The organism is Syntrophomonas curvata (genome assembly GCF_052976825.1).
The window spans coordinates 576,713-692,055 of sequence record NZ_CM129641.1 but is presented as its reverse complement, the minus strand read 5'-3'; the positions used below and the strand labels follow the sequence as shown (position 1 = coordinate 692,055).

At 45.7% G+C, this 115,343-nt stretch carries 50 protein-coding genes and 1 tRNA gene (1 of these 51 cut by a window edge); 15 read left to right on the top strand and 36 right to left on the bottom strand.

Features of this window, described 5'->3' with window-relative positions; all coding sequences use genetic code 11:
* The first annotated feature begins 118 nt into the window (after positions 1–118).
* The 3 genes from ACU70B_RS02890 (at position 119) to ACU70B_RS02880 (ending at position 3,827) form a co-directional block, all read left to right on the top strand.
* Positions 119–1,783 carry a sigma 54-interacting transcriptional regulator gene (locus ACU70B_RS02890; RefSeq protein ID WP_447184860.1) on the top strand — a complete coding sequence of 555 codons (1,665 nt, stop codon included), beginning with the start codon at positions 119–121 and terminating at the stop codon, positions 1,781–1,783.
* A gap of 342 nt (positions 1,784–2,125) precedes the next feature.
* Positions 2,126–2,977, top strand: a complete 852-nt coding sequence (locus tag ACU70B_RS02885; RefSeq protein WP_447185690.1) for a 3-hydroxyacyl-CoA dehydrogenase family protein — start codon at positions 2,126–2,128, stop codon at positions 2,975–2,977.
* 52 nt (positions 2,978–3,029) lie between these two features.
* Positions 3,030–3,827, top strand: coding sequence for an enoyl-CoA hydratase/isomerase family protein (locus ACU70B_RS02880; protein ID WP_447184859.1), 798 nt, complete (start codon positions 3,030–3,032; stop codon positions 3,825–3,827).
* Positions 3,828–4,057: 230 nt separating this feature from the next.
* Here ACU70B_RS02880 and pyk read toward each other — a convergent pair whose 3' ends face one another.
* The 7 genes from pyk to ACU70B_RS02845 form a co-directional block, all read right to left on the bottom strand.
* Positions 4,058–5,806: a pyruvate kinase gene (pyk, locus tag ACU70B_RS02875; RefSeq protein WP_447184858.1), complete on the bottom strand. Its 1,749-nt coding sequence runs from the start codon at positions 5,804–5,806 to the stop codon at positions 4,058–4,060.
* Positions 5,807–5,828: 22 nt separating this feature from the next.
* On the bottom strand, positions 5,829–6,788 hold the full coding sequence (gene pfkA, locus ACU70B_RS02870) for a 6-phosphofructokinase (RefSeq protein WP_447184857.1): 960 nt from the start codon (positions 6,786–6,788) through the stop codon (positions 5,829–5,831).
* A gap of 15 nt (positions 6,789–6,803) precedes the next feature.
* On the bottom strand, positions 6,804–7,058 hold the full coding sequence (mtrB, locus tag ACU70B_RS02865) for a trp RNA-binding attenuation protein MtrB (protein ID WP_447184856.1): 255 nt from the start codon (positions 7,056–7,058) through the stop codon (positions 6,804–6,806).
* Between the two features lie 32 nt (positions 7,059–7,090).
* A complete protein-coding gene (locus ACU70B_RS02860) occupies positions 7,091–10,486 on the bottom strand; it encodes a DNA polymerase III subunit alpha (protein WP_447184855.1) in 3,396 nt (1,131 codons plus the stop codon).
* Between the two features lie 17 nt (positions 10,487–10,503).
* The gene (locus ACU70B_RS02855) at positions 10,504–10,974 is read right to left on the bottom strand and encodes a YbaK/EbsC family protein (RefSeq protein WP_447184854.1); all 471 of its coding nucleotides are present in this window, start codon (positions 10,972–10,974) and stop codon (positions 10,504–10,506) included.
* 87 nt (positions 10,975–11,061) lie between these two features.
* Positions 11,062–11,250, bottom strand: a complete 189-nt coding sequence (locus ACU70B_RS02850) for an alpha/beta-type small acid-soluble spore protein (RefSeq protein ID WP_447184853.1) — start codon at positions 11,248–11,250, stop codon at positions 11,062–11,064.
* 119 nt (positions 11,251–11,369) lie between these two features.
* A complete protein-coding gene (locus ACU70B_RS02845; protein WP_447184852.1) occupies positions 11,370–12,080 on the bottom strand; it encodes an HAD family hydrolase in 711 nt (236 codons plus the stop codon).
* Between the two features lie 186 nt (positions 12,081–12,266).
* Between ACU70B_RS02845 and ACU70B_RS02840 the strand changes: the two genes are divergently transcribed.
* The gene (locus ACU70B_RS02840; protein ID WP_447184851.1) at positions 12,267–13,457 is read left to right on the top strand and encodes a hypothetical protein; all 1,191 of its coding nucleotides are present in this window, start codon (positions 12,267–12,269) and stop codon (positions 13,455–13,457) included.
* A 121-nt stretch (positions 13,458–13,578) separates the two neighbouring features.
* Here ACU70B_RS02840 and ACU70B_RS02835 read toward each other — a convergent pair whose 3' ends face one another.
* Together ACU70B_RS02835 and ACU70B_RS02830 are read right to left on the bottom strand one after the other, a co-directional pair.
* The gene (locus ACU70B_RS02835; protein WP_447184850.1) at positions 13,579–14,241 is read right to left on the bottom strand and encodes a rhomboid family intramembrane serine protease; all 663 of its coding nucleotides are present in this window, start codon (positions 14,239–14,241) and stop codon (positions 13,579–13,581) included.
* 130 nt (positions 14,242–14,371) lie between these two features.
* Positions 14,372–16,021 carry a hypothetical protein gene (locus ACU70B_RS02830; protein ID WP_447184849.1) on the bottom strand — a complete coding sequence of 550 codons (1,650 nt, stop codon included), beginning with the start codon at positions 16,019–16,021 and terminating at the stop codon, positions 14,372–14,374.
* A gap of 1,185 nt (positions 16,022–17,206) precedes the next feature.
* Here ACU70B_RS02830 and ACU70B_RS02825 point away from each other — a divergent pair.
* The 5 genes from ACU70B_RS02825 (at position 17,207) to ACU70B_RS02805 (ending at position 23,461) form a co-directional block, all read left to right on the top strand.
* A complete protein-coding gene (locus ACU70B_RS02825; protein WP_447184848.1) occupies positions 17,207–17,989 on the top strand; it encodes a short-chain-enoyl-CoA hydratase in 783 nt (260 codons plus the stop codon).
* Positions 17,990–18,027: 38 nt separating this feature from the next.
* The gene (locus ACU70B_RS02820) at positions 18,028–18,879 is read left to right on the top strand and encodes a 3-hydroxyacyl-CoA dehydrogenase family protein (protein ID WP_447184847.1); all 852 of its coding nucleotides are present in this window, start codon (positions 18,028–18,030) and stop codon (positions 18,877–18,879) included.
* A 50-nt stretch (positions 18,880–18,929) separates the two neighbouring features.
* The gene (locus tag ACU70B_RS02815; protein ID WP_447184846.1) at positions 18,930–20,114 is read left to right on the top strand and encodes an acetyl-CoA C-acetyltransferase; all 1,185 of its coding nucleotides are present in this window, start codon (positions 18,930–18,932) and stop codon (positions 20,112–20,114) included.
* Positions 20,115–20,146: 32 nt separating this feature from the next.
* A complete protein-coding gene (locus ACU70B_RS02810) occupies positions 20,147–21,979 on the top strand; it encodes an acyl-CoA dehydrogenase family protein (RefSeq protein WP_447184845.1) in 1,833 nt (610 codons plus the stop codon).
* 126 nt (positions 21,980–22,105) lie between these two features.
* Positions 22,106–23,461 (top strand): acetyl-CoA hydrolase/transferase family protein, encoded by a 1,356-nt coding sequence (locus ACU70B_RS02805; protein WP_447184844.1) that lies wholly within the window; start codon positions 22,106–22,108, stop codon positions 23,459–23,461.
* 75 nt (positions 23,462–23,536) lie between these two features.
* On the opposite strand, the gene ACU70B_RS02800 is transcribed toward ACU70B_RS02805, so the two are convergent.
* Positions 23,537–25,981 carry a sigma 54-interacting transcriptional regulator gene (locus ACU70B_RS02800; RefSeq protein WP_447184843.1) on the bottom strand — a complete coding sequence of 815 codons (2,445 nt, stop codon included), beginning with the start codon at positions 25,979–25,981 and terminating at the stop codon, positions 23,537–23,539.
* 94 nt (positions 25,982–26,075) lie between these two features.
* Positions 26,076–27,677 (bottom strand): aldehyde dehydrogenase family protein, encoded by a 1,602-nt coding sequence (locus tag ACU70B_RS02795; protein ID WP_447184842.1) that lies wholly within the window; start codon positions 27,675–27,677, stop codon positions 26,076–26,078.
* A gap of 302 nt (positions 27,678–27,979) precedes the next feature.
* Between ACU70B_RS02795 and ACU70B_RS02790 the strand changes: the two genes are divergently transcribed.
* The 5 genes from ACU70B_RS02790 to hydF all read left to right on the top strand — a co-directional run bounded on the left by ACU70B_RS02790 (position 27,980) and on the right by hydF (position 32,577).
* Positions 27,980–28,231, top strand: a complete 252-nt coding sequence (locus ACU70B_RS02790; RefSeq protein ID WP_447184841.1) for a TM1266 family iron-only hydrogenase system putative regulator — start codon at positions 27,980–27,982, stop codon at positions 28,229–28,231.
* A 228-nt stretch (positions 28,232–28,459) separates the two neighbouring features.
* Positions 28,460–29,926 carry a [FeFe] hydrogenase H-cluster radical SAM maturase HydG gene (gene hydG / locus ACU70B_RS02785; RefSeq protein ID WP_447184840.1) on the top strand — a complete coding sequence of 489 codons (1,467 nt, stop codon included), beginning with the start codon at positions 28,460–28,462 and terminating at the stop codon, positions 29,924–29,926.
* A gap of 11 nt (positions 29,927–29,937) precedes the next feature.
* Positions 29,938–30,249, top strand: coding sequence for a hypothetical protein (locus ACU70B_RS02780; RefSeq protein ID WP_447184839.1), 312 nt, complete (start codon positions 29,938–29,940; stop codon positions 30,247–30,249).
* Entirely contained in the window at positions 30,227–31,327 is a 1,101-nt protein-coding gene (gene hydE, locus ACU70B_RS02775; protein WP_447184838.1) for a [FeFe] hydrogenase H-cluster radical SAM maturase HydE, read from the top strand. Before ACU70B_RS02780 ends, hydE begins: the two co-directional genes overlap by 23 nt.
* 29 nt (positions 31,328–31,356) lie before the next feature.
* Positions 31,357–32,577, top strand: a complete 1,221-nt coding sequence (hydF, locus tag ACU70B_RS02770) for a [FeFe] hydrogenase H-cluster maturation GTPase HydF (RefSeq protein ID WP_447184837.1) — start codon at positions 31,357–31,359, stop codon at positions 32,575–32,577.
* A gap of 119 nt (positions 32,578–32,696) precedes the next feature.
* Here hydF and ACU70B_RS02765 read toward each other — a convergent pair whose 3' ends face one another.
* Positions 32,697–35,030, bottom strand: a complete 2,334-nt coding sequence (locus tag ACU70B_RS02765; protein WP_447184836.1) for a methyl-accepting chemotaxis protein — start codon at positions 35,028–35,030, stop codon at positions 32,697–32,699.
* 290 nt (positions 35,031–35,320) lie between these two features.
* Here ACU70B_RS02765 and ACU70B_RS02760 point away from each other — a divergent pair, with 290 nt between their 5' ends.
* A complete protein-coding gene (locus ACU70B_RS02760) occupies positions 35,321–35,533 on the top strand; it encodes a hypothetical protein (RefSeq protein WP_447184835.1) in 213 nt (70 codons plus the stop codon).
* A 389-nt stretch (positions 35,534–35,922) separates the two neighbouring features.
* On the opposite strand, the gene ACU70B_RS02755 is transcribed toward ACU70B_RS02760, so the two are convergent.
* The 24 genes from ACU70B_RS02755 to ACU70B_RS02640 all read right to left on the bottom strand — a co-directional run.
* Positions 35,923–39,267, bottom strand: a complete 3,345-nt coding sequence (locus ACU70B_RS02755; RefSeq protein ID WP_447184834.1) for an AMP-binding protein — start codon at positions 39,265–39,267, stop codon at positions 35,923–35,925.
* A gap of 15 nt (positions 39,268–39,282) precedes the next feature.
* The gene (locus ACU70B_RS02750; RefSeq protein WP_447184833.1) at positions 39,283–42,510 is read right to left on the bottom strand and encodes a non-ribosomal peptide synthetase; all 3,228 of its coding nucleotides are present in this window, start codon (positions 42,508–42,510) and stop codon (positions 39,283–39,285) included.
* A gap of 17 nt (positions 42,511–42,527) precedes the next feature.
* Positions 42,528–46,478, bottom strand: a complete 3,951-nt coding sequence (locus ACU70B_RS02745; RefSeq protein ID WP_447184832.1) for a non-ribosomal peptide synthetase — start codon at positions 46,476–46,478, stop codon at positions 42,528–42,530.
* A gap of 62 nt (positions 46,479–46,540) precedes the next feature.
* Positions 46,541–54,028 carry an SDR family NAD(P)-dependent oxidoreductase gene (locus tag ACU70B_RS02740; protein WP_447184831.1) on the bottom strand — a complete coding sequence of 2,496 codons (7,488 nt, stop codon included), beginning with the start codon at positions 54,026–54,028 and terminating at the stop codon, positions 46,541–46,543.
* Positions 54,029–54,116: 88 nt separating this feature from the next.
* A complete protein-coding gene (locus ACU70B_RS02735) occupies positions 54,117–54,869 on the bottom strand; it encodes a polyketide synthase (protein WP_447184830.1) in 753 nt (250 codons plus the stop codon).
* Positions 54,870–54,990: 121 nt separating this feature from the next.
* Entirely contained in the window at positions 54,991–58,110 is a 3,120-nt protein-coding gene (locus ACU70B_RS02730) for a beta-ketoacyl synthase N-terminal-like domain-containing protein (protein WP_447184829.1), read from the bottom strand.
* 225 nt (positions 58,111–58,335) lie between these two features.
* Positions 58,336–59,103, bottom strand: a complete 768-nt coding sequence (locus ACU70B_RS02725) for an enoyl-CoA hydratase/isomerase (protein ID WP_447184828.1) — start codon at positions 59,101–59,103, stop codon at positions 58,336–58,338.
* Positions 59,100–60,362, bottom strand: coding sequence for a hydroxymethylglutaryl-CoA synthase family protein (locus ACU70B_RS02720; protein ID WP_447184827.1), 1,263 nt, complete (start codon positions 60,360–60,362; stop codon positions 59,100–59,102). Before ACU70B_RS02720 ends, ACU70B_RS02725 begins: the two co-directional genes overlap by 4 nt.
* Positions 60,363–60,391: 29 nt before the next feature.
* Positions 60,392–61,627, bottom strand: coding sequence for a beta-ketoacyl synthase N-terminal-like domain-containing protein (locus tag ACU70B_RS02715; RefSeq protein ID WP_447184826.1), 1,236 nt, complete (start codon positions 61,625–61,627; stop codon positions 60,392–60,394).
* Complete coding sequence (locus tag ACU70B_RS02710) at positions 61,605–61,844, bottom strand: acyl carrier protein (RefSeq protein ID WP_447184825.1); 240 nt, start codon at positions 61,842–61,844, stop codon at positions 61,605–61,607. The genes ACU70B_RS02715 and ACU70B_RS02710 overlap by 23 nt, the downstream gene beginning before the upstream one ends.
* A gap of 168 nt (positions 61,845–62,012) precedes the next feature.
* On the bottom strand, positions 62,013–82,370 hold the full coding sequence (locus ACU70B_RS02705; RefSeq protein WP_447184824.1) for a non-ribosomal peptide synthetase: 20,358 nt from the start codon (positions 82,368–82,370) through the stop codon (positions 62,013–62,015).
* The gene (locus ACU70B_RS02700) at positions 82,367–95,413 is read right to left on the bottom strand and encodes an SDR family NAD(P)-dependent oxidoreductase (RefSeq protein ID WP_447184823.1); all 13,047 of its coding nucleotides are present in this window, start codon (positions 95,411–95,413) and stop codon (positions 82,367–82,369) included. Before ACU70B_RS02700 ends, ACU70B_RS02705 begins: the two co-directional genes overlap by 4 nt.
* 96 nt (positions 95,414–95,509) lie before the next feature.
* The gene (locus ACU70B_RS02695; protein WP_447184822.1) at positions 95,510–102,571 is read right to left on the bottom strand and encodes an SDR family NAD(P)-dependent oxidoreductase; all 7,062 of its coding nucleotides are present in this window, start codon (positions 102,569–102,571) and stop codon (positions 95,510–95,512) included.
* Between the two features lie 136 nt (positions 102,572–102,707).
* A complete protein-coding gene (gene fabD, locus ACU70B_RS02690) occupies positions 102,708–105,131 on the bottom strand; it encodes an ACP S-malonyltransferase (RefSeq protein WP_447184821.1) in 2,424 nt (807 codons plus the stop codon).
* 207 nt (positions 105,132–105,338) lie between these two features.
* Complete coding sequence (locus tag ACU70B_RS02685) at positions 105,339–106,133, bottom strand: 4'-phosphopantetheinyl transferase family protein (protein ID WP_447184820.1); 795 nt, start codon at positions 106,131–106,133, stop codon at positions 105,339–105,341.
* Between the two features lie 37 nt (positions 106,134–106,170).
* Entirely contained in the window at positions 106,171–106,929 is a 759-nt protein-coding gene (locus ACU70B_RS02680) for a metallophosphoesterase family protein (RefSeq protein ID WP_447184819.1), read from the bottom strand.
* Positions 106,926–107,468 (bottom strand): transcription termination/antitermination NusG family protein, encoded by a 543-nt coding sequence (locus ACU70B_RS02675; RefSeq protein ID WP_447184818.1) that lies wholly within the window; start codon positions 107,466–107,468, stop codon positions 106,926–106,928. Before ACU70B_RS02675 ends, ACU70B_RS02680 begins: the two co-directional genes overlap by 4 nt.
* A gap of 93 nt (positions 107,469–107,561) precedes the next feature.
* Positions 107,562–108,551, bottom strand: coding sequence for an acyltransferase domain-containing protein (locus ACU70B_RS02670; protein ID WP_447184817.1), 990 nt, complete (start codon positions 108,549–108,551; stop codon positions 107,562–107,564).
* Positions 108,552–108,924: 373 nt separating this feature from the next.
* Positions 108,925–109,869 (bottom strand): carboxyltransferase subunit alpha, encoded by a 945-nt coding sequence (gene accA / locus ACU70B_RS02665; RefSeq protein ID WP_447184816.1) that lies wholly within the window; start codon positions 109,867–109,869, stop codon positions 108,925–108,927.
* A gap of 201 nt (positions 109,870–110,070) precedes the next feature.
* Positions 110,071–110,817, bottom strand: a complete 747-nt coding sequence (locus tag ACU70B_RS02660; RefSeq protein ID WP_447184815.1) for an acetyl-CoA carboxylase carboxyltransferase subunit beta — start codon at positions 110,815–110,817, stop codon at positions 110,071–110,073.
* 538 nt (positions 110,818–111,355) lie between these two features.
* Positions 111,356–111,432: transfer RNA gene (locus ACU70B_RS02655), tRNA-Pro, on the bottom strand.
* 66 nt (positions 111,433–111,498) lie between these two features.
* Positions 111,499–113,709 carry a CapA family protein gene (locus ACU70B_RS02650; protein ID WP_447184814.1) on the bottom strand — a complete coding sequence of 737 codons (2,211 nt, stop codon included), beginning with the start codon at positions 113,707–113,709 and terminating at the stop codon, positions 111,499–111,501.
* Positions 113,710–113,808: 99 nt separating this feature from the next.
* Complete coding sequence (locus ACU70B_RS02645; protein ID WP_447184813.1) at positions 113,809–114,684, bottom strand: C40 family peptidase; 876 nt, start codon at positions 114,682–114,684, stop codon at positions 113,809–113,811.
* 446 nt (positions 114,685–115,130) lie between these two features.
* Positions 115,131–115,343: the 3' portion of a hypothetical protein gene (locus tag ACU70B_RS02640; protein ID WP_447184812.1), read on the bottom strand. The gene runs 69 nt beyond the window's last position; 213 of the gene's 282 nt are visible here — the last part of the coding sequence; its start codon lies beyond the right edge, outside the window; it ends in the stop codon at positions 115,131–115,133.

The following is a 115,343-nucleotide window of genomic DNA, read 5'->3' as shown; positions in this document are numbered from 1 at the left end:
AGTGTACACTCTTTCTTTTTTTATCTAAAAAATACTATTATAAGCCCGTCTCGAATAAAATTCTTTTATATGGCGAAGTTTAATGTGTTAATATTAGGTAAGGAGAGGTGAATGGAAGGTGTCCTTGAATCTGGAACTCCACTCAAAAAAACTTCTGCTATATCCAATTCTTCAAAACATAGATGAGGGCATTTTAATTACCGACACTTCCTTAAATGTTATTTTCTTCAATGAGCACGCAGAAAAGATATACCATACCGATGCAGAGGATATAATCGGCAAGCATGCCGACACACTCAAACCGAGCCTTAACCTGGAAGCTATGATTAGAGACCAGCAGCGCCTGGTACGTGATAAAACCTTTATAAACGGTGATGAAGTGGCGGTTATCAAAGGCCTGTTGGAACTGGCTCCCGATAAATTTGCTGCTTATGCCATACTCCATAATACATTTAGCATGGAGGAAATCCAGTTAAAATCACTGCTGCAGAGCCCCTATGAGGGTATCGCAGTGTTTGACGAAAATTTAAGATTGCTCTATGCCAATGAGGTTTGTTTTCGTTTTTTTAAATGCAATGGCAAAAATGAACTGCACAATGAGCTCTCATCGTTGATTCCCCGGACGAGCTTGAATAACTCTATTGTGAAAGCCAAACCGGTAGCAGGGGAGCTGGTTACAGCTCGGGGAAGACTGCTGGAGCTGGTTTTTCTCCCTATTGTCCGCTACAACAGGACTATCGGTATAATCGTCAAAGGCATCCCCTCCCATCGTCAGGAGCGAACCTGGGGACAGATGGTGGAGCAGTACAACCACGGGACGGCTCAGTATTATTTCGAGAGCATTGTGGGCAGCAGCCAGGCCTTGGTAAAGCAGAAGGAGCTTGCGGCTAAAGCTGCCCGAACCATTTCAACCGTGTTAATCACAGGCGAGAGCGGCACCGGCAAGGAAATATTCGCCCATGCCATACATAATATGAGCCCCCGCCGCAAAGGACCGTTTATCAAGGTAAACTGTGCCGCCGTGCCGGAAACCCTTCTTGAGTCCGAGCTTTTCGGTTACGCTGAAGGAGCTTTTACCGGGGCCCGTAAAGAGGGTAAACCAGGTAAATTTGAACTTGCCAACCACGGAACCATCTTTCTTGATGAAATTGGGGACATGTCTCTTTCTATGCAGGCCAAGCTGTTAAGGGTTTTGCAAGAAAAGGAAGTGGAACGGGTAGGAAGCATCCATACTACCAAGATAAACGTACGGGTGATTGCCGCCACCAACCAGGATCTGCTTAAATTGGTTGCTGAAAATAAATTCCGGGAAGACCTGTTTTACCGTCTGAACGTCATCATTCTCAATCTCCCCCCGTTACGGGTCAGAACTGATGATATTGTTTTGGTCAGCACAGCATTGCTGCAGCGTCTGAACCAGGAATTGGGGACGGGAGTAAACCAAATCAGCAGCGACGTTATCGAGTGTTTTTGCCGCTATGATTGGCCCGGCAATATCCGCGAACTGGAAAACACCCTGGAGCGGGCGATAAATTTCTGTGAGGGCGATTCCATAAATCTGGAGCATATTCCCCAGCATATCAAATCCTATAATTCCCAGGGGCTACCGGCAGTTAAGGCGGCAGGAAGCCTGGAAACCTTGCTGGAAGAACATGAACGGGAAGTAATCGTGAATACTCTTAAAAACTACGGAGGGAATAAAACCAAGACAGCTCAGGCTTTGAATATACATAGATCAGTACTGTACAGGAAAATAAACAAGTATAAGATTCGCACCCTTTAGATTTGTCCCGTTTATGCAACAGTGTGGCTCTAATGTGTCACCACGGGGAACACCTAAAAGCAAGGACTTCGATTTACAATGTCTCTGAAAAGCAGCATAATGACTCGCGAGGCTGGAGATGGTACATTCGTTACAACTGACCTTGGAGTTACAGAAGTTTGGCTTTTAATCACTTTTTTCCGGGGTGGTACAATAATTGCATAAACAATGGTAAGCATACCAGAGTTTAACCATTAGTGAGGGAGGTGGTAGCTACATACTTCGGGATAGAGAACTAATTGTCGCAGATTGGTTGTCCTTAGATAAGAAAGAAATATATTAAGGGGGTTACTTTAGATGGAGATTAATAAAGTTGCCGTACTTGGTGCGGGTACTATGGGAATGGGTATTGCCTGGGCAGTAGCCGCAGCAGGGAAAAAGGTGCTTCTTTACGATTTAACTCAGGAAATTGTTGACAAAACCATTGCCAGAATCGGCAAAGGCCTTGCCAAAGCTGAAGAAAAAGGCCAGGCTCCCGCTGGCGCCAAGGATTTTGTCACCGGCAATATCAGTGGTACCGCCAAACTGGAAGATATAGCTGATGTGGATTTCGTTATTGAAACGGTTCTGGAAAGAATGGATGTCAAGAAAGACGTATATACAAAACTGTCCAATATATTGGGTGATAACATTATCGTTGCCACCAATACTTCTTCACTTTCCATCACAGAAATCGCTTCCGCTTATAAAAAGCCCGAAAATGTCGTTGGCATGCACTTCTTTAATCCTGCCATGGTTATGCCTCTGATTGAGGTTATCCCCTGCATTCAGACTGCGCCTGATGTAGTAGATGCAGTTATGGAACTCTCCAAGGCTATCGGCAAGAAGCCGGTTAAGGTCAAAGAAGGCCCTGGTTTTGTAGTTAACAGAATACTGCTTCCCGGAATGAACGAAGCCGCCTTTATTTATTATGAAGGTCTGGCAAGCATTGAAGATATCGATAAAGCCATGAAGATGGGTGCCGGCTGGCCCATGGGTCCTTTCACTCTCTGCGACATGGTTGGCATCGATATCGCTCTGGCCGTCTGCAACACTCTGTTTGAAGAAACCGGCGATCCTAAATATCGTCCGGCTCCTCCGCTGAAACAGTATGTGCGTGCTGGCTGGCTGGGCAGAAAAACCGGCAAAGGCTGGTATGATTACAGTAAAAAGTAGTAATTAAACAGCAGCAGCGAGTATAGAAAGACAATATTAAGGGGGTTAATTCATGTCATATAGAGATAAACAATACGAAACTATGTTGCTCTCCTTCGAGGATCCTGGTATAGCCATCATTCAGTTTAACCGGCCCAAGGCATTCAATGCTGTGAATAATCAGTTCCTTGATGATATTTATGAAATAGCCAGCGGCATCAACGAAGACCCGGATGTGAGGGTTATGATTTACACCGGTAACGAAAATGCCTTTGCTGCCGGTGCCGACCTCAAAGCTGTAGCTAATTACAACGCTTTTGAAGCCAAAGCTTTCCTTGACAAGGTTCATCGGGGCATTTTCGCCGTTGAAGACAATGCCAAACCGGCTATCGCTGCGGTTAACGGCCTGGCTCTGGGTGGCGGACTGGAAATTGCAATGGCCTGTGATATTCGCATATTTGCGGACAATGCTACCCTGGGTCTGCCGGAAATCAACCTGGGCATCTATCCCGGAGGCGGTGCCACTCAGAGAATGCCGCGCAATACTTCCCTGTGTATTGCCAAGCAGTTTGTCTTTACCGGTGATTTCTTCGATGCCGCCACAGCTGATAAAATCGGTATTGCCAATGCCGTGGTTCCGGCAGCGGAAGTGATGGACACCGCCAGGAAATTTGCCAAAAAACTGGCTCGCAAATCTCCCCTGGCTCTGCGTGAGGCCAAGGCTTCCCTTAATGCTTCCATGAACATGGACATCAAGTCAGGCTGCCGCTTTGAGCAGTTGGGATGGTCCTTGCTCTTCTCCGGAGAAGACCAGAAGGAAGGTATGACTGCATTCCTGGAGAACAGGAAAGCCGATTTTAAAGGCAAATAGCAAGATCGGGGCTTATTGTCTTACTCAGCCCAGCAGGATAGTGCAGGATAAACCACTCACAACTGTCGGGAGCCTTAGCTTGGATGCGGGATCGGTTAACTGTATCAGCTTATGGGGGTCAGACAGGATTTATTCTACACTGTGATTCTCCCTTGCGGGGCGGCAGGGATGATGAGTCGGATAAAAAAACTAATTAAGGGGGATAGACATATCCCCCTTTTTGCTGCTTTCTATAATACTCGGGCCAGGCCGCGGTATATCCTGCCTCGAGGTGTATCCAAAGTGACTATCATGCCGTCCTTGAGTACCCGGGTGGCATCCCGGGTACCAACTATTACCGGTATGTCAGCATTAAGACCCATAATGGCAGCATTTGAGGTCAGACCGCCCTCTTCCGCAATCAGGCCTGCCATCAGTTCCAGATATGGAGCCAGACTGCTATCTGCACTTCCGGTCACCACTATATCCCCCGGTTCAATCTTACTCATCTCTGCCGTACTCATAACTATTTTGACCGGACCGCTGGCGGGCAGATTACCTATGCCCATGCCCTGAACTAAAATTTCTCCTACTGTTTCTACTTTCAACATATTTGTACCGCCTGATTTCCCTGCCGGTATGCCAGCAGTAAGCACTATAAGATCACCATTATTGATATAACCACCCTCCAGGGCCGTCTTGATCGATTCTTCAAATAACTGGTCAGTTCCCTCAGTTTCCCTGATAAGCACCGGCTGCACTCCCCAAACCAGCGCCAGTTTTTTCATTATGCGGGGTTCGTGGGTGGCAGCTATAATCTGTGCCTGGGGTCGGTACTTGGATACCATTTTAGCGGTAAAGCCGGTGCGGGTTGCAGTTATAATGGCAGACGCACCCAGATTCATGGCCGCAGTGCAGGTCGCATAGCTGATAGCATCGGTAACCGACGGAGTACGCTGGGGACGCTTCTGGCGCAGCATATCCTGATAGGGCAGAGCCTTTTCCGCCCGGCTGGCTATGCGGGCCATGGTCTGTACTACTTCCACCGGATACTTGCCGGCAGCACTTTCCCCGGACAGCATAATGGCATCGGCGCCATCAAAAATAGCATTGGCCACATCCGAAACCTCGGCTCGGGTGGGCCGGGGATTGTTAATCATGGATTCCAGCATCTGGGTGGCAATGATGACCATCTTACCCACCTGGCTGCAATCCTCAATTATTGTTTTCTGTACCAGGGGAACTTCCTCTACCGGAATCTCCACCCCTAAATCACCCCGGGCGACCATAACTCCATCGGCCACCCGGACGATTTCATCCAGGTTGTCTACCCCCCCCTGGCTCTCGATTTTAGCAATGATATCTATATCTGCCCCTCTCAGTTCCAGGACCCGCCTGATATCAATAACATCCTGGGCGCTCCTGACAAAGGAGGCGGCGATAAAATCCACTTGATTATCTATGCCAAAGTTTATATCGGCAACATCTTTTTCACTCAGGAAGGGAAGTGCTATGCGTACTCCGGGAACATTGACCCCTTTGCGCTCACCCAGTTCCCCGCCGTTAATAACCCGACACACAATGTCCGGTTGATTGCTTTCCTCGACCTGGAGGTTGATGAGGCCATCTGACAAAAGTATGGTGGTTCCTTTTTTAACCTCTTCCGGTAAGTGCGGATAGCTGATCGCTACTTCGTTCTCGTCCCCGATAATCTCACGGGTGGTGAGGACAAAACGCTGCCCGCCTTCCAACTTTATTTTGCCGTTTTTTAGTTTTCCGGTTCTGATTTCCGGTCCTTTGGTATCAAGCATTATTGCTACCGGTTTGTTACAGGCTCGGGCTGCTTCCCGCACCGCCAACATTCTTAAGCGATGTTCCTCGTGGCTGCCATGGGAGAAATTAAGGCGGGCCACATTCATACCGGCCTCAATCATATGTTTCAGGGTTTCCGCCTTTTCACTGGCTGGCCCAATGGTGCAAATGATTTTGGTCTTCCTCATTACTTCACCTCCGGCTAAGTGCTTATATAGAGAGCATGCGCGCGATTTCAAACAAATCCAGTTCCAGGGTCTTAGTTCCTTTTACTATCTCCGCCAGGGGTATGGGATGGATTTTGTCTTCACGGAAAGCGATTACCACATCTCTCTGTTCGTCAATTATGCAGTCTATGGCTGCCTTGCCCATGCAGGAAGCCATGATCCGGTCAGCCGCAGTCGGAGTACCTCCCCGCTGGGTGTGTCCCAGTATACTTATGCGGGTATCGTGCCCGGTTCTCTTTTCTATTTGCTGCTGGAGTTCCATGGCCGGATAAACACCTTCGGCGACCACGATGATGCTATGCAGTTTTCCCCGTTCGGTTCCCCGGTTTATCTTTTCCACCACCTGCTCCAGGTCGGGGGCTATCTCCGGTATAAGGATGGATTCAGCCCCCCCGGCTACTCCGGCGTAAAGGGCAATTTCCCCGCAGTGCCTCCCCATAACTTCAATTATAAAGACCCGGCCGTGGCTGGTGGCCGTATCCCGAATACGGTTTATAGCCTCCAGAGCGGTATTTACCGCGGTATCAAAACCAACTGCCCGGGTATAAACGATATCATTGTCAATCGTGGCGGGTATGCCAATAACATTGATTCCCAGCCGCGAGAAGTCATAGCCTCCCCGGAGGCTGCCATTACCGCCGATGACCACCAGGTGTTCTATGCCCATTTGAGCCAGATTGTCCAGTGCCTGCCGGCGCCCCTCATCGGTCGCAAAGGCTGAAGATCGGGAAGTACGCAGTATGGTCCCTCCACGGTGAATAATATCTGCCACCGAACCCAGGGTCATGGGGTTAATATGCCCGGCAATCAATCCTTCAAATCCCTGATAAACTCCGTATACTTCTATGCGGTGGTAAATAGCTGATCTGACTACTGCACGTATGGCTGCATTCATCCCCGGCGCATCACCGCCGCTGGTCAATACTGCTACCCTGGTCACCATAAACCTCCATGTTGCTTACTTTTCCGGTTTTCCCCCGCCTCCGGGGCTTTCCGCCTTTATCATGCCGAACCGGGTATAGACTTCGGCATGTCCCCGTATTTTCATGGCTGAGGTATGTTCAGTGAATTGCAGCACCATTACTTCGCCGCGATCCAGTTTTTCGGTGTGGTGGAACCTGGTATCCTTGCCCCGGGTAAGGCCTATAATGGTCACCCCGTTTTCCTGAGCTTTGATCACAATATAGTCTTCTCCCATATAGTTTTCATTCATGCACTGACCCCCTTCAATTGCTTTTTATTTTATCAGGCAAACCAGATATTTTCCCGCCCGTAAATCACCGCCAGTTTGTCTTTTAATTGTATATCCGGTTTAACTTTAAGCTCATCATTGAGGACCAATCTCCGCCTTCCGGGTAAATGCAGTATCACTTCCTGCCCTCCCGGAAAGCGTTTAAGCAGTTTTACCATGGCATCCTTCTTGTCACTGGTGTTGTTGCTATCATCTATTCGTATGTTTAACTCCTTAAGCCCGTCAGGGATGGGCTGAACCCTTTGCAGCGAAATCTTTAATTCTTCTTCGCGGGTATCCAGAAAACCTTCCATCACCACTACCTGGTCAGGCTGAAGCATTTGACCGTTCCTGCGGTAAGCCGAAGGAAACACCATTACTTCCATTCTACCGCTCATATCTTCCAGGAAGAAACGGGCATAACTGTCGCCGCGCCGGCTCACCCGCCGATTAAGGTTAATAACCGTTCCTGCCACCCTGACGTAGCTATCACCTGAGCTGCCTTTTAAATCGGCCAGTTGACAGGTGGTTATGAGGGGCAATATTTCGCGGTATTCATCCAGGGGGTTGGCCGATACGAAAAAACCCAGAACCTCCTTTTCCCGGTTCAGCAAATCTCTGTTTTCCAGCTCGCCCTTCACCCGGGGCCTGGGCTCCTCAACCATAGCGCTGACATCACCGAAGAGGGTCATCTGTTGACTGCACTGACTCTGTTTGATCTGCAGGGCCAGTTCTACGCATTCATCCATTATCGACAGAGCCTGTTTGCGGGTTATATCGAGAGAATCGAAACAGCCGGCCACGATAAAGTTTTCTATCGCCCTTTTGTTTATATGGCTGAGGTCAACCCGCCGGCAAAAGTCAAACAGCGAGGTAAAGCGCTCTTGTTTGCGGCTTTCAACTATATTTTTAACCACGCTGAGGCCCACATTTTTAATTGCTCCCAGTCCGAAACGGATACCGGCCCCGGCCACGGTAAAGTTCTCAAAGCTTTCATTGATGTCCGGAGGCAAAACTTTGATTCCCATCTTCTGGCACTCTTTAAGGTAGAATACCACCCTGTCCTGGTTATCGATAACGCTGCTTAGGAAAGCACAGATATACTCGACCGGATAGTAGGTTTTAAGATAGGCGGTCTGATACGAAATCAAGGCATACGCGGCGGAATGGCTTTTATTGAAGCCATATCCGGCAAAGCTTTCCATTAGGTCAAACAGCCTGGTTGCCACCTTGTCATCTATATTGCTGCAGCGCGCCGCCCCGGCCACAAACTTATCCCTCTGGGCCGCCAGTTCCTCCGGTTTCTTCTTGCCCATGGCCCGGCGCAGCACATCAGCTTCACCCATGCTGAATCCGGCCAGGTCACTGGCTACCCGCATGACCTGTTCCTGATACAGTATAACCCCGTAAGTCTCCTTCAGTATATTTTCCAGCAAAGGGTGGACGTACTCTATTTCCTGGCGGCCATGTTTGCAATTGATAAAATCCTCCACCATCCCACTCCCCAAAGGGCCAGGACGGTAAAGGGCTATAACTGCTATCAGGTCTTCGAACCGTTCCGGTTTCATATCGCTTAATATTCGCCGCAATCCGTCACTTTCCAGTTGAAATACCCCAATGGTATCGCCTGCCGACAGCAATTCATAAACCGCGGGATCATCCAAGGGTAAATTATCGATATCAATTTTTTCTTCCCGGGTCTTTTCTATTATATCCAGCGCCCGGTCAATTACAGTAAGGGTCCTGAGTCCCAGTATGTCCATCTTAAGAAGGCCGATATCCTCCACGGTTTCCTTGGTGAACTGGGTTACCACATTCCCTTCCGGGGTCTTCTGCAAAGGAAGCAAGGAAGTGAGCGGCTCCTTGCCGATAACCACCCCGGCAGCGTGAATTGACGCATGACGGGGCATACCCTCTAGCGCTCGGGCCAGGTCGATGATTTTCCGGGCGGTGGCATCACTCTGATAGGCCCGGTTAAGGTCAGGGGAAATTTCCAAGGCCCGTTCAATGGTCACGCCCAGTTCGGCCGGTATCATTTTGGCCAGCCGGTCCACATCCCCATAGGGAATGTCCAGGGCTCTGCCCACATCACGCATGGCAGCCCGGGCTGCCATGGTACCGAAGGTTATGATCTGGGCCACCCGATCGGCGCCATAACGATTAACAATGTATTCAATTACCCGGTCTCTTTTTTCGAAACAAAAGTCAATATCAATATCCGGCATGCTCACCCGCTCCGGATTGAGAAAACGCTCGAAGAGCAAATCGTACTTTAGGGGATCGATAGTGGTTATACCGAGCACATAAGATACCAAACTGCCTGCCGCCGAACCTCGGCCTGGGCCTACCGGCACTCCGTTATTTCTGGCCCAGTTCACCAGATCCTGAACGATTAAAAAATAAGCGGCAAAGCCCATGCGGTTAATAATATCAATCTCATGTTCCAGTCTTTTTGTAAGTTCCCGAGATGGGTTGGGATATTTATGGGCAAAGGCCTCCCGCACTATCATATCCAGATAGGATTCCGGACTGCAGCCGTCGGGAATATCAAAATAGGGCAAATGGAATTCTCCGAAGCTGAAGTCTAGGTTGCATCGTTCCGCTATACGAAGACTGTTCTCAATAACCTCAGGCCGATCGGGAAACAGGCTCTGCATCTCGGCCGTGCTTTTCATAAAAAACTCGCTGGCGGGGAAACGCAAGCGCTGGGTGTCACTTACCACGCTCCCGGTTTGTATGCACAGCAAAACATCGTGAGCGGCAGCGTCTTTTTTCTGCAGGTAATGGACGTCATTAGTAGCTACCAGGGGAATCCCGGTTTGGCTGCTAATCTGGTAGAGGCCCCGGACCACCTCTTTTTCTTCCCTCATACCGTGATCCTGCACTTCCAGATAGAAATTGCCGGGGCCAAAAATATCCTGGTAGAAGAGGGCGGTCTGCACAGCCTTTTGGCGGCTGCCGTCCAGCAGCAGGCGCGGAATCTCTCCCGCCACGCAGGCCGACAGAGCGATCAGGCCCTCGCTGTAACGCTGCAAAAGCTCCCGGTCTACCCGGGGCCTGTAGTAAAACCCCTCCAGAAAGGCCCGGCTGACTATCTGCACCAGGTTATGATAGCCCTGCTGATTCTTGCAGAGCAGTACCAGATGATAGGGATTGTCGTCCAATCCTTTTTCCTTGTCCAGCCGGCTGCGGGGGGCAACGTAGACCTCACAGCCGATTATCGGTTTTACTCCTTGTTTTTTGGCTTCGCGATAAAAATCGATAACCCCGTACAGAACGCCATGGTCAGTTACGGCTACAGCGGGCATGTCCAATTCCCGTGCCCGGGCTACCAAATCTTTTATACGACAAGCCCCATCCAAGAGGCTGTATTCGGAATGATTATGCAGATGGACAAAACTTGCACTCATGAAAATCTCCCCGGTTTTCAGCCTGCCTGGCATACATTGCAGGGATTGCCGTTGGTAATAGCGCAGAGTTCGTGGTAGGTAATGGGCAGGGCAGTGTTGCCGGTTCCCGCAGCAGCATAGACTACGTCATAACGTCTCAGACTTTCATCCAGGTATATGGGAATGTCCCGCTTCAGGGCAAAGGGGCATACTCCACCGATATTAAAGCCGGTAACCTCCATAACCTCATCGCCGCTGGCCATACGCACCCGGGCTCCGACCAGATTTTTTACCGCTTTGTTGTCAATCCTGGCATCCCCGGCCGAAACCACCATAAAAAAATGGTGGTCACGGGCTTTCAACAGAATCGATTTGGCAATCTGCCCCACCTCGGTGCCCAAGGCCTGCGCCGCCAGAAAAGCAGTGCTGGTGTCGGTATCGAATTCAATAATATTAAGGCGCGGATTACGCTCTTTGATAAATGCCCGTACCCGTTCAATCTCGTTCATAACAAACTCTCACCCTTATCCTTTGTTCTTATTCTATATTATACCTAATAAAGCGCTGTTGCAGGGAAGATTGTGGCAGACAGCCCTTTAAATATCCCCCTTTCGTTCCCGCAGGCGCTTGCTCATTATACCGCCCACTTTGCCGCAGACGGCATTGCTTAACGACTCCCAGCCATCTCTCTCCACCTGTTCCAGAATACCCAGTTCCTGAGCGATTTCCAATTTCATCCTGTCCCTGGCGCTAAGGGGTTTATTTTCCTTCTTTTTAGCCGGCATAAACATCATCCTCCTGCTTATGGTCACAGTAGGCTTGTAAGGGGGCGGGGTGGTTTGTAACCCACCCCGCCCCCTTGACAACCCTTCCCTTAGCAACTAGTTTTGTTATTAGCCGGAATTCATATGCACTTTTTTACAAAATCAAAGAGGTGAGGCAGCCCGCCCTGCCAGTCAGCTTTGTAATCTGCTCCCTTATCTATGAGTAAGTCCTCCACCAGAAATGTTTTCATCCCGATTTTCCCTGCCGGCAGATCTTCACCGGTGTCATTGCCTACCATAAGGCAATCCTCGGGCTGCACTCCGATGCGCTGCGCTATTTCCTGGTAGTACTGAACATGCGGCTTACAGAAATGCATCAATTCATAGGAAGTAATTAAATCAAATTGGTGATGCCCCAGTCCCGCCCATGCAATGCGGTCCTGCAATGCACTCAAAGGGAATACGGCATTGGTGGCTACCACTACTTTTAACCCCTGCCCCATTATGTATTCCACCATTTCCGGTACTCCGGGAAAAGGCCGGCAGAATTCCTTAAGCAAAGGAAAACGCTCCCGGTAGAAGCGGTCAAAAAAAAGATTGAACTCCTCCGGGGGATAAGGCCAGTTGCGGTAAAAGTCCCGCATAAATACCTCTTCATTGGAAGCATCATGGTTGAGGTCGGCAATCATTACATCGGTAGAATTCCAAACCTGTTCCACCAAACGGCTTCCCTCCCGGTAGCCCATCTCGGCCGCCAGTTCAACCATTTTCTTAAAATACTGCTTAAGGAAATAATCCATATCTATATGCAGCAACGTACCGTCAAGGTCAAAAAGAACCGCTTTAAACATCACCGTGTCTCCTTATTTGCCTTAATTTAATACAGATTTTATCCACTATTATAGGTGATTGCATAACTTTAATAAACTGGCTGCCGAGCAAAATAAATTTTTTATCTTTAAAAGAAGGAAAAAATGTAAATATATAGAAATTATTTATAACGCTGACGATATTTTTTTAAGGAGGATGATTGCCCCGTGTTTTTTACCTTTTTAAATAAGGACGAGCCCCGATACCCTGATATATCACTTATAAGCGGTTATTTTCCCGATGTGGTTCTTACTTATTATTATAACTCTCAACTCAGCATTCCCTTAAGCACCTATTTGGAGATGAAACAAACGGCGGCCGAAAACACTGATGCCGGAGCCCCCATACGGGAATGGGAAATGTTTTTTGCTGAAATCGATCTCGACTCTGATCTGGATAATTTTAGCAGCAATGAATATCTCCATATAATCGGTCCCTATTATTATCCCTTGACCAATACCTGTATATATTTAACTAAAGATAATCCCTCTCCATCCGAGGCTTTTACCGCAGAAGACCTGGCCACCCTGATTAATCTGGAGCACGCTCCGGAAATGGACGCAGAGCTTTTTTCCTATTATAAAAGCAGAAAAGGCAATAAAAAACCAGCTCGCAGCGAAATCGAACTGATCAAAGATATCAATATGTGCCTGGCCGCTTTAAGAGAAATAGAAAAAGTTAATCGCCACGTTAATTTTATGAACAAGCTTTTGGAACGGCGTTACGCCATCGTTGAGCAGGAAAATCTAAAGCCCCGGGAGCCGGACAACCTGCCTCAGAAACCGCAAAAAGAAGAAGAAAAGGAGGTTCATAACACCAACCTGATCCCCTTCGGCCGAATCGTTAACCGCAAAAGAAAAACCGCGGAAAAAGACCGCAGCAATAATTATAACCATGATATGAAAGTATATATCATACGCTATCGGGAATATGAAAAGGCTTGCGACCGGTTTAAAGCTGTGCTGGAAAATTGGTCCGGTTATTATGATACGTTGATGGACAATTGTTTCCGTGATATAGAGATGGCGGAAAATAAAATCAAGAGGTGCCACAAGAGTCTGCAGGCATATAACACTATTTTGGCTAAATCCTTTATTCACTCCATTTATCAGGACAGCCATACTCTCACTCTCTTTCGCCATTATCTGGAGACCGGCAGAGCTCAAAACCTGCAGGAGTGCATGAATCTTTTTGAAGAGGAATGCCACTGGTCGGAAATTAAGGCCAGTCAGGAACGCATTGAGAATACGATTTACTTCCTGCAAGGCGCGAATGAAGATTATCGCCTGGCCAGCGAAAATATCGACCGGATCATAAAACGCGCCCAGGGAAAAACAAATCATATGGCAAAAGCTTAATAAGTAAATAACTGCTCACTGCCACCCCCTATAGCCGCCGTTTAAGGTTTTAATTGCAGTGCGCAGTTGCTTGCGCCCCGTGGGTATATCCTGTTGGTATGCCTTGGGTACGCATGGAGGGTTAGCAAGTATATTCGCTTTTGGGGCGGAGGAAGAAGCGGTGGATAAGCATTCCGGTCAGGAAACCGCCTATATGGGCCCAGAAGGCAATCTGTCCGCAGCCATCTGCCCCAATCAAGCCCGTCGCACCGCACCATAGTTGCGACAGCACCCAGAACCCCAGGTATATCCAAGCGGGAAGATTTAATAGAAATAAAGGCGGTACAAAAGTAAGCACCTTGGCATTCCTGAACATAACAAAGTAGGCTCCCATTACCCCTGCAACAGCCCCCGAAGCACCCACAACCGGGACGGTAGAGGCGGCATTAACCAGAACATGGGTAAACCCTGCGGCAATACCGCAGAGCAGGTAAAAGACCAAAAACCTGCCTCTGCCCATATGATCCTCGACATTATCCCCAAAGAGCCATAGTATCCACATGTTCCCGATAACATGCATCCAATTGCCATGCAGGAACATAGAGGTTATGAAAGGATAATATCCGGCCCAGGGCATTTGATAATCGGAATAGTGTATCGGAATCAGGCCAAAGGTATAAAAGAGGTCTTCTATACCCGGCCCCAACTGTGTCTCATGATAAAAAACATACAGATTGATAACGATCAGGAGAACGGTGATAAGAGGAAAGTGCTTGCTGGGAGTGCTGTCTCTAAGTGGAATCATCTAGCCTGCTCCTTTTATCCTAAAAGAGTGTTGCTTATATTATACAGATTTTAGCCGCCGTACATACAATTTTAATAGAGCCGTCACCGAACGGCCCCGACCCCGGGCCTGTCTTAACCCTTGGACTTAATCAACGCGGGCGGAAGCTTAGTCTGGCTATGCCTTTTAAATTGATGTTTAATGCCAGGTTAACGGCCTTGATGGCAGCTTGCCGCATAGCCGGCAGGTCATCTTCGTTCTGCAGATCAATGGGGGTGTTTTTTAAAGGGTGGAGGTATCTGTTGCGCAGTATGTGAATCACGAGTAAAAGCCCCACCAACAGGTAGATGTCATCGTCATGAGACGGGTTCTGAATTAATTCCAGAAACAGCGACCAGGCGGCCTGGTTAAGGTTGTCAGGTTTTTGCTTTATATAAGGATTGTTGCAAAAGGCATTAAACAGCTTGGGGAAAACGTCGTCCAGATACCTGGCTATGGCCGGATTTTCCGCTTCGGTTACTTCCAGTACCCGGTTAAACAACGGCTGGTATTCCCCGTTTTTAACCTTTGCCCGGATAGCCTTGCGGGTCTTTATACCTTCCTCGCTTAAACGCAGGCTTTTGTTCATCAAGGTCTCCACCGGCCGGGTAAACTGGAGCAGAGAGTATACCCCATCCCCAATCAGTTCCAGCAGTTTTCCGCCATTGTAGAGCTGATAGATAAGTTCCGCATCAACCACCGACTTGTAAAAGACCATATTCTCGGGGTTACGGGCCAGAGCTGAAAATCCCTGAATCTCTGCTTCCAGGCCATTGCTGATATACGCAATCACTTCACTATCCACGTTTGCCAAAACCCGGTCTTTAACCGCATAAAGCTTTTCACCTATATCATGCCAGCGTTTTTCCACCAATATATCCTGCCAGGCCAGAGTAACCAGAATATCACCGGATTTTTCCTCAACTTCCCTTATCCGCTCCATAGCTTCATCCAAACGCCTCAGGAGAAGGTTGTTTTCTCCCCGATAATCATTCATCAGGCGCACCATCATCTCACTGATTTCCTGTAAGGTGTTGCGCAACTTGAGGGTGTTTTTCTGCATTCCACCGACCACATCGGCGGAGAAGTTCTCCAATTCACGGATAATGGAATCCTGAAAGGCCAGCAAACGTCCTTCCAGCGTTTTTTCCATAATAACTGAAAACTGTTCCCCTAATTTATACACGTTAAAGTATTCCGCTATATCCTCTACTTCCTCCTGCTGTAACTCGACCTGTTGCCGCAACAGTTTATAGATATAGTCATAAAAAATAGCTTTTTCCTTCTCCATGCCGTTCTTCAAATCATCTACTTTCCCCTGGAGGAAATCGTTAAGATCGAGGAAACTGTCTTCGCGATTCTTCCTCATATTACCGACTACGCCGTTTAACAGCAGCAGATTTTCCTGTATCTGCTTGGTGAGTTTGGATTTTTCTTCGCTCAGGGAATCAACCAGATTTAACGCCGAAGCACTCTGGCTGATACATTCATCCACCTGAACCAGAAAATCATCTCCGTCCTCCCAGAGCCATTCCAATCCTCTGGTAAAGTCCTTGTGCAGGTTTTCTATAAGAGGACTGGTCACTTCTTCAATCTTTTCCGCAAATATATTGTCACAAAGGGGTTTCATTTCCTCCATCATGGCATCCAGGTCTGCTTGCACCTCCGGTGGAAGCGTATCCTCCACCGGCATATTCTGAACCTGGCTCTGTATCCCCATAATACCCAAACCGGTCAGCAACAGAATTAAAATTACCCACAAAAGGGAAAAGCCCCGGCTGAGGGCAAAAACAGTTGCTATATTGAGCATTAGCAAAATCCACAACGCTGTCCATAATCTGGCATTGTTCCGGATACTATTTTTTAATGACTCTATTGTGACCAAACCTCTCACCTCAGATTTAATTATGAAATTAATATCGGAGAATGATATGAAAAACTTGACGCTTAATATTCGCCCGGGCCGGTGGAAGAAGGGTTAAGATGGCTAAGCTGCGCACTTGTTCGCATTATGGCGCCCATTAAAAAGTTGATTGGGATTCTGTAAATTTATCTCTGATAATAAAAATTTTTACCCATATAAAAAATTATAATGCATAAATGCATTATTTCGGCCGGATAATCAAACTGCAATTATTTCGTTCGCAATCCCCAAAGGTTCGGGGCATCTGGGATCAATGTGTTCGCGCAAGCCTACACCTGTCTGTAAAACCATACAATAAATAATTCTTTACCTGCTAACAACACGGAAAACTTTATCAAATCTATATTTTAAAAATGACAAATAGTCGTTTATTATCCGGGCCGTTTGCTGCCAAAGCTACTTTCCATCTCTGTACTGCCCTATTTCTTGGGGATCTATACCATTCCTCGGTGGCCCGTCAGCCACCCCAATTCATAAACGTTTCTGATGCACATTTGCATTATTTATCAATGCAAATGTGCATTATCGCTTTTTTTGCACCTTCTATCTTCTATGGCATTATATTACAACCCCCATTTTTCGGGCCTTATCTCGGCTCCGGGGTTAATCCCGGAACTGGCATGTTTATTGCTTGTATATATGCCAGGTGATATCCGATTAATTTGTAACCCCCTTAAATGTCATTATATATACTCGCTACTGCTCTATGATGGCCAGCAGGGAACCACCCTTTCCTGTTTTTAAGAAAACTTGCCTCATGGAGTCGGGTTCTTAAACCATCATGGAACAGTAGCACCCCTTTTTTTATTTGCAGCCTGCACCGTTTTATACGTCTGCCGGAATGGGGGTTCACATCAATTCTATCATATATATAGCCAGCCTTGCGATCTTACAGATTAATATATAGATTTAAATGTTAAGCTTCATGGGAGGGGGGAGTGCATACTTTAAGATTTCATTAGTTATTAGTTTATTTTTTTCTGGAGGGGTTTAGTTACTTATTGTGTTTGGAGGGAGGTTAAAATGGCTTACGAAAACCTGATTTTAGAAAAGGAAGGCGGTCTCGCGACTCTCTATGTTAACCGGCCTAAAGCTTTAAACGCTTTAAACAAGGATACTCTGCTGGAAATGAAGGACGCTATTGCCAGCATTAATAATGATCCCGAGATAGACGTATTGATAATTACGGGAGCAGGTGATAAGGCGTTTGTAGCCGGTGCTGATATCGCCTTTATGCAAAATCTCACTGCAGTTGAAGGCAGAGAGTTCGGTGCACTGGGACAAACGGTCTTTCGTATGATAGAGGCTATGGAAAAGCCGGTTATCGCTGCCGTTAACGGTTTCGCTCTGGGGGGCGGCTGTGAACTGGCTATGTGTTGCGACTTCCGTATTGCCTCGTCTAAGGCCAAGTTTGGACAGCCTGAGGTCGGATTGGGCATAACTCCGGGATTTGGGGGGACCCAGCGTTTACCGCGCCTGGTAGGTTCGGGAATGGCTCGACAAATGCTGTATACCGCTGATTTAATCAACGCCTCGGAAGCTCTTCGCATCGGTCTGGTCAATAGCGTAGTGGCTCCTGAGGAGCTTATGGACTTGGTGAAAGCTATTGCCGGCAGAATCATGAGCAAAGGCAAACTGGCGGTTCGCTTCTGCAAAGCTGCTGCCAATGAAGGTTTACAGACAGATATAGACCGGGCCATGACTATTGAGGCGGACCTTTTCGGCCTATGCTTCAGTACCGAGGATCAAAAAGAAGGAATGACAGCTTTTATAGAGAAACGGTCAGCTAATTTTACAGGTAAGTAATGATGGTTATTATTTTCTAAATTAGGGAGGTAGGAAAATTGGCTATAAATAAAATCGGAGTTTTAGGTGCAGGCACTATGGGGGCCGGTATTGCTCAGATTTGCGTTGAAGCGGGATATACGGTTGTATTAGTGGATATTGCTGACGATTTTGTTGCCCGTGGGGTTAATGGTATACTTAAGAACTGGGACAAAGCTGCCGCTAAAGGCAAAAAGACTCCTGAAGATGTCGAAAAATATAAAGGTCTTTTGTCCACCGCTACAGACAACAACGTTTTTAAAGAAGTTGATATTGTTATTGAAGCTATTATCGAGAATATTGATGTGAAGAAAAAGGTGATGAAAGAGCTGGATGGCATCTGCGGCCCTGATACTATCCTGGCGACCAACACTTCGGCTCTGAGTATAACCGAAATTGCCGCCGCCACCGGCCGCCCTGACAAGATTGTCGGCATGCATTTCTTCAATCCGGTTCCGGCTATGAAGCTGGTCGAAGTTATACCTGGTGCAGAAACCTCTCAGGCAGTTATTGATGCGGTTGTCGATTTGAGCAATAAAATCGGCAAAGAGCCTGTACCCATGAAAGAATCCCCGGGCTTTATCGTAAACCGGGTACTGATTCCCTATATAAATGAGGCTGCTATCCTCTACACCGAAGGCATAGCTTCAGCGGAGGAAATTGACAAAGCTATGAAACTTGGAGCCAACATGCCTATGGGGCCCCTGGCACTGGCTGATTTAATCGGTATAGATGTCTGCCTTATGATCATGACCTACTTCTGGAACGAATTCGGCGATTCCAAATACCGTCCTGCCCTGTCCTTCAAACAGAAAGTAAGAGCCGGGCATCTGGGCAGAAAGACCGGTAAAGGATTCTTTGACTACAACTAAAGCGTTATAATTAACTTAATGAATAAAGAGAGAAAGGAATGTGAAAATATATGAGCAGAGAAGTTGTGCTGGTTGGAGCCTGCAGAACCCCGGTAGGTACATTTGGCGGAGCCCTTAAGGATACCCCGGTAGTGAACCTGGGTAAGGTAGTTATGGCCGAAGCCCTGAAGCGGGCTGGGATTAAAGGCGAGCAGGTGGATGAGGTAATATTCGGCTGTGTTCTCCAGGCCGCCCAGGGTCAGAACGTTGCCCGGCAGGCTATGATCCATGCCGGTATTCCTCAGGAAACAACCGCATTCACCATCAACAAAGTTTGCGGTTCCGGCTTAAGAGCCGTCAGCCTGGCGGCCCAGGTGATAAAAGCCGGCGATGCCGATATCGTCCTGGCGGGCGGCATGGAAAACATGAGCGCCGCTCCTTTTGCCCTGGACAAAGCCCGCTACGGCTATCGCATGAACAACGGCACCCTGGTCGACGTTATGATCAAAGACGGGCTGTGGGAAGCCTTCAATGGCTATCACATGGGAATTACCGCTGAAAACGTCAATGACCTTTACGGCATTACCCGGGAAGAACAGGATCAATTCGGTTTCCAGAGCCAGGAAAGAGCTGCCGCCGCCATTGCTTCCGGCAGATTCAAAGATGAAATAGTACCGGTAGTCATTCCCGGCAAAAAAGGCGACCTGGTATTCGACACGGATGAACATCCGCGCCAGTCTACCCTGGACAAAATGGGCGGACTGAAGCCGGCCTTCAAAAAAGACGGCAGTGTAACCGCGGGCAATGCCTCCGGTATCAACGACAGTGCCGCCGCCGTAATCGTTATGTCCAAAGAAAAAGCTGATGAACTGGGTATCAAGCCCATGGCCAGAGTAATAAGCTACGCTTCCGGCGGAGTTGACCCCAAAATCATGGGAGTAGGGCCGGTACCGGCTACCCGCAAAGCTTTGGAGAAAGCCGGACTGACCGTGGACGACCTGGACCTGATTGAAGCCAACGAAGCCTTTGCGGCGCAATCCATAGCCGTAGCCCGGGAATTGGGCTGGGCGAACAAAATGGATAAAGTCAACGTCAACGGCGGCGCTATCGCCATAGGCCATCCGATCGGGGCTTCCGGCGCCAGAATACTGGTCACTCTCCTGTATGAAATGCAGAAGCGCGAATCCAGGTACGGCCTGGCTACCCTGTGCATAGGCGGCGGTATGGGAACTGCCTTGATTGTAGAGAGATTATAAATTTAAGATTAAGTATTTGAGGAGGGTTTGTTTTGCCACACAACAATTATCTCTATCAGACGCGGGACATCAAATTCGCGATTAAAGAATGGCTTGATATGGAAAAGCTCCTGTCCTGCGACGCCTATAAAGACTATTACGGGCTCGACGATTTTGACGGCTTCATTGATGTCAGCTTCAAAATCTGCCGCGATGTACTCTGCCCGGCCAACAAAGATGCCGATGAAATCGGCATGAAGTTTGTCGGCGGTGACGAACATGCCGTCGTTAGCCCCGACTCCTTCAAGGCTGTATATAACACGGTTTGCGAAGCCGGTCTCGGACCTCAGTTTGCCAACCGTTCGGAAGAAGGCCGTATGCCGCTGTCCTGGTACGCTCCCATTCTCGAAATGCAGTCCGGTGCTTCCCCCGCGATAGTAATGTTTTGGTGCCTGACCGCGGGCGCTACCACCGTTATCCAGAATAATGCCTCGGAAGAACTGAAAGAGCGCTTCCTGCCCAAGATGTTCTCGGGCGAATGGGGCGGCACCATGGGCCTGACGGAGCCGGGAGCAGGTTCCGATGTCGGCGCGTGCTCCACCAAATGCTACCCCACCGACACCCCGGGATTATACAAGATCAAAGGCCAGAAATGCTTCATCACATCCGGCGACCACGACCTGGCGGAGAATATTATCCATCTGGTACTGGCCAAGACCCCGGATGGAAAACCGGGAACCGCCGGCATTAACTGTTTGATTGTGCCAAAATTCTGGGTCAACGAAGACGGCTCCGTAGGAGCGTGGAACGACGTGACCTCCACCGGCATCGAGCACAAGATGGGCATCCACGGCTCTTCCACCTTGTCCCTGTCCTTCGGCGAAAATGACAATTGCTACGGCTGGATGATCGGCGACGGACCGGTAGAAGGCCGCGGTAAAGGTATGGCGCAGATGTTCCAGATGATGAACGAAGAACGTCTGAACACCGGAACATTCGCCCTGGGCTGCATCGGTTCGGCTTACTACGCGGCTCTGGATTATTGCAAAATTCGGGTGCAGAGTCCCAAGTTCACTGATCCGAAAGGGCCCAGTGTCAGAATTATCGAGCACGAAGACGTCCGCCGCATGCTGATGTTCCAGAAGGCCATAACGGAAGCCTGCCGGGCCTTACTCTATCAAACCTACTTCTGGCAGGACCTGTCCCATGATGCTGCCGATCCGGCCGAGAGGAAGCATTATGATGACTTGACCGCGATCAACATCCCGCTATGCAAGGCCTATGTGTCGGATATGGCGTGGGTCAGCATTGAGCAAGCCATCCAGTGCCACGGCGGCTATGGCTTCATTGAAGAATATGCCCCGGCTTCCCTGGCCCGGGACTGCAAGATTTATTCCCTGTGGGAAGGCACCAACTTTATGCATGCTCAGGATTTTACCGGCCGCAAGTCCACCATGCGGGACGGCGAGCCGATGAAGCAATGGCTGGCTATAATTGCCGATTTCATCGCGGAAAAGAAATCTCCGGAATTTGCCGCTGAGTTTGCCATGATGGAAGATTCTTTCGCCGCTTACCGGGAAATCGTCGCCACGGTTGAAGACTGGAGAGTCAATAAGCCGCAAAACAGGCAGCTCTTCGGCACCCGGGTCCTGCATGCCGCTTCCATGATCATCTGCGGCAAACTGATGCTGGATCAAGCCCTGCTGGCAGCCAAGAAGCTCGCTGAACTGGGTGAAGACCACTTTGATGCGAACTTCTACAAAGGCAAAATCGCCACTGCCAAGTTCTATGTATTAAACGTTGTTCCCGGTGTCTTTGGAACCTTGAAGGCCATGAAAGCTGCCGACACCAGCGCCATTGACTGCCCCGAAGACGCTCTTATGTAATTACGATATAGTCTGGTACAAGTATTAAGATTCAATGCAGCAAAGTACGTAGCTATAGTGCGGAGTTCATAGAGGCTCCGCACTATATATAACAATGTCATTTTCACTTAAAGGGAGGAATTATGTTTGGCTTGGCTAGATGAATATAAAAAGAAATTAGTAACTGCGGATGAGGCCGTTAAGGTAATCAAATCCGGTGATTGGGTTGAACACGCCTTTGGCGTCGCAGGTGCCAACGAGCTCGATGCTGCTCTGGCTAGAAGAAAAGATGAATTATGGGACGTAAAAATTCGCTGCGACATAGGCGCCTGGCCTCATTACACCAATGAAGCCGACCCTACCGGAGAACACTTTTACTGGAACTCCTGGCATTGCGGAGGACTGGATCGCAAATATTACAATCAGGGCATACTGTCTTATATTCCGATGAAGTTCCACGAATGCCCCATGATGACCAGGAAAGACTGTGACCCCACCAATGTTTTTATGGCAACCGTTTCCCCCATGGACAAGCATGGCTACTTCAGCTTCGGAGCCGGATGTCCTTCGGCCTGGGCCGCTATTGAAAAGGCCCAGTATGTGCTTCTGGAAATCAACGCCAACATGCCCCGGGTACTGGGCGGCAACCAGGAGTCCATTCACATCAGTCAGGCCGACTATGTGGTGGAAAGCAGCAATATGCCCTTACCCACGATACCGGACGTAGCCCCCAATGAGACTGAGCAGAAGATTGCGGAGCATATTATCGACCGTCTCTATAACGGTTGCTGCATACAGCTTGGTATCGGCGGTATACCTAATGCTATGGGAGCTATGATCGCTGAATCGGATTTAAAGGATCTGGGCGTACACACTGAAATGTATGTCGATGCCTATGTAAAGATGAGCAAAGCGGGTAAAATAACCGGCGCCTGCAAAAATATTGATAAATACAAGCAGACATTTTCTTTTGCCTTGGGGAGCCGGGAACTCTATGATTTCATCGATGACAATCCCGGTATTGTGGCTTATTCGGTTGATTATACCAACAGCCCGGTGGTTGTGGCCGGCATAGATGATTTCGTATCCATTAATGCCTGCATTGAAGCAGACCTTTTTGGTCAGGTCTGTTCCGAAAGTGTCGGTCCCCGGCATATAAGCGGAACCGGCGGTCAGCTCGACTTTGTGGAAGGGGCCTACAAATCAAAGAACGGGCAGAGCTTCATCTGTATGACCTCAACTTTTAACGGCAAGGATGGACTGGTATCCCGTATCAAACCTATCCTTACCCCCGGCGCCATAGTCACCTCACCTCGAACTGCGACCCATATGATTGCAACCGAGTACGGCATTGCCAGCATGAAGGGCAAGAGTACCTGGGAAAGGGCTGAAGCTCTGATTAGTATTGCCCATCCCAAGTTTAGGGATGAGCTGGTAAAAGAAGCAGAAAAGATGAGTATCTGGAGAAGATCCAACAAGATTGCTATGGAGTCATCATCCTAGATTGCAATGTTCCCTTTTAATACACCTTTACCAGAAGAGCCGGGCGCAGGTACCCCTGCCTGCACCCGGCTCTTTCTAATGTTTTATCCCATATTTCTGGGCCTTGCGAACTATAGTGGATTGGTTAACCTGCAGCACTCGGGCTACCTGATAGCTGGTGCGGTAGCGGGTAAACGCTGTTTCCAATAACTCGCGCTCGGTATTTTCCACCGCCTGCTTAAGCGGCAGCAGCCTTTCCCCAACCCGCGCTGCCGCTGTACTGGTTTTAATATTGGCCGGGAGATCCTTGATACTGATGATATTGTTGATGCTGGTAACCACCAGCCTCTCCATGAGGTTCTCCAGTTCTCTCACATTGCCCGGCCAGCCGTATTCCACCAGGCAGTTATAGACGCTATTGTCCAGACGTTTTTTCATCTGATACTTCTGATTAAAAACGTTAAGAAAATAATTCATGAGTACCGGGATATCCTCCTGGCGTTCCCGCAACGGCGGCACATTGATGGGGATAACGTTAAGACGGTAAAAAAGGTCCAGGCGAAACTGTCCCTTTTCTATCATCTCCAGCAGATCACGGTTGGTTCCGGCTATAATTCTGCTGTCAACCTTAATAGGGTGAACACCGCCTACGCGGCTGATCTCTCTATCCTGCAGGGCACGCAGCAGCTTAACCTGCAGGTTTAAAGGCAGTTCACCTATCTCATCCAGAAAGAGGACCCCTCCCCGAGCCAGTTCAAATAATCCTACTTTGCCGGTCTTGCTGGCTCCGGTAAAGGCACCGGCTTCGTAACCGAACAATTCTGATTCCAGAAGGTTTTCCGGTATGGCACCGCAGTTTACCCGAATAAACGGTCCCTCTTTACGGTTGCTGTTCGAATGGATTATCTCCGCAATCAGATCCTTGCCGACACCTGATTCACCCTGGATGAGCACGGTTGAATCCACTGCCGCCACCCGTATCACCATGTTGACCAATTCTTTCATCTTGACTGAAGTCATTACCAGATTACGGGAATTTTCCAGTTTCATCTGCTGCAGTTCGGTTTTATACAGTTCCTGCAGCCCTGCTACCCGTTCCAGGGTTCTCTGCAGTTCATTGAGTTCCGTGATATCCCTGACATTGGTAACCACCATAATTACATCGCCTTCATCATCATAGATGGGATTGCTGGTGACCAACGCTTCCTTGCCGGTACTGGCCGTGAGGGTAAGGGTTGCCTGCTCGCCCTTCTCCAGAGCCGCCAAGGTGCCCGAACGGGAAAATACCCCTTCCCTGACCAGATCTGCCATATTGCGCCCCACACATTGTTCATGAGTTATGCCCATTATTCGTTCAAAGCCTTTGTTGAGCCTTAAGGTATTGGCCTGACCATCGGTAACATAGAGGCCGTCAAACATCGATTCTATGACAGCTTCCATCTCTCTTTCCCGCAAACCCTCGACATGCTCCAATTTCCGCTGGAGCTCATTAAGCTCCGTTATATCACGCACATTGGTAACTACCAGGATTATGTTGCCCTCTTCATCATAAATGGGATTACTGGTGACCAGAGCCTCTTTACCCGTACTGGCGGTGAGGGTAAGGCTGGCCCGGGCGCCGGTCTCCAGGGCCGCCAGGGTCCCCGAACGGGAAAATACCCCTTCCCTGACCAGGTCTGCCATATTGCGCCCCACACATTGTTCATGAGTTATGCCCATTACTCGTTCAAAGCCTTTGTTGAGCCTTAAGGTGTTGGCCTGACCATCGGTAACATAGAGGCCGTCAAAAGATGATTCAATAATAGCTTCCAGCTCACTGTTGAGCCTTTTGGTATATTCCGATTCCCGCACCAACAGCTCTACTTCCGAAATATCACGCAGCACCAGTACCCGGCCTATGCGTTCATGATCCTTTAATACGTCTTTGCGAAACGGGATATAGCTGCGCCCATTGAGAGTTATCTTATTATCGGGAAAAGTGATTTCTTCATATAGCAAACTGATAATTTTCGGGTTATCTATAACCTCATGGACGATGGCATACATGACCGCTTTGTCTTCCAATCCTATCGCCCGGGACATCCATTTGTTAAAGATTTTAACCCTGCCGTCGTTATCAATAGCTATAATCGGTGTATATACCGCATCAATAGTGGCTTTCAGCCCGGCTTTCTCCTCTTCTTCCTGCCAGGCAAAAGCCCTGAGGAGATCGGAATTATCTATTATTCCAACTGCAATACCATCTTTTTTTACTACAGCGAATTCCAGCGGTTTAATGCTGTCAATCAGGATCCCTTCTTCATAATGCAGGTTGGTGTACTCATCCTGCATTATCTGCTCTATCTCAGTATCCCCTGATATGCCGGCAAGAAGTGCATCAAGCAGCAGATCTTTGCTGACGATACCCATGCACTCATTGGCCAGGTTCAAAACCGGAGCTGCGTTAACGCCCCTTTTCATAAGCATTTCAGAAGCATCCCTGACGGTTTGTCCAACATATAAAAAGACTCCATCCGGATTTATCACTTCAAAGGCTTTCACTGGTTCCCTCCCCCCTTTTTTTATTCAATTTTAACATATCTTTGTTTTTCTCGCTGTGCTGACATTGTTCTTGTCCTCTGTTATTTATTGTAATTTATATGCTTAGAAACTTGGATTTTCTGCTTTTAAGAACATCGAAAAACAGGTCCCTGCCCTGATCGTTGGCTACGGCCAGGGAACGGATGGAAAAGGAACGCAGGGCATCGGAAACGGAAAGGGTGCCTTCGGCTGAATCCTTGCGCCCGGTAAACGGAAGCTCGTCCGGCCCCCGGCGGCATTGGGCATTGAGATTAATGCGGGACACCTGGTTAGCCAGCCCGTCGATTAGAGGAGCCGCATTATGGGGGGAACCGGTAAAAATGCTGGCCTGCTGGCCGTAGTCGCTGGCAGACAGGTAGTCCATCAGTTCCTCCAGCCGGTTAAACGGTGTCACTGGTATCAGGGGGCCGAACTGCTCTACCTGGTACAATTCCATGTCCGGATCAACCGGAAAGACTATGGCCGGATAAAACAGATTGCCGTATACCTGCCCTCCTCCCGGGTTGACCACCCGCGCCCCCTTTTGGCAAGCATCTTCCACCAGCCGAGTGAGCCACTCGCATTTTCCTGCTTCCGGCAAAGGGGTTATCATAACGCCGTCTTCCCATGGCATGCCACAGACCAGCTCCTCAACGGCCTGGTTCATAGCAGCAAGGAATTTATCTGCCATACTGCTGTGCACCCAAATATGCTTTAACGAGGTACATCTTTGTCCGTTAAACTCCAGAGCGCCGTTTATACATTCCTTGACGGCGAGTTCAATATCCGCGTCCGGGAACACAAAAGCCGGATTTTTAGCCTCCAGACCCAAAATAGTACGCAGCCGGTTGTTGGCAGGATGCTGGCTTATAAGCAGATTGGCCACCCGGGTCGATCCGATAAAGCCCAATACCGAAATCTTGCCGCTCTCAATGATGGGAGTAATGATGGTCTGTCCGTCGCCATTGATGATGTTTATTACCCCAGCCGGGAAACTACGGGCAAATGCCTCAAACAAAGGGGTGGTACATAAGGAGCCGTATTTGGGCAATTTCACCACCACGGTGTTGCCCATAAGCAAAGCGGGAATAAGCATGGCAAAGGTCTCGTTTAAAGGATAATTAAACGGTCCCATGCACAGGCACATCCCCAGTGCACACCTGCGTAACTGATAGATAAAATCACCCGCCCGCTTTAGCAGCCGGGCTTCTTTCTCCATTATTTTAAGCGCAGCCAAAGTATCTTCGATATATTTAAGCGTACGCCTGAACTCATCCAGGCAGGATTGGTAGGGACGGCCGATTTCCCACATCTCCAGCAGGGCAAAGTTTTTTTCCAGCGGCCGCATGCGCCACAGGAACTCTTCCATACAATTGATGCGTTCTTCGGTTGTCATCCGGGGCCAGACTCCCATGCCTGAAGACCAGGCTTTCTCAGCCGCATCAAGGGCGGCAAAAGCTTCTTCCCGGCTCAGGTCGGCATACTCGCCCAGAACATATGGAGCGGGAGCCCCTTGTTGCATCAGCATCAGCGGAGATTTTACTTCCATCCCTTGAGCAGCGGTCAATACCTCCCCATTCAGCAAGTAGTTTAAGCCTCCGGCAAATTTGTCTGCACGGAATTCCCGCGGTATATTATGCAAAGAGGGGAAAATTTTAAGTAAATCTATTTTGGGCACCCTTAAACTCCTTTCCAGCCAGTATTGCTTTTTAAACCCCACTTAAATATAATTCCCCATTTTACCCGGAATATATTTGCCGTCTGTGATTCATAGGCCGGTAAAAGCCGCATAGCCAAAACCTCCTGCTGCCGTTAAAAAATACTTGCTTACTGCAGATTTAAGGGTTATACTGGAAAAAATACAGAAACTACCCTGCTAAAAAGGTTGACGCTGATTTAAAGGGGCAGACAGACTCGCATCTAAAACCGCTTGCCCCTTCAGGGTTGGTGGTTTTATTTTTTATATCCGGAGGTTAAAACGTGAGTGATAAACGAATAGGCGTTATTGGCATAGTAGTCGAGGACCGCGAGATGGCGCCGCGTGTCAATCAAATACTCAGTGAACATGCCGCAATGATTATCGGCAGGATGGGGCTTCCCTACCGGGAAAAGGATATTTCTGTTATTTCTTTGATTGTTGACGGAAGCACGGATGAACTGGGCGCCCTTACGGGCAAGCTGGGCAATCTGCCCCAGGTAACAGTCAAGAGTGCCCTGACCCAATATTCTTAATCGATAAGTAACCGCATATTGCCGCAGGATCTTTTTTTGAAAATGAAAGTTAAAAACAGTCCCTGATAATGAGGTTAACACTGACTTAAAGGGGTGAGGACATACCGGTTAAGCATAGCTTACCCTGTAACGCTTACTCCTTATCAGGGTAGGCGTTTTTGGTTTTAAGGCTGAGTGTTATACCAGCCCGGGATGAACTTAAACTTCAATAAAGGGGAGGAATGTGTAATGGATGGTGTTTCAGTCAAGGAATGGGTTAATAATGTGATTAAGCCCGAAGAAAATGAGAAGTACTTAAATAAGGGCAGGGATTTTATCGATGAAAACTTTATCAATGAGACCTTGCTTAAAAAGCAGCAGCCGGATAAATCTGAGATCAGGGAGATTATATCCAAATCCCTGGAACTGCAGCGTCTGGAGCCGGAAGAGACCGCGGCGCTGCTTAACTGTACGGACGAAGAACTGTGGGAGGAAATGTACAGCGCCGGTTTGGAGATTAAAATCAAGGTATACGGTCGGCGGATAGTGACCTTTGCCCCTCTTTACGTCAGCAACTACTGTGTCAATAACTGTATCTACTGCGGTTTCCGCCATAAAAATCAGGATATCCACCGCCATAGTTTGAGTAATGCGGAACTGCGGGATGAGGTTAAGGCCCTGGTGAGCAAGGGGCATAAACGCCTGATTATGGTTTATGGGGAACACCCCCGCTCGGATGTCCATTATATCGCCGACACCCTGCGTACCGCCTATGATACCAAGGTCAGCAACGGCGAAATCAGGCGGGTCAATGTCAATGCGGCACCCCTTTGCCGGGACGATTTCAAGCTGCTTAAGGAAGTAGGGATCGGGACCTTCCAGGTATTCCAGGAAACATATCATCATCAGACCTATAAAAATCTGCACTCTCAGGGGCCGCTCAAACGCGACTACCTCTGGCGCCTCTATTCTTTGCACCGGGCCATAGAAGCAGGGGTGGATGATGTCGGCATCGGAGCTCTGTTCGGCCTGTATAACTGGAAGTTTGAAATAATGGGACTGCTGCTCCATACTATCGACCTGGAGGAGAAATTTGGCGGAGTAGGCCCCCATACCATATCCTTTCCCCGCTTGCAGCCGGCCGTAAACACCCCCTGGGTAAACAACAGTCCTCATCTGGTAAATGACGACACCTTCAAAAAATTGGTCACGGTCATCCGTCTGTCAGTGCCTTATACCGGTATGATAATCACCGCCCGGGAAAGAGCTGAAATCAGAGATGATGTCCTGAAGGTAGGCTGCACCCAGTTGGATGCCGACTCTAATATCGGGGTCGGCAGTTATAGCAAAGAGGCGTTGGATTACAGTACTCAGCAGTTCATCCTGGGCGACAACCGCAGCCTGGACCAGACTATCCAAGACCTGGCCCGGATGGGCTTTATCACTTCTTTCTGTACCGCCGATTACCGTTGCGGGCGTACCGGAGGATGCTTCATGGGCATAGCTAAAAAAGGCAAAATTCACAACCTGTGCATGCCCAATGCCATTCTGACCTTCAAAGAGTATCTGCTGGATTATGCCAGCCCTGAAACCCAAAAAATAGGCCAGCCCTTGATTAACATGGAACTGGAACAGCTGCCCAATGAAAGTGTTAAGCAGACGGTACGGGATATGTTGGCCCGTATCGAAGCTGGAGAAAGGGATTTGTTCCTGTAGGGGGGATATAGATGGATAGTCTGAGTTCCTTGATTAACAAGCATTACCGGTACAGCAACGATATTATCCTTTCCTGCCACCAGGCATTGCATGAATTGTATCCGGAATTGAATGTGCGTTGGGCCCGAATCTACGGCCGCCGGTGGGCGTTTATTCACGGCCGGGCAGCCGATGCTATAAGCTTTTCCACCCTTAAAGTCCAGCTAAGCACGAACTACGGGCTCTGCATAGATAACGCCAACACAATAACCCCGCCCGAACTTGATGCCATACGGACAACGCTAAGGGAGTACTTTCGCCATGACGCATACTTCGAAAATTAAAATAGCCGATATTTTCCATAATACTGATCCCAGCCTTGACCGGCAACTGCTGGAGAAGGCTGACCATTGCCGCCGCCAGCACCTGGGCAGCGCCGTTTATCCCCGGGGATTAATTGAGTACTCCAACTGCTGCCGCCGCAATTGTTTTTACTGCGGTTTGCGTCGGGGCAATAGCCTTATACGCCGCTATCATTTGCAGCGGGAGCAGATAATTGAGCTGGCCTTGCAGGCCTATGATGCCGGTTATCAGTCCATCTGCCTTCAGTCAGGCGAACTCTCCTCCAGCAAAGAGGTAGACTTTATCGCTGATGTTATCAGGACTATAAAAGGATACCGCAGCAAGAACAGCGGGCAGGGCCTGGGCATAACCCTGAGCCTGGGGGAGCTTACCTATAAGCAATACCGCCAATTATGGGAAGCCGGGGCACACCGCTACCTGTTGCGCATAGAGACTTCAAACCCGCTTCTCTTTCAGAAAATACACCCGCCGGAGCAGAGCTATAACCGACGCCTGGAGTGCCTGGATGCTTTAAGGGAGATCGGCTATCAGGTGGGCACCGGTGTTATGATAGGGCTTCCCGGCCAGAGCTATGAGGACCTGGCTACGGATCTCGAGTTTTTCCAGGCCAAAGACATCGATATGCTGGGAATGGGCCCTTATATCCCTCATCCGGATACGCCATTGGCCCGGCAGAAGACGGAATTTATCCCGGATGCTTTTACCACTACCATCCGCATGCTGGCTTTGGCCCGAATCTTGATGCCGGACATAAATATGGTAGCTTCCACTGCTCTTCAGAGCATCCACCCGGACGGGCTCAAGCTGGGGCTGAAAGCCGGGGCCAATATCGTCATGCCGGTGCTTACCCCGGAGGACAACCGCAAGGACTATATGCTCTATGCCAATAAAAAATTCAGTAATTTTGAGCGTTTAAAACATGATATCCACGAGGCCGGCTATGAACTAACCCTTTGGCAATGGGGCGACTCGCCGCATTACTTTAAGCGGCAGGGATTATTAACCACAGACTACGCCCCCACCGGGGACAGCACATGTTCCCTCCGGTCACGGATTTAGAACACGGATTATTCTACGGAGGTCTGGTTATGGGCATTAATGATACCCCCCGGGCTAATCGCCCCCATATTGCTATATTCGGCCGGCGTAATGCCGGCAAGTCAAGCCTGATCAACGCTATTACGGGACAGGACATTGCCCTGGTGTCGGAAGAGGCAGGAACTACCGCCGACCCCGTTTACAAGTCTATGGAGATACTTCCTCTGGGTCCGTGCGTCCTGATTGACACCGCCGGAATAGATGATGCAGGAGCCCTGGGAGGAATGCGGGTGAAGAAAACCCGTACAGTCTTGGATAAAACCGACCTGGCTATTTTAGTCATCGACCCAGCCCTGGGCGTTAGCAATTTTGAGAAGGATTTGCTTGAAGCCTTTGTCAAACAGGACATACCGGTGCTGGCAGTCTTGAATAAGGTAGATCAGGGCAATATTCAAAAGGCGTTGCTGGAAGAAGAGCTGGGGCTATACCTGCACCCGGTAAGTACGGTGACCGGTGCAGGCATATCGGAGCTGCGGGAGCTTATAGCCGGGAACACGCCCTCCGGGTTTGAAAATGCGAGTATCGTAGGCGATATTCTTTCCCCCGGTGATATCTGCATACTGGTCACCCCTATTGACAGTGCCGCTCCCAAAGGCCGCCTGATATTACCCCAGGTACAAACCATCCGGGATATTCTGGATCACAATGCCCAGGCCCTGGTGGTCAGGGAAACCGAGCTGGAGTCTGCCCTGGCCGGCCTGACCAAACCGCCGCGCCTGGTTATCACTGATTCCCAGGCTTTTGCCGCCGTCTCCTCCCTAATCGACGAGTCCATCCCCCTTACTTCATTTTCCATATTGTTTGCCCGCTACAAAGCCGATTTGAAGAGTATGATGCAGGGCATACAGGTTTTGGAGAATCTTAAACCGGGAGATCGGGTGCTAATAGCTGAGGCTTGTACTCATCATCGCCAGGAAGACGACATTGGCAGGGTTAAAATACCCAATCTGCTTCAGAAACAGGCAGGGGGCGCTCTGTCCCTGGACTGGTGCAGCGGCAGCAGTTTCCCTGAAGACCTGGAAAAGTATAAGCTGATAATCCACTGCGGCGCCTGCATGCTGAACCGCAAACAGATGCTGTCCCGTATACGTACAGCCGGGGAAAAAGGGGTTGCCCTGATCAATTACGGCGTTTTTTTAGCCTACATGGCCGGAATCCTGAAGAGAACCACCAGTGTGTTCGCATCTGAATCGGATGTCGGGAAAATATAGGTTTAAGGAAACGCAGACCCCCCCCATATTCAGGCTAACGACACATCAGGCAGCTTAGCGCTCCCCTTCAGGGTGTTGCTAGCTGCCTGATGTGAATTATAGGTTGCCTAATTAAGATTTCATATCTCCCCATTAAGCTTATAGTTTATCAATTTCTCCAAAGCCTCAATAATTCTGTCTGAAGCCGCTTCCATATCGCGCAGACGTTCCCGGGCCTCATCCTTGCAGTCATCGTTATTAAGAACGACTGCTTCACGAGCCAGCGCATGTACCTGCTCATGATGATCGGCGACCAGGCTGTTGTATACCTCCAGCATCTTCTCTTCCTTAACCGAGTTAAGCCAGCGGGCCAGACGGCATTGCAGATGAGTAGGAACATCGTCCGGGTCGGCAAAGAGATCATGCTCGACGATAAACTGGTATTTACGCACAAAACCCCGATGGTCGTCCATAACCTGTCTTAATACCACTTCGTCAGGCAAATGGTAATTACCCAAGATATCCCGGAAGTCTTCGGATATTTTATTGGTTTCGCCTGCAATGTCAACGATGGCTGAAAAATTACCCATCTGTTTGTCTATATCGGATATGACCTTATCCAAGGTATCGATCAAAACCAGCATGGCATCATTTACAGTACTTACAACAGCCGATATTTGCTGTGAAGAAGCACTCTGTTCCTGCATGGCCGAAGTAATGTCCATAACCGAATCCTGGATGTTAACAATCTGTTTTATAATCTCTTCTATAGTGGTAATGACCTTGTCGGTAGTCTGATTCTCCTCCTCGATGGCTGCGCCCATGGACTCAACATCTAATACAAAACTGCCGATATTAGCCTGCACCCCGCTGATTAGGGCACTGATCTGCCGCGTATACCCTGCTGTTTGCTCCGCCAGTTTACGAATCTCCTCGGCAACCACCGCGAAACCGCGTCCGTGCTCCCCAGCCCGGGCAGATTCGATAGCTGCATTCAGGGCCAGCAGGTTAGTCTGCTCGGAAACACTCATAATGGTAGCGGTTATTTCGCCGATATCGCGGGAGATATTTTCCAGCTCCCGGGCTTTCTGAACGGTAGCCTGTCCTCGCTGGCCCAATAGCTGTCCCGTCTCTTCGAATCTTCTCATCTCTTCTTTGCCTTGCTGGGCTGCTTCAGATAGTTGCAGATAGGTATTCTGCAGGTTTTGAGCCTGCTCAGCTACCATTGACGAGGCGCCTGCAATCTCTTCTACTCCGGAATCGGCTTCGCGCAAGCTGCCGCCCGCCTCCTTCAACCGACCTCCCACCTGTTGGAGATGTTTGGATGTTTGCTCCAGTTTAAGCACCGACGAACCGGCTACATCATCCAGAAAATACGCGTTAGTGGTAAGGCTTGAGCTTTTGGAGAAAAGCTCATACATAACCCCGCGGAAACGTTCCAGCAAGTCAGAAAATCCATGGGCTAATTTGCCGACTTCATCTTGACTGGTCAAATCAATTACCGCGGTCAAATCACCTTCCCCTACGCGTATCATACTATCCCTTAGGGGTGCCAGATGCTTTAAAGCCCGGTGCAATACAATATAGACCGCAGCACAGACTAATAACAGCGATATAACCACAATAATCAGAGAACGGTTTTTAGCCTTGTTTTCTGCCTGAATGAACTTGTCCCGCGAAATCTCCCCCTGTACAAAAGCAATTGTGCTGCCTTCCACATCCTTAATGGGTATCAAAGACAGTATTAGCCGGTTATCGCTGCTTTTTCGAGCCAGGCTGTTTCCCTTGATAAGTTCTTGCAGATCATGGGCGGATAAATTTATGGTGGGCGTCGCACTCTGCCATAGCATCACTGCCTGCTGCTGTTCCAGGCCAAAGATAACATATTCCCCCTGATTCAATTTGCTCAGGGCATCCCCTACGGATTCTTCCAGGGAACCCCCGACCTCATAAAGGCCTATTAACCTGTTCTCCTCTATAAACGGGGTTATGCAGCGAATACCAAAACCAGTGACGCCCTTTTCTACCGCCACAACTTTCTGCTTGGTTTGAATAGCCTGGGCCAGTGCCTTGCGGTAAGCAACATTATCGCCAAATTGCTCGGGTTTTTGCACTCTTAATATTGCCGTACCCTGGGGGGAAAAGAAGTTGAGCTGGGTTATATGATAATCCTTCTGCCATTGCTGGTATATGGGAAGAGCTAAATCAAGCAGCCCTTCCCGGTCTTCCTGCCTGAAGGCTTCTTTGACGGCTGCATTGGCGGTCAGGGAATCCGATAATACTGCTACTTCTTTTTGGGTATCTTCAACGCACTCAATGACCATCTCTGAGGTTTGAGCTATGTATTCTTCCTCAAAATCGTTAACCAAAATACGCTGCAGTGCCAGACTGTTCCAGCCGAAAAATCCGAAAACCAACAAATTAAATAGAACCAGCAGAAAAATAATACGGGCTTTTAGACTATTTTTAATCATTGCCGCCACCTCAAGTCGTAATTTGCTATTGTGAATTTTACCACATCCATCCATAGGGGTACAGGGACAAAATGGCTATTCTTATATAGCAGGCCTTATCCCTCAGAAGATACTGCAGCATAATGAATGTTTGTGCATATTTTTCATATCATTAATAACGAAATAGCGAACTTTTATGGCTTCAATTTAATATGATATTTAATATGATAAAGGAAAAGATGAGATTTAAAAGCATATCCGATTTAATTTTGCCCGGTATAGGTATATAAATAAAGAATCTGGGAGATTAAATGAAATACAGCTATCGAGAAAAGTCTATTATCAATATTGTCGACCGAATTGAGGGAATTAAAGAGCAGATTATGCGGACTGAAGATCATGACGAAAGGGAAACCCTTAGGGAAAGGCTCAACCAACTCTATATTATGCGCTCTTATTACATACAGCTCATTACCAGAGACGAACCTGCACTAAAAATGCTAAAACCCAGGAGCAGGAGGTGAACCGATAGCATCTGACACCATTTATTATTTATATGTGTAATTCTTTACCCACTCGTTAAGCATGTTTAAAAGCATAATTATTATCGTGATCAGCAGTTTCGCCCCATTGTTTTTCAGTAACCGGTTAAACGCCAAAATCACGGCAGGCAAAAACACCTTTTAAAATTCCGCCATTTCCACCATAGTAATCCTTTACCACGTTAATTTAGGATCGCACCCCTTGATGATGCCCTCTTGCCCAATATAAGCACGAGGGCATCAGCCTTTGTCAATCTTCTCCTTATAAGCTATTGGCTAGAAGGTTCTAAAGATTAAGAGGCTTTGCTGACAAAGTCGTTATATACCGCCTTCGATCCGGGGGTGAGGTAAACAAGGGCAAATCCTGAGTATTAGAATTGTCTGAGTAATCCCGCTAAATGCTCTATTGTTGCATCCTTAATAAAATCACCAGGAGCTAAGGCTATGCCAAATTCTCTTTCAATCAAAAACTTAAGTTGCACCCATTTTAATGAATCCCCACCCACGTCAAACCAATTATCATTTATACTAATAATCTGGCGCTCTCCCAGAATATTGTCCCACATCTTTAACAACCGCGCTTCGATTTGGTCCCTGGGTTGGATAAACGGTTTAAGCTCAATATTGGGCAATAAGCTTTGTGACAGGCGGTTGTTATCGATATAACCATCCATTCTAATCGGTAATGATTTCGCCAGATAGATTTCATTTGGTATTGCGTAATATGGTAGTTTATCTTGCAAAAATATCTTCAGACTATCAGCATCTGCTGGCGAACTGTCTCGGATAACAGCATAAGCTGTCAGTCTGTCATTCGAATTAAGCGTCTCCACTGCTTGAACAAATGCTGATCTAACGTCTGGATGCTGTTCCAGTTTTTCCGCAATATCAAACAGCGAGATAGAATAGCCCCTGAAACGAAGTTTGCAATCAGCTTCATTTCCGCATATTTCAATCAGGTTACTAGCGGAGTACCGTCCAACATACCTGGTTTTGATCAACCTTTCGTCTGTTCGTGGATTGCAAACCACTTTTACCCCGTTGTCATTACTGAGAGACGTATGCGTTTGGATTAAATCATCCCCCCCAATATATACATGACCTAAAACCGAATACGGACACTGCTCAAGTCCATCGTTCAGTACATAAACGTTGCGCCCCTCATAACATCGGTCAAATTTTGCACCATTAACATCATCATTAACTCCTAGTTCAGCAACCATAGACCATAATCCTATTTGCGGTGTTCTCCACAAATGGAATATTCTACTCCCGCTATTGGCGTTCTTTATCCTGGTCACTATCTTATTACCTACTCTGGTACCGCTGAGAAAAATCAGCCTTAATGGCCATTGTCCACCGTTAAAATGCTCATCCCAGCATGTTAAAGTTTCCTCCAGGATATAAACCGGAGCATTAAATACCGTAATCTGATGTCGCTTAATTAATTCCGCGTAATTTAATGGATTCCAACTAGATTGTGCTTGCGGAAGAAAGATAGTCCCTCCGGCAATAAGCATACCCAACACGTCATATAACCATAAATCTACGGTATTTGTATAAATGGACAAAAGCCTGTCTTCTGCATTAACTCCAAAGTATTGGTTGCTGCTTATTATAATATTTACCATCATACTCTGGCTTATAATAACCTTATGCATATTCTCCTCGGCAGGATATATGATACAAGCTGTTTGATCAGCTTGCAGGCGAGCGACTGGCTCGCAAACAGTTGAGTTGCCCACGGTACATTTATCAACCAATATATTTTCCACATTATCGATAAGCCCTATCTGTTGGCTGATCCAGGATTGAGTAAGAACTACCTTAACGCAATTCTCCCTCAGCAAGCCGGAAAGCCTTTCATATGGCATACTCACATCCAGAGGCAAGAAAACCGCCCCTGCTCCGAAGATACCGAGTATAGATACAATTTGTTCCCAGCCATGTTCCATTATGACCGCTACTGTTTCCTGATTGCCAGGTTTTACTCCTGCCCGGAAAAGCATATCCCTTATAATACCTGCAGTATCATAAAGATCTTCATATGTTAATGAAATCAATGGACCTGCAACTGCAACATGATCACTATGCCGGCTAACACTTTGCCGAAAAAGATCGTTAATATCCATATCTGATATTTTTTTTATATTGATAACAGATCTATCATCGTATTTAACTAAACTGCTTATATTCTCCGGCCATCGCCGATGCCATATCTTATCCTCGGACACCAAATTATTAATGAGTTTTTTATAAACATTAAACATTTCCTCCATCATGCCCTGCGGAAACATCTCAGGCCTTCCGGCCCATTTACATCTTATCTCTCCATTAGTTCCTTCATAAATCGAAGGAACTAATTGCATCTGCGAAGCGTAAATATTATCTTCTATAATTTCCACGTTGATAAGAGAATTCTCTTCTCGTTGGGAAGCAGTTTGAAGGATGTGTTTCATACGTTCATTTTTGGCCAGAAGCAGCGCATCTTTCTGAAGATTAAGCACACTGTTGAAAAATACCTTAAGCGGAACATGGGACCCCTGACCGTATTTCTTATTAATTTCCCGAATGACCTGCAGTCCCGAAAAATATGGATTGTCAATATTGTAAACAATTTGTGCCTGAACTGCTTTTACGCGTTCAATAAAGTTTCCCCGTAATGAATCAATGGCAACAATTTCGACCGTATTAAAATTTCCCAAAATATCATTTATTTGCGGATGAACTGGAGGGCGAAAGGAATTAATTACGCCCAGACTGAATTTTGCCCCGTAACTCCAGCACGCTAAAACATCAGCATATGCTGTTAGCAATACCGAGAACACACCCACTCCAAATTTTACTGCAAGCTGGTTTAGCTTTGTAAAACCTTCTTTATCAATCAGTTCATTGTCATAAACTATAAATTTAAAATATTTATCAGGTTGCACATAAGAACGGAGCGGAAGTTCCGGCCCGGGTAAAAGTCCGGGCAAAAGATTAAGCCAGTAATTTCTGGATTGCTGATAAGAATATGTTTTTTTAATTGTCTCCCATGATAGCGCATAATCTCTATAACTAAACTGAGGTTTATCAATTGTTATGTATGAATTCTGAATGGCAGCCAGCCATTGTGTTAAAAATATCTGAATGCTTGTGCCATCCATCAACAGCGAATTGATTTTGACATGCACAACAATAGTGTGGTTAAAACAATGCCCTGCAACTTTAAACAGGGGCCATTCAAGAACAGGAGTTTGCTCTTCCCGCATCTGGGTTCGCACTTCCTCAAGCTTTTCTTCGATTTCGTTTTCTCCCCAGTCACCAAGGTCCGCAAAAGGGATTCTATAATAATCGACCTCAGGTAATATTTTTTGCATGCCCCCCGGTAATATAATCAGTCTCAATATATCATGATCTCGAATCAAAAGATTTAAAGTATCTATAACCCTATCTTCAATGGTCGTTCTCAAGCTCTTATTCGTTAAGTTTATTCTGAATTCAATATATACATTGCTGGGGTGTGTGCCCAGGTCAAATAACCCGGTCTGTCCCAGCCAATAAACCTGCTGCACTTCAGCCAGAGGAAAAGGTGTATATTTGTTTTTTTCATCCGTATTAATGGCAGAAGCTGCCTTTTCATCGGTATGCCTTTCCATAAGCTTCCTTAATAGAAGTTCACGTTTTTCTGGGGACAGCAATGCAAAGCGTTCTATATTATCCAAATTATCCAAAACACATTTCTCCTTTTACCTGTTATTAAACACCGAGCCCATTAATAAGGTTTTTCTTGCGTCTTCATCGGACATTTGATCTAATTCTGCCAGTAATTCCGATATCTCTAAATTTTCGGCTTTTATATTCAGAATCAGTATTGCCAGTTGTTCTATTTGGGGGTATTGGAACAAATATTTCAAGGGAAAATCAATCACAAATTCCGTTCTTATCTTTCCAGCAACATGCAATGCCGAAATAGAGTGTCCCCCCATTTCAAAAAAGTCGTCATGGATACCCACTACATCAATGCCAAGAACTAAGCTCCAGATTTCTGCTAGCTGCCTTTCTGTAGCCGTCCGGGGTGCAACGTAAGGTTTGCTTTCAGGTCTGGTTAAGGCTATACGGTGCAAGTCCTTTAGGTTCAATTTACCATGTGGTGTGAGAGATAGGCTATCGACAATTACAAATACTGAGGGAATCATATAGTTGGGAAGTTTCTCCCTTAGCTCGCTTTGCAGTTGATTCAACTTAAAAGATTCCTTGTCTCTAACTACAATATATGCCGCCAGTTGCTTTGCCAACGGCTGGTCGCCGACAACTATAACTGCAGCGTCATTTATATTATTGAACTTCCTTAATGTATTGGCAATTTCATCTAATTCAATCCTAAAACCACGTATTTTAACCTGATTGTCAATTCTACCTAAAAATTCAATATTACCATCTGGTAAATATCTAACTAAATCCCCGGTCTTATATATTTTTTGACTGGCATCAAGCGGGTGGGGGATGAATTTTTCCCCTGTCATTTCCGGACGGTTCAGATACCCACGAGCCAATCCTGCACCTCCTATGCACAGTTCCCCGGGAACACCGGTTGGAACAACTTGTTGATCCATATCTAGCACATATACTTCTACATTATTAATTGGCCTGCCTATAGGTACTGCATTCCCATCATTATTATTGACCCATTGGTAAAATGTTGTCCAAATTGTTCCTTCGGTAGGGCCGTAAAGATTAAAAAACTTCCGTCCTTGCGACCATTTTCTGGCTAGTTCTGTACTACAAGCCTCGCCTGCAGCATTTAGGATTCTTAAGCCCGGAATATTGTCAAAGGGAAGGGTGGCTAAAGCTGTAGGTGTAACAGTTGCAATCGTAATCCTCATCTCTTTCAACGTCCTCAGTAAATCGTACCCTATAAACTGCTCCCTGCCATCTGGTAAACAAATCGTGGCGCCATTTCCCAAGGCCATAGCGAATTCAGCAACTGAAGCATCAAAACCCAGGGAGGCAAGCTGGATAATACGATCATCCGGACAAATTTCAAAGATCCGTTTATATTCCTGGGTTGCATTGGAAAGGCCTTTATGGGTCAGCAAGACCCCTTTTGGTTTTCCGGTTGAGCCGGAGGTGTAAATTACATAAGCGAGGTCTTCCGAACCTGGTTCAGGTTTGATGAAATTCTTATAATCGTTATAATCAGAACATTCAAATAGGCTGTCAATATTAACAATGGTCTTACTGAAAGGCAGATCTTGTGACATACCGGTTACAGATAAAACGTATTCAATCTTAGTGTCCTCAGTTATATATTTCAGACGATCACCCGGATAGCCAGGGTCGAGGGGTACATATGCTGCGCCAGCTTTCCAAATAGCCATAATGCCTATAACTAATTCCAGGGATCGCTCCATATATACGCCCACTATTTCGTTAGGTTTAATGCCGCATTCAATCAAGTATCCAGCCAACTGGTCAGACCTCTCGTTCAGTTCATGATACGACAGGGTATTGCCGTTATATTGAACAGCTGGTTTTCCTGGGTGCATGCTTACCTGCTCTGTGAATAGCTCACAAATATATTTGTTTGGTACATTTTCAACTTTACTGCTTGAATTGCTCCAAACATAAGCCAGCTTGTTATATTCCTGCTCTGGAATTACGCTCAATTTCAAATATGGATTATCTGTTTCCAACATGATTGACTTCAAAGAACTTTGATAATATCTCCCTATCGCTTCAACCTGATCGGCGCCAAACTGATTTGCGTCATAAATTAATATGAGATACATTGCATTATTCCGCGGATTAACCATGAACTCACAGGTAAAGGGAAAATTTGTTTGTTCAAATCCCTCGAAATCGACAAGCTGTAGAGCCGACGTTGATTCCACCTGGTTATAAACATGAAAATTTATATAATTAAAAGCGGTTTCAAATAATAAATTATTCCCGGTATCCCGTTGTATTGCTGCCAAAGGATACCTTCTATATGGCCACATATCCTTTTCCTGTTCAAAAAGCCTTTGTATAAGTTCCTTCCATGTCTCATGCGTCAATCTTATCCGTAATGGCAGAGTGTTCACAAACAGCCCTAGTACGCCTTCGCCTCCAAGTTTTTCCGGTCGGCCATTCGATACTACCCCGGTAACGATATCCTTTTCACCTGACACGAGGCTTAATACTCTTACATGTGCCGCCAGTAATACATTTTTTAAAGGGACGCCTTCCATTATCGATACTCGGGACAGTCCTTCGGAAATTTCTTGAGGTATGCTTATTTTAAGTGATTTATAGACATTTTCCGGCTCTTTTAAGGGCCAGCGAGGTATTTTCTTAAAGCTGCTGTCCTGAAGCAGTTTTAACCAATAATCTTTGCATTGTTCCGATTGCAGAGCTTTTATTTCAAGAGCTACGAAATCACGAAATTTAACATTATTATGCTCATTGGGTATGTTATCCAGGTATCCAATCTTCCACATGTACAAACGAATGAATTCAGTTATCATTGTGGCTACACTCCAACCATCTAGTATGGAATGATGAAAGCTAAGAGAAATATCAAAGTCTTCCACGGACCAGCGATGGCTTTGTAAGCGGAATAAGGGAGCCTTTTTCCAATCGAAACTTCTTCCCTTTTCATTATCTAGCCATTGTTTCATTATTTTTTGACGATCTGATGGGAAACCCTGAAAATCCATTTCTTCAAAAAGCAAGTCCACCTTATCGTGGACCAGCTGTAACGGTTCGCTAAATTCATTGATATCAAAAGAAGTTCGCAGTATTTGATGACGAGAAACGAGGTGCTCGGCCGCTTCTTTTAACATTTTAAAATCGTAAGGTCCATGGAAACGATAAGTAAAGATGTTATGATAAACAGGCAAGTCTTTGCTATACTCGCTGTGAAAGAACATACCCTCCTGCAACATGGTTATAGGATAGGCATCTTCAATGGAAACCTGTTTGGAATTGCTCATTTTCTTCTTACACTCCTTTACATTTTATATCCCGCGAGCTTCATCCTATCCTGACGGGAAATCAAATCGAATGCTTCCCCGACAACATCATCTGCATGGCTGGTTTCAAGTTCAGCTAAATTGGCGGATAACCCACGGATGGTAGGGTATCTACACAAATTACGGATCGTCACATTCAACCCATGTTTTTTTGCCAAGGCCATAATCTGAATGCTCAAAATAGAATCGCCACCCAAGCTGAAATAGTTATCGTCAATTCCCACCCGCTTGACGGCCAGAACTCTGGACCATATATCTACTAAAGCTTTTTCCGTAGGATTAGTAGCTTCAGCATATTGAGCATCACCACGGATATTTGCATAATCGGGTTCAGGCAGCGCTTTTGTATTCGCCTTACCGCTGGATGTTAACGGGATAGAGTCCAATACCATAATGATCTCCGGAATCATATAATCTGGTAACTTCTTCCCGGAGAAAATTTGCAACTGGATCGGTGTGGGTCTGTTTACCCCTTTCAGAACAACATACGCCACTAGCTTTTGGTTCATTTCATTGCTCTTTATTTGCCGGATAGTTACCACTGCATCTTGTACATCCGGGTGCTGTCTTAAAACCGACTCTATTTCACCCAACTCTATTCGATAGCCGCGGAGTTTGATCTGGTTGTCCATTCTTCCTAAAAACTCGATATTTCCGTCAGCCTTCCATCTAGCCAGATCACCCGTTCGATACATTCGTTCACCCGGATAAAAGGGGTTCCGGACGAACTTTTCTTCGCTCAATTCTTTATTATTTACGTAGCCTCGGGCCAAACCCACACCAGCTATGCAGAGTTCACCAGTAATACCTATCGGCATTAATTCATAATTACTGCCCACTATGTAGAGATTTGTGTTATCTACTGGTCTTCCTATAGGTATCATGCTTAGATGTTCATCTGTCCCGATGCATTCATAATAAGAAACGTGAACAGTAGCTTCCGTTGGCCCATATAAGTTAACCAAGCGAATACCGTGGCTACCTGTTATTCTATTAAACATTTGCACGTGTTTGAGGGCGAGTGCTTCTCCACTGCATAATACTAATTTAAGAGATGATAACTTTTCGAAGTGATTGCCTATTTCAATATAATTCAAAAAACCGTTGAACATCGAGGGGACAAAGTGCATTACCGTTACTTTGTTCTCAAATACAGCGTTCAAAACCATATCAGGATCTTTTTCACCGTCAGGTTCAAGCAAAACCACGCTGGCGCCAGCTATACTCCACCAGAACAGTTCCCAGAGCGAAACGTCAAAAGTAAGCGGTGTTTTTTGTAAAATAATATCACTTTCGTCAATTGGATATATCTTACGCATCCACTGAATTTGATTAACCAGGGAATGGTGTTCAATCATAACTCCCTTGGGATTCCCGGTTGATCCGGACGTATAGATTACATAGACCAGATCTCTGGAACTATTGACTTGCTCAAGATTTCCATCATCTTCTTTATACCCTGGATCATCTGTTATATCGAGAACTTCTCCTTCAAATAAAATGTTGTTCCCCGTTTTGTCCTTGGTGACTAGCATTATGGCTTCGCTGTCCTGTAACATGTAGCGGATGCGCTCCCGGGGATACTTTGGATCTATAGGCATGTATGCCCCGCCGGCTTTAAGTATCGCAAATATGCCGATAAGCATTTCCAACGACCTTTCCATCATAATACCGACGATGCTGTTGGGTTTCACGCCTTTTCTCCTGAGAACTCTTGCCAGGCGATTAGCTTTGCTGTTTAAATCACCATATGTTAGTTTCTGTCCTTTGTGTAATACTGCTATTTTGGCAGGTGTTTTGCCCGCCTGCTCTTCAAGGAAACGATGAATTGTTTTTTTCCGGTCATAATATGAGGAAGTGTTATTAAACTCATTCAAAATACAGTCTCGCTCACTATTTGTTATTAGTGTTATCTCTTTGACAAGCATATCTGGATTGCTGATAACCTGTTCTACTATGTTTTGCAGGTGAGTTTTCATCCTGTTTACTGTTTCTTGGGCAAATAAAGTATTATTATATCTGAGCGTAAAAAGTATTTCTTCATTACTTTCGACCACATCCAAAGCCAATGTATAATCCCCAAGCTTATTACTATAACCTGCCGCTTGGCTACTGTCAGTCTTTAATGAGAACAGCACATTATACAGCGGGGCATTCTTAACTCTTGACCCAATAAGATGATTAACAATTAAATCCTCAAAAATAATATCCTGACAGTCCAGTGCTTCAGAAACCCCATCCCTGACCCGCATCAAATGTTGGCTAAACATTTCCTCATTTTTTATTTCGTGTTTCATGGCCAGATAATGTGGATGCACATCCTTATTCTTCTGAATGATCAGCCCGGTTCCAGCAATCGGTGCCCACAAGGCGGCATCATTCTGCCCGGTATATTTATAAAGAAATACGTTAAAAATAGACAATATTACTGAATAGAGAGACGTGTTATACTGCCTTCCCAATTCCAGTAGAACCGTCCGGGTAAGCCTGTCCGCCGAAAATTGCACTTCGTCTGATTTGAATTCCTGATCTTGCGTTAATGCATAATCTGTCCGCATATTATAAATCGATAAGGCGCCTTTAAAGTTATTTTGCCAGTACTTTACTGTCTTGCCGGATATATAAAGATTGTCCATGCTTTGCAGCATTGATAAAAATATCCGGGTAAAGATCTTTGCAGCCCCTGCCATTTGTTGATCTCTAAACCGGTCGGAATCGTAAATGAGTTGCAAGCTCAGCTTATTGCCTGAAATATCCAGCCAGAATTGTGAAGCCAGAGGGTAATTGGTTCGTTCAAATCGGTTAACATCTATAATCTTAAGGTAATCAGATAATTCTTCTTTATTTTTATATACGTTAAAGTTCACATAACTAAAGATACTTTCAAAAAATTGACTATTCCCCATGTGTTTAGTTATTTCCGCCAGGGGATATCTACGGTAAGTCATCATTTCCTGTTCAGCATCGAAGACCTGCCTTACAAGTTGTTTCCATGTTCCTCCTGTCAGCTGAATCCGCAAGGGCACCGTATTGGCGAATAACCCCAATTCCCTGTCAGCATCAATATCTTCAGGCTTACCGCTGGTAACCAAACCGGTCACAACGTCAAATTCCCCGGTTATTATGCTCAAAACTGACAAATGTGCAGCAAGCAGAATTACATTCAGCGGCACTGCTTCATATCTTGCCAGTGCTTTAAGAGCATTTAGCATTTCCGGCGATATTTCCACTATTTCAGTTTTATAGCCACTACCGATGCTATCCTGGTAAATTGTCTCGCCGCAGGCTAACCCCTCAAGCTTTTTAAGCCAATAATCTTTACATGTTTCTGACTTTACAGCACCAAGTTCCAACGCAACATAATCACGAAAGACGTTATATTCCATAGGTTCCGGTAAATAATTTGTCTTTCCCAATTTATTCAAATAAACGCCGAATAGCTCAATCATCATTTGGAAAGCACTAACCCCGTCCAGAATTGAATGATGATAGCTGAGGGAAATGTCAAATTCATCCTCCTTCCAGCGATGTGTTTGCAGACGAAATAGTGGAGCCAATTTCCAGTCGAAGTCTTTCTTTTTTTCCTCTTCCAGCCATCTGGCCCGTATATCGGCATGATACGACTCCGCCGAATTACGCAGATCAGCTTCTCCGATTATCACAATTGCTTCCTTTTGAACGATTTGGACTGGTTCGCTAAAATCGCTTAAATTAAAGCTCGTCCGCAGGGCGGGATGACGTGCAATCATGTATTGTACTGCTTCCTGTAAAGCTTTTATATTATAGATGCCTTTTAAATGATAGGTAAGGATATCGTGATATACGGGTTCCCCAGCGTTATATTCACTATAGAACAGCATGCCTTTTTGCAGCTTGGTCATTGGGTAGGCATCTTCGATATCAAAATGCCTGAGAACAGAGTTACTCATTATTCCCTTCCTCCTTTTAAGCCTGGTATCCCGGCAATAAATCGATTCAAGGAAAAAATTTTTCATGATAACCGAGATATAAATGCTCTGTCTTCTTCAGACAGTAGCCCGAACATTTCCGCTTTTCTCTTGTTTTTTGCCTTGGTTTTATCTTCCGATATGGTTAATTGCCTGGATAGCTCACTAATAGTTGGGTACTCGAACAGTTGCTTAACCGATAACTGTAGCCCCTCTATTTTGGCTAAAGACATTACTTGGAGACAGAATATGGAATCACCTCCTAAGCTGAAGAAATTGTCATTAACACCAAAATTACTTACCCCCAAAACCTTGCCCCATATATCTGCTAATACCTTTTGAACCGGTGTAGCGGGCGCAGAATCATCTTCCCGGTAGGGTTTGTTTTCTGACAACTCGTATAAATCATTGCTAGTTCCCACCTGCTCATAATTGCTTTTACCAGATATATCTTCGTTTTCTGGTACCCAATAGCGTTTATTGGCAAAAGGGTAGGTAGGCAGACTGATCCGACGAGGCTTTTTATCTTCATAGAACTTAACCCAATTAAGATCCAAACCTTTGGTCCAAAGATCTGCGAGTTTTGCATATTTTCCTTTAGCAATCCAGGCTTTCACCGCTATTTGCATATCTTCGTCTTCCGCAAAAACAGCCAGAGCCTTCTTATACTGTTTCACGGAACCCCGATAAAGATCATCAATAAACTCCCGCCCTTCCAAGAAATCTTCTAATTTTTTCTGCAACTCTCCGATAGATTTCACGATAAGCGCCAAGCGGTATTCCATGCTTTCACGCCCTATCTGCAAGGTATAGGCTATATCAGTCAAGTGAATATCAGAAAAATTTTGTTCATTAATCGCTATCAATAATTGCCGTACTCGTTCTTTAAGCAGATTCTCATTTTGGCCGGATATCACCAAGAGCGCCGGTTTATCATCGGAAATTGCCGCCGGCAGCAAATTTTCAGCCTTGTTAACGTATTCTTCAATTACTATATGGGCATTGACACCACCCAGACCAAAAGAACTTATCCCAGCTCGCCTGGGAATTTCCTCTCCTTTTGAATCCCTTAACGCCTCCCATTCCCTGTTTTTCTGCAGGATGTAAAATGGGCTGCCCTCCAGCTTTATATAGGGACTAACAGTTTCACAATGGAGGCTTTTGACTAACTGCTTATTTTTCAATTGCAATAAGACTTTAATAACACCTGCAATTCCTCCAGCTAACTCTAAATGCCCAATATTGCTCTTAACTGTGGCCAATCCGCAATGAGCGTTGAAAATTCGTGATTCCCCTGTCATTTCATAAAGCTTTCTAAAGGCTGCAATTAATCCGTTGATTTCCAATGAATCACCCAATTCAGTTCCCGCAGCATGAGCCTCAATATAGGTGACTGTCCTGGGGTCAATTCCTGCTTTGGTGTAAGCCTCAACAAGCAATTCCGCCTGGGCTCTTGGATTTGGTGCAGTCGGTGAATTGGACCGACCTCCGTGATTAACTGCACTGCTGCGAATAACTCCATAGATATGGTCTCCTTCAAGCTCCGCATCTTTGAGTCTTTTCAAAACAATCATCCCCACTCCTTCGCCTCTGACATAACCGTTGGCTTTGTTAGAGAAGGATTTGCATTTGCCGTCCTCAGAGAGGACTCCGGCTCGGCTGGAACTAATTTGTGAATCTGGAGCTAATATGGTGTTAATCCCACCTGCAATGGCCATATCGCAATTCCCATTCCTTAAAACTTCTATTGCCCGGTGAATTGCCACCAATGAACTTGAACATGCAGTTTCTACAGGCTCACTGGGTCCATGAATATTAAGAAAATGGCTCATCCGATTGGGACCCATAGATGGTAATGTCTTTAAAGAATGGCCTTGATTAGGTACACGAAAAACCAATCCGCTATAACCGCTACTAGCCATTCCCACAAAAATAGCGGTGTTGGTTCCATCAAGACTCCGGCCCGAGTATCCTGCATCTTCTAACCCCTTCCAAATATAGGTCATCAACAGACGCTGCTGAGGATCCATAAGCTGGGCTTCTTTCGGAGCTATCCCAAAGAATAATGGGTCAAACTCATCCACACCTTTTATAAAGCCGCCCTTCTTAATGCTTTCTCTATTAACATCTTCTATAAACTCGTTATAATCTTCCCAGTTCCAACGTCCTTTGGGGGTTTCAGAAATGCAGTCCCTGCCCTCTTGCAGATTTAACCAAAATTGTTTTAAATCATCAGCCATAGGAAAAATCCCGCTCATTCCTATAATAGCAATAGGATCCGAGCCTATAGAATCGGTTGCCGATAATGTCTGAGGCATTGATTTATCGGTTTGCAATCGGAAGGTATTTTTACGGTTAATCATCTGTTCAGCTTTAATTTGAGTGAATCGAGTTGAGGGCAAATCTTTAATTTGAACACCATATGGCGGTTCAAAACTGGCACTGTAGGTTTCTGCCAAATAATCCGCAAAGCTGCGAAGAGTTGGATATTCAAAGAGTATGGAGGGTACTAAATCAAGTCCATATTTTTCATTAAGTATTCTTGCAAATCTATTTAGAGTTATTGAATCAAATCCGTATTGATTAAATTCCATGTCAAGATCAATATCTTCCATATTAACTTTGAGCAGTTTGTATATTTCTTGTATCAAATACGACCGTATTTTATATGGTAAGTCTCCGTAATCAATTTTGGTTATTGGACCGAAATCATTAACAGCTTTAGGAAATTCCAAGCCCAAAGATGTATCAGAAAACAGTTTCTGTTTAATTCGGGCGACTTCCCCTACAACCACCATTACTTGTTGATCACCACAGGCCATAGCTTGATATAATACTTGCATGCCTGTTTTGGTCTGCATAGCTGCCATACCTGTACTCTGCAGTATCAATTTTTCGTTTTCTTCATCAATCTTCATTCCGCCTTCTTTCCACCAAGGCCAGTTTATTGACAGAGTTTTACCCTGCCTTTTTTTTGCTATCATCAGTTTATTCCGGTATTCAGCATAGGCGTCCATAAAGGCGTTGGCGGCTGCATAATCGGCCTGGCCCGGATTACCCATAACCCCAGCTATTGAAGAAAATAAAATGAAGAAATCAAGGTTTAAATCCTGGCTTGCTTGATCCAGATAAACCAAGCCTTTTACCTTTGGCGCCAGTACCTCTTCCACTTCTTCTATGTTTTTATTTATGATGAGATTATCGTTTATCACTCCTGCACTATGAACAATCCCATTAATATCCCCGTATTTTTCTTTAATATAACGTATTAAATCTAAAACTTGCTCTTTATTGGTTACATCAGCCCGCTTGTAATCGACGTGTGCGCCTAGTTCTTCCAAGCTTTTCAGCTTAACTTGTTTATCTTTGTTAAGGTGCGATCTCCCGGTTAAAATTAAATTGGCACTCTTAATCTTTTTCACTATCTCTTTAGCCAAGATAAGCCCCAAACCTCCGGCGCCGCCAGTAATCAAATAGACCCCCCGGTCTTTCCAGGGGATCTTTGTTTCTTCCTGAGATACTTCTATTTCGCTCCAGTCTAAAACATAACGCTTTCCGTTTTCATACCGAATCTGTTTGTCAACTGGACTTTGTTTATTCTCTTTTATTATTTTAATGATCTCCCCTAATTCTTGCCCTGGTTCTACTTCGATGAACTGTCCGGTTAACTTTGGATTTTCCATATGGGCAGTTTTTAATAACCCTGAAAGTCCGGAAAAAAGTTTTCGTTCGTCTTGAGTGGATCCAACTATCTGTATTAAAATCGATGTTTTAGGTTTGTATTTGAGGATGTTATATATCTCCTCAAATACCTGAATCGAATAGTTTTGAAACCGCTCCTCAATACTATCATGTCTAGATTTTAAGGTAATGATCCTTGCTCCCTGCAAATAGGTTTGAATGCTTGCGCAAGATAGTTCCTCGCCGAGCATTACCAGATGTTCGGTATATTCAAGCCTTTTGGCTTCTTGAACAATGCCTTTTTCTTTCCAGCATGGGGCTATCATCAGTGTCCCTCGGTCAGTTGCTCTACCTGTCTCATCCCCTTCACTTTCCAGCATTCGTGAAGTATACCCTTTGATTCGTGCACAGATGTATCCTTGCTCATCACATAAATCAATATCCAATCTCTGTATCAGGTCTTCTGCTTTACTTCCGGTGCTGAATCTAATGTAAGCCCACATCTTTGGTGTGCAGCTTTGAAGTACCTCAAGTTCTTGCAGGGCAAAAGGCACTAAGGGCTTAATATTTTTAGCGGAACTGAAATGCATTGGATTCTCTGAGCTTAGCGCCAAACCAATGGATGATTGCAACGCTGAATCAATTAAAGCAGGATGCAGAATATATTTATCTTGAGTATGCGAAATTGAAGAAGGCAAAGAGAGTTGGGCCAGGATTTGGTTTGAACCAATAAATATCTCTACAATACCACGGTGTCCTGCGCCATATTCAATCCCCATTTTATCAAAAGCCTCATAGCATTGTTCGGAATTAAGACTACTCCGGCTACATTCAGCCTGTAAAGTATTAATATCCAATTGGGCAGACTCTTTAGACCAATTTATTACGGCATATCCTTGACTGTATGGTATTGGCCCGGTTTCTGCTTCACAGTAGATTTCAAAAGCTATATCATCATTTTCTTCCGGATAGAGTCCTATGTTTACTTTTACTGGTTCTTCTCCTACGATGACGGGCTTTGCCCAGACGATGTTCTTAAATTTCAGTTGGCTTTGAACTTCTTTTCCAGTTGCCTGCACAACAGCTGCACGCGCCATTTCAAGATGAGCTGCTCCTGGCAGGACCCGCTGCCCCTTTACCACATGATCCTTAAGAAAAAACTCCCGACCAGTAAATGTCGAACTAAACATCTGTTTGGTCAGGTCAGAAATGTTTTGGTGAAGCAGGGGATGAATGCAGTCAGCAATATCCGGAATTGAAGTATCACTTGATTCACTGTCTGTCTCAGGTATCCAACACCTTTGTCTGGCGAAGGGATAGGTTGGCAAGCTGATCCGCGCGGGCTTGAGATTACCATATAATGTGTTCCAATCAAAATCAAAGCCCTTAACCCATAATTCTGCCACTTTTTTTATTTTTCCCGTTTCAATCCAGGTTTTAACTAATGCTTTGGCATCTTCATCATTTTCAAAAATAGCCACCTGCTCTTTATTCCCTTTTACCCGGGCAGTTAATAAGCCTTTAGTTGAATTGTTTTTAATAAATGCCTCAAGTGCATTTTGTATAGCTTCTCTGGAATTTGCCGAAAATGCCATTCGATAGTCCATTGCTTCACGGCCCACCTGCAAAGTATAAGCCATATCTGCCAGGTTTATATCTTCCCGAGTTTCTAAATAGGTCAGTAATGACTGGGCATAGGTTTTCAATTGTTTTTCTGTTCTGGCAGACAATATGAATATTAATGGGTGGTCGGTGTTTACTGCAAAATCGTTTTCTTTCGGTATGTATTCTTCGATGACCATATGGGCATTGGTGCCGCTAAAACCAAATGAACTTACACAGGCCCGTCTAGGTATTCCTTGGCTTGATTCCCATGGCTTTAATTCAGTATTTATGTAAAAAGGAGAATCTTCAAAGTCAAATTCTTCATTGGGAGTTTTAAAATTCAATGTCGGTACCAAACTGCTATGTTTTAAACACAGCAGCACTTTCTGAACACTTGCCACACCCGCTGCTGCCGAGGTGTGGCCTATATTGCTTTTGACGGAACCGATTGCACAATAATTCCTCCGGTTGGTTTTTTCCTTATGCACAGTAGATAATGCTTCTAATTCAATTGGGTCTCCAAGTTTTGTTCCTGTTCCATGCATTTCGACATAGCTTATGCTTTCAGGATGTATATCATATTTGGCGTATATTTCACGTTCCAACTCAATCTGGCTGTTAACACTGGGAGCAGTAATCCCATTAGTCATACCATCCTGGTTTATCCCTGAACCAATAATAATGCCGTATATATTATCATTATCACGTTCTGCATCTTTTAGCCTTTTTAAAACCAATGCCCCGGCACCTTCTCCCGGGACAAAACCATCAGCACTATTATCAAAGGTTTTGCACTGCCCTTCTGGAGATAACATTCCAGCTGCACACATTCCTATGAAGGATTCTGGGATAAGATATAAACTAACGCCTCCTACTAATGCCATGTCTATCTCGTGATTTAATAATGCTTGGCAAGCCAGATGATTTGCCACCAACGATGCGGAACATGCAGTATCGATCGCTATGGCAGGGCCTTTTAGATTAAGAAAATAAGGTATGCGTGCAGCTGCTATTGAAAAGCTATTGCCGGTAGTACTCATAGCTCCTACTTGATTTTTGTTCATCATCATGCCGTATTCATTACTCATAATCCCCAGATAAACACCGCATTTTTTACCGTTTAACGATTGACGGCTGTATCCGGCATCTTCAAATGCCCTGTATCCTTCTTGTAAAAAAATCCGGTGTTGTGGATCCATTAGTTCTGCTTCGGTAGGAGAAATATTAAAAAACAATGGATCAAAATATTCTATATCATCTAGTAATCCGATCCATTTGCAGTAGTACTTTCCATTTTGCATGGGACGGGGATCATAATATTTATTAACATCCCAGCGACAGGAAGGTATTTCTTTAATTGAATTCCTGCCCTGAACTAAATTGTCCCAATATTTTTCCAAATCGTGAGCATCAGGATAACGACCAGACATTCCGATAATTGCTACCGCTTCTTGACGTGTTAAATCAAAACTGTTCTCTTCACTTATGAAGATATTTTCTTGAGGGTATAATTCTAAATTATTTATTGATTTTGTTAAATTCGTTTGCTTTTCATTCATTGGTCTGTCCGATTTTTTCCGCAAGCTGCTTTTATCTGAATGCAAAGGTAAAGTAAGGCCAAATGATAATTCTGTTTTTTTATCCTGATTTTTTCTCGAGTTGCTAATTGCCGATTGTTCAGGCAGAATGTCTAAGTTTATTAACTTAAATTCTTGTGCTTTTTTGACATTATTCTCATTTGATTCATCCGGATACACCAGCATTTCTTGTTTCTTTAATATTTCCCGTTCTAAAAACCCAGCAAATTCACGAATGCTAGGATAATCATAAATCTTGGTTGTTTTTAATGAGATTCCATATTGATTATTTATACCTTTAATCCAAACCATTCCTATAACTGAATCCAAACCCATTTCGATAAATTTTTTATCTATGTCAATATCACTTGGCTCTACATATAATACGTTTGCTAAACTTATTATGAGTTCCTGATGCAATGATTCCTCCGCAACACCAACTTGCCCCCGCATTGTTAGTTTCGATTCATCTCTCATTTTAAACTCTGGATTCTTATCCCCTGGATCTTTAAGCCACTGCTGATTTTGCTTCACGGGATTTAAGGAAATCCCTTTTGGTTTCTCATACGCTTCATTTAAAACTGACTTCGACATTTCCAATTTCATTCTAGCCTCTTCCGGAGTTATCTCTTTGGCCTCCAGTGCACGCAGAATCTCATGTAAAATCATAATGCCATCCCCTTTGCAGGTTATTCATAATCAACTCGTTTATATCTAATTTAATAATGTTAGGATTTATAAAAGCACTAAAAAGGAATTATTCTTTTCCATATAAAGAATTTATAAGTGCTTTAACTTGCGGGTTATGGAAGGTCTTTTCATGCATTGCCAACTCTTTTTCTATAATTTTCGGAAGTTCTTCTCGGATGGGGTTAACAAGGTGGTCCTTTAACACAATTAATGAATTGCGGGGTTTCTCTGCCACACTTCGTGCTAATTGAAGTGCATAGTTCATCACTTCCTGTCTCGGCAATACAGGAAAAGGAATTGCCCTTTTTTCAAGTTCTTGACCACGAAAATAGTTACCGCTTAACAATAACTCCTCAGCTAAACTGAACCCCAATTTTTTGGATAAAATATAAGTAGAACCCAAACCAGGCGTAAATCCATATCTCATAAAATTTGTAGTGTAAATGCTTTCTCGGCTCAGAATTACAAAATCAGCATATAATCCGAGAACAAAACCTCCGCCAATTCCGTGACCTTGCATTGCTGAAATAACTGGAATTCTACAATCCAATGCCAGACTGTAGATGTTTAAATCGTTAAATTTGGCATTGCCTTCAAATATAGACAATAAGCCATCTTTAGTTCCTCCCGAAGCGAAATAATTATCATAGCCTGTTAAGATTACAACTTTGTAATGAAGATTTGCCTCTATTGATTCAAATGCTTCCATTAAGCCACTGATTAATTCCCTGGTAAATGTATTTTTATTAGCTTTGTCTTGCATTTTAACTAAAGCAATATCGGGTTCAACCTCATATAAATCAACCACGGAATGTCCCATTTCCTCTCTCCTATTCTTGTGCTTTAATCAATAATTTTTTGTTAAATAAAAGGATTTATTTAAACATCCAAGGTATTTAGATCAAGTAATGACTATTTAGCCAATTACTTTAATGCCTGAATTATTGCCAAGCGGAGCTGTTAACAAGTATTTTTTCTGCCTGCTCTATATTCAGAGTGCCATTAAAAACACATTCCCATAGCTCATTTAGTGATATTGTTGATGAGACTGGGTGTAGAGGCTGTAAACCTCTATTCCCTTCTCCTTTACTTAATTCGCTTTTGATGAACCCGGCTAAAGCATGAATATTGGGATAATCGTATATCTTGGTTGCTTTTATACTCGTTCCAAATTGTTTATTTATGGCTTTCATCCATATCATTCCTATAACCGAATCTAAACCCATATCAATAAATTTTTTGTCTGTATCAATATCAATCGGTTCAACATATAATGCTTGGGCCAAGCTTTTTGTAAGTTCTTCCCGCAAACTGTGTTCCGAAATAGCGGTCTCGTCGGAAAGTACAGATTGTGAATAAGAATTTCGGGAATTTTGTAAAGTAAATGATGATTTATTTAACTGATGGGTTGGATGCGAAGTATTATCAATTAAAATGTGGGCGGAATATAAGGGTTGTTGTGATAAAGCTTGCAGGGAAATTCCCTGTGGCTTCTCTGATATACTATTTAAACACGGTTGCGGTATAGTTCGAACTCCTTGCTGAGAGTTTAAAAATATTTCTGAAGTAGCGGAGATATTTTGCTGGAAAGATGAGGGATTGAGGAAATCGCCGATTGATCTTTGGATGCTATTGCCATAGGAATTAGCATTAAAACTTGGCACCCAACAACGTTTTTGGGCAAAGGGATAGGTGGGCAGACTGATCCGGCGGGGTTTCACTTCCCCGTAGAGCTTGTTCCAATCGAAGTTCAAACCCTTTACCCAAAGGTTCAGAAGCTTGGCATATTTCCCCCGTTCAAACCATTTGGCGATGATTTCCTGCATCTCTTCATCAGCGGCTAATACCGACAGGGTGTCTTTGTTCCGTTTTACCTCTCCCATGTACAATTCATCGTTCCTGTCCTGTCCCGTTGCAAATGCCTCTAGTTTTTCTATGAGCTCAGGTATTGAACCTACTATCACCCCCATGCGTTCTTCCATAGCTTCACGCCCAACCTGCAGGGTATAAGCTATGTCGGCCAGATTGCTCTCAGAGAATTGTTCCTCCTCTATGGCCGCCAGTAATCGCTCGGCCTGTTCCTGCAGCCGCTCTTTGTTTTTCGCTGACAATACGATGATGGCCGGGTTCTGAGGAGTTATGGCGATTGTAGCCCTTTCCGGGTCACGCGGGATGTATTCCTCGATCACGACATGAGCGTTGGAACCCCCCGCTCCAAAGGAGGAGATTCCCGCCGCCCTCGGCATCTCCCGGCCATTTATCACCGGGCGTTTCCATTCCCCCAGTTCCTGCTGGACGATAAAGGGGGTTATGCTGAAATCTATGTTGGGATTCAGTACCTCCGAATGCAATGAAGGTACCAACTGGTGATATTTGAGCTGCAATATTACTTTGGTCAGCCCGGCAATACCGGCTGCACTTTCACAATGCCCGATATTCGATTTGGCTGATCCAATCGCGCAAAACTGTTTGTCCTGAGTGTATTCCCGGAAGGTTTTTGTCAAACCGGCGATTTCAATAGGGTCTCCCAGGGAAGTCCCGGTGCCGTGTGCTTCTATATAACTTAGGCTTCTCGGATCAATTCCCGCTGCTTTTATGGCTCGGCCTATTACACCGGCCTGGGCATTAGGGTTGGGGACTGAGTATCCATTGGTCTTCCCGCCATGATTAATTGCGGTTGCCCTGATAATTCCGTATATATGATCACCGTCAGCTGCAGCTTTGAACAATGGTTTAAGCAGTACGGCTCCTACACCTTCTCCAGGCACGTAGCCGTCTCCTCCCTGCCCAAAGCTTTCACACCGCCCCTTGCTGGATACAAACTTTCCTTGGCCTAATCCCAGGTATTTGTTGGGATGGATGGAGACATTAACTCCGCCTGCAATCGCCAGCTCGCACTCGCTTCGCTGTAAACTTTGGCACGCTAAATGGATTGCGGTCAAGGAGGATGAGCACATGGTATCTAAAGCCATGCTGGGCCCATGGAAGTTGCAGAAGTACGAAACCCGATTGGCTATCGATGATGGATTGCCGGATAGTGCTATGGGCCTTCCCTGCATCTGTTCCTGGACTCCGTACAACTGGTACTCCTCATACATCACTCCCACATATACGCCTACATTCCCTGCCAAACCGCGGTCCTTGTGCCTGCTGAGGTTTTCCCGGGTATATCCCGCATCCTCCAGGGTTTCATAAACGCATTGGAGAAATAAACGTTCCTGAGGGTCCATGATTTCTGCTTCGCGGGGTGAGATATTGAAAAATAGGGGATCAAATTCATCTACACCTTCTATAAAGCCTCCCCACTTGCTATACGTCTTTCCAGGCTTATCTTTGTCTTCATCGAAATACAGGCTGTGATCCCACCTATCCTGGGGGATCTCTGTGATGCAATCAATGCCGTCCCGCAAGTTCTTCCAGAATTCCTTAATATTGCCGGCCTGCGGATAGCGGCCGGCAATACCGATAATAGCTATGTCCAACGCCTCTTTGTTTTTTTCTTCCCTGGGTTCTATCCCAATAGATGCCAGGCGGGAACGCCCGCGGCTATTAAGGGATATTTCCCGAGGCTGTTGCAAGCCAATATAGGCTTTGGTATTTTCCGCTGCTGTTCTGTCCCCCAGTCCTAATATTCCGATTAGCTGGTCAGAATAGAATTCAATAAAATACCCGGTTAATGCCTGGATGTTTTGATATTCAAAAAACAGTGTCTTGGGCAATGATCCGAATGTTTTCTCTAATTGTTTGGTCATTTTCATGGCCATGATGGAGTCAATCCCATATACTTCCATCGGAGCATCCGCTTCAATCCGGTGCGCCGGCAGTTTAATAACCGAAGAAAGCAGTCTTTTTAAATAGTTTGCAGTTTTTTCCTCCAGTGTCCCTGGTTCGATATCCAGTAATCCTTTCTCTGTTGCCCTGTACTCATTTTTCGAAACCAATGCAGTACCATTAATAATTCTTAGTTTATTTTGAATTTGTTTAATCTGTTTTATAGCATCTTCTTGACTTATCTCTTGCTCCTTTATCTTTTTGTATAAAACCTTTAATGAATTATTCATTGCTTATCGCCCTGCCTTTCTGTTTGGCCCCTAACCGACAACTTAATCTGGTACCTTTTAAACTGGAGGAGCAAATATGCAACGCCAAAGGTACCACAAGAACTCAAAGACCAATTGTTAAAAAATTACCGGAAGTTGGCAGATGTTAAGAGTTTTTGTCCAATGTCAGGGGGGCATCCCGCTTTCACATGCTACATATAAATACCCTCTTATCAACCTTTTGGGTTATCTATCTTCCCATGGAAATTGCCCCGTTTCGATAAACCGGTAAATCCCCTCGATGTTGTTCGGGTCGGCAAATATCTCTCGGTTAGCCTTTATAGCCAAGTTTTTGGATATGATTAATAAATCATTCAATTCATTCATATAGCGTTTATACCGCATGATAGCCGTTTTGGATAGATTCCTCAGGCGAAGCAGATGCTTGCGCAGCAGAAACTCACTCCGGTCATCATAGGCATCCACTAAACCCCAGTCATAGGCTTGTTTAACTGATATTGGCTGAGTTATTAATGTTAAATAATGCGCTTTCTGAAATCCTATCCGGCGAATCAAAAATGGAAGAACACAAGCAGGAAAAAGCCCGAAAAGTAATTCCGATAAGCTAAATTGCGCTGTTTGATCAGCTATTACAATGTCACTGCCAGCAACAAACCCTACACCCCCGGCATTGACCCTTCCCCTAACATGAGCAATTGTTATAAAAGGTCCTTGAGACAATTCCAACCATAAATCATACATGGGTTCCGGACTTTGATCTTTTAGCTGTTTGCCGGAATTATTTGCATGCATGTCATGAAAATCAGCGCCAAAGCAGAAAACTTCCGGCAATCCTTCCAAAACAATAATATTGACAGATTTTCTGCATAAGTCTATAACTCTATGGCATTCTTCAATTAAAAGACCGTTGATTGTATTGTTGGCTTCGGGGCGGTTGAATTGAATAAAACATATTGGTTCCTGCATGCGTACTTTAATCGTCTGGTACATCATACTCCCCACCTGTACTCACGATGAAACTCCCTGATCTCTTCCAACAAAAGGCGTTCTTTCCCCCGGCACGATTTCAGTGCTCCCGGAATTAAATCAAGATCCAGCCTGACGTTTCGAGTACCGAATTTCACCGCACTGCTGCCTAACAACAAGCTATGGTATTCATCCATGGACAACTTATATCGTTCACCCAGTTCTCGCTCAATCTGGAAGCGTTGCTGGCGTTCCTGGCCATGTGATGTTACGACACCACTATAAAATTCGGAGCAGCAACCTGAACCATAGGAGAAACAACCGATTCGCTTGGGACTGTCATACTGGCCTTGATCTATGGTACTGGCCAGGTTCAGGAACACAGTACCGCCCATGATGTTTCCCACCCGCTGGCAATAGATGATTCCCGGCATTACCCTTTCGTTAAAATCCTCTTCTATCTGAGCAGGATTCGCTTGTGTCATTTTTCGCATCATAGTGCGATGTGCTCCTTTTACCATTCCCCCAAACGGAGTATGGAAAACAAGATACTGGAATGTATCTTGATAATTTATTCCAGACACCCGTTTCTTATATTCCAAGAAGGCATTCTCGCAGCAATCAAGATAGGATAGCAATGATAGATCCGCATCTCCGGCATCGCTGTCGGGAACGGGACGGCAGGTATCCATCACCTCATAACCATAGTACCCATTGGCACCCACGTCCACTTGAAACACATAAGGCCTTTCACTGATTAACATCGCCACAGCTCCTGCACCTGAACTCGGTTCCGCATAAGACCAATCTTCGGTCAGGGCATCCCCTCCTTCAGTAACCATAAATCTAGATATATCAGTTCCGATTACCAAAGCTTTAGCCCCTGGTGAAGTTTGTGACAAAATAAAGTTGACTGCCATTTGAAATCCGGCAGTTCCTGAATAACAAGCATTTTTGAGTTCAAACAACCGGCAATTTCGGTTTAATCCTAAATAATGATGAATATAGGTGCTGAGAGATTTACCAAAATCAATTCCTGATTCAGTACAGGTTATCAGCATTTCAATACGGTCTTTTTCTTTTCCAGAAAGGGAGTCTACTAATGATTTTGCCGCATTTACTCCATATGTAACCGGATCTTCATAAGGCAGAGCTACAGCCTTTTCTTTCATAAGCAGATTATTGAACCTGGTCGTATCTAATTGACGATACTGCGCTAATTCCATTACATCCAAATAGGCTGTCCCACCGAAAACGTTCATCGCTTCAATTCCAACAGGAATCATTGCCTTACCCTCCTCGCATTTAAACAGTTTTATGCCTTTTGCAAACAAATTGCCGTATTTATTCCGCCAAATCCAAAACTTAGATTCAGAGCATGTTCAATAGCATGGGGAATAGATTGGTCACGTACCCAATTGAAAGATGTATCTATAGGATTCTCAAGATTTCTGGTAGGATGAAGTCTGGCTTCTTTCATCTGCAGGAGAGTTGCTATAATTTCCACAGTGCCGGCAGCACTCAAACCATGACCGATTATGGATTTTGTACCATTAATATATGCATGTGAGAGCTGGCAGTCACGGATTGCTGCAAGTTCTATCTCATCTCCAATAACTGAACCTGTTCCATGAGGGTTGATATAATCAATTTCATTTGCTGACAAATTTGCATGTCTTAATGCATTTTGAATAACCCGCACCTCGCCTTCATATGAGGGGTTAGGGTTCCTATTTCCGTCCATCCTAACAGCCCATCCTTTTAACATCGCGTAGGGTTGGACACGGCGTTTTTCTGCAGTACCTGCTCGTTCTATAACAACCGCTCCACAGGCCTCTCCATAAATAAATCCGTCCCTTTGTTTATCAAATGGGCGGCAAGCCCGGGAAGGTTCCTCGGCATACCGGTCACTTCCCATAGCTCCTAAAAGTCGTAAGGACTGGCACTCAAGGTATGATAAATCCATTAATGCTCCCAATGCTATGCATATATCAACTTGCCCGGTCTGGACCGCTTGTATTGCCTGAATAATTGCCATATGACCGCTGGCAGAGGCGCTTCCGACTGTATATGCCATACCCTTGATTCCAAACTGCTCTGTACAGAAGCCGCACAGATCGCTATCCATAAAGGATAGTCCATATGTCGGTCTGATAAAATCAATTCGTTCTGCATATTTTTCAAAATTCTCAAGCAGCTCTCGCTGCTTAAAATTAGATCCGCCAATCACCAGCCCGATACGGCTCGAGTCCATTTCATCCAATTTAGCCTCATCCCAAGCCTCATGAAGGGTAATCATTGCCACCTTATCGGTATATGACGCTGTTCGCAGCAACCGTTTTGAAAGACGCTCCGGATTGGTCAAAGAAGATATCTCTGCCCCTATAAACGAAGTTTTATTTTGTCTGCCGGGGCGTTGCATAATCCCAAATGCATCCTGACCTTTAAGCAGCTTTTGTACAAAAAGGCTTTTGCCCTGACCAATCGCCGAAGTAATTCCAATACCCGTAATTAACAAATCAGAGTCATCATAATTTTGCATAGAATACATTGGCCAATTCTCCTATGCTTTTTGCTCCATATAATTCTGATGGCGGAATCTTAAGAGATAACACTTCCTTAACCCTCGTAATGATTTCCGCTCGATCCACAGAATTAGCACCCAGATCAACCAGCTTATCATCAAGCCCAAATTCTTGACCTTCCAACTCTGGAATCACCTCATAAATGTTGCTTACGATAAGTTCAATAATATCTTGTTTGTTCATTTTTTCTCCTCCCCATATCGGTATTTGCGTTTGAAGTAGTCAAACAACCTAGTCTATTCAAAAAGATTGTCAAAACTTATTGACCAAATCAGAAAATAATATTAAAGGACAACTTGAAACCGTATTGTAAAGAACCATAAACTGCCCATTTATACGGGGTTTTGCCTTTCACATGCTGCTGATTAATCTTTCAAATTGTTGTTCTGATAATTCATCGTTTAATATTTTGGTAAAGATATTTTTATATAACGCATCCTCTGGCTTTTGTGAATTAACATTCGGATAATTCAGAATTTGTTTAAAATTCAGTCCCATATAATCCCTTATCTTTTCAATATCACCCTCCATCACCATTGCCTGGGCCTTACTTAAGGACAGTGCGCGGTAAAGTGCTCGAATACCGCTGGAAGTCTGCATGGCAACCAAACCCATGGTTTGCATCAGCATCTCTTCGGTTTCTGCATCGACCTTCATTCCGCTCTCTTTCCATAACGGCCAGTTGACGGACAGCGTCTTCCCTTGTCTCTGCTGCAACGCTGCCAGGTTGTTGCGATATCCGGCATAGGCATCCATAAAAGCATTGGCGGCTGCGTAATCAGCCTGGCCAAGGTTGCCTAAGGCTCCCGCCACCGAAGAGAAGAGTATGAAGAAATCCAGATCCATATCCCGGCTGGCCTGATCCAGGTTTACTAATCCGTTTACCTTGGAAGCCAATACTTCTTCGATTTCCTCTTTTGTTTTCTTAATGATGTAGTTATCCCTTATCACGCCGGCACTATGGAGAATGCCATCCAGGGTCCCGAATCTTTCCCTGATATGCTTCATCAGATCAATAACTGCTTTTTGGTCGGATATGTCGACCCGCCTGTATTCTACCCGGGCACCCAATGCCTCAATCTCATTGATCTGAGCTTCTTTGTCCTGGTTAAGCTTTGACCTCCCCGTAAGGATCAGGGTGGCATCTTTTACTTTGCCGGCGATATCTCCGGCAAAGATCATACCCAATCCTCCGGCTCCGCCGGTAATTAAATAGACCCCCCGGTCTTTCCAGGGGATCTCTTCGTTTTCTCTGACATCTTCAATTTCATTCCACCCTAAAATATATCTTTTACCGTCTTGATATCGTATCTGGTTATCTGAGGGACTTTGGCTGTTTTCTTTCAGTTTTGCAATGATCCCTTCCAAGCTTTCTCCGGCTTCTATTTCTATTACCTGCCCTATGAGTTTGGGATTTTCTGATTGGGCGGTCTTTAATAGTCCTGTTAATCCGGTAAGCATTTGTTGTTCCTCTTCTCCCGAAACCACAACCTGTACCAATACTTTGCCCCCGGCCTTGTTTTTCAAGATTGTTTGAATCTCTTCGAAGGTCTGAATGACATAGTCATTAAACCGTCCCTCAATGTTATCCTGACCGGATACCAGGGTGAGGCAGCGTACCCCTTTCATCTGCTTTTCCAGGTTTCTCCGGCTTATTTTACTTAGTTCACTGATGATTACCAGATGATCTGTATACTCAAATACGCCTTCCACTGTAACGGGGTATTCCTGCCAATCGGGCCTGAGCAGCAGCGTTCCTATGTTGCCGCCTGATACTACGCTATCCTCTTCAGCGCTTTCCAAATCTCTGGATGAGAAGCCTCTCATCCGTACACAAACGGTTCCATTTTCATCACATATATCTATATCCATTTTAAGTCCCTTGGCACTAGTTTTTCTTCCGTCGCTGTATCGAAGCAGCGCCCACATCTTGGAGGTGCAGGGTCCCAGCACTTCCATCTCTTGCAGGGCAAAAGGCACCGATGCTTCCAGGGAATCATCAGCGTCTCCGGACCCTATCATCAAACCGATAGAGGACTGCAGAGCAGCATCCATCAAACTGGGATGTAATACATATTGATTCTGTGTATTTAAAACGGAGAAAGGCAAGGACAGTCTGGCCAGGGCTTGATCCGCTCCGATATATACCTCTTCAATCCCGCGGTGTCCCGGACCATATATGATCCCCATCTCTTCATATTTATCGTAGCATTGGCCGGGTGATAGTCTTTTTTGACTGCATTGGGCCTGCAGGACAGCCAAATCGAGTGATGGAGCTTCGGTGACCGGCTGCAGTATGGCGTTGCCCTGGCTGTATATGACAGGTTCTTCTTCTTTGCTTTCCGGCCGGGTATAGATTTCATAGGCGATCTCTCCGCTCTCCTCGGGGTAAATTCCGATATGCACCTGGACGGGCCGATCTTTTACCGTAATCGGCCTGGCCCATATCACGTTTTTAAGCTTTATCCTGCCCGGCTCTTCTATTAAGCCATCGGTTGCCTGCTCGATTGCTGCCCGGGCCATCTCCAGATATGCAACTCCGGGCAGCATATTCTGACCCTGTACGATATGATCCTTAAGGAAAAATTCCTGTCCGGTAAAGGTAGAACTGAACCGCTGTTCCGACAGGTTGGAGGTATTTTGATGAAGCAGCGGATGAAGTACGGCAGATATAACCTGGCTGGCTTTCCGGCTTGCAGATGGTGAATCTGTTTCAGGTATCCAGTAGCGCTCTCTGGCAAAGGGATAGGTGGGCAGACTGATCCGGCGGGGTTTCACTTCCCCGTAGAGCTTGTTCCAATCGAAGTTCAAACCCTTTACCCAAAGGTTCAGAAGCTTGGCATATTTCCCCCGTTCAAACCATTTGGCGATGGTTTCCTGCATCTCTTCATCAGCGGCTAATACCGACAGGGTGTCTTTGTTCCGTTTTACCTCTCCCATGTACAATTCATCGTTCCTGTCCTGTCCCGTTGCAAATGCCTCTAGTTTTTCTATGAGCTCAGGTATTGAACCTACTATCACCCCCATGCGTTCTTCCATAGCTTCACGCCCAACCTGCAGGGTATAAGCTATGTCGGCCAGATTGCTCTCAGAGAATTGTTCCTCCTCTATGGCCGCCAGTAATCGCTCGGCCTGTTCCTGCAGCCGCTCTTTGTTTTTCGCTGACAATACGATGATGGCCGGGTTCTGAGGAGTTATGGCGATTGTAGCCCTTTCCGGGTCACGCGGGATGTATTCCTCGATCACGACATGAGCGTTGGAACCCCCCGCTCCAAAGGAGGAGATTCCCGCCGCCCTCGGCATCTCCCGGCCATTTATCACCGGGCGTTTCCATTCCCCCAGTTCCTGCTGGACGATAAAGGGGGTTATGCTGAAATCTATGTTGGGATTCAGTACCTCCGAATGCAATGAAGGTACCAACTGGTGATATTTGAGCTGCAATATTACTTTGGTCAGCCCGGCAATACCGGCTGCACTTTCACAATGCCCGATATTCGATTTGGCTGATCCAATCGCGCAAAACTGTTTGTCCTGAGTGTATTCCCGGAAGGTTTTTGTCAAACCGGCGATTTCAATAGGGTCTCCCAGGGAAGTCCCGGTGCCGTGTGCTTCTATATAACTTAGGCTTCTCGGATCAATTCCCGCTGCTTTTATGGCTCGGCCTATTACACCGGCCTGGGCATTAGGGTTGGGGACTGAGTATCCATTGGTCTTCCCGCCATGATTAATTGCGGTTGCCCTGATAATTCCGTATATATGATCACCGTCAGCTGCAGCTTTGAACAATGGTTTAAGCAGTACGGCTCCTACACCTTCTCCAGGCACGTAGCCGTCTCCTCCCTGCCCAAAGCTTTCACACCGCCCCTTGCTGGATACAAACTTTCCTTGGCCTAATCCCAGGTATTTGTTGGGATGGATGGAGACATTAACTCCGCCTGCAATCGCCAGCTCGCACTCGCTTCGCTGTAAACTTTGGCACGCTAAATGGATTGCGGTCAAGGAGGATGAGCACATGGTATCTAAAGCCATGCTGGGCCCATGGAAGTTGCAGAAGTACGAAACCCGATTGGCTATCGATGATGGATTGCCGGATAGTGCTATGGGCCTTCCCTGCATCTGTTCCTGGACTCCGTACAACTGGTACTCCTCATACATCACTCCCACATATACGCCTACATTCCCTGCCAAACCGCGGTCCTTGTGCCTGCTGAGGTTTTCCCGGGTATATCCCGCATCCTCCAGGGTTTCATAAACGCATTGGAGAAATAAACGTTCCTGAGGGTCCATGATTTCTGCTTCGCGGGGTGAGATATTGAAAAATAGGGGATCAAATTCATCTACACCTTCTATAAAGCCTCCCCACTTGCTATACGTCTTTCCAGGCTTATCTTTGTCTTCATCGAAATACAGGCTGTGATCCCACCTATCCTGGGGGATCTCTGTGATGCAATCAATGCCGTCCCGCAAGTTCTTCCAGAATTCCTTAATATTGCCGGCCTGCGGATAGCGGCCGGCAATACCGATAATAGCTATGTCCAACGCCTCTTTGTTTTTTTCTTCCCTGGGTTCTATCCCAATAGATGCCAGGCGGGAACGCCCGCGGCTATTAAGGGATATTTCCCGAGGCTGTTGCAAGCCAATATAGGCTTTGGTATTTTCCGCTGCTGTTCTGTCCCCCAGTCCTAATATTCCGATTAGCTGGTCAGAATAGAATTCAATAAAATACCCGGTTAATGCCTGGATGTTTTGATATTCAAAAAACAGTGTCTTGGGCAATGATCCGAATGTTTTCTCTAATTGTTTGGTCATTTTCATGGCCATGATGGAGTCAATCCCATATACTTCCATCGGAGCATCCGCTTCAATCCGGTGCGCCGGCAGTTTAATAACCGAAGAAAGCAGTCTTTTTAAATAGTTTGCAGTTTTTTCCTCCAGTGTCCCTGGTTCGATACCGGGTACCCCGTTGTCTGACCCGGCGGAAGATGAGAATTGCGTTTCGGCAGTTTGTTCCAATGCCGATACCTTAAGTCGCTTGATTTCCCCTTCCATCACCATAATCTGATCATTGCCGGAAGGTAGGCTTTGATATAAGGCCTGTATGCCGGTTGAGGTCTGCATGGCAACCAGACCCGTATTTTGCAGAATCATCTCTTCAGTTTCTTTATCGACATGCATTCCGCCCTCTTTCCATAGCGGCCAATTGATCGACAGGGTCTGTCCGCAGCGCTGGCCTGCAGCTACTAACGTATTTCTGAACCCGGCATAATTATCCATAAAGGCGTTGGCAGCCGCATAATCAGCCTGACCCGCATTGCCCACGGCTCCCGCCCCGGAAGAAAAGAGGATGAAGCAGTCCAGGCTCAGATCCTTGCTGGCCTGGTCTATATTAATCAGCCCGGCAACCTTGGGGGCCATAACTTCCAAGAATTCTTCTTTTGTTTTTTTGATGATGAAATTATCCCGGATTACCCCTGCCCCGTGGATGATACCATTAAGCCTTCCATATTTTTCCCGGACGGTTTGCAGCAATTCATCTGTATCCTGCTTTTGGCTTACATCAGACTGCCTGTATTCAACCCGGGCACCCATTTCCTCCAGCTCTTTAAGCCGGGCTTGCTGGTTTTCATTGAGCCATGATCTTCCCGTGAGAATCAAGGTTGCAGCTTTTGCTTTTCGGGCGATTTCTCTGGCAAAGATCATTCCTAATTCTCCGGCTCCGCCGGTAATTAAATAGACCCCCCGGTCTTTCCAGGGGATCTGGGTTGCTTCATTATTTATTTCAATTTCATTCCAGCTATGAAGATATCGTTTGCCGTCCTTATATCGAATATGGCTGTCAACGGGGCTGCAGCTGTTTTCCTTCAGTTTTTCGATTATGCCTTGGGTATCTTCCCCAGGCTCGATTTCAATCAGTTGCCCAAATAGTTTGGGATTTTCCAATTGCGCACTTTTCAGCAGGCCGGAAAGCCCGGAGAAAAGCTGCCGTTCATTTTCAGCGGTAACTATTATCTGCATCAATACTTTGTTTTTAGGTTTATCCCGGAGAATTTTCCGGGTTTCTTCAAAGGCTTGAAGAGCATAGTTTTGAAAACGTTCGGCGATACTTTGTTGCCGGGATTGCATAACAATGCATTGAACCCCGCTTAGTTGAGATTCGATGACTTCCGGAGAAATATTGTCCGGCTCACAAAGCAGCACCAGATGCCGGGCGTATTCAGGAACCGCTTTTGGCCTGATAAGCTTTTCTTCTTTCCAACCGGGTCCAAGCAACATTGTACCTATATTCGTTCCTGCCAAACTGCCTTTTTGCTCCAGGGCCCGCAATGAAACCCCTTTCATCCGTACACAAATCTTACCTGCTTCATCGCATATATTAATATCGAGTTTTTGTATTTTGTCCCCTGCTTTACTTCCTTCACTGTATTTCACCCAAGCCCACATGACAGAGGTACATTTACTGATGATTTCAAGCTCTTGCAAGGCAAAAGGAAGAGCTGGACCGATCTGACCGGGGCCGGATATTGTATCGCCCATATATATACCAATCGCAGCCTGTAAGGCCGCATCTATTATACTTGGGTGCAAAACAAATTGCTCCCGGGTACCAGCTACAACTGAAGGTAAGACCAGTTTTGCTAATACCGAATCAGTTCCTGCATACAACGCTTCAATTCCCCGGTGGGCGGGACCGTAGCTGACCCCCATAAAACGAAAGATTTCATAGCATTGAACAGATGATAGGATACTCCGGTAATTACTGCGCAAGGAGGTTAAGTCCATATTTATCTCTTCTCTTATTTTACCTAGTGTTGCTCTCCCTTGACTGTATACTTTCTTTTCATCAAACCCGCCGTATATTTCATAGACAATTTCGCCATTATTTTCAGGGTAAAGCCCAATATGTATCGACACCGGCTGTTCACCTGCTACGATGGGTTGGGTCCATACAACATTCTTTAGCTGTATCATAGCCTGGTCTTCCATTATTGATCCGGCCGCTTGCTCTACTGCAGCCCGGGCCATCTCAAGACAGGCCACTCCAGGTAATATCTTCCGCCCCTGTACCACATGATCTGCCAGGAAAAACTCCTGACCTGAAAAGGTGGACGTAAACCGCTGTTCAGTAAAGTCGGATGTATTCTGATGCAGCAAAGGATGTATGAGACTAGCCATACCTGAACCTGCTGCATTAACAGCGCTCTTTTTCTCAATATCAGGTACCCAGTAACGTTCCCGCGCAAAAGGATAGGCAGGCAAGCTGATACGCCGGGGCTTGATTTTACCGTAGAGTTTATTCCAGTCAAATTTCAAACCTTTGACCCAAAACTCCAGTAGTTTGGTATATTTTCTGCGCTCAATCCACTTATTAAGAGCTTCCTGCATTTCTTCATCGGTTGTAAAAATAGCCATGGTGTTTTTATTATGTTTCACCTGCCCTCGGTACATATCTTCAATACTCTCCTGTCCTTCCAAATAGCCGTAAAGCCTCTCCGTAAGCTCAGTAATCGATCCTACGATCACACCCAGCCGTTCTTCCATAGCTTCGCGTCCCACCTGTAATGTATAGGCTATATCAGCAAGGTCGGATTTAGAGTACTGTTCTTCTTGGATCACATCCAGTAATTGTTTCACTTTTTCCTTTAACTGCTCTTCGTTCCTGGCTGACAGTACTATAACTGCCGGGTTTTGAGCATTTATATTAAATTGTTCTGGTTCATTCCGGCTCATATATTCTTCAATGACTATATGAGCATTAGATCCTCCGGCGCCGAAGGAAGAGATACCGGCAATTCTGGGATACTCTCGAGCTTCTCCGTTAATTCCGATAACCGGTCTTTTCCATTCGCTAAGTTCCTGCTGGACGACGAAAGGGCTATTGCTGAAATTAATATTGGGATTCAATTCTTCAGAATATAAGCTTGCGGCGATTTTTTTATGTTTCATTTGCAGTATTATTTTAGTGATTCCGGCAATACCGGCTGCAGCTTCCAAATGGCCAATATTGGATTTTACTGAACCGATAGCGCAGAATCCCGTATCTTTAGTATCCTTATGAAAGGCTTGATTTAATCCTGTTATTTCAATAGGATCGCCAAGTTCAGTTCCGGTTCCATGTGCCTCAATATAACTTATCATCCGGGCATTTACCCCTGCCCTGTCCAAAGCCGACCTAATAAGCTCTTCCTGGGCAATGGGATTAGGTACCGTAAAGCCGTTGGTTTTCCCGCCGTGATTGATACTTGTACCGCGAATGACTGCATATATGTGATCCTGATCTTCTATAGCTTGAGATAGACGCTTCAGCAAAACAGCTCCTACCCCTTCACCAGGTACAAATCCGTTGCCCCCTTTGCCAAAGCTTTTGCATTTCCCTTCCGTTGATAGCATTTGCTTGGCACATAGCCCAACATAGCCGGAAGGATGGAGATATAAATTCACTCCTCCCGCGATCGCCATCTCGCATTCTCCATGATTAAGATGTTCACAGGCTTCGTGGATAGCAGTCAGCGAAGAGGAACACATGGTATCAATCGGTATGCTGGGGCCATGAAAATTCATATAATATGAAATTCGGTTAGCAACCGAGCTGAATGAGGTCATGGGATATATTTGTTCGCCATTTTCCCATAATTCTGGGGCATACAGATCATATCCGGTTTTGGTGATTCCCGCATAAACACCGACCCGCCCTCTATACTGTGACGCGATTTGCTCCCGGGTATATCCTGCATCCTCCAATACTTCCCAACAGGATTCCATAAATAAACGCTCCTGAGGATCCATATTGATCGCTTCCCGGGGTGCGATATTGAAAAACAGCGGATCAAAATCGGCAAAACCTGTTAGGAAGCCACCCCATTTGCTATAACTTTTACATTGTTCTACGGCTTCCTGAGGTTGCGGATGAAAGAATCCTTCTAATGACCAGCGGTCTTCAGGAATCTCTGATATACAATCCTGGCCGGTTTCTAAATTTCGCCAGAACTGATTTAGATCTGTTGCTTGCGGATAACGCCCACTTATGCCTATGACGGCAATAGGTTCGCGTATGGCATTACCTGGATTTAAAGATGTAATTTCATGAGATTGCTTTCCCTTCCTCAATAGGTTCAATCCTTGATACCCGCCGGTATGATCGACTGGCGAGGATATCGCCTGCATGGTTGATTCAGTTAATCCCGCCCACTTCATACACTCCTGAGGATAGTTCGCAGCCAAATACCCGGCCAGTGCACCTAAGGTTTGATATTCATAAAACAGGGTTTTGGATAATTCTCCGAATACAAGTTTCAGTTCTTGATTGAGCTTCGTAATCATCATGGAATCAATTCCATAGGATTCTAATGGCTCATCTGTATCGATCCTGTCATTACTCAACTTTATGGTTTTGCCCAATAACCATTTCATCTTATTTGTGGTTTTTTCAAGCAGCAATTGGGGTTCGTCAATTGATATGAATATTTCCGTTGTCGGCTCTTTTGATCGAAGAAATCTATTCGCAAACAAGCCTTCGTAGTTTTCAACCAGGTAATTCGCTAATCCTTCCAGGGTCGGATACTTTCCAAATATGATGCCGGTCAATCCCAGATCATATTCCCGATTAAGTATACCGGCCAATTCGGAAAATAAAATCTGATCAAGGCCGTATTCAATAAAGTTGGTATCATCATCAATATCCTCAGCCCTAACGTTCAGCAAACCTGATACAGTTTGCTTTAAAGCAGGTTTAAGTTCATTCAGTAATCTGGTATTAGCTATCCCGATATCAAAATCAGATATTGGCGATTTCGTTACCTTCCTGAGAAACATTGCTTGCTTCATTTGTTCAAGAACCCCTTCCATCACCATAATCTGATCATTGCCGGAAGGTAGGCTTTGATATAAGGCCTGTATGCCGGTTGAGGTCTGCATGGCAACCAGACCCGTATTTTGCAGAATCATCTCTTCAGTTTCTTTATCGACATGCATTCCGCCCTCTTTCCATAGCGGCCAATTGATCGACAGGGTCTGTCCGCAGCGCTGGCCTGCAGCTACTAACGTATTTCTGAACCCGGCATAATTATCCATAAAGGCGTTGGCAGCCGCATAATCAGCCTGACCCGCATTGCCCACGGCTCCCGCCCCGGAAGAAAAGAGGATGAAGCAGTCCAGGCTCAGATCCTTGCTGGCCTGGTCTATATTAATCAGCCCGGCAACCTTGGGGGCCATAACTTCCAAGAATTCTTCTTTTGTTTTTTTGATGATGAAATTATCCCGGATTACCCCTGCCCCGTGGATGATACCATTAAGCCTTCCATATTTTTCCCGGACGGTTTGCAGCAATTCATCTGTATCCTGCTTTTGGCTTACATCAGACTGCCTGTATTCAACCCGGGCACCCATTTCCTCCAGCTCTTTAAGCCGGGCTTGCTGGTTTTCATTGAGCCATGATCTTCCCGTGAGAATCAAGGTTGCAGCTTTTGCTTTTCGGGCGATTTCTCTGGCAAAGATCATTCCTAATTCTCCGGCTCCGCCGGTAATTAAATAGACCCCCCGGTCTTTCCAGGGGATCTGGGTTGCTTCATTATTTATTTCAATTTCATTCCAGCTATGAAGATATCGTTTGCCGTCCTTATATCGAATATGGCTGTCAACGGGGCTGCAGCTGTTTTCCTTCAGTTTTTCGATTATGCCTTGGGTATCTTCCCCAGGCTCGATTTCAATCAGTTGCCCAAATAGTTTGGGATTTTCCAATTGCGCACTTTTCAGCAGGCCGGAAAGCCCGGAGAAAAGCTGCCGTTCATTTTCAGCGGTAACTATTATCTGCATCAATACTTTGTTTTTAGGTTTATCCCGGAGAATTTTCCGGGTTTCTTCAAAGGCTTGAAGAGCATAGTTTTGAAAACGTTCGGCGATACTTTGTTGCCGGGATTGCATAACAATGCATTGAACCCCGCTTAGTTGAGATTCGATGACTTCCGGAGAAATATTGTCCGGCTCACAAAGCAGCACCAGATGCCGGGCGTATTCAGGAACCGCTTTTGGCCTGATAAGCTTTTCTTCTTTCCAACCGGGTCCAAGCAACATTGTACCTATATTCGTTCCTCTATCATTACTTGCCTCAATTCCGGGTACCCAGTAGCGTTCCTGGGCAAAAGGATAGGTAGGCAAGCTGATACGCCGGGGCTTGATTTTACCGTAGAGTTTATTCCAGTCAAATTTCAAACCCTTGACCCAGAGATCCAGGAGCTTGGTGTATTCTCTTCGCTCAATCCACCTATTAAGGTTCTCCTGCATTTCTTTATCCGCCAGGGTGTTTTTATTGCGCTTAACGTGCCCGCGATACAAGTATTCAATGCCGTCCTGTCTATGCAAATAACCCTGCAGCTTCCCGGTAAATTCTGTCATTGATTCTACGATTAAACCCAGCCGTTCTTCCATAGCTTCCCGTCCTACCTGTAATGTATAGGCTATATCCGCAAGATCGGTTTCGGAGTACCGCTCTTCTTTGATTGCATTCAGTAACAATCTTACCTGTTCCTTCAGCCGGTCTTCATTTTTGGCTGACAGCACGATAACCGCCGGATTTCGCGCACTTATACCGATTAGATGGCGTTCGGCTTTAGGAATGTATTCTTCAATGACTACATGAGCATTGACCCCTCCAATTCCAAATGAACTGATACCGGCTCGCCTCGGCAGGTCATTGCCTCGCGAATCCTGCAAAGCCTTCCATTCTTCTGTCTCGCGTACTATGTAGAAGGGGCTGTCTTCCATCTGTATGTAAGGATTGATTTTATCACAGTGCAGGCTTTTGACCAGGGTTTTATGTTTAAGCTGCAAAAGGATCTTAACTATACCTGCGACTCCCGCGGCTAATGCCAGATGTCCAATGTTGGTCTTTACCGAGCTCATTCCGCAACAGGCGTTTTTAACCTCTGAATCTCCCGCTGCCTCATAAAGCTCTTTGAAGGCTGAGATCAATGCTTTGACCTCAATGGGATCACCTAGTTCTGTGCCGGTACCATGGGCCTCAATGAAGCTTACTGTCCTGGGATCGATACCTGCCTTGGTATAGGCAGTCTTCAGCAATTCCACCTGAGCTTTGGGATTGGGGGCTGTAAGCGAACTGGCCCGGCCTCCGTGGTTAACGGCAGTACTGCGTATCACTCCCCAAATGTGATCTCCTGTTTCTTCCGCGGTACGGAGCTTTTTAAGGAATAGCATTCCTGCTCCTTCACCAAGCGCAAAACCGTCAGCTTTATCCGAAAAAGCTCGGCATCGTCCATCTTTACTCAAAGCCTTGGCTTTATCAAAACTGATATATACTTCTGGTGAAACAATAGCATTGACCCCGCCCACCAAAGCCATATCACAGCTCCCGTCCTGTATGGCGGCTACACCGCGATGCAGCGCAACCAGTGAACTGGAACAAGCAGTTTCGACGGGTTCGCTCGGTCCATGAATGTTCAGAAAATAGCTGACCCGATTCGGACCGATGGAAGGCGGGTTATTAATAGCGGTCAATCCGTCTATGGGTAAATCAGCCCTGGCCAGCAGGGAGTTGTAACCGGAACTCCCGGTACCTACAAATATCCCCGTCCTGGTTCCCGACAGGCTTTCCCCGGAATATCCCGCATCTTCTATTGCCTTCCAGGCATGGATCATAAGCAGACGCTGCTGCGGGTCCATCAGCTCGGCTTCCCGGGGAGAAATTCCAAAAAATAATGGATCAAAATCCCCTGCTCCATCTATAAATCCGCCCCATTTGACCTTGGTCTTATTAATTTCCGTTTCAGCATCCCCGTAATAATCCCGCCAATCCCAGCGATCCGGGGGTATTTCCGTTATACAATCCCTGCCTTCCTCCAGATTCCTCCAGAATTCATTAACGTCCCTTGCCATGGGGAACACCCCGCTCATCCCTATAATGGCAACAGGTTCAGAAATAAATGCATCCTGTTTGGATACAGGCAGCCCCCACGACTCTCTCGTAAACCGGGAATGCCATTTGGGGCCGAAAGAAAGGGGTTTTTCTTCTTCGGGTTGTTCAGCAGGCTGTGCAGTATCCTGAACGCTGTTTTGTACTGCAAAATGGCCGGCAAACAGACTCTCGTATTCTCGAGCCAGGTATTCAGCAAGGCTGTGAAGGCTGCTATATTCAAAAAATACGGTAGGCAATAGCTTGATTTGGAATTTACGGTTTAATCGGTTGGTCAATTTGGTCAAGGAGATTGAGTCAAATCCATACTTGATAAACTCAGTGTCAGTATCAATTTCTTTATTAACCTTCAACAATTCGGCTGCTTCCAGCTTCAGGGCATTTTCTAATTTGCCTGTCAGGCTTCCGGTATCAAAATTAATTGTTGGATGAAATGATGTTTTTTGCGGATCAGGGCCAGCCTTTATTCCTGCCAGTTTTTGCTTCACTCTCGGTAAATCGCCTCTGATTACAACTACCTGGTTTTTACCGGAAGCAAAGCCTTTGTACAAAGCCTGGATGCCGGTTTCTGTATCCATGGCGATCATTCCCTCATTATGGAACATTGTTTCTTCCGTTTCGATATCAACACGCATTCCACCGTCTTTCCATAACGGCCAATTGATAGAAAGCGTTTGGCCATTTCTGCGTTTTGATTTCATCATAGAGTTGCGGTACCTGGCAAAGGCATCCATAAACGCATTGGCCATAGCATAGTCGGCCTGACCGGAAGAACCCAGGAAGCCTGTCACCGATGAAAAGATGAGGAAGAAGTCCAGTTCCAGTTCCCGGCTGGCTTGATCCAGATTAATAAGCCCCGCAACTTTCGGAGCCAGTACTGTTTGTACCTCTTCCCGCGTCTTGTTTATGATATAACTGTCTCTGACCAATCCTGCGGCATGTATGATTCCATCGAGACGACCATATCCTTCAATTATGTTCCTGATCAAGTGATTTACGGCCTCTCGATCAGTAACGTCGGTTTCCCTGTATTCTATATTTGCTCCCAGGTCACGGAGTTCCTGAAGAGCGGCTTGCTTATCCTCGGTCAGGGTTGAACGGTCAACAAGCAGCAATGATACATTACCGGCTTTTTGGACAATTTCCTGGGCGAGAATAAGTCCCAGCCCGCCGGTCCCCCCGGTAATCAGGTAGGTGCCGCCGTCTTTCCAGGGAACATCTATATCGCCCGGTGAAACTTCTAACTCATTCCAGTCGGCTACATAGCGTCTGCCATTCTGATAACGGATATGAATGTCATCAGGACATAACCGGTTTTCTTCTAACGCATTGATTATTTCAGATCCTTCCGCCATATCTGTCTCAATCATCTGTCCTATAAAACTTGTATTTTCCAACCGCGCAGTTCTCAGCAATCCTGAAAGCCCGGAGAATAGTTGTTTTTCGGCTTGGGTTGGAACGACAACTTGAACCAATACATTACCTTTATACTTTTTCTTGAACAGGTGTTTAATCTTCTCCAACACTTGCACGGCATAGAGCTGGAAACGTTCCCCTATTCGTGTTTCCTCGGATCTCAGGACAACAGATTGCACACCCCCCGTTTGATTTTCAATATCAACTTCACAGAATATCACAATATGTTCAATGTATTTACGGGATTCGTCCTTTCCGGCTATAGCCTCTTCTTTCCATACAGGTTCGAGCATCAGGGTTCCAATGGCTGATAAAGAGGCTGGCGTTTTAAATTCTCCCTCCAATACTCTGGTTGAAAAACCTTTCATGCGAACACAGATTTCCCCGGCTTCATTACACAAGTCGATATCGATTTTATGTACCTTATCCCCAACCTTGCTTCCTTTGCTGTATCGTGCGTAAGCCCACACGGCCATTGAACATGGTTCTATGACTTCAACTTCTTCCAGGGCAAACGGCAGCGGCAGTTCATGTTTGTCCAGGTCATTCATTACGAATATGGTTGCCGCCTGTATTGCCGCATCCATAATGCTCGGGTGCAATACATATATATCCTGGGTATCAAAAACGGAAGCAGGCAAAAACAGCCGGGCCAATACGCAACCCTGACCCACATATACCTTTTTAACACTACGAAATGCCTGGCCATGGTATATACCCTGATTCCTTGCATCCTCATAAAACTGAACAGGTGAGATAACTCCGTGCTTGCACCTGGTCTGTAAATCAGCCAAATCCAGTATTGGAAGCTCTGAGTCTGCATATAACTCTGCGCTGCCCTGACTGTGCATGATCGGTTCGGAGTTTATTCCGGCCTCACTATATATTTCATATGCAATGCTTCTGTTGTTTTCAGGTAAAAGAACAATATTCACCTTAACCGGTTCATTATCAGCCACAATAGGCTGAGCCCAGACAATGTTTTTAAGCCGTATATATGTGTGCCCATCTATCATTCGACCTGCCGACTGGCTGACGGCAGCCCTGGCCATCTCAAGATAAGCCACACCGGGTAAAACTGATTTTCCCCGCACAACATGATCAGCCAGGAAAAATTCCTGACCTGAAAAAGTGGAACTGAACCGTTGTTCCAGGAGATCAGAGGTGTTTTGGTGCAGTAATGGATTAAGGCCACTTGCTGTTGCCCAGGAGTTTTCTCCAGCCCCGGTTGAACTGGCCGCTGCAGGCAGCCAATAGGGTTCCTCGGCAAAAGGATAGGTTGGCAAGCTCATTCGGCAAGGTCTGGTGTTGGAGTAAAGCGATTCCCAGTCCACATGAGGAATGCTGGTCCACATCCGGGCCAGTTTATGCAATTTCCCCCGGGAGATCCATTTATTGATCAGTTCGGCAGTTTCCTCATTGTCATAAAACCACGTAACAAAATCTTTGGACTGTTTGATACTTCCTCTAAAACAACCTTCTATGGGTTCTTTTCCATGGAGATAATCCTCTAATTTTTGCGTTAACTCATTTATATTTTCGGCTACAAAGACTGCCCGGTTATCCATGGCCTCCCGTCCAACCTGGAATGTATAAGCCAAGTTGGCTAAATCTATATTGTCCTCCCCATTTACCTTTATGAACTTCAGGAGCTCTTGCACGTACACTCTGAGCCGGTCATTGTTTTTAGCCGATAGAGGTATAATGCAGCAATTATTGGAATTGCCATAACCCTGGAGTTGGCCTGGATATGTATACTGTTCAAATATGGCATGAGCATTGGTTCCCCCGATTCCGAATGAGCTCAGCGCTGCCCTGCAGGGTATTGGTTTTTCCTCTAACTCTGTAAGTTTGTCAACGACATAAAAGGGAGAGTCCCCCATCTCAAAATCCCGGTTTGGCTCTCTGAAGTTTATTGACGGAGGTATTACATTATGGTAAAGGCTCAATGCAACCTTAATGCAGCCTGCCAGCCCTGCAGTCGAATCCAAATGTCCTATATTGGTTTTTACAGATCCAATTCCGCAAAACTGTTTCCTACTGGTGTATTGTTTATATATATCATTTAAAGCTGCAAACTCGATCTGATCTCCCAGCTTGGTTCCGGTACCATGCGTCTCAATATAACTGATTGACTCAACATCTATTTGGGTTGTGTCCAATACCTTCTGAATCACATCCGCCTGGCCTTTTACACTGGGGGCATAGAAACCGGCCTTATCCAACCCGTCATTGTTTACACCGATTCCTCTTAGAATCGCATAAATGTGATCCCTGTCCCTGATGGCATTTGCAGCTTTCTTAACCAGAACAACAGCTACTCCTTCTCCTCCGATCATTCCATCTGCTGAAGCATCAAAAGCCTTGATGTGTCCGTCACTCGAGAAATTCAATCCAGGTTGATGAACATAGCCCAGGCTGGGATGGGAGTGTATTGCAGCAGCCCCGATCAAAGCGTACCCGGCTTCATCAAACTTAAGGCTCTGGTACGCTGAATACAACCCTACCAGAGAGGAAGAACAATTTGAATGCACAAAGTAACTGGGGCCTTTTAAACCCAGCTTATGTGATATCATGGTCGGAATTGTTCCATCCTGAGCTAAAAGCCACGATACATAGCCGTCCGAATCCTCCATCACTTGAGCAGAACTGCCGGGTAAAGATGCCTGATAGAAATTATTGCTTGCTGACATGAAGACACTCGTGTCCGGTATCTGTTTGACAGCATAACCCGCGTCCTCTATGGCCTTCCATGAATGGGTCAATAACAGCCTCAGTTGAGGGTCCATGATCTCTGCAGCTTGGGGAGAAATATTAAAAAATTCCGGGTCAAACAACTCTTTTCCTTCTATCGTTGATTGTACGGCTATATAATCGGGGTTGCGAATGAGTCGTTCCGATACGCCAAATTCAGCCAGCTCGTCTTTGGTGAAAAACCTGATATTTTCTTTGCCCTCCCTTAAATTGTTCCAAAATTCAAAGTGATTTTTAGCTCCCGGAAAATGACAGGATATTCCTATAATTGCCAGACTGTCTTGATAATACTCTGGTAGTGAATCTAAAACGTGTTCAAATCTATCAGGACTTTTACGATTTATATTTGGAAATATCGGGGTTTCATGTTCTTTTGCAGGGAACCCGTTTTCACCTTTCAGCTCTGCGATGTAGGCGCTGGCAGCCTTGATATTAGGGTGTTTGAACAGATCCGTTACGCTAAAATCACAATCCAATTCCTTCTTTATTCTCGCAGCAGCGGCAACTGCCAGAAGTGAATCTCCTCCTACATCGAAAAACCCGGCTTCCATATCTATGTCATTAACCTGTAAAATTCCCTGCCATATTTTCAGCACTTTCTCTTCTACCTTCGATTCAGGCAGGCTTGTTCTTGGGCTTCCTGCAATAGCTATATCGCGCTTTATTAACTCATTTCGATCGACCTTGCCATTCGGTGTTAATGGTATATTGTCAAGACGCAGGATATGCGACGGTATCATGTATTCAGGCAGGCATGCCTTTAAATGCCTCCGCAGCTCTTGCTGATCGGTCAAATCCCAGGCGTCCTTAGTTGTATAATAGGCAACAAGCTGTTTATTCCCCTCCTGTTCCCGCATCACGGCAACACAGTCTTTGATTCCCGGATGTTGGCCAAGCTGGCTTTCAATTTCACCCAATTCTATACGATATCCCCGGATCTTGATCTGATAATCAATACGTCCTATATATTCAATATTTCCGTCAGGCAGCCACCGGGCCAAATCACCCGTCTTATAAAGCTTGTATCCCTGATTGAAAGGATTGTCGATAAATTTTTCTGCTGTAAGCTCTGGTTTGTTTAAATAACCTCTTGCCAGACCATCCCCGGCAATATGTAATTCCCCTGCAATGCCGATAGGGGTGGGTTTCAGGTTGTTATCAAGGATGTAGATCCGGGTATTGTCTATCGGTTTGCCTATGGTGATCGGCTCGTTTTCCTTTATATGCTGAACTGTTGACCATATGGTGGTTTCTGTCGGACCAAACATGTTCCATACATCACTATTGGTATCCATGAAATTTTGTTTTAACTTACCAGGAAGCGCTTCACCTCCGCAGAGGATCTTGATTTTTTCTTTATTTTTCCAGCCGGTTTGAAAAAGCATGATCCATGTAACCGGAGTAGCTTGCATGATCGTTGGCTTTACCCTTTGAATCTCCTGTTTCAGCTTTTCGATGTCCTTGACTTTTTCTGCACTGCAGATAAAACATTGAGCACCACAGATCAGGGGTAAATATAATTCCAGCCCTGCAATATCGAAACAATAGGTGGTTACTGCCAATAATCTGTCTTGTGAATTTATGCCGGGTTGTTTTCCCATTGACAGGAGAAAGTTGGTTAATGCCTTATGGGGTATCATTACTCCTTTTGGATTTCCTGTACTGCCGGAAGTATAGAGCACATATGCCAAATGCTCCGGTTTTACCTCTTGCTTGGGTACTTCCAGACCGGCTCGTTGTTGTATTGCTTCCCAATCTTGATCCAGAAGGATCGATTGGATTGAGCTGCCAACCATTCCGGGCATTTTGGGCATCAATTGGGATTGGGCCAGTACAAATCCTATTCTACTGTCCTGGATCATATACTCCAATCGCGCCTGCGGGTAATCTGGATCCAACGGTATATAAGCGCCTCCTGCTTTCATGATCCCCAATAAACCCACGATCATCTCCAATGATCGCTCCACACAAATTCCCACCAGACAGTCAGGACCTATTCCCAGTTTCTGAAGATAGACGGCCAGACAGCTGCTTTTATCGTCCAACTCCCGATAGGTAAGACAATCCCCCTCGTAATTAACGGCAACAGCATCCGGTGTTTTTTGCGCCTGAATTGCAAACAGCTCATGAAAGCATTTATAAGGATAATCTGCCTGGGTCGCATTCCAATCAACCAGTACAGCAGTTTGTTCTCCGGTTGTAATAAAAGAATAGTCTCTCACAGGCCTAGTTGGATCTTGGGCAATTTCTTCAGCAAGTTTTATATAGTGTTCCATCATTCGCAGTATCGACGGTCTGTCAAATAGATTGGAATCATATTTGAAATTGACCGTAAATCTTTCATCCTGCTCAAAGACTTCAATTGTTAAGTCATACTCACCTTCCTGGTGGATCTCTTCAATAAATTCTATGAGAAGCGTATTTTGATATTGCCTCTCTATCTGTCTCAAACCTTGGAAACCATCAAAGTTCTGGAAGTAAAAGGCGGTTTGAAAAACAGGATGATTGGTACGCTCGCGATTTACGTTCAACTCTCTGACTAATACCGGAAAGGGGTATGTTGCATGATCTAATCCATCGACAACATTGAATTGTAATTCATGGATAAATTTATTAAAAGGCTGTTGCTCTGCCAGATGACTTCTTATTGGAAGCATATTTATAAAATAGCCCATTAGATCATCAAATCTTTCTTCCGGACGTACTATCGCCGGCATACCTACAATAATATCCTCCAAGCCGGTATAGCGATATAACAGCACCTTATAGATCCCCAATAGAACGATTGATAAATTGGTTTGGTGAGCTTGAGCAAAGTCTTTCAATCCTGCAGTCAGTTCAAGTGACAGACTGCTTGTACAGCTCTGACCGTCTGATTTATTTGATGGAGAACGGGGCTTATCCGCTGGCAGTTCCAGAACCGGCAGTCTACCTGATAATTTCTTTCGCCAATAAGCAAGATGCTCTTCAGCATCCTGACTTAATAACATTTCTTGTTCCCATATGACAAAATCATTATATGTTGTTGAATGAGGGGTTATTGTTAGCTCTTTCCCATCAATAAGATCTTTATATGCATCCAATAGTGATGTGATCAGCAGCAGCATGGAACTCCCATCAATAACGATATGATGAACAACGATCAATACAATATTCTCTTGTTGGGAACGGGAGAAAAGATGGAATCGCATCAAAGGCCCACTTTCCAACGCAAATGGTTCTTGGGCTTTTTTCCTTAGATACACAAAGATTTCGTTAGATTCAAGATGCGAAATATCTTCGTGTTCAAAGAAAAGCGGTTTAGACGGCTTGATTAATTGGTAAGGGACTCCATTATCCTCGCCAAATATACTGGAGAGGATAGGAAACTGTTCCAGAATAAAGTGACAGGTCTTTTTAAATATCTCTATATCCAATGTCTGATTAACACGAAAGCAAATAGGAAGGTTATAGGAACTCAGATCAGGTAAGGATTTTTGTAATATCCATAAACCTTTCTGACCTTCGGCAAGAGGCTGTTTCATGGATTGTTGTTTAATCATGCGAAGCCGTTCCTTTACATCATCTTCCGCTAGTTTACCTTCTTTATATGCCATGAGAATCTCTTTGCGGTTCACATTATCACTCCTTCATCTAGCAATCTCTCAATTTCTTCTAGAGTTAATTCTCCTTGTTTGAATTTCTGCAAAGCCTCACTTTCCGGCTCATTTACCCGTCTGTATTTTTGATCATTTCTGGTTGTTTTATCAAACTGTGCGATTTGGGGTTTATTCAAAGCTCCAATTTTTGCAGCTATATAGGCCGATAATGAATTGACACTAGGATTCTCAAGCATTTCGCGACCGGTAATCTTTATTCGAAAGTCCTTCTCAAATTTGCGTATGATTTTCATGATCACTATCGAATGAATACCATAATCGCGTATGTTTTTATTCAACTTGATCTGGGTTGGGTCCATATCCAGTTCCTTAGATAAGAACTGCACGACATAATCCTGAATATATTGCTGTGATGCATTGTTATCTTTATTCAACTTTCGATTTTGCTCGTTAGAAGGTGGTGCCAAAGCTTTTGGATAATCACCCTCCAGCCCGTCAGACACCCAATACCTCTCTTTAGCAAAAGGATAAGCAGGCAAAGCTATCCTTTTTACCTTCTGTCCTGTATAAAGCGATTTCCATGGGATGTTTCCTCCCTGAGTCCAATAGAAGGCCAGTTTTTCGAAATCCTGATTTTCCATGAGTGTTTGGGTCAAATTACCTTCCACCTTTTCCGGAAGCAGGGTTTTGACCTTGATCTCATCGTCATCCAAATCCCCCATAAATACAGGGGTCTCACTTACTATAGCGGTACCATCCTCATACGATTGCAGAACCACCTGCAATGTCTGGGCCAACTCTTCCCAGTCATTGACTACTGAAGAAAGCCGAACCTCCATTGGTTCACGATGTACTTGCAGGGTATAGGCAAGATCCACCAAGCGGAGATCCTTTCGCTGTCCAGCAAGCTCAAGGATTTGGCGGGCGATCGCCATCAAACGCTCCTTGCTCCTGGCTGAAAGAATGATTATTTGAGGAGAATCTATGGGGGTAAGGTCAACGGTTTGTTCTGAAACTGGAATATATTCTTCCAGGATTATATGTACATTGGATCCGCCGGCTCCGAATGAACTCACTGTAGCCCGCCGCGGGAATTCTCGTTCGTCCCCATCTACAGTAAGCACCGGCCGTTTCCAATCTTCAAGTTCCCGCTGTAGATAGAACGGTGTATTATCAAAACAAATATTTGGATTCATGGGATCAGCAACTACCGTCGGAACCAGTTTCTTATGCTGAAACTGCAGGATGACCTTGCTCAACTGAGCGATCCCCGAAACGGCTTCGGAATGACCAAAATTGGACTTTACTGACCCGATCGCACAATACTGACTGTCTGATGTGAATCGCCGAAAAGCTTTACTCAGTGCGTTCACTTCAATAGCATCTCCAAAATCTGATCCATTGGCAGCTGACTCTACATAGGTGATGGTCCTGGGATCAATTCCTGCTTTAACGAAGTTCTCCTCAAAGAGTTGTGCCTGCAAACTCAGATTAGGTACGGAATAACCGTTAGTATGTCCCCCATGATTGACCGCAGTGGATTTTATAACAGCTAAAATGTCGTCACCATCTTGAATTGCTTTTGAAAGAGGCTTTAATAAAACGGCGCCGACACCTTCTCCAGGAAGATACCCATCTCCATCGGCAAAGGCCCTGCTGTTAAAATGGCTTCCAATCTCCTCCTTGATGCTTAAGGCCAGGTACTTGTTCGGATGGATCGTAAGATTGACGCCACTGGCAATGGCCATTAAGCAATCACCATTCATCAAACTCTCGCAAGCCATATGGATCGCAGTGGCAGAAGATGAACACATTGTATCTACAGCTATGCTGGGCCCTTGCAGATTAAAGAAGAAAGAAATGCGGTTAGCAATGGCGCTGTAGGAATCTATGGAGATCTCAGCTGCTTTGGCTACATCGGCTGAAAATGACTGGTATTGATGAAACATAGCACCCACATAGAATCCGACACGGGATTGACATTGATCCTGAAGGTCTTTGCGTGTATATCCCGATGACTCCAGTAAATTCCACACGGTCTGCATCAAAAGGCGCTCCTGAGGATTCATCACTATTGCTTCACGTGGTGAAATGTTGAAGAAGAGAGGGTCAAACTTATCTACATCTTTTAAGAAACTTCCCCATTTACAATAGGTTTTTCCGGTCACATTCCTGTTTTCATCGTAGTAGAGACTGTGATCCCAACGGTCTTTGGGTACCTCAACGATGCAATCTCTGCCCTCTTGCAAAAGATCCCATAGCTCTCCCATGTTTTCTGCTTCAGGATAGCGCCCGGCAACACCGATTATGGCGACATCTGTGACTCCTGATACCTTTTCCGGTTCGGTTTTTGTATAAGTCGGCATGAAACGGGAACGCCGACCGCTCGCCTGGGATGCTTTGACTGTCTTCGGCTCTGTTGCTGCGGCTTCAGTTTCTCCGCTGGCCCCATCCTTGGCCTTGATTCCCAGTAACTCTGTCAACTGTTCCGTATAGTTATCGATAAAATACCCGGCCAAATCCCGGATATTCAAATATTCGAATAACAGGGTCTTCGGCAGCGATCCAAATATTATTTCCAATTGATTGGTCATCTTCGTGACCATTAACGAATCTATCCCGTATTTCTCCATGGGTACATCTGCTTCGATACGGTATCCAGGTAGTTTGATGATGGAAGAAAGCAGATTCTTCAAATAATTTTCCGTTTTTATCCGGAGAATGTCTTGTTTAATGAACGGCAATGCTTTATTATCATCTGGTTTGGCTACCGGTATTCGTGTTACGGGGGCTTGCCTTGAAGTCATTTTTCTGATCTGCTTAAGATCACCATTCATCACCATAAGCTGGTCTTTACATAAAGATAATCCCTGGTACAGCGCCCTGATGCCGGCTGAGCTCTCCATGGCGATTATACCCATGGTTTGCATCAGCATCTCTTCGGTTTCTGCATCGACCTTCATTCCGCTCTCTTTCCATAACGGCCAGTTGACGGACAGCGTCTTCCCTTGTCTCTGCTGCAACGCTGCCAGGTTGTTGCGATATCCGGCATAGGCATCCATAAAAGCATTGGCGGCTGCGTAATCAGCCTGGCCAAGGTTGCCTAAGGCTCCCGCCACCGAAGAGAAGAGTATGAAGAAATCCAGATCCATATCCCGGCTGGCCTGATCCAGGTTTACTAATCCGTTTACCTTGGAAGCCAATACTTCTTCGATTTCCTCTTTTGTTTTCTTAATGATGTAGTTATCCCTTATCACGCCGGCACTATGGAGAATGCCATCCAGGGTCCCGAATCTTTCCCTGATATGCTTCATCAGATCAATAACTGCTTTTTGGTCGGATATGTCGACCCGCCTGTATTCTACCCGGGCACCCAATGCCTCAATCTCATTGATCTGAGCTTCTTTGTCCTGGTTAAGCTTTGACCTCCCCGTAAGGATCAGGGTGGCATCTTTTACTTTGCCGGCGATATCTCCGGCAAAGATCATACCCAATCCTCCGGCTCCGCCGGTAATTAAATAGACCCCCCGGTCTTTCCAGGGGATCTCTTCGTTTTCTCTGACATCTTCAATTTCATTCCACCCTAAAATATATCTTTTACCGTCTTGATATCGTATCTGGTTATCTGAGGGACTTTGGCTGTTTTCTTTCAGTTTTGCAATGATCCCTTCCAAGCTTTCTCCGGCTTCTATTTCTATTACCTGCCCTATGAGTTTGGGATTTTCTGATTGGGCGGTCTTTAATAGTCCTGTTAATCCGGTAAGCATTTGTTGTTCCTCTTCTCCCGAAACCACAACCTGTACCAATACTTTGCCCCCGGCCTTGTTTTTCAAGATTGTTTGAATCTCTTCGAAGGTCTGAATGACATAGTCATTAAACCGTCCCTCAATGTTATCCTGACCGGATACCAGGGTGAGGCAGCGTACCCCTTTCATCTGCTTTTCCAGGTTTCTCCGGCTTATTTTACTTAGTTCACTGATGATTACCAGATGATCTGTATACTCAAATACGCCTTCCACTGTAACGGGGTATTCCTGCCAATCGGGCCTGAGCAGCAGCGTTCCTATGTTGCCGCCTGATACTACGCTATCCTCTTCAGCGCTTTCCAAATCTCTGGATGAGAAGCCTCTCATCCGTACACAAACGGTTCCATTTTCATCACATATATCTATATCCATTTTAAGTCCCTTGGCACTAGTTTTTCTTCCGTCGCTGTATCGAAGCAGCGCCCACATCTTGGAGGTGCAGGGTCCCAGCACTTCCATCTCTTGCAGGGCAAAAGGCACCGATGCTTCCAGGGAATCATCAGCGTCTCCGGACCCTATCATCAAACCGATAGAGGACTGCAGAGCAGCATCCATCAAACTGGGATGTAATACATATTGATTCTGTGTATTTAAAACGGAGAAAGGCAAGGACAGTCTGGCCAGGGCTTGATCCGCTCCGATATATACCTCTTCAATCCCGCGGTGTCCCGGACCATATATGATCCCCATCTCTTCATATTTATCGTAGCATTGGCCGGGTGATAGTCTTTTTTGACTGCATTGGGCCTGCAGGACAGCCAAATCGAGTGATGGAGCTTCGGTGACCGGCTGCAGTATGGCGTTGCCCTGGCTGTATATGACAGGTTCTTCTTCTTTGCTTTCCGGCCGGGTATAGATTTCATAGGCGATCTCTCCGCTCTCCTCGGGGTAAATTCCGATATGCACCTGGACGGGCCGATCTTTTACCGTAATCGGCCTGGCCCATATCACGTTTTTAAGCTTTATCCTGCCCGGCTCTTCTATTAAGCCATCGGTTGCCTGCTCGATTGCTGCCCGGGCCATCTCCAGATATGCAACTCCGGGCAGCATATTCTGACCCTGTACGATATGATCCTTAAGGAAAAATTCCTGTCCGGTAAAGGTAGAACTGAACCGCTGTTCCGACAGGTTGGAGGTATTTTGATGAAGCAGCGGATGAAGTACGGCAGATATAACCTGGCTGGCTTTCCGGCTTGCAGATGGTGAATCTGTTTCAGGTATCCAGTAGCGCTCTCTGGCAAAGGGATAGGTGGGCAGACTGATCCGGCGGGGTTTCACTTCCCCGTAGAGCTTGTTCCAATCGAAGTTCAAACCCTTTACCCAAAGGTTCAGAAGCTTGGCATATTTCCCCCGTTCAAACCATTTGGCGATGGTTTCCTGCATCTCTTCATCAGCGGCTAATACCGACAGGGTGTCTTTGTTCCGTTTTACCTCTCCCATGTACAATTCATCGTTCCTGTCCTGTCCCGTTGCAAATGCCTCTAGTTTTTCTATGAGCTCAGGTATTGAACCTACTATCACCCCCATGCGTTCTTCCATAGCTTCACGCCCAACCTGCAGGGTATAAGCTATGTCGGCCAGATTGCTCTCAGAGAATTGTTCCTCCTCTATGGCCGCCAGTAATCGCTCGGCCTGTTCCTGCAGCCGCTCTTTGTTTTTCGCTGACAATACGATGATGGCCGGGTTCTGAGGAGTTATGGCGATTGTAGCCCTTTCCGGGTCACGCGGGATGTATTCCTCGATCACGACATGAGCGTTGGAACCCCCCGCTCCAAAGGAGGAGATTCCCGCCGCCCTCGGCATCTCCCGGCCATTTATCACCGGGCGTTTCCATTCCCCCAGTTCCTGCTGGACGATAAAGGGGGTCTCGGCAAAATTTATCAGCGGGTTCAGTTCACTGGCATGCAGGCTCGGCGCGATCTGCCGATGTTTCATTTGCAGCACGATCTTGGCGACGCCTGCTATCCCGGCTGCTGCCTCCGCATGTCCAATATTTGATTTAACTGAACCTAACGCACAGAACCCTTTGTCTTTGGTATCCCGACCGAATGCCTGAGTAAGACCGGTGACCTCGATCGGGTCGCCGAGCTCGGTTCCCGTTCCATGGGCTTCTATATAACTGACAGCCCTGGCATTTACCCCTGCCTTATCCAGGGATGATCTGATCAACTCCCCTTGAGCTATCGGATTGGGAACCTTGTAGCCATTAGTTTTTCCGCCATGATTGATGCTGGACCCCTTGATGACCGCATAGATTTGATCCTGGTCTTCGATTGCCTGCAAAAGGCGTTTCAGTAAAACAGCGCCAACTCCCTCACCGCTTCCATATCCATTGGCCCCTTTGCCGAAGCTTTTACACCTGCCGTCAGGGGAAAGCATACGCATCGAACATAAGTAGGTATAGTTGGTAGGATGAAGGCTCAAATTGACCCCGCCTGCGATCGCCATTTCACATTCTCCGTGACGAAGATGTTCGCAGGCTTCATGGATTGCAGTCAGTGATGAGGAACACATAGTATCATAAGGTATACTGGGCCCTTTTAGATTAAACAGATATGATATCCGGTTAGGCACCGAGGCGAACTGGGTGTGGGGAAATATTTGTTCACCTTTCTTCCATAATTCGGGGCCGTACAGATCGAAGCCGGTCTTGGTGATTCCTGTGAAAACACCGATTCGTCCATTGTATTGTTTGGCAAGTTGTTCCCGGGTATATCCGGCATCTTCCAATACCGACCAGCATGACTCGATAAACAATCGTTCCTGCGGGTCCATATCGAATACTTCCCGAGGTGAGAGATTGAAGAATAACGGATCGAAGTCCGCGAATCCGTCAATGAAACCGCCCTGTTTGCAGTAACTCCTGGCCAGTGCGACCGCTTCGTCGGGATCCGGATGGAAGAAACCTTCCATGGGCCAACGCTCCTCGGGAATCTCCGTTATACAATCGGTTCCCGACTCCAAGATCCTCCAGAACTCATGCATATTTCTGGCCTTGGGAAAACGTCCGGTCATGCCGATAATAGCGATAGGTTCTTGTAAATAGTCTGCCGGGAAATGATTCCGGCCATTGCCGCTTACGGAAGGACTTTCCTGCTTTCTTATTTTATGCTGGGGATACACCGCCAGCACTTCGCTGCTATCATTTGCATCAGCCAACGGATAGTCTGCAGAAGGTTTGTTCCCGTCCAATCCTAAATAAGCGATCAAGGCGTCTCTTTGCGTTGCCAGGAAATGATCCGTTAGAGCGTCTATGGTTTGATATTCAAAGAACAAGGTATTGCTGATGTCGCCAAAAACATCACGCAAGGCATCATTCAACTGGACGATGAAAATCGAATCGATCCCGTAAACTTCCAATGGTTCCGCCGGATCGATCATATTGATCGGGATCTTGAGTACTCCGCCAACCGTTTTCTTGAAAAACGCGACACTTTTCTCCCGGAGCAGCCCGACTTTAATTTCTCCCGCAGGTTTCGCCGGTTGCTTCCCGGAACGCGATCCCAGAGACGGCCTTCTTGCTTCACTCGCCGACATTGTGGCCGTTTGAACCTGCTGTTTATGTTTGATGATGCCGTCACTTTCACAAGCAAGGATCTGTTGACCTAATCCATGCGATTCTGGTATAAGGGAAGAAACGGAGCGGAAGCCCTCATTCTCCAATACCATTTGCCAGGTTCCAGATGATAAGCCGGGACAGCCCGGGATGCGCAGCGTATTGTCCTTATAAAACCACCATCCCTCTAAAAGCCCGAAGGTCAGATGATTGAATATGGTATTGCAGCTTATCTCGTTTAATAGCAGCCACCCATTCTTCTTCAATAATGCTTTGACGTTGCGCAGAGTCTGCCCAATGATTTGCGTAGCGTGCAATACATTGGCGGCGATCACGATATCGTACGCCCCGATATCAATATCCTGCTCATCGACCGGTTTCTCCACATTGAGTATCTTATAACTCAAATAAGGATTCTCTTTGCCATACTCTTTTTCAGCATATAACAGGAAGGCTCTGGAAATATCGGTATAACAGTATTCCTCTATGCATCCCTGGTATGCTCTCAGTTTTTGCAGGACCATGGCGCTGGTCCCGCCGGTACCTGCGCCGATTTCCAGTATCCTGATCCGCTGCGAGGGATCATCGGCGACTCTTTCCCGCACATAAGAAACAACCATGTCGGCCAGCATTCCATTGAAGTAATCTGCAACAATGTTGTTCTTATATATCCCCTCGATCAATACCATCGATGATTTAGGAAACATGATGTCGGTGGCCATCCGCTTGCCGGTGAGTATCTCAGGCAATGCGCGCATAGTTGCCTCGACCAGGACCACTTTTGCTGTCATATCAGGGCTTTTTAACCAAAGTGCTTTTTTTCGATCCCATTCCTGCCAGAGATCATCTATATTGACCGGCATGGTATCAGTTACAGTGTATATAGCGCCATCATAGCGAAGGTAGCCCTCCCTCGCCAAGGCTGCTCTGCTCTCTTCAAACCACCCGCGGAACATGCTTCGCAACGGGGTATCCTCGAAATTCTCAGAGCAGTTGTCCGTAAACAAGCCCAGGGACTGTAATTGTCCCCACAGTAATCTATGGAGAAACTCCTCCATCTCTTCGGTAGTTTCACTGACCTCCAACTCTATTGATGCAACATCCGAATAGTTTGTAATTATGCGCTCCTGTGCCTTGCGGATATCAACGCAAGCGTTTTCCGGCAAGGATATTATTTTATCGTAAGACTCGTTCTTGGTTGGACAACCAGAGGCAATGGATTTTGAGGCGCCAGTTTGCCGCTCACCTGTATTTTCCGTCCCAGAAACCCAATAACGCTCTCTGGCAAAAGGATAGGCGGGCAAGGGAATTCTGCTATACTGTTGGTTCTGGAATAACTGGTCATATTCCAACTCATATCCCTGGACATATAATTCTACTATCGCCGATAGGTTTTCCAAATAGTTTTCTATATCTGCCTTTTGACAGTTAAGGATGCATTCATTGCCGAATTTGGCCAGTGACGGTTGCTCCCGACGACTGTTCTCATGGACTTCGGACACATGGACTTGCGCAACCTGGCCTTTTTCCAGCCATCTATTGAACAACTTGACCAGTTCCTGCTGGTTACGAACAACGCATGCCAATCTATGTTTATGGTGTTTTCTGCCCAATAACAGTGTATAACTCATATCCCCACAGTCAACCGATGATTCTTGTTCACAGAACATAACCAACTGCTCTACTTGTCGGCGAAGTTGTTCCGAACTCAGAGCAGATAAAACTATCATATAACCAGGCCTTTGGGCATGCTGCCGCTCCAACTGCGGGGACTCTTCGATGACCATATGTGCATTGGTACCGCTGAAGCCAAAAGAGCTGACCACTGCACAACGCTTGCCATTGGGTCCGGGCTTCCAATCCTTGAGACTGGTATTAACGTAGAAGGGGCTTTTCTCAAATTGGATGTTTGTATTACCGGATTGAAAATTGAGTGTGGGAGGGATTTGTTTATGCTGCAAAGATAGCAGAATCTTTATAAGCCCTGCAATTCCGGCTGCCGCCGCCGCATGTCCTATATTTGTTTTGACCGATCCTATAGCGCAGTATTCTTCCTTGTGGGTATATTTTCTGAATGCCCTGGTCAATGCCTGATATTCTATGGGATCCCCTAATTTAGTACCCGTTCCGTGGGCTTCCACCATCTGTATCTCTTCCGGCTTAATATTAAAATCATCATATACTGAACATTCCAGCCGTTCTTGGGAAAGTGCACTCGGTGCGGTGATCCCGTTGGTATTCCCATCCTGGTTGATTGCCGTTCCCCGGACAACTCCATAAATATGGTCCCCATCGGTGATGGCCTCTTTCAGCCGTTTCAGCACGACCACGCCAGCCCCTTCCCCTGGTACAAATCCATCAGCTTTGTCGTCAAAGGTATGACAATGTCCGGAAGGCGAGAGCATCCCGGCCCGGTTGCACTTTAAATAAAACTCCGGGGTTGACTGAATAAAAATCCCTCCCGCCAGTGCCATTTCGGTTTCTTTATTCCACAGGCTCTGACAGGCAAGATGAACAGCAACCAGTGAACTGGAACAAGCTGTATCAACAGCTATGGCCGGTCCTTTTAGATCTAAGTAATAGGCGATCCGGGCTGGGATTACCGAACCGGAATTGCCCCAGAACGCCTGAGCCGGAGGGTTATCCTCAAATAATTTATGATAGTCTCCGCCAACATACCCTACATATACCCCGCATTTGCGACCTTTGGTTCCTTTTCCCGCATATCCGGCATCCTCCAGGGCATGCCAGGATTGTTCCAGGAACACTCTTTGCTGCGGGTCCATATAGGTTGCTTCAAGCGCTGATATATTGAAAAAGCGAGCATCGAATTCATCGATATAATCCAAAAAACTACCGTGCCTGCAATAGGCAGATCCTTCCGCATAATACTCTGTCAGATCCCAGCGTGTGACTTCCCCGGTCAACTCCGTACCGTTGGCGAGGTGGGTCCAAAACTCAACGAGCGACCTGGACTGGGGAAACTGACCGCTCATGCCGATGATCGCTATCGGCTCTTGTTGTATAGCCGTATTCACCCCGGCCATCCTCAGTCCCGGTTTATAGTCTTCGCGGGTCAGATCCCTATATTTATAGGTTTCGGGAATAGAAACTACTATTTTCCCGATACTTTCTCTGCTCTCCATGCAGCGATAGGCTTCCTTGATTTCATATAAAGGAAAGGCTTTATGTATCGTCGGGTGGATGATCTTATCCGCTGCCATATCAAGCATTTCCTTTAGATAAGTTTGGATCTTGCCATAATCATCCAGAATGAGCTTTCTGATGTCAACGCTATAGAATACTTGATTATTGTTTAAAACTGATATATCGATGGTCCTGGCTGATTTTAGAGCCGTCATAGCAAGTTCTATATACCTGCCGCCCCTGGACAAGCAATTCATTCCCTTTTGTATGGCATCCCCGGGCAAGGTATTAATAACAACATCTACTCCCTGACCACGGGTAAGTCGCTTGATTTCCTTTTCAAAATCGCTTTCTTGATAGTTGATCAGATGGGGAACACCCAGTTCACCTAAATAGTCCAGCTTACGCTGAGAACCTGCTGTTGCATATATTTCCGTTCCGTAATACTGGGCTAGCTGGACTGCGATTATACCAATCCCGCCAGCCGCCGTTTGGATCAGAATCTTTTCACCCTTTTTCATATTGGCTTTGTGAAAGGCGTCAATTACTGTTATCGCTGCAATAGGCAGGGCACATGCTTCTTCAAAGGATAATTCCCCGGGTTTTTGCATCACCTGTTCTTCCGCACAAGTGACCATGTTGGCCTGCCCTCCCAAGGGTTCTCCCATAAGAGCGATCACTTCATCCCCTGGTTTCACAGATATGACGTCACGTCCCACATCGGCCACGATGCCGCTTGCCTCGAATCCTGGCGTAAACGGGTAAGGCGGCATAGTGGGGTATAATCCTTTAACACAAAGGGAATCGCCAAAATTGATAGAGAATGCACAAACAGCAATACGAACTTCATTATCCTTGAGCTCCGGTACCGGTGACTCAAGCAATTTCAGATCATCTACGGTTCCTGGCCGTTCGATGCAAACCCGATAATAGCTTGGCTGGTTTTTACCTGTTATGGGCTCACGATATGCCGTCTCAGCCTTTACTCCCCAATTTTTCCGGGATTTTCTCAGTCTGTTGTTTTGCGTTGCCCTAGTCGCATACACTTTGTTTTTGTCCTCTGTACTACAAGCAGTATTTTCACTGAACAATTTACTCAGTTCGGGCTTATACTCGGAAACGAGGTGGTCTACCAGTCGATCCACATTGTTATAATCGAACATCACCGTTGTTTTCAAGGTAAGGCCGCACAGCTTGTTGATGAGGTTGACCAGGTTTACAGCCACAATAGAATCTATACCGTACTCGGAAAAGCTTATACTATCACGGATGCTTGATTCTTCCATTTTTAAAGCTTCCGCTATACTTTCCCGGATAGTGGCCCTCACTTGATCGCCTATCATTCGATCGGTTGTATAGCCATTAGCGGGTGTTGGTTGATAATCCCGGGCTATTGGAGGTCGATTTTGCCCGGGACTTGAATGATAATCCCTGGCGCTCGCAGATGCCACTGAACTGGCGCTGGGAGAAATTCGACTCCTCTGCCGAACTACCCCGTCACTTTCGGCAACCACGATCTGCTGCCCTAGATGATGGGCTTCCCAGGCTGGAAAGAAGACTGATCTGAAACCCTCGTTTTCTAGTACCGTCTGCCACGTTTCAGGGTACAATGCGGGGCAACCCGGTATACGCAGTTCCGGATCTTTGTATAGCCACCATCCATCCAGAAGCCCGAATGTCAAGTGGTAAAACAGCGAATTATTGTTAAGTTCATTAAGTAAGATCAACCCGTTGGGTTTTAAGGCGGCTTTCGCATTGCGCAAGGTTTGCCGGATATATTGGGTGGCATGCAGGACATTGGCGGCAATGACGATATCGAATCCGCCTTCAGCAATTCCCTGTTCAGCAATAGGCATTTCTATATTCAGTATCTTGTAGGTAAGATAAGGATTCTCCGAGCCGTACTCTTTTTCGCCATGTATTAGGAAAGCTCTGGAGAGATCTGAATAGCAATATTCTTCAATAGAACCCTGAAAAGGTTTCAATTTGCGAAATACCATGGCACTGGTCCCTCCGGTACCTGCCCCGATTTCAAGTATTCTGATCCGTTCCCCTGGACCATCCTCCAACCGTTCCTTTAAATATGCCACAACCGTATCCGCAAGGATTTCGTTATAGAAATCTGAAACATCGTTATTCTTATAGATGCCTTCAACCAATTCCGTCGAAGAATTAGGGAAAAGAATATCTGTTGCCAGCACCCTCCCCTTTAGGATCTCCGGCAGTGCTTGCACTGTTGCCTCAAGTAAGGTAACCCTGGCCTTTAGACCGGAATCTTTTGACCATCGACCCTTTCTTCGGTTCCACTCATCCCAGGCGGCATCCATATCCTTCGGGTCAGAATCTAACACGCGATATGACTGACCATCGTAACGGAGGTAAGCATTACGGCTTAAAACAGCCAGGCTTTCTTCGAACCACCGGGCATAGGTGAACCGTATCCCAGCGGTTGCTATACTGTCGACTGTTACCATATCTTCTTTTAAAAACATCCCCATGGACTGCAGCTGTCCCCAAAGCAGTTTACAAAGAATCATATCCATCTCGTTCATTAACGACCCACCTCGTAAAGAATTTCGTGTTTTTGAATTACAGATAAATAAATAGCTTTAAAGCCCCTTCCTGAAAAACGGATTATATTACGGTTTTTAATTGAAAATATCTTTGAAGACGCTCTGATATTCCAAAGCCAGGTATGCAGCAAGACTACTCAGATCGTAATGACTAGAAACCATATCGGGTGTCAGCTCCAAACCGAATTCTTCGTTCACCTTGTCGGCAAAGTCAACTAATTTGTAGGAATCCAACCCGAACTCTTTCAGGTCAGTTGATGCATCTATGTCTTCGGCCCTAACTGCAAGCAAATTAGAGACAGTGTTTATCAACGCCCTTTGCACGTTGTAGGCCAACCTCTCTTCTATTGGAGAAAGCAAAGTGCCCAAGTGAGGAACTCTTTTATTCTTCGCTGCACTCAGAATAGTATTCTTGACCTTTTCAATACTAGACTCATACTTTGGCGAGTAGACAGTTATCAGTTCTTCGTCGTGGATTTCAATCATGGCTTGGGACCTGGCCGTTTTTACATGTATAATCTGATCGATTGGACCCGCCAGTAATCTCTCGAGGGCCTCCATGGCTTCCGTCGGCTCAATGGAGCCTATTCCCGCCTGTTTCATACGTTCCTGATATGCTTTTGAAGCTACGATCCCAACGCTGCCCCAGTAGCCCCAGTTGATCACCTTCACCGCACAAGCCAATCGCCTTCTCAAGTGGTGGGCGAAAATATCTGTAAAAGTGCAGCCGGATGCATAATTGCTCTGGCCCGGGGCTCTGGTAAAGGCAAGAATTGAGGAAAAGAAAAGCATAAAATCCAGCGGCTCCTTGTAAAATACCTGGGCCATTCTGACGCTGACATCCACCTTGGCAGACAGTGCAGCCTTAAATCGTTCTTCTTCCATATTGGCCAGGCTCTGGTCCGATAGGACAATTGCTGCGTGAATCACACCGTGTATCCGAGGATAAATCTGCTTGATTTTGACGTAGGCTCTTTGCAGGTACTTCCGGTCGGCGGCATCAGTGGAAATATAGACCGGAGCAGGCCCTAGACCTGAAAGCCTGTCAAGTTTGGCCTGGATGACCTTATCCTTTTTCCGGCGGCCGATCCAAACGATTTGGGCGCAGTAATTGCGGATCATATATTCGGTCCAGACTTCACCTATACCGCCTGCACCGCCAATAACCACATATACTCCGCCTTGCCTGTAGACCGGCTCACTTGTCGGCATATATTTCACAGGGGTCAGTTTTTGCCGGTACCATTCCTGCCTGCGGTAAATCAGGGCGTTGCCCTGAGGATCGGCGGGAAGCCCAAAGATTTGGGTAAGCGGCCAATCATGGGCAGCTTCCAGATCGACCATCCGAACCGACCAGTTCCGGTACTCTTTGGCCATAGAACCAACCAACCCGTATAGACCTGCGTGGACAGGATCCACCGGATCATTTTTTCCAACAGACTGAGTCTGTACTGTGATCACGGTCCAGCCCAATTCTTTGCTCCCGTAGCCTATTTGCAGCAAGGCTTTGATTAATCTAAAACAGTAAAGCACCCCATGATCTTGTTCTTCGATCAAGGAGTCATCTGCCATGAACTCGGAAGCAGGAGAAGGAGCGATCCATATGATATGATTGATGGGGCCATAGGTTTCGAGTTCCGTCGCTATAGAATCTATGGTGTAATAAGGCTGGATGCCTGCTATCCGTATTCGGGGATAATAGCGCTCTATCGCACTTCTTTGATTTTTATCTCCTCCGATGAGCATCACCCTATCTGCGGCAGCGGGGAAGGCTGGACCCTTCTCCGGCGAAATCAGCTCCCAAACGGGGACCAGCTTGATTTCTCCAACCAGTGAATCGCCAGATGCCGGGTATGACGGTATTACCGCATTACCGCTTTGAATGTCGCCTTCCAGCACCCGCATGGAAAAGCCTTTCATTCGCACACAGATATTCCCCAGGCTATCACATAAATCGATATCTACTTTCCTGGTTTTATCCTTGTCTTTGATCCCTTGGCTGTATTGCAGGTAAACCCACATGCCGGGTGTACATTTCCCCAGAATCTCCATCTTCTCGAGAATAAAAGGCAGCGGAGGTTTGCTCGGAGTCCCACTGTCAGCTCCGAATCCCACGATTAACGCTATCGCTGCTTGCAGCGCCGCATCCATCAAACTGGGATGCAGAACGTATTCCTCTAGTGTGTCAGAGATGATATGAGGCAAATGCAACCTAGCCAGGATCTCATCTTCATTAAGATAGATCTCTTCGATACCCCGATGTCCCGGGCCATACTCCAATCCCATCATACGATAGGCTTCATAACACTTTTCCGGTAGTACAACATCCCATAAACCCTTATCTCTTATAGCTGCTATATCCAAACGAGGCAATCGGGAGACCTCGACCAGTGATGCTGTACCTTCGCTATGCAGCAATGGCTTCCCGTAGTCAGCCGCTGAATAGCTGTAGATCTTATAAGCAATTTTTCCGTCTTCATCAGGATACAACCCGATATGCGCCTCTACAGGCTCATCCTTGACTATAATAGGCCTGGCCCACAACACATCGTGGAACTCAATAATTTCATTCCCTTTTCTTAAAACCCCGGCAACCTCTTCCACTGCAGCCCGAGCCATTTCCAGATATGCCACGCCAGGCAACATTTTTTCTCCCTTCACCACATGATCGGTCAGGAAAAACTCCTGACCTGCAAATACAGAAGTAAAACGCTGTTCGCTCAAATCCGAGGTATTCTTACGCAACAGGGGATGGATCACATCATCCGTAACGGCTTTGTTGGCACTTTGTGTTCCGGCAACGGTTTCAGGTACCCAGTATCGTTTCCGGCAAAAAGGGTAGACAGGCAATTTAATGCACTGTACTGGATTATCCGAGAATATATATCTCCATTCCAGGTCTAAGCCTTTCGAATAAAGCTCGGCTAAAACCGCCAATTTATTGGCATACTCCCGCTTACTCATCTTCTTCTTAGCTTTCAGCTCATTGAGGATCGTTTGGCCCAGATCGCCGGAAACCGGCGGTTCTATCTCGCCGTGATCATAGCTCCGGTTTCCAAAATACTTTTCTGCCGTCCCCTTTTCCCATACCTCATTGAATTTCACTGGGATTTCCTTAAAATCACGAACGATATACGCGGCTCTTAATTTGAAATGTTCCCTGGTCATAAGCAGAGACGCACTGATATCTGAAAGGCTGTTCCGATGACCTTCCTCTTTAAGCCAATCCAGAAAATCAATCTCTTTCTGGCGCAAGGCCGACTCTGTTTTGGCAGATAGGCATATCAAATAAGCAGGTAAATCCCTTGAACTATCTTTTGCAATAAGGGGTGCTTCCTCCAGAACGACATGCGCATTAGCCCCTCCGGAGCCAAAGCTGCTCACCCCTGCTCGTCTTAATCTTTGTCCGATAGGCAGTTCCCATGGTCGGGTATTATCAACGATATAAAAAGGGGTCTCATCAAGAAATATATGCGGATTCAGTTCATTAAAGTTAAGTGATGCCGGAAGTACTCGATTCTGTAAAGACAGGATTACCTTCAATAGTCCTGCAATGCCGGCGGCCGCCTCTAAATGGCCCAGATTGGTCTTGATTGAACCCAGGCCGCAGTAAGGTTCCCTGGCTGTAACGCTTGTTGGGGATAGCTGGTCAAAGGCCTCTTTCAGGCCACTCGCCTCGACAGGATCACCCAGGGATGTGCCGGTTCCATGGGCCTCAATGTAACCTAATGTTTCAGGCCCGATACCAGCGGTCTTGTACGCCTCGATCAATAAGGCTGCCTGTTTTGACGGGTTCGGTACCGTCAATCCGCTGGCCTGGCCTCCATGATTTATAGCTGTGCCCTTAATAACTGCATAAACCGTGTCGTTATCAGCGATAGCCTGAGGCAGAGGTTTCAGTAGGATCATTACCGCACCTTCACTGCGGACGTAACCATTGGCATCTTTATCAAAGGTCTTGCATCTTCCGTCTCTGGAGAGCATCCCGGCTTTGTAAAAAGCAATGCTGGCTGAAGGATGACACATGATATTAATGCCGCCCACCAAAGCCTGAACACATTCTCTAGTCCTGAGCGACTTAACTGCTTCGTGAACAGCTACCAGTGAGCTGGAACAAGCAGTATCGATCTGCAAACTTGGACCGTAAAAACCATAAAAATATGAAATCCTGTTAGGAAGCATCGCCATAGAGGTCCCGATATTATAATAAGCCTCCATTTCTTCCAGGCTTTTATCCAGGAGTATTTGATAATCAGATCCACTGGCGCCAATAAAGACCCCGGTTTTACTCCCCGATACCCTTTTAGCCGAATATCCTGCGTCTTCAAGACATTCCCAACATAGTTCCAGCATGATCCGCTGCTGCGGATCCATTAATTCGGCTTCTTTAGGGGAGATACGGAAAAACGAAGCGTCAAAGCCCGCGATATCGTCCAGAAAACCGCCCCGGTCGATTCCCTTGTGTTGGTTTTGGGGATCGATATAATCAGGCCAGTCCCACCTATCTTGGGGCAGGTCGCCTATCGCGTCTTTGCCGCCCTCCAACAACGCCCACAGCTGTTCTTTGTTCGCAACATTGCCCGGAAGTCGGCAGGATACGCCAATTACAGCGATATCCTGCTTTAGCGCATTATGTATATATGCGTTATCTTCTTCCCTGCCCTTCGAAATACTTTCAGCCTTTTCCTGTTCAAGGTTTTCCTGTAAGTAAGCGATAACGCGTTCCGGTGTTTTATATTTGAAGAAGAAATCTGCCCTTAGTTTGATCCGATACTTATAAGTGAGCCGCTCTTTTAGTTCCAGGAGATCCGGTGAATCAAGTCCCATCTCCATCATCGGCCGGTCTAGAGCAAAGCCTTTTTCCCGGTCCGGGCCCAGAACGGATTTGATGCTTCTAACTATATAATCCTTAATGAATTCATTGTCCTCAGTAATTGCTTTCCGGCTGGCATTATCATAGAACATAATATCCTGGCGGATTCTGTTATTGAGATCATATTCTATCAGAACGCCGCATCCCCGGTTGACAGTATCTCTAGACCGGTAGCCGGGAACCAGTTCTTTGACCTGCGCTCCATGCAGTTCATGGAATCTTAAAATGGTGTCGACCAGCCGCCCTTGTTCGTTGCGATGACCGATATACTCCTGGAGATCGATACCGGTATGTTTGTGGTAATCCCTACACCTGGTAACAGCTACTACCTTTTCTATTCCATGCGATAAAGTACAGAGCTGCAGCATATATTCCAAAAGCTCATCACCTAGATTTCTGTGCTGCAGTTCAGGGAGAACATTAACGGCCAGCAATTGGACAATGGCATCGTCCGTTCGGTGAAGCCTTTCAACCGTGCGCATAGTTGATTTTTTTATATCCTCCGGGCTGGCAATGCGCTGAGTGTATATAACACCGACGACCCGGTCTTCAAATTCAAGTACCAACTGTCCTTTCGGATACTGCTTCAAGCGTTTTTTTATTGCTGAAACAGATGAGCGCAGGGCCGGCTCCCAACACTGAATCTCCAACTGCTCCAGGACCGGAAGGTCTTTTTCCTGCGCATATCGCACCCGATAGTCCCTTCGTTCAAAATGATTGATGGTAATCCGGGTAAATGGCATCGTCTGGGGATGTTTTCTTAAGAAACCCGGTTTGGGGAACAGGTTTGCATACGCTGCAGCCATTAAAAACCTGTCTGCTTCCACCGGCATTTGCTGAGAAAATCCGTGGCATGCATCAAAAAACATATTCTCCGTCTTACCGTTAAACTCACGGGCTGTTTTCAGGTCTAGGCAATGTTCCTCAAGGAGGATAATACCGTGATCACCCGGGAGCGACGACCATCGTTTAAAATGTTCGGCCAGGCTTTGGGTAACCAGGGCTGCGGGGATACAGTTCCCCTTGCTGTCGAAATAGACACCGTCATCCAGTTTTGATCTATTGGCTGCCGCGGTAGTTCCCGATGGTGGATTATAGCAGCGTCTATGATCCTGCCGGGAACGAACATGTAATACCTTCTCTACATCTGTGACCCCCGAATTCTGAAGGTCATTTATCATTTTTTCCGGTTCTCCGACATTGCCCGTCAACACAATGTGGTCTATATCCTGCAAGGTTTGAGCCGTTTTTTCCAGAATTCCTTCGTTAATATCGATTCCAATAAGCTTGACAGGATATTCATCAAGAACCTGCCCCCGTAAAGACTTGGTTTTTACTATCTCATATATCTTTTTGAGTAGCCTCCCGTCGCCGCACCCCATTTGCGCTATGTATCCGGGTTGTTCGGAATAGGGTTTCTGATTGAATATAGATAACACGATCTCTTCTATTTCAAATAAATACTCTTCTTGTTTAAATTCGCTCTCGGTCACGCCCAGGGTACTATCCGCATGCTGTTCGCAGTTGAACAAATCTCTTTTAAAAGCGGGCTTACCACCATTAAATATGACCTGTGCGATATTAATTAGCATGGGTCTGTACTTCGCTGCTGAAGCCCTATGCAATTCTTCTAATATCGAACGACCACTATCAGTTAAGTAAGCAATGCCGTCTCTCCGGTCACCCCAGCCTTGGCTGACTAAATAATCTAAGATTTCTTGATTAACGCCAGAGTCTAATGTAAATTGCGATTGTCCTTGATTTTCTTCTGATCTGCTTATCAGATTGTTGTCCCGCAAAGCCAAGAACAGGGGGACAATCAACATGCCATCCAAATAACCGGCAAAAACAACATCGTTTATATCCCAACCCTGCTTCGACAAGGCGATCCATTTCTTGAGATTGCTTTTCTTATTACTTTTTAAGTAATTCATTGGAAAACACATCAGCTTCATAATGTCTCCGGGGATTTTCTTATGGACATCAGATGCGGGAAGCAGTGAGTATTTGTCATTTTTATCGCGAGATATGAAGTTTAGGTATTCCAGTATACGGAACGCTACCCGAAGCTCCCCGCTGTTGGCATTCAGCTCTCTTACCAGTCCGGTGAAAGGAACTTGTTTCGCTGAATCCAAAACCTTAAATAAGCCGTGCTCTTTACAGGCAATAATCACCGGGATAGCTGCATAACCGTTCAAGTAGCTGTTTATAGCAACGTTTTGCAGCTTCATTACTCTTTCCGCTTTCTTACTATGATCAGTCAAATGAGTTGCCCCCCTGTAAAAAGATAAATGGCTCTACTAAACCAAAAAGTGAAGTGGGTTATAAAGACAAGTTGCTCTATTTCAGCAAAGCAACGGTGTCTTCATAATCCCCAGTTTCATCTGCTGCCAGGATAATTTAGCTGGCTGTACAAACATATAGTTGTTTGATACGTTGATTTAGTATCTCGGCGGTCTCTTCCATAAGTTTTTTGCCGATTTCATCCACGTGCCGGTTTCTCCAATCCTCCAGATCAGTTCCCTTGACCCATTGATTAAACGCACCCAGGGCAGGCCCACATTGGATCTGGTAATCGACTTGTTGCCCCGGACTGCCTGTCAATGCTAGATTGGTAGTTCGATTAAAATACCATTTAAAAACAACTGCCATTTTTTGTTTTGGACTTCGTTCCAGTTTCTCGATTTCATCTACCGAGCAATATGTTTTGACTTCTTCAAATATTTCCTCAAAGGTCCTCTTAAAGTATCTCTCCTGGAGCATTTTTTTGGTCTTTTCATCTATATCGTCTAAGGAATCGAATTGCCGGTAAAGGTCGTATAACTTATTTGCCCTTGCCGGGAAAAATACCCCTCTCCTTAATACCTGGGCTCTGGCCCCCATCTCAAACATATCTCCCGACGGCGCATAGTCCGTGTCCTGGATATTTATCTGCTGCAGTAAATCTTTTACCGCATCACTGGTACCCGCTTCTACAGTACATTGATTGATAGAACCGGTTAATATAAAGTCGGCTCCCAGAATAAAAGCTGCTGCAGCCGCTTCAGGAGTACCAATCCCACCAGCTGCTCCGATTCTTATCTTTTTTGGATATTTATACTCTTTTACTATTTCGTCCCTTAGTTTTATCATGGTCGGCATCATAGCATATGCTACCCCTGCATCAGTGGGCCCCCCGGAATCAGCTTCCGCACACAGATCGTCAGCCATTGGTATTTCCATGAGCAAATCAGCTTGCTCCCTGGTAATCTTGTTCTCCATTACCATTTTTTCAGTAAGGCTTTTAGGCGCTGGACTTAGGAAAGATTCTGCAACTTCAGGCCGCGATATCTTAGCAATTATATGGTTATCCGTTGAAACTGTACCGTCAGGATTACGCCTGATGCCTTGCGCACGATATTTGATTAATGCATAAGTGATATTCATAAATGCCGCTGCCTCAATATTCCTTACCCCGCATTTTATTAAAAGATCTATCACTTGCTCTTCAGCTTTTGGTTTGGTAGGATTATGAAGAAAATTTATACCATAGGGTTGCCTATCCGTCAGTTCCTTTTGTATATATATAATGGCAGCCTCTATTTCATGGATATCCAGCCCACCTGTGCCGAAGAATCCCATCATTCCTGCTTTCCCCATTCTGGCTACCATTTCTTTCGATGCTATTCCCCTGTACATTCCGCCAGTCAGATACGCATACTTGAGATTATAATCCCGCTTAAAACCATCATCACCCAAATAGGTAGCTGTGATCCTCCGGATAGTATCCGGTTTGGAGCCATGCTGTTGACGCGATCGCTCTTCCCGCATCATTTCCTGTTTTTCGTTATCCTGCCGCCTGAAGCACTGCTCCCCGATATCTTTTCCTTTTACTCCCCGCAATCCCGAGTCGGGTGGTTTCGAATCCCTTTTGATTGGTACGGGGCCTACGCCCGTTTTATGCCCATTGCTGCTTTCATCCTCTTTGATCACCAGGGGTTCTGTTTGCTGACGTATCTGCTGGATCAGCTTAGTAAGCACATTTCCAGGCCCGATCTCTACATACTCAGCTACCCCAAGTCTCATTAAATACCTAATACTTTCCGTCCAATTTACCGGGTTGGTCATTTGGTCCGCCAGAACCTGCTTTATAATCTTCCTTTTGTAGGGTCGTGCGGATACATTTGATATGACCGGTATTGCTATTTCTGCAAATTTAAATTGGTCCAGATATGCGGCAAAGGTTTGCTTAGCCTGGGTCATATACTGGGAATGGAATGCACCACTCACATTTAGGGGAATGAACATTGCATCCGGAATATCAAAAAAGTCGGCAATACCATCAATGTCTGCAATACGGCCTGATATCACGAACTGCTTCGGACTGTTATAATTGGCGATTTTTACATTGGCAAAACCACTCTTCCTTAAGATTTCTTCAACTATTGACTCATTCAATCCGATGACGGCAGCCATACCTCCGCCGGTTGCCTGGCCCATCAATTCTCCTCTCTTTTTTACAAGCCTTAAGCCTGTTTCAAAATCAAAAACGCCGGCAGCAAATAGCGCACTGTATTCCCCCAGACTATGCCCCGCTACATAATCCGGTTTCCTGCCCACTATTTTTATTGCCTCCAGATAAGTGAGTACGTTGATAGTGTATAAGGCGGGCTGAGTGAATTGTGTCTGCCCCAACTGTCTTTTGGGATCGATCAGACACAACTCTTCGAGGGAGTAACCCAGTATCTTGTCAGCTTTTCCGATTATATCCGGATACTTATCGAACAGATCTTGCCCCATACCTTTTACCTGGGACCCCTGACCGGGAAAAACATATGCGATCATTCCTTACTTCCTCCTTATTTTTACTCTTGTACCGGTCCGAAAAATAATAATCAGGTTCTGCGCTGGATATCAGCGTAACCTGAGCCGTAAGGGTCACCGACCGATGAACAGCATAAAAGGCTGTTCGCCGGCCAGAGTGCTATTAAATTCATATACTATGGAATAATCTATTGCTAAGTGCCGGCAGGAGGCTTTTGAGCAAAATAATCAAAGCAGATACATGAATTTTTTCTTCAAATATTGGATATCCAAATCCATTTCGGTATTCTTGGGATAAACAATGGTGTTGATATAATTGCCCAAATTAAATGATATCCCCTGGTATTGACCAAAGTTTTGGAAAGTGAGCGCGATACTGTTGTGCTTTTTCTGAAGCATATCTATTTCAAAAACATGAAATGGAGTCATAAGACCGGTTTTCAAGACCTTGGATAATGCTTCTTTAGCGGTCCATAATAGAGTGAGCATAGTTATGTAAGGATCGGGAAACGACTTGACCAAATCTATTTCGTTTGCGGTCATTTGGCTTTCCATTGCATCGACCTTATTGGTATCGACCCTTTCTATATCGATGCCCATTAGCAGTTCTTCAGGGAAGGCAACGGCGGCTCCAATGTCGTCACAGTGGCTGATGCTGACCTGTACATTTTTATAATGATTATTTATGAAGATGGGCTGAGTAAAGCAGCCGGGTTTTATAAATATGTTTTGGGGGTTGTGTATCCCGACAAAGGAAAACACCGCCTGCTTTGCCGAATACCGCCCCAACAAATAGCTTTTCTTTCTTTTTTCAGCTACCAGCGTTTCATAATAATTGAGTTCCAACGGATGCAGGTGCTGCAGTACTTCCATATAATCTGGTACTTGAGCAGGAAAATGGCAGATACATATACCGGCTTTGAAGGTCTCTTCAGGGCCCTTCACCTGTAACCTGCCGCTATATATTTCCTGCATGGTAAGATTCCTGTAGTTTTCAAAGTAATTCGACCGATTAACCGACATATATTCTTTCCTTCTCTATAATTCAATTACTATAATTTCATATTTCTAAAATGCACTCCAATTCTTTGGATGCAATGTGGGCTTCATAGGGGTATCCAAAGGCATTGTTGATATAGACTGTGCCGTCCTTACGGAACCGGTCATTGATATGACTATGTCCATAAATATGAATATCGGAGCCCAATTGGCGGATCTGCCTCTCAATCAAGGAGCTGCCCAGCACTGGATACAGGTATTGTTTATAATGAGGCATATTCACAGGCAGTAGGTCGATTCGCGGGACAAAATGTGAAAAAGAAATGACGAAATCATTATTGAGGCCAATATGTGGTTCATTTTTATCCGTGAAATAGCTGGTTATACTGCTTTCATTGAATCCCTCGGGCCACTTGCAGGCATAATAATCCATCCATATATCCAGCATTCTACTGGAAGGCAAACCAAAGGAATAATCGTACCATCCTAAAAGGGGAACTATCAAAAGTGAATCATAATTAAACGGCTCCACAATAATACCAATGTTTTCGGCTATGGTCCGAATCCGCTGCCACTTCATCAATGAATTTAACCCGGTGTCGTAACGCACCCATAGATCATGGTTTCCCGGAACATATAACAATTGGAAAAAACATTCCCGTAAATGCTCCAAAACCTTTTGCAACAGTGTGATATTATCCGTTACGTCTCCTGCTAGAATAAGAATATCCTTTTGGAAGTCACTCTTTGATACGCTGTTAAAAAAACGCAGGTTTTCTTCATAATCTACGTGGATGTCTGAACAAGCAAAGATTCTCAACCATTACCGCCTGACTGCAAGCCATATCGATTATATTGAGTTTCCAAAAATACTCCTTCCAACTCCACTCGCTTTTCTTCTCCATTGATGATAACTTTTATGGTTATCCTTCTATTTCTGTTGGGGTGCTTCTCAACGATCCCTTCCAATCCAACCAGCGGACCGCTTATTATTTTGACTTTATCCCCTGCTTTTATAAGCTCACTCTTTTCAATAATGTCTCCATTTGACATTAAACGTTTGATCAAATGCTGCTCTTCCCTGACAAGGGGAATAATTGATTTATCCATCTTTACAAACCAGATATCGACATTATAGTTCCGCATCCAATGGTCCAATTCTAAAACTCGTTTATCATTGGCAGATACAAATAGATATCCAATGAACAACGGTTTGATAACTTCAAGGAGAACACCATTTTTACGCCAGCTTAACCTGCGTTTAGGCAGGATAAACTGGATATCTTTAAAGTAATTTTGCAGCAACAATAGCGATTTTTCTTCTTGTCCAGCAATCGTCCTTAATACGTACCAATTCAAAATAATCACCTGTTTCGCATACAATCTTTGCAGTAGACATCAGGTTCCTTTTCCCTGTCTCTAGTCGTCCTTAACCGGCCCGCTACTTGATTCTTAGAAACCAAACGCTCTCTCTTTTATTATTTCACGTCGGAAGGAATCAAGAACTTTATTAAAGTTTTTCAAATCATAATTGAACATCGTCATTATCGGATATACTTCAGATTTTGAATACGGCTGCAAGTTACGTTTGGCGAAATTGGCCAGAGTCCCTCCTGGTCCCAGATCCACATAAACCAGTTGATTATTATTTTTGATTTCGGTTTTTTCAATGGTCTCGGAAAATCGTATGGGCTCCCTGCATATATCCCAAAAGAATCTATCTGGCAACCGCGTTCTAATTTCGCCATCTATGCAGGATATCAGCGGTACAGCGGAAGCCTTGCGTGATATACCTGCAGTATAGTTCCGGTTCACCGGATCTGCCGGGTCTATCAGGGAAGAATGGAAACCGTAAGTTACCGGTAGCTCCTGGTATATGACGGACATGTCATCCAGGAAGTCTGCAATGACTTTTGATTTGTCTTTTCTACAGGCGACAACGATATGAGTGTCAAAATTCAAAGCAGCCAGTTCCGAGTTATTGTAAAGCACGGGGGTGTTTTCAAAAAAGGAGGCATCTTCTAATACAGCTATCATAGCCCCCCTCTCACATGTGGATTCGATATACTTTGCATTGGTTATTATCGTTTCCAATGCATCTTCTGGGCTTATGATACCTGCAACTGCAGCAGATGCCATTTCACCCACACTGGTTCCCAAAACATAATCAGGAGTTATTCCATAATCGATCAAAACTTGCGCCATAGTATATTCGGCCATAAAGATCGCAGGGCTTGTGTATAACAATTGGTCAAAAAGATCGAACATGTCCCTTTCTGCGTTATATACCTCACTTATTATGGAATATCCGTTTATCTCTTCAGCGATTTCATCCAGCTTATTCATCCATGCATTGAACGAATTGATGTTTTCATACAATTCTTTGCCCATATGATAGTATTGGGAACCAAGTCCTGGAAACATAAAGACTGTTTTTTTCATAAAAATACACCCCTTAATCATTATTTGTTATAATAATATTTTTCAAGCTGTTTTCTCCTGGGTCTATAATTGGCTGGTTGCGAAAGTGCAATAAGGTTCCCATTGAAACACGAAAATGTTCCAATTAAGTGAAGAATATATCGATTTCCTGCTATTCTGCGCGCCTCCGCTACAGAATCGTCCGGAAGTCTTTTTCGAATTGTCGTTTTTCTAATATTCGAGGAGATGTTAATTATATTAAACCATATACCGTTTTTTGTAAATATATTGTTTATATGTTATTTTTTTCTTATTGAGAGGTTTCAGTGTATTCGGTAAGATGCACACTTGTTGTAAAATGCGTTTGCGAATAAATATTTTTAATACTGAAAAGTCAGCTTTCAATATAAACTCCGATTCGTCTCAGCTTTGCATAACGTTCTTCCATCAGATCTTCTATATCCCGGCTTAATAATTCATCATAGTGTTTCTGAAGTGATTTCCTGACTCTTAATACTGTCAGGTCAAAATCACGGTTGGCTCCACCAATAGGTTCATCAATTACCTCTGATACCAGCCCCAGGTCATAAAGATCAGCGCTGGTTATCTTCATGGCTGAAACCACCTCTTCAGCTCGGCCAACATCCTTCAAAAGTATAGATGCACATACCTCTGGAGATGCTATAGAAAACATAGCATTGGACAACATCAGCAAACGGTCTGAGATAGCCAGTGCAAGTGCTCCTCCACTGCCCCCTTCTCCGGTAAACAAGGATATGACTGGCACTTTCAACGTACACATAGTGCTAATTACCTGAGATATGGCCCAGGCCTGGCCTCTTTCTTCCGCCGCTCTCCCTGAATGAGCTCCCGGGGTATCGATCAATGTCAACACCGGCCGGTGGAATTTCGCCGCCTGCAATAACAGCCTGTTAATTTTCCGGAACCCCTCCGGGTGAGACATACCAAAATTGTTTTTGATGTTATCCTCGGTACTCTTCCCCTTTCTATAACCCAGGATAGTGATAGGCATGGCGTTGAACTTTCCAATACCGCCTATCACGGCGGAATCATCACCGAAACACCGGTCACCATGCAATTCTATCCATTCTTCGCAGATAGCTTTTATGTAATCCTCTGCTCTGGGTCGCAAAATATCTCGATTCATCAATACCCTCTGCCAGACAGTCGGGGTTTGGTATTCATCTATTTTCTGTTGGATCAGATCGGCTTCATATGACAAATCAACTCCCATGTTCCTGGCCAGGAGTATCAATTTCTCCAATTTTGAATGTTGATGATCATTAATATTTTCATTTTTAGTTCTTGGCCTCTCCATACTTGTTGACCATTCCTTTCGATTATGCTTCAGCATAGGAATTGAGAAGGCTGAAAACGCTTAAAGAAACGGGCCTGTGACCAATCAAACACGCAGATTTATTTCTGCATTATCATAACTCAGTTTTAGCTTGCATTTCCAAAAGTCCAGCCAGGAATACTGATCCCTGTGTTTTCGGATGGTTGATATTAATCTTAATCTCTAATGTAATCTGAGTAACCGGATCAATGTGTCACGCATTTGAGGATTGTCCACGACGATATCAACCATACCATGCTCCAGCAGTGATTCAGATCTTTGGATATCATCATGGGATTGCTGACCGATGGCAGTCTGCATCACTTTAGGGCCAGTAAACCCAATCAGTGCACCAGATTCAGCAATAATTATATCTGCTTGAGATGCAAAACTTGCCAGGACTCCACCAGTAGTCGGATTTGTCATAATGCAAACAAACAGCAGCCCAGCATGGTGGAGCCGAGACAGTGCACTGGTTGTCTTAGCCATTTGCATGAGGGATATTATCCCTTCCTGCATACGGGCGCCTCCCGAACAGGCACTGATTATTAAGGGATGTTTATTTATAACGGCACGCTCTATTGCCCTGCACACCTTTTCTCCAACTACAGAACCCATGCTGGCCATCATGAATTTTGATTCCATAACCCCAAGTTCAACCGGAATTCCTCCAATCCTTGCGTTTCCAGTGACTATTGCTTCTGTGATACTAGAATCATGCGCGGCTTTCGTTATTTTAGCCTCGTAATCGGGAAAGGCAAGAGGATTGCATGAAGACAAATGGGAATCATGTTCCTGAAAAGAGTTCTCGTCAACCAGAAGTTCGATGCGTTCCCGCCACCGTAATGATTTTTGGGGAATGCTTATTATAGTTTTTTCCTTGCTTATGTACTGTTTGGCATGATCAAGATCGTATGAGGGCCTGCTCATAAGGTTTTTATCCTCTCTTTTTTACTTTATTGTATAAATTATCCAACTATAATATTATTTTACATGCTCTCTATTATCTTGTAAACATGAATATTAATCTGCTCCCCAATCACTTGTTAGGAGCAAGGGTCCTAATTCATGTCCGCGCCGTGCTGTAATGGCCGGTTGAATATTGCTGGTGGCCGCAAAAGATTTTGTTTTATAGCGACGGGGAAAGAAAGGTATTAGTAATTCGCAAGCTTAAATATATGGATGGCAAACTTACACATAATCGATTTCCAGACCTGCTTTTTTGTTATCCCAAAGAAACATCGGTATTGCAGGCCGGGCATGGAAAAAGCTTAGGAGAAGGCTTCCAGAGTGAAGCTGGGTCCTAAATCAGGTTCTTGCAACTGAGGAGTTCCAATCCCGAGTTAAGCTATTTCTGGATAAGCAATAACTCGCCTTATCATATCCAACTAGGCAATAATAAACCCTTGCCTGTTTTTGAGACAGCGCAAGGGCCGGTAAATTCGATATATCGTTTAGTACATTAAAATGGTCGGGATGACAGGATTTGAACCTGCGGCCTCCTGGTCCCGAACCAGGCGCTCTACCAAGCTGAGCCACATCCCGACACGCAAGAAATATTGTACCTTATAGTCAGAATAAATTCAAGCCCACCCGGACATATCTAAAAATCTATTCTGCCTGCAGCCCTACCCTTTGCAATACTCTCCGGGCATCTTCACCTTCAAGAACCGTGGGGCAGAAGTTGTTGTGGTTGCTGACCGAGGATACCGAACAAGGAATGATTTTAGCTTCGGACGACCCCGCCAATTTATTATCATCGGTAAATATGAAGGTCTGCTGGTATATAAAAGTATCCTTGTCGCGCGGGTTATGGTTTCCCCCGAAACAGAAGTTAGCCAGACTATATACTATATATTTGCCATTATATTTTTCAACCGGTTGGATTACGTGCGGGTGGTGCCCCAGCACCAAGTCAGCTCCGTTATCAATAACGAAGTGTCCCAAAGCCGATTGCTGTTTACTGGTATGAGGCGAACCTTCGATACCCCAATGGAAGCTGACTATAACCAAATCACAGTTCTGCTTCATCGCTAAAATGTCATCCGCAATCTGTTTCTGCAGACCTCCGATGTTGATACCTTCCTCTAGTCGCCCCAATACGTTGTATCCCAGCATACCGATCTCAAGCCCGTTTACGGAGGCAATTGCCTTTTTGTCATAGCCAAAGAACACAATTCCTGCTTTATTCAAATTACTCATCGTATCCTGGTAACCCTGCAGCAGGTAATCAAAAGAATGATTATTGGCTATGTTGACCGCCTCAATACTGCCTTGCTTTAAGATTTCGGTATACGAAGGGTCTCCTTTAAAGAAATAGGCAACCCCCTGATGTCCTTTATCCGCCTTTCTATCGGCCCGGGTCAAGGTGGTTTCAAGGTTGGCTATGGTGAGGTCGTCGTTCTCAAGAACACTCCTGACCTTGCTGAAGAAATAAGCATAATCATTCCCCACCGCCTTAAGGGTAGCATCAAATCTTCCCACATAAGGAAAACTGGAATCGGTCCCTATGGTACAATCACCGATTGCACTTATTATTATCTGCCGCTGTCCCGTCCCGAAGCTTCCAGGTTCTCCCTTTACTGCAGGGGGCAGGTTTAACGCCTGCTGAAGCTTCATAAGAACTATGATTCCGTGGATGCGCTCGGCATTTTTTTGCCAGTTGTAATTACCTTCGCTGTCACCTTTCACCAATCCGGCGATTATGGCTACCCGGGCTTGAGGATCGCTAACTCCGGCAACCTCCCGGCTTTCCGCCTGGTAGTTGTTAACTTGCAGCGCACTTCCCAGCCATCGGGTCATTTCCTCCCGCTTAATATACTGGTTCCAATCCCGGCCGCTGGCTTCAGTCATTATCCCGGCCCTGATCAAGGCCGAAATATAGGGCCGATACCAGTCGCCGCTATCATCCTTTTCTATCTTGAGATTCAGAACCCGCGCCAGCATTACTGCAAATTCCGACCGGCTCATATAGCGGCTCAGACCTAGATAGCGCTTTGCCCCCTTGCCGTATCCCTGAATCAGTCCCTGCTTTATGGCTTCGTCCACCAGACGGCGGCTGTCGTCATCTCCAGAAAGCCATGTTGGCTGATAGTTGCCGGCCTGCCAATCTGCAAATGCCGGTGAATTATCCTTCTTGATGGGCGGTGCTTCCACCACCCCGTAGAGGCTTTTCTCGCTGTCATCAAAATGCCACCATTCAGTAGCAATGGTGGCAAAACCATTCCGAGTCATGACCTCTTCGAGCATTTTGGCATTAGCGGCAGCAGTCTGACTAACATCCTGATAGCTGCGGTCAGCCCGACCGCCAAAATCGTCAAACGTACTGGGCATTTCGATTTCCTGCCCATTCTGACCCACCAGGGTGACATCCACGGCACATCCCCGGGTATGATTGGAATAACCTTTATACGGGTTGGCAACATAACGAGGGTCCGGGCAAATTTCCCATAATTTGAACTGGGCCCGGGGCGGCCGGTAAGCATCCCAGATTTTAAGGCAGTAGCCCCGGCTTTGAAATTCTTCCTGGGCATTTTTAAGTTTATCGGCGGTACCTTGCCTCAAGTAAGCCGTTGCATCATCATATATTGTCTGGCCATACACATTATTATCGCCGGCATAGCGCATGTCTATTTTTATGCCGGGAATATATTTATCAGCTATTACCAGATCGGTCTTCTTAACTGCAACCGGCACAGCATTATGGCTGACCTTAACCTGGTTCAGGGCGGGTATCTCCTTACCGCTGGAATGGGCATAGCTATTATTTAAAGATGCTATTATAAAAAAACTTGCGAGCACAAAAACGGCTATCGCAAGCATTATACACGCCTTGCTTGAATTTTTGGAGTTTTTAATCATAATCCCATATCATCTCCTGATGATAATATCCTTATTACTGTAGATATTTTTTTATGCGCTTTATTCCGGCAGAATACGCTTAGCCCCGGCATAATACTGGAAGTAGTAAGAAGCGTCAAGGGAAGAATAGGTAACACCCCAGGACTTTCCTGAGCTTGAGTGAATAAACTGGTTATTGCCGGCGAAAATACCTACATGGTTGATACAGGAAGCTCCCGGCCCTTTAAAAAACACCAGGTCGCCTTCCCGCAAATTGGACTTATCCACAGCTACTCCTTCACCATATATGGAATCCGCAGTGCGGGGCAGACTATAGCCATACTGCTTAAATATATAGCCGACAAAGCCGGAACAATCAAAACCGGATGGGCTGGAACCACCATAACGGTATGGAGTCCCCAAATATTTGGCTCCTAATTGGCATACACTTGCTCCCGGGCTTAACTCACTATCAGCTACTTCCGGCTCAACCGGCGGCGGGGCAACTACAGGCTTGGGAGAAATAGCTCGCGATGGGGTTGCTGCGGTTGCCGGACGTCCGGTCACATAGATCCTATCCCCCACATCCAGCCGATCTGAGGAAAGGTTATTGCGGCTCATTAATTGCTCGACCGTCATATTAAAATTGCGGGCAATAGTCCACAGGTTGTCACCGCTGCGCACAATATACACATTATCGGCATCCGCTGCTGCTTGGGATTTCTCCGGCTTTGTTGGTACGGAAGAATTAATCGTGAGTTTCATGCCAATCTGCAGCCGGTCTGAAGCCAAGCGATTGCTTTGCTGGAGGCTATCAACGCTGACACCGTATCGGTTGGCAATATCCCACAGGGTATCGCCTTCTTTGACTATGTGATTCTGTACCGCATGGGCTGCACCCACTTGCACAAGAACCAGCAATAAAGTCAACCAGAGTATATGTAAGTATTTTTTCATTACACGACACGCCTCTCCCAAATTAAAATTTTATGTTCTCTTAATCAACCGGTGCTTTTGGCATAATTCGGAGCCAAAACGGAGATTAAGGCATTAGCTTTAAGTCGAAACCTGGTTAAAGGAAATGGATAAACAGGAATTTATAATATATAATGCTATATAATGTTCGTTTGCCAGGCAGCATTTTCCTGCTTTTCGATAAAATATGTTAATAGCGGTTATGTTTTTACATTTTACGACTTAACTACAGGTTATAGCCACTTATTTCTATTGCGGCCTGTCTTTAACCTGGCCGGGAAATTGGCTGACAGTGCACAAAAGAGCATAACAAAAAGCCTCCGGGAGTCAATACTTGGATTCCCAGAGGCTTTCAACTTTCAAGCGAATCGTTCCTATTTTATTGCGATACCGGCATCACGAAGCCAGATGGTGAAGTCATTCAAACCTTACAAACCCGGTGCTCCATTATTATATAAATCCCGAATCTGCTCCACTCTGTCTGACCAGTACATGATTTTGCGCATAGCGTCATCTTCGAGAGCCGATTCCACTTTTACCACCTCGTTGTCGTTTATCTGAATGCCAATGACGTAATAACCGTTTTCATCAGAGCGAAGCAGCAAACCTGGTATACGGTCTTTTTCGAGCAGTCCAATCTT

Excerpts from the sequence above, each read along its gene's own strand:
- ACU70B_RS02825 (WP_447184848.1), top strand. The coding sequence starts at position 17,207 with ATGGCTTACGAAAACCTGATTTTAGAAAAGGAAGGCGGTCTCGCGACT.
- fabD (WP_447184821.1), bottom strand. The coding sequence starts at position 105,131 with ATGATCGCATATGTTTTTCCCGGTCAGGGGTCCCAGGTAAAAGGTATG.
- hydF (WP_447184837.1), top strand. The coding sequence starts at position 31,357 with ATGGGCATTAATGATACCCCCCGGGCTAATCGCCCCCATATTGCTATA.
- ACU70B_RS02745 (WP_447184832.1), bottom strand. The coding sequence starts at position 46,478 with ATGAGTAACTCTGTTCTCAGGCATTTTGATATCGAAGATGCCTACCCA.
- accA (WP_447184816.1), bottom strand. The coding sequence starts at position 109,869 with ATGGAGAGGCCAAGAACTAAAAATGAAAATATTAATGATCATCAACAT.
- ACU70B_RS02660 (WP_447184815.1), bottom strand. The coding sequence starts at position 110,817 with ATGAGCAGGCCCTCATACGATCTTGATCATGCCAAACAGTACATAAGC.
- ACU70B_RS02650 (WP_447184814.1), bottom strand. The coding sequence starts at position 113,709 with ATGCTTGCGATAGCCGTTTTTGTGCTCGCAAGTTTTTTTATAATAGCA.
- ACU70B_RS02835 (WP_447184850.1), bottom strand. The coding sequence starts at position 14,241 with ATGATTCCACTTAGAGACAGCACTCCCAGCAAGCACTTTCCTCTTATC.
- ACU70B_RS02670 (WP_447184817.1), bottom strand. The coding sequence starts at position 108,551 with ATGAAAAAAACAGTCTTTATGTTTCCAGGACTTGGTTCCCAATACTAT.
- pfkA (WP_447184857.1), bottom strand. The coding sequence starts at position 6,788 with ATGGTGACCAGGGTAGCAGTATTGACCAGCGGCGGTGATGCGCCGGGG.
- ACU70B_RS02855 (WP_447184854.1), bottom strand. The coding sequence starts at position 10,974 with ATGAACGAGATTGAACGGGTACGGGCATTTATCAAAGAGCGTAATCCG.
- ACU70B_RS02815 (WP_447184846.1), top strand. The coding sequence starts at position 18,930 with ATGAGCAGAGAAGTTGTGCTGGTTGGAGCCTGCAGAACCCCGGTAGGT.
- ACU70B_RS02710 (WP_447184825.1), bottom strand. The coding sequence starts at position 61,844 with ATGAACAAACAAGATATTATTGAACTTATCGTAAGCAACATTTATGAG.
- ACU70B_RS02765 (WP_447184836.1), bottom strand. The coding sequence starts at position 35,030 with ATGATTAAAAATAGTCTAAAAGCCCGTATTATTTTTCTGCTGGTTCTA.
- mtrB (WP_447184856.1), bottom strand. The coding sequence starts at position 7,058 with ATGAATGAAAACTATATGGGAGAAGACTATATTGTGATCAAAGCTCAG.
- ACU70B_RS02845 (WP_447184852.1), bottom strand. The coding sequence starts at position 12,080 with ATGTTTAAAGCGGTTCTTTTTGACCTTGACGGTACGTTGCTGCATATA.
- ACU70B_RS02720 (WP_447184827.1), bottom strand. The coding sequence starts at position 60,362 with ATGATTCCTGTTGGAATTGAAGCGATGAACGTTTTCGGTGGGACAGCC.
- ACU70B_RS02760 (WP_447184835.1), top strand. The coding sequence starts at position 35,321 with ATGAAATACAGCTATCGAGAAAAGTCTATTATCAATATTGTCGACCGA.
- ACU70B_RS02735 (WP_447184830.1), bottom strand. The coding sequence starts at position 54,869 with ATGGGACATTCCGTGGTTGATTTATATGAGGTTGAACCCGATATTGCT.
- hydE (WP_447184838.1), top strand. The coding sequence starts at position 30,227 with ATGACGCATACTTCGAAAATTAAAATAGCCGATATTTTCCATAATACT.
- ACU70B_RS02645 (WP_447184813.1), bottom strand. The coding sequence starts at position 114,684 with ATGAAAAAATACTTACATATACTCTGGTTGACTTTATTGCTGGTTCTT.
- ACU70B_RS02740 (WP_447184831.1), bottom strand. The coding sequence starts at position 54,028 with ATGATTTTACATGAGATTCTGCGTGCACTGGAGGCCAAAGAGATAACT.
- pyk (WP_447184858.1), bottom strand. The coding sequence starts at position 5,806 with ATGAGGAAGACCAAAATCATTTGCACCATTGGGCCAGCCAGTGAAAAG.
- ACU70B_RS02685 (WP_447184820.1), bottom strand. The coding sequence starts at position 106,133 with ATGTCGGTTAATCGGTCGAATTACTTTGAAAACTACAGGAATCTTACC.
- hydG (WP_447184840.1), top strand. The coding sequence starts at position 28,460 with ATGGATGGTGTTTCAGTCAAGGAATGGGTTAATAATGTGATTAAGCCC.
- ACU70B_RS02860 (WP_447184855.1), bottom strand. The coding sequence starts at position 10,486 with ATGAGTGCAAGTTTTGTCCATCTGCATAATCATTCCGAATACAGCCTC.
- ACU70B_RS02750 (WP_447184833.1), bottom strand. The coding sequence starts at position 42,510 with ATGAGCAATTCCAAACAGGTTTCCATTGAAGATGCCTATCCTATAACC.
- ACU70B_RS02850 (WP_447184853.1), bottom strand. The coding sequence starts at position 11,250 with ATGCCGGCTAAAAAGAAGGAAAATAAACCCCTTAGCGCCAGGGACAGG.
- ACU70B_RS02730 (WP_447184829.1), bottom strand. The coding sequence starts at position 58,110 with ATGAATAATTCATTAAAGGTTTTATACAAAAAGATAAAGGAGCAAGAG.
- ACU70B_RS02880 (WP_447184859.1), top strand. The coding sequence starts at position 3,030 with ATGTCATATAGAGATAAACAATACGAAACTATGTTGCTCTCCTTCGAG.
- ACU70B_RS02725 (WP_447184828.1), bottom strand. The coding sequence starts at position 59,103 with ATGATGTACCAGACGATTAAAGTACGCATGCAGGAACCAATATGTTTT.
- ACU70B_RS02715 (WP_447184826.1), bottom strand. The coding sequence starts at position 61,627 with ATGTATTCTATGCAAAATTATGATGACTCTGATTTGTTAATTACGGGT.
- ACU70B_RS02700 (WP_447184823.1), bottom strand. The coding sequence starts at position 95,413 with ATGAACGAGATGGATATGATTCTTTGTAAACTGCTTTGGGGACAGCTG.
- ACU70B_RS02780 (WP_447184839.1), top strand. The coding sequence starts at position 29,938 with ATGGATAGTCTGAGTTCCTTGATTAACAAGCATTACCGGTACAGCAAC.